111 protein-coding genes, 2 tRNA genes and 2 pseudogenes (2 of these 115 cut by a window edge) are annotated in these 113,248 nt (G+C 60.8%); 58 read left to right on the top strand and 57 right to left on the bottom strand.

Going from position 1 to position 113,248, the window contains the following annotated elements; translation table 11 throughout:
* On the bottom strand, positions 1–252 hold the start of the coding sequence (locus tag JTP94_RS03740; RefSeq protein WP_204849210.1) for a helix-turn-helix domain-containing protein. The gene continues 321 nt to the left of window position 1, outside the view; only the first 252 of its 573 coding nucleotides appear in the window; it begins with the start codon at positions 250–252; its stop codon lies beyond the left edge, outside the window.
* A gap of 172 nt (positions 253–424) precedes the next feature.
* Between JTP94_RS03740 and lepA the strand changes: the two genes are divergently transcribed.
* Together lepA and JTP94_RS03730 are read left to right on the top strand one after the other, a co-directional pair.
* Positions 425–2,257 (top strand): translation elongation factor 4, encoded by a 1,833-nt coding sequence (gene lepA, locus JTP94_RS03735; protein ID WP_034514280.1) that lies wholly within the window; start codon positions 425–427, stop codon positions 2,255–2,257.
* Between the two features lie 8 nt (positions 2,258–2,265).
* Positions 2,266–2,424 (top strand): annotated as a pseudogene (locus JTP94_RS03730) (type II toxin-antitoxin system CcdA family antitoxin); the annotation flags it as partial.
* A 24-nt stretch (positions 2,425–2,448) separates the two neighbouring features.
* Here JTP94_RS03730 and JTP94_RS03725 read toward each other — a convergent pair.
* Positions 2,449–2,904 (bottom strand): GFA family protein, encoded by a 456-nt coding sequence (locus JTP94_RS03725; protein WP_204849208.1) that lies wholly within the window; start codon positions 2,902–2,904, stop codon positions 2,449–2,451.
* 92 nt (positions 2,905–2,996) lie between these two features.
* Positions 2,997–3,731 (bottom strand): type 1 glutamine amidotransferase, encoded by a 735-nt coding sequence (locus JTP94_RS03720; RefSeq protein ID WP_204849207.1) that lies wholly within the window; start codon positions 3,729–3,731, stop codon positions 2,997–2,999.
* A gap of 227 nt (positions 3,732–3,958) precedes the next feature.
* Here JTP94_RS03720 and JTP94_RS03715 point away from each other — a divergent pair, with 227 nt between their 5' ends.
* Positions 3,959–4,252 (top strand): SelT/SelW/SelH family protein, encoded by a 294-nt coding sequence (locus JTP94_RS03715; protein WP_004108029.1) that lies wholly within the window; start codon positions 3,959–3,961, stop codon positions 4,250–4,252.
* A gap of 24 nt (positions 4,253–4,276) precedes the next feature.
* Here JTP94_RS03715 and JTP94_RS03710 read toward each other — a convergent pair whose 3' ends face one another.
* The gene (locus JTP94_RS03710) at positions 4,277–4,705 is read right to left on the bottom strand and encodes a BA14K family protein (protein ID WP_204849206.1); all 429 of its coding nucleotides are present in this window, start codon (positions 4,703–4,705) and stop codon (positions 4,277–4,279) included.
* A gap of 189 nt (positions 4,706–4,894) precedes the next feature.
* On the opposite strand from JTP94_RS03710, the gene JTP94_RS03705 reads away from it, so the two are divergent.
* Positions 4,895–6,316 (top strand): phosphomannomutase, encoded by a 1,422-nt coding sequence (locus tag JTP94_RS03705; RefSeq protein WP_204849556.1) that lies wholly within the window; start codon positions 4,895–4,897, stop codon positions 6,314–6,316.
* A 92-nt stretch (positions 6,317–6,408) separates the two neighbouring features.
* A tRNA-Leu gene (locus JTP94_RS03700) sits at positions 6,409–6,495 on the top strand.
* Positions 6,496–6,702: 207 nt separating this feature from the next.
* Here the strand turns inward: JTP94_RS03700 and JTP94_RS35990 are convergent.
* Positions 6,703–7,101 (bottom strand): annotated as a pseudogene (locus JTP94_RS35990) (tyrosine-type recombinase/integrase); the annotation flags it as partial.
* Between JTP94_RS35990 and JTP94_RS35320 the strand changes: the two are divergent.
* Positions 6,988–7,656, top strand: coding sequence for a hypothetical protein (locus JTP94_RS35320; protein WP_246754650.1), 669 nt, complete (start codon positions 6,988–6,990; stop codon positions 7,654–7,656). The pseudogene JTP94_RS35990 and the gene JTP94_RS35320 sit on opposite strands and share 114 nt — an antisense overlap.
* An 89-nt stretch (positions 7,657–7,745) precedes the next feature.
* On the opposite strand, the gene JTP94_RS03690 is transcribed toward JTP94_RS35320, so the two are convergent.
* On the bottom strand, positions 7,746–8,873 hold the full coding sequence (locus tag JTP94_RS03690) for a putative sugar O-methyltransferase (RefSeq protein WP_204849205.1): 1,128 nt from the start codon (positions 8,871–8,873) through the stop codon (positions 7,746–7,748).
* A gap of 715 nt (positions 8,874–9,588) precedes the next feature.
* On the opposite strand from JTP94_RS03690, the gene JTP94_RS03685 reads away from it, so the two are divergent.
* Positions 9,589–9,771 carry a hypothetical protein gene (locus JTP94_RS03685; RefSeq protein WP_034514185.1) on the top strand — a complete coding sequence of 61 codons (183 nt, stop codon included), beginning with the start codon at positions 9,589–9,591 and terminating at the stop codon, positions 9,769–9,771.
* Between the two features lie 152 nt (positions 9,772–9,923).
* Here JTP94_RS03685 and JTP94_RS03680 read toward each other — a convergent pair whose 3' ends face one another.
* From JTP94_RS03680 to JTP94_RS03670, 3 genes are all read right to left on the bottom strand, one after another.
* The gene (locus tag JTP94_RS03680; protein ID WP_204849204.1) at positions 9,924–11,843 is read right to left on the bottom strand and encodes a beta-N-acetylhexosaminidase; all 1,920 of its coding nucleotides are present in this window, start codon (positions 11,841–11,843) and stop codon (positions 9,924–9,926) included.
* A gap of 140 nt (positions 11,844–11,983) precedes the next feature.
* Entirely contained in the window at positions 11,984–12,760 is a 777-nt protein-coding gene (locus JTP94_RS03675; protein ID WP_204849203.1) for an SDR family oxidoreductase, read from the bottom strand.
* A gap of 23 nt (positions 12,761–12,783) precedes the next feature.
* On the bottom strand, positions 12,784–13,647 hold the full coding sequence (locus tag JTP94_RS03670) for a MurR/RpiR family transcriptional regulator (protein ID WP_034514190.1): 864 nt from the start codon (positions 13,645–13,647) through the stop codon (positions 12,784–12,786).
* Between the two features lie 277 nt (positions 13,648–13,924).
* Here JTP94_RS03670 and JTP94_RS03665 point away from each other — a divergent pair, with 277 nt between their 5' ends.
* Genes JTP94_RS03665 through JTP94_RS03655 form a run of 3 tightly spaced genes read left to right on the top strand, consistent with a single transcriptional unit; the run spans position 13,925 to position 17,002 of the window.
* On the top strand, positions 13,925–14,410 hold the full coding sequence (locus tag JTP94_RS03665; RefSeq protein WP_204849555.1) for a hypothetical protein: 486 nt from the start codon (positions 13,925–13,927) through the stop codon (positions 14,408–14,410).
* Positions 14,411–14,421: 11 nt separating this feature from the next.
* The gene (locus JTP94_RS03660) at positions 14,422–15,897 is read left to right on the top strand and encodes a M81 family metallopeptidase (protein WP_204849202.1); all 1,476 of its coding nucleotides are present in this window, start codon (positions 14,422–14,424) and stop codon (positions 15,895–15,897) included.
* Between the two features lies 1 nt (position 15,898).
* Entirely contained in the window at positions 15,899–17,002 is a 1,104-nt protein-coding gene (locus JTP94_RS03655) for a D-TA family PLP-dependent enzyme (RefSeq protein ID WP_204849201.1), read from the top strand.
* A gap of 259 nt (positions 17,003–17,261) precedes the next feature.
* Here the strand turns inward: JTP94_RS03655 and JTP94_RS03650 are convergent, their stop codons facing one another.
* From JTP94_RS03650 to JTP94_RS03625, 6 genes are all read right to left on the bottom strand, one after another.
* The gene (locus JTP94_RS03650) at positions 17,262–18,395 is read right to left on the bottom strand and encodes an ABC transporter ATP-binding protein (RefSeq protein ID WP_204849200.1); all 1,134 of its coding nucleotides are present in this window, start codon (positions 18,393–18,395) and stop codon (positions 17,262–17,264) included.
* A gap of 84 nt (positions 18,396–18,479) precedes the next feature.
* Entirely contained in the window at positions 18,480–19,709 is a 1,230-nt protein-coding gene (locus JTP94_RS03645; RefSeq protein WP_204849199.1) for an ABC transporter substrate-binding protein, read from the bottom strand.
* A 35-nt stretch (positions 19,710–19,744) separates the two neighbouring features.
* Positions 19,745–20,602: a carbohydrate ABC transporter permease gene (locus tag JTP94_RS03640; RefSeq protein ID WP_204849198.1), complete on the bottom strand. Its 858-nt coding sequence runs from the start codon at positions 20,600–20,602 to the stop codon at positions 19,745–19,747.
* Positions 20,599–21,483 (bottom strand): carbohydrate ABC transporter permease, encoded by an 885-nt coding sequence (locus tag JTP94_RS03635; RefSeq protein WP_204849197.1) that lies wholly within the window; start codon positions 21,481–21,483, stop codon positions 20,599–20,601. Before JTP94_RS03635 ends, JTP94_RS03640 begins: the two co-directional genes overlap by 4 nt.
* A 13-nt stretch (positions 21,484–21,496) precedes the next feature.
* Positions 21,497–22,657 carry a Gfo/Idh/MocA family protein gene (locus tag JTP94_RS03630; RefSeq protein WP_204849196.1) on the bottom strand — a complete coding sequence of 387 codons (1,161 nt, stop codon included), beginning with the start codon at positions 22,655–22,657 and terminating at the stop codon, positions 21,497–21,499.
* A gap of 194 nt (positions 22,658–22,851) precedes the next feature.
* Complete coding sequence (locus tag JTP94_RS03625; protein ID WP_204849195.1) at positions 22,852–23,184, bottom strand: hypothetical protein; 333 nt, start codon at positions 23,182–23,184, stop codon at positions 22,852–22,854.
* Positions 23,185–23,433: 249 nt separating this feature from the next.
* Here JTP94_RS03625 and JTP94_RS03620 point away from each other — a divergent pair, with 249 nt between their 5' ends.
* Entirely contained in the window at positions 23,434–24,318 is an 885-nt protein-coding gene (locus tag JTP94_RS03620) for a glycosyltransferase family 25 protein (protein WP_409456585.1), read from the top strand.
* Between the two features lie 60 nt (positions 24,319–24,378).
* Here JTP94_RS03620 and JTP94_RS03615 read toward each other — a convergent pair whose 3' ends face one another.
* Both JTP94_RS03615 and JTP94_RS03610 read right to left on the bottom strand, forming a co-directional pair.
* Entirely contained in the window at positions 24,379–26,361 is a 1,983-nt protein-coding gene (locus tag JTP94_RS03615; protein ID WP_204849194.1) for a nucleoside-diphosphate sugar epimerase/dehydratase, read from the bottom strand.
* A 214-nt stretch (positions 26,362–26,575) separates the two neighbouring features.
* A complete protein-coding gene (locus tag JTP94_RS03610) occupies positions 26,576–28,261 on the bottom strand; it encodes a GumC family protein (protein ID WP_204849193.1) in 1,686 nt (561 codons plus the stop codon).
* Between the two features lie 195 nt (positions 28,262–28,456).
* Here JTP94_RS03610 and JTP94_RS03605 point away from each other — a divergent pair, with 195 nt between their 5' ends.
* The 3 genes from JTP94_RS03605 (at position 28,457) to purU (ending at position 31,892) form a co-directional block, all read left to right on the top strand.
* Entirely contained in the window at positions 28,457–29,533 is a 1,077-nt protein-coding gene (locus tag JTP94_RS03605; RefSeq protein ID WP_204849192.1) for a glycoside hydrolase family 5 protein, read from the top strand.
* 87 nt (positions 29,534–29,620) lie between these two features.
* Positions 29,621–30,856, top strand: a complete 1,236-nt coding sequence (locus JTP94_RS03600) for a hypothetical protein (RefSeq protein WP_204849191.1) — start codon at positions 29,621–29,623, stop codon at positions 30,854–30,856.
* Between the two features lie 151 nt (positions 30,857–31,007).
* Positions 31,008–31,892, top strand: a complete 885-nt coding sequence (purU, locus tag JTP94_RS03595; RefSeq protein WP_204849190.1) for a formyltetrahydrofolate deformylase — start codon at positions 31,008–31,010, stop codon at positions 31,890–31,892.
* A gap of 32 nt (positions 31,893–31,924) precedes the next feature.
* Here purU and JTP94_RS03590 read toward each other — a convergent pair whose 3' ends face one another.
* The gene (locus JTP94_RS03590) at positions 31,925–32,482 is read right to left on the bottom strand and encodes a cytochrome b (RefSeq protein ID WP_204849189.1); all 558 of its coding nucleotides are present in this window, start codon (positions 32,480–32,482) and stop codon (positions 31,925–31,927) included.
* A gap of 344 nt (positions 32,483–32,826) precedes the next feature.
* Here JTP94_RS03590 and JTP94_RS03585 point away from each other — a divergent pair, with 344 nt between their 5' ends.
* The 8 genes from JTP94_RS03585 to JTP94_RS03550 all read left to right on the top strand — a co-directional run bounded on the left by JTP94_RS03585 (position 32,827) and on the right by JTP94_RS03550 (position 43,903).
* Entirely contained in the window at positions 32,827–35,754 is a 2,928-nt protein-coding gene (locus JTP94_RS03585; protein ID WP_204849188.1) for an aminotransferase, read from the top strand.
* A 510-nt stretch (positions 35,755–36,264) separates the two neighbouring features.
* Positions 36,265–36,459 carry a hypothetical protein gene (locus JTP94_RS03580; protein ID WP_034511945.1) on the top strand — a complete coding sequence of 65 codons (195 nt, stop codon included), beginning with the start codon at positions 36,265–36,267 and terminating at the stop codon, positions 36,457–36,459.
* Positions 36,460–36,774: 315 nt separating this feature from the next.
* A complete protein-coding gene (locus JTP94_RS03575; protein WP_204849187.1) occupies positions 36,775–37,773 on the top strand; it encodes a P1 family peptidase in 999 nt (332 codons plus the stop codon).
* Between the two features lie 15 nt (positions 37,774–37,788).
* Positions 37,789–38,706 carry a LysR substrate-binding domain-containing protein gene (locus tag JTP94_RS03570; RefSeq protein WP_204849186.1) on the top strand — a complete coding sequence of 306 codons (918 nt, stop codon included), beginning with the start codon at positions 37,789–37,791 and terminating at the stop codon, positions 38,704–38,706.
* Between the two features lie 157 nt (positions 38,707–38,863).
* Positions 38,864–40,393: an ABC transporter substrate-binding protein gene (locus tag JTP94_RS03565; protein WP_204849185.1), complete on the top strand. Its 1,530-nt coding sequence runs from the start codon at positions 38,864–38,866 to the stop codon at positions 40,391–40,393.
* Positions 40,394–40,670: 277 nt separating this feature from the next.
* Entirely contained in the window at positions 40,671–41,624 is a 954-nt protein-coding gene (locus JTP94_RS03560; RefSeq protein WP_204849184.1) for an ABC transporter permease, read from the top strand.
* Entirely contained in the window at positions 41,621–42,487 is an 867-nt protein-coding gene (locus JTP94_RS03555; protein ID WP_204849183.1) for an ABC transporter permease, read from the top strand. Before JTP94_RS03560 ends, JTP94_RS03555 begins: the two co-directional genes overlap by 4 nt.
* A gap of 24 nt (positions 42,488–42,511) precedes the next feature.
* Positions 42,512–43,903 (top strand): amidase, encoded by a 1,392-nt coding sequence (locus JTP94_RS03550; RefSeq protein ID WP_204849182.1) that lies wholly within the window; start codon positions 42,512–42,514, stop codon positions 43,901–43,903.
* Positions 43,904–43,924: 21 nt separating this feature from the next.
* Here the strand turns inward: JTP94_RS03550 and JTP94_RS03545 are convergent, their stop codons facing one another.
* The gene (locus JTP94_RS03545; protein WP_204849181.1) at positions 43,925–44,404 is read right to left on the bottom strand and encodes an Lrp/AsnC family transcriptional regulator; all 480 of its coding nucleotides are present in this window, start codon (positions 44,402–44,404) and stop codon (positions 43,925–43,927) included.
* A gap of 125 nt (positions 44,405–44,529) precedes the next feature.
* Between JTP94_RS03545 and JTP94_RS03540 the strand changes: the two genes are divergently transcribed.
* Positions 44,530–45,501, top strand: coding sequence for a DMT family transporter (locus JTP94_RS03540; RefSeq protein ID WP_204849180.1), 972 nt, complete (start codon positions 44,530–44,532; stop codon positions 45,499–45,501).
* Between the two features lie 349 nt (positions 45,502–45,850).
* On the opposite strand, the gene JTP94_RS03535 is transcribed toward JTP94_RS03540, so the two are convergent.
* The 3 genes from JTP94_RS03535 to JTP94_RS03525 all read right to left on the bottom strand — a co-directional run bounded on the left by JTP94_RS03535 (position 45,851) and on the right by JTP94_RS03525 (position 48,711).
* Positions 45,851–46,705 (bottom strand): NlpC/P60 family protein, encoded by an 855-nt coding sequence (locus JTP94_RS03535; protein WP_204849179.1) that lies wholly within the window; start codon positions 46,703–46,705, stop codon positions 45,851–45,853.
* Between the two features lie 16 nt (positions 46,706–46,721).
* Positions 46,722–47,066: a MarR family transcriptional regulator gene (locus JTP94_RS03530; RefSeq protein ID WP_034511967.1), complete on the bottom strand. Its 345-nt coding sequence runs from the start codon at positions 47,064–47,066 to the stop codon at positions 46,722–46,724.
* 253 nt (positions 47,067–47,319) lie between these two features.
* Entirely contained in the window at positions 47,320–48,711 is a 1,392-nt protein-coding gene (locus JTP94_RS03525; RefSeq protein WP_204849178.1) for a M17 family metallopeptidase, read from the bottom strand.
* Positions 48,712–48,859: 148 nt separating this feature from the next.
* On the opposite strand from JTP94_RS03525, the gene JTP94_RS03520 reads away from it, so the two are divergent.
* Positions 48,860–49,687 (top strand): tetratricopeptide repeat protein, encoded by an 828-nt coding sequence (locus JTP94_RS03520; protein ID WP_204849177.1) that lies wholly within the window; start codon positions 48,860–48,862, stop codon positions 49,685–49,687.
* Between the two features lie 57 nt (positions 49,688–49,744).
* On the opposite strand, the gene JTP94_RS03515 is transcribed toward JTP94_RS03520, so the two are convergent.
* The 10 genes from JTP94_RS03515 to JTP94_RS03470 all read right to left on the bottom strand — a co-directional run bounded on the left by JTP94_RS03515 (position 49,745) and on the right by JTP94_RS03470 (position 59,480).
* Positions 49,745–50,389: a LysE family translocator gene (locus JTP94_RS03515; RefSeq protein WP_204849176.1), complete on the bottom strand. Its 645-nt coding sequence runs from the start codon at positions 50,387–50,389 to the stop codon at positions 49,745–49,747.
* A 141-nt stretch (positions 50,390–50,530) separates the two neighbouring features.
* The gene (locus JTP94_RS03510) at positions 50,531–51,508 is read right to left on the bottom strand and encodes a type II secretion system F family protein (protein ID WP_204849175.1); all 978 of its coding nucleotides are present in this window, start codon (positions 51,506–51,508) and stop codon (positions 50,531–50,533) included.
* A gap of 21 nt (positions 51,509–51,529) precedes the next feature.
* A complete protein-coding gene (locus JTP94_RS03505; RefSeq protein ID WP_204849174.1) occupies positions 51,530–52,537 on the bottom strand; it encodes a type II secretion system F family protein in 1,008 nt (335 codons plus the stop codon).
* 8 nt (positions 52,538–52,545) lie between these two features.
* Complete coding sequence (locus JTP94_RS03500) at positions 52,546–54,021, bottom strand: CpaF family protein (RefSeq protein ID WP_204849173.1); 1,476 nt, start codon at positions 54,019–54,021, stop codon at positions 52,546–52,548.
* Positions 54,022–54,102: 81 nt separating this feature from the next.
* Positions 54,103–55,374 (bottom strand): CtpF protein, encoded by a 1,272-nt coding sequence (locus JTP94_RS03495; protein ID WP_204849172.1) that lies wholly within the window; start codon positions 55,372–55,374, stop codon positions 54,103–54,105.
* 31 nt (positions 55,375–55,405) lie between these two features.
* Positions 55,406–56,140, bottom strand: coding sequence for a CpaD family pilus assembly protein (locus tag JTP94_RS03490; RefSeq protein WP_204849171.1), 735 nt, complete (start codon positions 56,138–56,140; stop codon positions 55,406–55,408).
* A gap of 55 nt (positions 56,141–56,195) precedes the next feature.
* Complete coding sequence (locus tag JTP94_RS03485; protein WP_204849170.1) at positions 56,196–57,695, bottom strand: type II and III secretion system protein family protein; 1,500 nt, start codon at positions 57,693–57,695, stop codon at positions 56,196–56,198.
* A gap of 14 nt (positions 57,696–57,709) precedes the next feature.
* Positions 57,710–58,522, bottom strand: a complete 813-nt coding sequence (gene cpaB / locus JTP94_RS03480) for a Flp pilus assembly protein CpaB (RefSeq protein ID WP_204849169.1) — start codon at positions 58,520–58,522, stop codon at positions 57,710–57,712.
* A gap of 164 nt (positions 58,523–58,686) precedes the next feature.
* Entirely contained in the window at positions 58,687–59,199 is a 513-nt protein-coding gene (locus tag JTP94_RS03475) for a prepilin peptidase (RefSeq protein ID WP_204849168.1), read from the bottom strand.
* Positions 59,200–59,288: 89 nt separating this feature from the next.
* Positions 59,289–59,480 (bottom strand): Flp family type IVb pilin, encoded by a 192-nt coding sequence (locus tag JTP94_RS03470; RefSeq protein WP_037200394.1) that lies wholly within the window; start codon positions 59,478–59,480, stop codon positions 59,289–59,291.
* A gap of 406 nt (positions 59,481–59,886) precedes the next feature.
* Here JTP94_RS03470 and JTP94_RS03465 point away from each other — a divergent pair, with 406 nt between their 5' ends.
* The 7 genes from JTP94_RS03465 to JTP94_RS03435 all read left to right on the top strand — a co-directional run bounded on the left by JTP94_RS03465 (position 59,887) and on the right by JTP94_RS03435 (position 65,396).
* On the top strand, positions 59,887–60,309 hold the full coding sequence (locus JTP94_RS03465) for a pilus assembly protein N-terminal domain-containing protein (protein WP_204849167.1): 423 nt from the start codon (positions 59,887–59,889) through the stop codon (positions 60,307–60,309).
* Between the two features lie 155 nt (positions 60,310–60,464).
* Positions 60,465–61,088: a TadE/TadG family type IV pilus assembly protein gene (locus tag JTP94_RS03460; protein ID WP_204849166.1), complete on the top strand. Its 624-nt coding sequence runs from the start codon at positions 60,465–60,467 to the stop codon at positions 61,086–61,088.
* Positions 61,085–61,675 carry a TadE/TadG family type IV pilus assembly protein gene (locus tag JTP94_RS03455; RefSeq protein ID WP_271025511.1) on the top strand — a complete coding sequence of 197 codons (591 nt, stop codon included), beginning with the start codon at positions 61,085–61,087 and terminating at the stop codon, positions 61,673–61,675. Before JTP94_RS03460 ends, JTP94_RS03455 begins: the two co-directional genes overlap by 4 nt.
* A 135-nt stretch (positions 61,676–61,810) precedes the next feature.
* Complete coding sequence (locus JTP94_RS03450; RefSeq protein ID WP_204849165.1) at positions 61,811–63,031, top strand: phosphopentomutase; 1,221 nt, start codon at positions 61,811–61,813, stop codon at positions 63,029–63,031.
* Complete coding sequence (locus tag JTP94_RS03445; RefSeq protein ID WP_204849164.1) at positions 63,028–63,996, top strand: adenosine deaminase; 969 nt, start codon at positions 63,028–63,030, stop codon at positions 63,994–63,996. The genes JTP94_RS03450 and JTP94_RS03445 overlap by 4 nt, the downstream gene beginning before the upstream one ends.
* Before the next feature lie 122 nt (positions 63,997–64,118).
* Positions 64,119–64,748 carry a uracil phosphoribosyltransferase gene (gene upp, locus JTP94_RS03440; RefSeq protein WP_034511998.1) on the top strand — a complete coding sequence of 210 codons (630 nt, stop codon included), beginning with the start codon at positions 64,119–64,121 and terminating at the stop codon, positions 64,746–64,748.
* A gap of 126 nt (positions 64,749–64,874) precedes the next feature.
* A complete protein-coding gene (locus JTP94_RS03435) occupies positions 64,875–65,396 on the top strand; it encodes a TIGR02281 family clan AA aspartic protease (protein ID WP_204849163.1) in 522 nt (173 codons plus the stop codon).
* A 54-nt stretch (positions 65,397–65,450) separates the two neighbouring features.
* On the opposite strand, the gene deoA is transcribed toward JTP94_RS03435, so the two are convergent.
* The 8 genes from deoA to JTP94_RS03395 all read right to left on the bottom strand — a co-directional run bounded on the left by deoA (position 65,451) and on the right by JTP94_RS03395 (position 73,412).
* Positions 65,451–66,758, bottom strand: a complete 1,308-nt coding sequence (gene deoA, locus JTP94_RS03430) for a thymidine phosphorylase (protein WP_204849162.1) — start codon at positions 66,756–66,758, stop codon at positions 65,451–65,453.
* A 4-nt stretch (positions 66,759–66,762) separates the two neighbouring features.
* Complete coding sequence (gene deoC, locus JTP94_RS03425) at positions 66,763–67,536, bottom strand: deoxyribose-phosphate aldolase (RefSeq protein ID WP_204849161.1); 774 nt, start codon at positions 67,534–67,536, stop codon at positions 66,763–66,765.
* Positions 67,533–68,339 carry a purine-nucleoside phosphorylase gene (locus JTP94_RS03420; protein WP_204849160.1) on the bottom strand — a complete coding sequence of 269 codons (807 nt, stop codon included), beginning with the start codon at positions 68,337–68,339 and terminating at the stop codon, positions 67,533–67,535. The genes deoC and JTP94_RS03420 overlap by 4 nt, the downstream gene beginning before the upstream one ends.
* Positions 68,336–68,728 carry a cytidine deaminase gene (locus JTP94_RS03415; protein ID WP_204849159.1) on the bottom strand — a complete coding sequence of 131 codons (393 nt, stop codon included), beginning with the start codon at positions 68,726–68,728 and terminating at the stop codon, positions 68,336–68,338. Before JTP94_RS03415 ends, JTP94_RS03420 begins: the two co-directional genes overlap by 4 nt.
* Positions 68,729–68,731: 3 nt before the next feature.
* Positions 68,732–69,703: an ABC transporter permease gene (locus JTP94_RS03410; protein WP_204849552.1), complete on the bottom strand. Its 972-nt coding sequence runs from the start codon at positions 69,701–69,703 to the stop codon at positions 68,732–68,734.
* A 10-nt stretch (positions 69,704–69,713) separates the two neighbouring features.
* A complete protein-coding gene (locus JTP94_RS03405) occupies positions 69,714–70,817 on the bottom strand; it encodes an ABC transporter permease (RefSeq protein ID WP_204849158.1) in 1,104 nt (367 codons plus the stop codon).
* Between the two features lie 7 nt (positions 70,818–70,824).
* On the bottom strand, positions 70,825–72,336 hold the full coding sequence (locus JTP94_RS03400; RefSeq protein WP_204849157.1) for an ABC transporter ATP-binding protein: 1,512 nt from the start codon (positions 72,334–72,336) through the stop codon (positions 70,825–70,827).
* A gap of 80 nt (positions 72,337–72,416) precedes the next feature.
* Entirely contained in the window at positions 72,417–73,412 is a 996-nt protein-coding gene (locus JTP94_RS03395; RefSeq protein WP_204849156.1) for a BMP family protein, read from the bottom strand.
* A gap of 60 nt (positions 73,413–73,472) precedes the next feature.
* On the opposite strand from JTP94_RS03395, the gene JTP94_RS03390 reads away from it, so the two are divergent.
* Positions 73,473–73,796 (top strand): hypothetical protein, encoded by a 324-nt coding sequence (locus tag JTP94_RS03390; protein ID WP_204849155.1) that lies wholly within the window; start codon positions 73,473–73,475, stop codon positions 73,794–73,796.
* On the opposite strand, the gene JTP94_RS03385 is transcribed toward JTP94_RS03390, so the two are convergent.
* A complete protein-coding gene (locus JTP94_RS03385; protein ID WP_204849154.1) occupies positions 73,786–74,103 on the bottom strand; it encodes a hypothetical protein in 318 nt (105 codons plus the stop codon). The two genes, JTP94_RS03390 and JTP94_RS03385, sit on opposite strands and share 11 nt — an antisense overlap.
* Before the next feature lie 232 nt (positions 74,104–74,335).
* Between JTP94_RS03385 and JTP94_RS03380 the strand changes: the two genes are divergently transcribed.
* A tRNA-Ser gene (locus JTP94_RS03380) sits at positions 74,336–74,425 on the top strand.
* 55 nt (positions 74,426–74,480) lie between these two features.
* Here JTP94_RS03380 and JTP94_RS03375 read toward each other — a convergent pair.
* Entirely contained in the window at positions 74,481–74,891 is a 411-nt protein-coding gene (locus JTP94_RS03375) for a hypothetical protein (protein WP_204849153.1), read from the bottom strand.
* Between the two features lie 184 nt (positions 74,892–75,075).
* Here JTP94_RS03375 and JTP94_RS03370 point away from each other — a divergent pair, with 184 nt between their 5' ends.
* Entirely contained in the window at positions 75,076–76,020 is a 945-nt protein-coding gene (locus JTP94_RS03370) for a LysR family transcriptional regulator (RefSeq protein WP_204849152.1), read from the top strand.
* Between the two features lie 176 nt (positions 76,021–76,196).
* Here the strand turns inward: JTP94_RS03370 and JTP94_RS03365 are convergent, their stop codons facing one another.
* A complete protein-coding gene (locus tag JTP94_RS03365) occupies positions 76,197–77,087 on the bottom strand; it encodes a LysR family transcriptional regulator (protein WP_204849151.1) in 891 nt (296 codons plus the stop codon).
* Between the two features lie 120 nt (positions 77,088–77,207).
* Between JTP94_RS03365 and JTP94_RS03360 the strand changes: the two genes are divergently transcribed.
* Together JTP94_RS03360 and JTP94_RS03355 are read left to right on the top strand one after the other, a co-directional pair.
* Positions 77,208–77,933 (top strand): SDR family oxidoreductase, encoded by a 726-nt coding sequence (locus tag JTP94_RS03360; protein WP_204849150.1) that lies wholly within the window; start codon positions 77,208–77,210, stop codon positions 77,931–77,933.
* A gap of 167 nt (positions 77,934–78,100) precedes the next feature.
* Positions 78,101–78,373 (top strand): Atu4866 domain-containing protein, encoded by a 273-nt coding sequence (locus tag JTP94_RS03355; protein WP_409456584.1) that lies wholly within the window; start codon positions 78,101–78,103, stop codon positions 78,371–78,373.
* Between the two features lie 156 nt (positions 78,374–78,529).
* Here the strand turns inward: JTP94_RS03355 and JTP94_RS03350 are convergent, their stop codons facing one another.
* Positions 78,530–79,831 (bottom strand): MFS transporter, encoded by a 1,302-nt coding sequence (locus JTP94_RS03350; RefSeq protein WP_204849148.1) that lies wholly within the window; start codon positions 79,829–79,831, stop codon positions 78,530–78,532.
* Positions 79,832–79,939: 108 nt separating this feature from the next.
* Between JTP94_RS03350 and JTP94_RS03345 the strand changes: the two genes are divergently transcribed.
* A complete protein-coding gene (locus JTP94_RS03345; RefSeq protein ID WP_204849147.1) occupies positions 79,940–80,392 on the top strand; it encodes a helix-turn-helix domain-containing protein in 453 nt (150 codons plus the stop codon).
* A gap of 27 nt (positions 80,393–80,419) precedes the next feature.
* On the opposite strand, the gene JTP94_RS35315 is transcribed toward JTP94_RS03345, so the two are convergent.
* Positions 80,420–80,713 carry an isochorismatase family protein gene (locus tag JTP94_RS35315; protein WP_246754648.1) on the bottom strand — a complete coding sequence of 98 codons (294 nt, stop codon included), beginning with the start codon at positions 80,711–80,713 and terminating at the stop codon, positions 80,420–80,422.
* 69 nt (positions 80,714–80,782) lie between these two features.
* On the bottom strand, positions 80,783–81,679 hold the full coding sequence (locus JTP94_RS03335) for an SDR family oxidoreductase (RefSeq protein WP_204849146.1): 897 nt from the start codon (positions 81,677–81,679) through the stop codon (positions 80,783–80,785).
* Positions 81,680–81,815: 136 nt separating this feature from the next.
* Between JTP94_RS03335 and JTP94_RS03330 the strand changes: the two genes are divergently transcribed.
* On the top strand, positions 81,816–82,784 hold the full coding sequence (locus tag JTP94_RS03330; protein WP_204849145.1) for an AraC family transcriptional regulator: 969 nt from the start codon (positions 81,816–81,818) through the stop codon (positions 82,782–82,784).
* Between the two features lie 15 nt (positions 82,785–82,799).
* On the opposite strand, the gene JTP94_RS03325 is transcribed toward JTP94_RS03330, so the two are convergent.
* Positions 82,800–83,549 carry a sulfite exporter TauE/SafE family protein gene (locus JTP94_RS03325; RefSeq protein ID WP_204849144.1) on the bottom strand — a complete coding sequence of 250 codons (750 nt, stop codon included), beginning with the start codon at positions 83,547–83,549 and terminating at the stop codon, positions 82,800–82,802.
* A gap of 96 nt (positions 83,550–83,645) precedes the next feature.
* Here JTP94_RS03325 and JTP94_RS03320 point away from each other — a divergent pair, with 96 nt between their 5' ends.
* The 4 genes from JTP94_RS03320 (at position 83,646) to JTP94_RS03305 (ending at position 87,405) form a co-directional block, all read left to right on the top strand.
* On the top strand, positions 83,646–84,527 hold the full coding sequence (locus JTP94_RS03320) for a LysR family transcriptional regulator (protein WP_204849143.1): 882 nt from the start codon (positions 83,646–83,648) through the stop codon (positions 84,525–84,527).
* A gap of 87 nt (positions 84,528–84,614) precedes the next feature.
* Positions 84,615–85,421, top strand: coding sequence for an alpha/beta fold hydrolase (locus JTP94_RS03315; protein WP_204849142.1), 807 nt, complete (start codon positions 84,615–84,617; stop codon positions 85,419–85,421).
* 137 nt (positions 85,422–85,558) lie between these two features.
* Positions 85,559–86,680, top strand: coding sequence for an alkene reductase (locus tag JTP94_RS03310; RefSeq protein WP_204849141.1), 1,122 nt, complete (start codon positions 85,559–85,561; stop codon positions 86,678–86,680).
* The gene (locus tag JTP94_RS03305; protein ID WP_204849140.1) at positions 86,677–87,405 is read left to right on the top strand and encodes an SDR family NAD(P)-dependent oxidoreductase; all 729 of its coding nucleotides are present in this window, start codon (positions 86,677–86,679) and stop codon (positions 87,403–87,405) included. Before JTP94_RS03310 ends, JTP94_RS03305 begins: the two co-directional genes overlap by 4 nt.
* Positions 87,406–87,426: 21 nt before the next feature.
* Here JTP94_RS03305 and JTP94_RS03300 read toward each other — a convergent pair whose 3' ends face one another.
* Positions 87,427–87,726: a hypothetical protein gene (locus JTP94_RS03300; protein ID WP_204849139.1), complete on the bottom strand. Its 300-nt coding sequence runs from the start codon at positions 87,724–87,726 to the stop codon at positions 87,427–87,429.
* Between the two features lie 136 nt (positions 87,727–87,862).
* Between JTP94_RS03300 and JTP94_RS03295 the strand changes: the two genes are divergently transcribed.
* Positions 87,863–88,933, top strand: a complete 1,071-nt coding sequence (locus JTP94_RS03295; RefSeq protein ID WP_246754647.1) for a LacI family DNA-binding transcriptional regulator — start codon at positions 87,863–87,865, stop codon at positions 88,931–88,933.
* 57 nt (positions 88,934–88,990) lie between these two features.
* Here the strand turns inward: JTP94_RS03295 and JTP94_RS03290 are convergent, their stop codons facing one another.
* Entirely contained in the window at positions 88,991–91,153 is a 2,163-nt protein-coding gene (locus JTP94_RS03290; protein WP_204849138.1) for a mechanosensitive ion channel family protein, read from the bottom strand.
* A 174-nt stretch (positions 91,154–91,327) separates the two neighbouring features.
* Here JTP94_RS03290 and JTP94_RS03285 point away from each other — a divergent pair, with 174 nt between their 5' ends.
* A complete protein-coding gene (locus tag JTP94_RS03285) occupies positions 91,328–92,281 on the top strand; it encodes a hypothetical protein (RefSeq protein WP_204849137.1) in 954 nt (317 codons plus the stop codon).
* Between the two features lie 75 nt (positions 92,282–92,356).
* Here JTP94_RS03285 and pncB read toward each other — a convergent pair whose 3' ends face one another.
* From pncB to JTP94_RS03250, 7 genes are all read right to left on the bottom strand, one after another.
* A complete protein-coding gene (gene pncB / locus JTP94_RS03280) occupies positions 92,357–93,661 on the bottom strand; it encodes a nicotinate phosphoribosyltransferase (RefSeq protein WP_204849136.1) in 1,305 nt (434 codons plus the stop codon).
* Between the two features lie 347 nt (positions 93,662–94,008).
* Positions 94,009–94,968, bottom strand: coding sequence for a glyoxylate/hydroxypyruvate reductase A (locus tag JTP94_RS03275; protein WP_204849135.1), 960 nt, complete (start codon positions 94,966–94,968; stop codon positions 94,009–94,011).
* Positions 94,969–94,979: 11 nt separating this feature from the next.
* Positions 94,980–96,617, bottom strand: a complete 1,638-nt coding sequence (locus JTP94_RS03270; protein ID WP_204849134.1) for an ABC transporter ATP-binding protein — start codon at positions 96,615–96,617, stop codon at positions 94,980–94,982.
* Complete coding sequence (locus JTP94_RS03265) at positions 96,614–97,768, bottom strand: ABC transporter permease (RefSeq protein ID WP_204849133.1); 1,155 nt, start codon at positions 97,766–97,768, stop codon at positions 96,614–96,616. Before JTP94_RS03265 ends, JTP94_RS03270 begins: the two co-directional genes overlap by 4 nt.
* Positions 97,768–98,859 (bottom strand): microcin C ABC transporter permease YejB, encoded by a 1,092-nt coding sequence (locus tag JTP94_RS03260; protein ID WP_204849132.1) that lies wholly within the window; start codon positions 98,857–98,859, stop codon positions 97,768–97,770. The genes JTP94_RS03265 and JTP94_RS03260 overlap by 1 nt, the downstream gene beginning before the upstream one ends.
* Before the next feature lie 171 nt (positions 98,860–99,030).
* Entirely contained in the window at positions 99,031–100,884 is a 1,854-nt protein-coding gene (locus JTP94_RS03255) for an extracellular solute-binding protein (RefSeq protein ID WP_204849131.1), read from the bottom strand.
* Between the two features lie 109 nt (positions 100,885–100,993).
* Positions 100,994–101,620 (bottom strand): TetR/AcrR family transcriptional regulator, encoded by a 627-nt coding sequence (locus JTP94_RS03250; protein WP_204849130.1) that lies wholly within the window; start codon positions 101,618–101,620, stop codon positions 100,994–100,996.
* A 44-nt stretch (positions 101,621–101,664) separates the two neighbouring features.
* Here JTP94_RS03250 and JTP94_RS03245 point away from each other — a divergent pair, with 44 nt between their 5' ends.
* From JTP94_RS03245 to JTP94_RS03205, 9 genes are all read left to right on the top strand, one after another.
* Complete coding sequence (locus tag JTP94_RS03245) at positions 101,665–102,234, top strand: isochorismatase family protein (protein WP_204849129.1); 570 nt, start codon at positions 101,665–101,667, stop codon at positions 102,232–102,234.
* 144 nt (positions 102,235–102,378) lie between these two features.
* On the top strand, positions 102,379–103,437 hold the full coding sequence (gene mepA / locus JTP94_RS03240) for a penicillin-insensitive murein endopeptidase (protein ID WP_204849128.1): 1,059 nt from the start codon (positions 102,379–102,381) through the stop codon (positions 103,435–103,437).
* 99 nt (positions 103,438–103,536) lie between these two features.
* Positions 103,537–103,917, top strand: coding sequence for a methylglyoxal synthase (locus JTP94_RS03235; RefSeq protein ID WP_204849127.1), 381 nt, complete (start codon positions 103,537–103,539; stop codon positions 103,915–103,917).
* Between the two features lie 34 nt (positions 103,918–103,951).
* A complete protein-coding gene (locus tag JTP94_RS03230) occupies positions 103,952–104,974 on the top strand; it encodes a glucokinase (RefSeq protein WP_204849126.1) in 1,023 nt (340 codons plus the stop codon).
* Positions 104,975–105,137: 163 nt separating this feature from the next.
* A complete protein-coding gene (locus JTP94_RS03225) occupies positions 105,138–106,976 on the top strand; it encodes an ABC transporter ATP-binding protein (RefSeq protein ID WP_409456581.1) in 1,839 nt (612 codons plus the stop codon).
* 15 nt (positions 106,977–106,991) lie between these two features.
* Complete coding sequence (gene dapB / locus JTP94_RS03220; protein ID WP_204849124.1) at positions 106,992–107,816, top strand: 4-hydroxy-tetrahydrodipicolinate reductase; 825 nt, start codon at positions 106,992–106,994, stop codon at positions 107,814–107,816.
* 123 nt (positions 107,817–107,939) lie between these two features.
* The gene (locus JTP94_RS03215; protein WP_034512063.1) at positions 107,940–108,575 is read left to right on the top strand and encodes a 2,3-bisphosphoglycerate-dependent phosphoglycerate mutase; all 636 of its coding nucleotides are present in this window, start codon (positions 107,940–107,942) and stop codon (positions 108,573–108,575) included.
* 100 nt (positions 108,576–108,675) lie between these two features.
* Complete coding sequence (locus tag JTP94_RS03210; RefSeq protein ID WP_204849123.1) at positions 108,676–108,966, top strand: CopG family ribbon-helix-helix protein; 291 nt, start codon at positions 108,676–108,678, stop codon at positions 108,964–108,966.
* On the top strand, positions 108,963–109,259 hold the full coding sequence (locus JTP94_RS03205; RefSeq protein WP_204849122.1) for a type II toxin-antitoxin system RelE/ParE family toxin: 297 nt from the start codon (positions 108,963–108,965) through the stop codon (positions 109,257–109,259). Before JTP94_RS03210 ends, JTP94_RS03205 begins: the two co-directional genes overlap by 4 nt.
* Positions 109,260–109,282: 23 nt before the next feature.
* Here the strand turns inward: JTP94_RS03205 and phnF are convergent, their stop codons facing one another.
* Entirely contained in the window at positions 109,283–110,017 is a 735-nt protein-coding gene (phnF, locus tag JTP94_RS03200; RefSeq protein ID WP_204849121.1) for a phosphonate metabolism transcriptional regulator PhnF, read from the bottom strand.
* Positions 110,018–110,118: 101 nt separating this feature from the next.
* Between phnF and phnG the strand changes: the two genes are divergently transcribed.
* The 5 genes in view from phnG to phnK are tightly spaced (at most 3 nt apart) and all read left to right on the top strand, a layout consistent with a single transcriptional unit that may run on beyond the window.
* Positions 110,119–110,595, top strand: coding sequence for a phosphonate C-P lyase system protein PhnG (gene phnG, locus JTP94_RS03195; protein WP_204849120.1), 477 nt, complete (start codon positions 110,119–110,121; stop codon positions 110,593–110,595).
* Positions 110,595–111,221 (top strand): phosphonate C-P lyase system protein PhnH, encoded by a 627-nt coding sequence (gene phnH / locus JTP94_RS03190; protein WP_204849119.1) that lies wholly within the window; start codon positions 110,595–110,597, stop codon positions 111,219–111,221. The genes phnG and phnH overlap by 1 nt, the downstream gene beginning before the upstream one ends.
* Positions 111,222–111,224: 3 nt before the next feature.
* Positions 111,225–112,334: a carbon-phosphorus lyase complex subunit PhnI gene (locus JTP94_RS03185; protein WP_204849118.1), complete on the top strand. Its 1,110-nt coding sequence runs from the start codon at positions 111,225–111,227 to the stop codon at positions 112,332–112,334.
* Complete coding sequence (locus tag JTP94_RS03180; protein ID WP_204849117.1) at positions 112,331–113,242, top strand: alpha-D-ribose 1-methylphosphonate 5-phosphate C-P-lyase PhnJ; 912 nt, start codon at positions 112,331–112,333, stop codon at positions 113,240–113,242. Before JTP94_RS03185 ends, JTP94_RS03180 begins: the two co-directional genes overlap by 4 nt.
* On the top strand, positions 113,239–113,248 hold the 5' portion of the coding sequence (gene phnK / locus JTP94_RS03175; RefSeq protein ID WP_034512073.1) for a phosphonate C-P lyase system protein PhnK. 767 nt of this gene lie beyond the right edge of the window; only the first 10 of its 777 coding nucleotides appear in the window; its start codon is at positions 113,239–113,241; its stop codon lies off the right edge, out of view. Before JTP94_RS03180 ends, phnK begins: the two co-directional genes overlap by 4 nt.

Raw genomic sequence — 113,248 nt, 5'->3', positions numbered from 1 at the left:
CTGGTCGCGGCGGGCCAGCGGCGATACCTCTTTGTCTTCCTCGGCGAAGAAGGCCGAGAGAGAAAGGCCGAGCGCCGCGCAGAGCCGCGACAATAGGGAAGCCGTCGGGCTCGCCTCGGCCCGCTCGATGCGCGAGATCATCGCGCGGCTGACGGCCGAGGTGTTCGACAGCTCATCCAGCGTCAGGCCGCGGGCGATGCGCAGCTGCTTGATGCGAGCGCCAATCGCCAGTTCCAGATCATCATCAGTCATTTGATTCCATCATCCGCGCTTGAATTCTATTATAAGAGAATTACACGATCCAATAGTGGAATCAAGCGTGATCATAATCTGCCCGGCGCGACGTCAGAAAAGCCTACCGCAGCGTGAATATAGCCGTCAAAACCCCGCTTTTCCGCTTTGCGGCGCGGGGCGGCGCTGCTATATGGCGCGCATGAGCACCAATTCCACCACACCGCTTTCGCACATCCGCAACTTCTCGATCGTGGCCCATATCGACCACGGCAAATCGACGCTGGCCGATCGTCTGATCCAGACGACGGGTGGCCTCGCCGAACGCGAGATGTCGGAGCAGGTGCTCGACAGCATGGATATCGAGCGCGAGCGCGGCATCACCATCAAGGCCCAGACGGTGCGCCTGCACTACAAGGCCAATAATGGCGAGACCTATATCCTCAACCTGATCGACACGCCCGGCCACGTCGACTTCGCCTATGAAGTCTCGCGCTCGCTGTCGGCCTGCGAAGGATCGCTGCTGGTGGTCGACGCCAGCCAGGGCGTGGAAGCGCAGACGCTCGCCAACGTCTATCAGGCGATCGACAACAACCACGAGATCGTCACCGTTCTCAACAAGATCGACCTGCCGGCGGCCGAACCGGACCGCATCAAGGCGCAGATCGAAGAAGTCATCGGCATCGACGCCTCCGAGGCCGTGCTGATCTCGGCCAAGACCGGTCTTGGCATCCCGGACGTTCTCGAAGCCATCGTCCACAAGCTGCCGGCGCCGAAGAGCCCCGGCGGCGAAAAGGCGCCGTTGAAGGCGCTGCTGGTCGACAGCTGGTACGATACCTATCTCGGCGTCATGGTTCTCGTGCGCATCATCGACGGCGTGATGACCAAGGGCCAGACCATCCGCATGATGGGCACGGACGTGAAATACCAGGTCGAGCGCGTCGGCGTGCTGACACCGAAAATGCTCACCGTCGAAAGCCTCGGCCCGGGCGAGATCGGTTTCATCACCGCCTCGATCAAGGAAGTGGCCGATACCCGCGTCGGCGATACCATCACCGAAGACAAGCGTCCGACGGCCCAGGCCTTGCCGGGCTTCAAGCCGGCCCAGCCCGTGGTGTTCTGCGGCCTGTTCCCAGTCGATGCCGCCGAATTCGAGGATCTGCGCTCAGCCATGGGCAAGCTGCGCCTCAACGACGCCAGCTTCTCCTTCGAGATGGAATCCTCGGCCGCACTCGGCTTCGGCTTCCGCTGCGGCTTCCTCGGCCTGCTGCATCTGGAAATCATCCAGGAACGCCTGGAGCGCGAATTCAATCTCGACCTGATCGCGACTGCCCCTTCCGTCGTCTATCAGCTCACCATGACCGACGGCACCGCGATCGAGCTGCACAATCCAGCCGACATGCCCGACGTCGTCAAGATTGCCGAATTCCGCGAACCGTGGATCAAGGCGACAATCCTGACGCCGGACGACTATCTCGGCTCGATCCTGAAACTCTGCCAGGACCGCCGCGGCGTCCAGACCGAGCTGACCTATGTCGGCAACCGCGCCATGATCACCTATGACCTGCCGCTCAACGAAGTGGTCTTCGATTTCTACGACCGCCTGAAGTCGATTTCCAAGGGCTATGCCTCCTTCGACTACAGCCTGACCGACTATCGCGAGAGCGATCTCGTCAAGATGTCGATCCTCGTCAATGCCGAGCCGGTCGACGCGCTGTCTATGCTGGTGCACCGCTCTGCCGCCGAAAAGCGCGGCCGCGTCATGTGCGAGAAGCTGAAGGATCTTATCCCGCAGCACATGTTCCAGATCCCGATCCAGGCCGCCATCGGCGGACGCATCATCGCCCGCGAAACGGTGAAGGCGCTGCGCAAGGACGTGACCGCCAAGTGCTACGGCGGCGACGCCACCCGCAAGCGCAAGCTGCTGGACAAGCAGAAGGAAGGCAAGAAGCGCATGCGGCAGTTCGGCAAGGTCGAAATCCCGCAGGAAGCGTTTATTGCGGCGCTGAAGATGGGGGATGAGTGAGCGACTCGAAGATCGATATCTCACGCCCTATAGAAGACAAGGCTGCTCGCGCCAGCAAGATTGAGCGCGAGCGTTTCTGGCTCGTTGAAAATGCAGAGGCGATTGCGGAAGCAAATGCCTATATCGAAAAGCACAGTCTGCCTTTTGCGAAATACCGGCAATTCTGACGGCGTGGGTTCGCTGCTGCGGGTTTAGGCCTGCCCCATATATTCCTTGATCAAACCTTCATACTCTTCCATGGCCGGCAGCGCGGCATAGCTGTGCTTGGCGGGCGTGTTAACCCAGGGCAGCTTTTCGCCCGTCCAGGTCTCAATGAAGGGCGTGAACCAACTGGCGTCGTCGAGCATGGTGGCGCGCGTATTGACGAACCAATCCACGCCTTCGAGCCGCGTGAACAGCCAGCTCATGCAATGCGGGCAGAAATAGTGATGGATGGCATCGCCGTGCAGACCGCCGATGACCGGCTCGCCCCTGGTCACCTCGAAACCATCGGAGGGGATCGCGGCGCTCAGCGAATAGGCGCTGCCCGTCATGCGCTGGCAACCGGTGCAATGGCAGGCCATGGTGAGCATGGGCTTGGCGCTGATCTTCAGCCGCACCTGTCCGCAACGGCAGCCGCCCTCGCAGGGTAGTTCCAGCGTCGTCATGATTTTATCTCCCCCAGTCTTCAATGATTGATCGGTGCTGAGCTCTCAGAGCGGATGATCCGGCACCGACTTCCCTCCTAATTAGGCAATCCTCAGGCTTCCGCAGCTTGAAGAACCTGCTGTCGCGTTCCAATCGTCCGCACCCAGGCACGCGCGATGGCAAGACCCGCGGTTTCTGCCGCTGCCGCATGCTTGGCGACAAGCTCCGGATAGCTCTCCAGCCAACCCGGTTCCTTGCTTTCGATCGTCGCCTTGAATTCGGCGCGCCAGCGATCGACCACGGCGGCATTGGCCTCGAAGTGGAACTGCGTGCCATAGGTAGCGCGGCCGATGCGATAGGCCTGGTTCTGCGCGACCCCGTTGGTCGCCAAGCGTACGGCACTGGCCGGCAGGGTGAAGGTGTCGGAATGCCATTCGAAGATGGTGAATTGGTCGCCGACGCCGGCCAGCAGCGGATCCGCCTTGCCCTCCTCGGTAAGGCCGACCGTTTTCCAACCGAATTCATGAGCCGTGCCGATGAGATTTTCCGCCTCGTAGGCGCGCGCAAGGATCTGGCTGCCGAGGCAGATGCCGAGCACGGCCTTGTCCTCGCCTTCGAAACGGCGCATCAGGCGCGCCAGCTCCGGCAGGTAGGGATGGGTTTCATCATCGCGGGCATTCTGCTCGCCGCCGAGCACAACGAGCGCGTCATAAGATGCCGTGTCCTTTGGAAGCTCTTCGCCGTCCCATGCGCGGAACCATTCGGTCTTAGCTCCGGCCTCCTCGAGCGCGATGCCGAGGGCACCGAGCGGGGTATTCTTCATATTCTCGATGATTGCGACGCGCATGCCGATGATTCCCGAGCAATGTTCTCGCCAGAGATGAGCACGAGGCGGGGTGATCAGGCAAGGGCTTAGCTTGCAGCCCGCCAAAGTTGAGCCTAGAGCGCTTCCGTTCCAAACAAGGTCACGGCAGCGCTCTATCCTTTTGTTTTTGCGCATTTCCGCACGGAAAACCGCTTCACACTTTTCCTGGAAATGCTCTAGATGTCATCAAACGACGAAGGATGACAATGATGAGCGACAAGCCGCGGATCACCATTCTCTATTGCACGCAATGCAACTGGCTGCTGCGCTCCGGCTGGATGGCGCAAGAGCTGCTGCAGACTTTCACTGACAGTCTCGGCGAAGTGGCGCTTATACCCGGCACCGGCGGCGTCTTTGAAATCCGCATCGATGGCGAGCTCTTGTGGGAACGCAAGCGCGACGGCGGCTTCCCGGGGCCGAAGGAGCTGAAGCAGCGGGTGCGCGATATCATCGACCCCGAGCGCGATCTCGGCCATACGGATCGCGCATCGCTGGAAAGCTGAGCTGCTCATTGCCGGCCGCAGCCCTCAGTCAAAGGGCGAACGGCAGGTCTGGAAGCCGTGATGGATCGTGGAATAGAGGTTGGTGCCTGCATTATAGGTCCGATAGCGTTCGGCGCACCACATCTGATGCCGGCTACGCTGCTGGGCCGGCGACGGATAGACGAACCGCGGCGGCGTATAGTTTTCTCGCGGAGGGATCTGAATCCGCGGGCTGTCGTAACGGGTCGTACCGCCGGTATAGGGTGGCGTGATGGGAAGGGGCTGGCCAGGCCGGGTATAGAATTGCCGTGACCCGAAGCCGAAGCAGCCGCGAGAATCACAAATGACGGAGTTGGTGGTGCGCGGCGGAATGACGATCCTCGGAGGATCGGAAGCGGCAGCGGCGAAATCCGCATGTGCCAGCAAGGCGAAACCGAGAGCGCAACCGAACGCGATCCTGCCGAAAACAGCCATGATAAACTCCTGTAGCAGGCGCCGCCAGCCGATGTCGCTGCCGCGGCGCTTCCATATCTATTTGGTGTCATGACGGTGGCAAAACCAGTGCTGCCGCAACCGGAAAGCAACACTTCACGATCGGTTGATCCTTAAGACGGCTTGCGCCATAACAGCGCAATCATTCCGAGGAGATTGCCTGTGAGCAGCTTGAAATTTGGCACCAGCGGCCTTCGCGGCCTATCCGTCGACCTCATCGGACGGGCATCCGCCCTCTATGCGACCGCCTTTGCCCACCATCTGCTGAAGAGCGGCCATGCCAAACCCGACGACCTCATTCTCGTCGGCCGCGACTTCCGCGAGTCGAGCCCTGCCATCTCGGCCACCTGCATCGGCGCCCTGAAGCACGCCGGTCTGACGCCGATCGATTGCGGCGCGCTGCCAACGCCGGCACTGGCGCTTTACGGGCTGCAGCTCAAAGCCGCGTCGCTGATGATCACCGGCTCGCATATTCCCGCCGATCGCAACGGCATCAAGTTCTACCGGCCCGACGGCGAGATCGACAAGCAGGACGAGCTGGCGATCAGCGCGGAAGCAACCGCGATCATCGACACGTTTATCGACGAGACATCAGGCAATGCCGAAAATCGCATGGCAGAGGCCGAAGCGCTGTTCCTGGAGCGCAACAAGGGCCTGCTTCCCGCGGGCAGCCTCGCAGGCCTCACCATCGGCGTCTATCAGCATAGCACGGTCGCCCGCGACCTCTTCGGCCAGGTGCTTACCCATTACGGCGCTCGCGTGGTGCCGCTCGGCCGCTCCGAGAGCTTCATTCCGGTCGATACCGAGGCCGTCTCCGCCGATACCATCCGGCTGCTGAAGGGCTGGGCGCCGGAGCACGGGCTTGATGCCATCGTCTCGGCTGATGGCGATGGCGACCGGCCGCTTGTCGCGGATGAAACCGGCGAGCCGCTGCGCGGCGACCTACTCGGCCTCATCGCCGCGAACTTCCTCGGCGCCGAGGTCGTGGTGACCCCGGTCACCTCCAATTCCGGCATCGAAGCCGCCGGTTCCTATGCGGTCACCCGCACCCGCGTCGGCTCGCCCTATGTGATCGCCGGCATGGACGAGGCCGTTGCCGCCGGCAAGGCCAACGTGATGGGCTTCGAGGCCAATGGCGGCACGCTGACTGCCAGCCGCTTCACCGTCGCGGGCAAGCCCTTCGATGCCCTGCCGACACGCGACAGCTTCCTGCCGATCCTTGCGACGCTCTATGCGGCCGCACAGGCGCAGAAACCGCTCTCCGCCGTGGCCGGCAGCTATCGCCTGCCCTTTGCCGCCGCCGACCGTCTGGAGAATTTCCCTGTGGAAACCAGTGCCGCGCTGATGGCCCATTTGCGCGCTTCCGACGCCAACCTCGCGGACTTCCTTACCCCCATTGCCGGGGTGACATCGAAGAGCGACATAGACGGGCTGCGGGTAACGCTTGTGGACGGCCGAATCATCCATTTCCGCCCCTCCGGAAACGCGCCGGAAATGCGCTGCTATGTCGAAGCCGGAAGCGAAAGCGAGGCAAAGGCCCTGCTGGAACAGGGACTTGGCCTGATCACCGCATGGGCGGCAGCCCGGGTCTGACCTGGGCTTCAACCGCTTTTTTCCAGATTGACACGAAAACTTCAAAAACCCTGTTGACACCGGACGGCCACCCCCTTACATGCGTGTCCGTCGCCCAGATGGCGGAATTGGTAGACGCGCCAGCTTCAGGTGCTGGTACCCGAAAGGGTGTGGAGGTTCGAGTCCTCTTCTGGGCACCATTCCATTTTTTCAGCATTGATTTTGCTGGATAATTCATCAGAAATTGTCCCACTTTTTTCCACCTCTTCGGGTGTGGGACAAATTTCTGTGCTCGTTTGTTCCAACGTCAGCTTATGCATCGCGCCGCCGGCCAGCTTTTTGCGGTTGGCCTGCTTCGTGTAGAGCGTCGTTTGCTTCTTCGTGGTCCACCCGAAGATCGCCATCAGCTCATCATCGGTCGCGCCGTTCTCGGCGGCAATCGTCGCGCCCGCCTTGCGCAGTCCGTGGGTCGAGCAATGGAACAGGTTCGCCTCGTCGCACCAATCCCGCATCTTGTTGCCGAGGCCGTTCTTGGTGAACGGCTTGCCATATTCCGTGACCATGTAAGTCATCTGCTCTGCCGGCTGCTCGCCGAGACACTTCTGCAGGACTGACACGATCGGGATCTGTACGGTCACGCCGCTGCTGTCCTTCGTCTTGCCGGGGCGGATCGTCAGCCAACCGTCGCGAGCGTGCTGGCGGCCGACGATCGCCAGTTCCTGCAGGCGCAGACCGGTAAACAAAGCGAGGTTCAGAAACAGATAAGGCTTCGTGCCAGGCGGGTGCTTGGCGATGTACTGTTCCACCTCGGCGACGGTCCACGTGTGAAAGCCAGTACTGTTCTTATTGACCTTCTTGATTCGCAGCGCCGGATTGACTTCGGCCAGCTCGTTTTCGACGGCCCATCCAAACATCGCCGAGATGTATTTGACCATGTTGTCCTGCGCGCCGGCCGTCGATCGCAGCTCGTCGCGGATCTCGGTGATATACTTTTTCTTCATTGCGGCGAATGGCAGGTCGCCGCGCCGCAGCTTGCTTTCCTTGGTGACGCTTTCGCAGATCTCTTCCAGCATCGTCGCGCGCCTGGCGAGCTGATCCGGTGCCATGGTGTTGCCTGCGCGCCTTGTACTGCTGGACCAGCCAGCCGAACGTTCCAGGCTCTGCGGTTCTATCCAGCGTGGCTGGCTCGGGTGCCGGCTTCTCGCCTGGTCGGATATAGGGAACGCCAAGACGCGCGCACGCGACTTCCTGCTCGAATTCATCGGTTCCCGGCTGCTCACGCAAGCGGACCCTTTTGCGGCCTAGTGCACGTCTCCGGTCCGCCGATCGAAGGGCGGTTCTCTTCGTCAAATTGTGAGTAAACCTAGACCGTGTCCAGTCTTTTTTGTTCTATGAACGTTCTCATTTTAAGGAAGAGTCAAGCACGTTGATCAAGCAGAAAATGGCGATACTAGCGAAAGAGAGAAACCAGCCGCCGGAGCGGCTGCATTAGCCGCCAAGAACTACTTGCTTGGATAGCCTTGAGCATTCGGAGGTTCCTGTCGAACGAGAACACCTCTTCAACGTAGCCGGCGCGAAGCCAGTAAGGGCATCGTGATCGAAGACTTGATGGGTAAAGCGACTGGCACAATTTCATCGTCTTGAAAAGGTTTGCCTCATGGTTGATCGACACGAAGGTCTCGCAATTTTCGCTAATCCATGCGAGATAATCCGTTGCTGTCTTTTCTCCCATTTCTGTCAGGGAATCAACGTTGAGCACGATATCGACTTGTCCAACTGAATGAAGCTCAGACGGCGGCAATAGAACGATCCTGTCATTTTTCGGCACCGTGTCGCCGAGCAGCCAGATAGCATCATCACCTAAAACAGAAGCAAGGAAGAGTGCCTGCCCAACAATCGTCATGGGCAGATCGATGATCGTATATTTCAATCCCAAGAGATGCCCGAAGAATGCGGTTCTCCCCATCCCGCCGCCAATCTCAAGACAGCTTTCGGCAGCATATCTGCGGACAAGAATAGACTGATATACGGCCTGAATCGTACGGTAGGAGATCAGACCTTTTGACGTTGCGATGCCGAACTCACCGGAGAAGGGATTCGGAAAAGAAATTCTCCCTCCGAAAATGCCATCGATAATCTCAATAGCCTCCTCAACCGATTTAGTCTCTGGTTTGGTTTCGTAAGCATAACGCGCCCCGCCGTGACGATTGAAAAGATCAACCTCACCTAGCGCAACCAATAAATTATCGACCTCCGACTTTAGGCTGTCATATCCGTCTTTCCACCTGGCACCGATGATTTCCATCACATCTTTGGCCAGATTATCAACGCCATAATAGAGGTTTGTAGATTGCGGATCCGAGAGCAGCTCCATAAGCAAATGGTCATCATCCGACAAAAGCGCTTCATGGATTTCAGTCTGTTTGGCACCGATCATCAACCAGATGGTGGAATCTTCAGGCGTAGGTGATCGGCTTAATGCCAACCTATAAGAGTTTTTGATGCGGGAAATGAGAGAAGGGCTCGGCTTTGTGCCGATCTCTACTCGTGCCATTTCTGCGATAGAAATATTGTCCATGCCGGCCCCCTCCGGTTGTCTTTGCAAACGATTAACATCAGCTAAGGCGAATGTCGATTCCGAGAGTTCGCTCGCTGGCTGTAGATCGCCATACTTTACTTTTGAAAACTACCGGTTGGGGGATATCGTGTCCCTAGGCTGGATCGGTGCATTAGCCACCAAGTAGAAAACGCCGAGAAGGTCAACAGGCGGAACCGGGGTCAAGGTCGTGCATCTGGCGTTTTACAGCCCCATTGATACCAAACGGCATTTTCTCGTGCGAACGGCCGAGTTTTACAGCTAAGTGCTGGCGTCATCGACAATAAGTCGAGCTTCCCAAGCTGATGCTAGATCGTCTCTTCTTGATCGCCGCCGCGGACGCGGAGGGAATAAATCGTGGGACATGGCGCACGAAAAGCATAATGATTGCCTTGGTCGGTCAATTGTCCCACGATTTTGCAACGCATTGTTTATGCCGGCTTTCCGGACACCTCTTCTGGGCACCATTCCATTTGATCACTGCCAAGATCAAACACTTAATCCTGCACAATAATTTGCATATTTGCTGCCCTGTAACAGAGGGTAGCAACGTTGCGTCTGGGCCTGCTCACGTCATCCACGCGCCCTCGTCCCCCGCTTTGCGCAACCCTCCATCCCGCTACAGAACTACCTCTCGGTCCCCCGTCTGGTTAACCTCTCGCACAGGGAGGGACAGACCAATAAGGGGAACAATAAAATGGACCATATCTGCAACCTCCTCTGGCTTGCTTTCAGCGTCGCTCTTCTCTTTGCCGCGTTGAACAGGAGGCTGGTCGGGGATTATCTGAGCATGTGGTATCTGCTTGTCATCACGGCCATCGCCGTATTGGCCTGGGTTGGGGTATTCCCGACTGACGTCACCACGGCGCGGGCCGGGTAATTTAGCGAAACGAAGCAATTCTGGCTTTGCCGGCCATCATTTGTCACCTCATTCCGGGCATGAAAAAGCCGCCGAAAGTTTCTTCCGGCAGCTTCGAATGCGGTCAGACATTGAATGAGGATGAAAATTGCCTCACCCCCAAGTGGCTTGAGCTAGAGCTTCGGGCTCAGCGGGACGATGGCGGCAAATCGCAGCCAGTCCTTTTGCGCCTTCGGCGTCCAGGCTGCCTCGGCAACGGCCGGCAGGCGTGGGAAGACCAGGCGGTTGAAGTAATCACGCGAGATGAAATTCTCCTGCCAGATGCAGGCCTGTACACCCTTCATGAGGTGCTTCAGCTCATCCGGGAAATCACCTTCCGCCTCGTAGGCGTAGGTATGGGCTGGCGGTACGGTCCCGGCCCAGCTGGCACCTGGCTCCTGCCAGGCATCGGCCTGCACCATGTCGAGATAATAGGCCTGGCCCGGCGTCATGACGACCTCATAGCCTTCGCGCGCAAGCTCGATGCCGACCTCGGGCTTTTCCCAGGCCATCAGCAGCGAGCCTTCGGCACCGACGCCGCCGCCATGGGCGACTTCGTTCCAGCCGGCAAGCTTGCGGCCGCGCGCTGTCAGCATCGCCTTGATCCGTTTCAGGAAATAGGATTGCAGCGCGAAGGTGCCCGATATGCCTTCGCGGTCCATGAGCTTGCGCGCCAAGGGCGAAGCGAGCCAGGAACCGTTGGCGACCTCGTCGCCGCCGATATGGATATATTCGGAGGGGAAGAGCTCGACCATTTCGTCGAAGACCTTGCCGAGGAATTCGTAGGTCGGCTCGATGGTGGGATTCAATGCGTTGTTCGGAAAGCCCTGGACGGAATGATAGCTGTCCGGCGCTTCCTGCCCGTCGGTCAGGTCAGGCAGGGCAACAAGGGTGGCGGTGCTATGGCCGGGGATATCGACCTCGGGCACGACCTCGATGCCGAGCGCTAGGGCATGGGCGACGATCTCGCGTACGTCATCCTGCGAATAGAAGCCGCCAACGGGTTCGGCACCGTTTCCGAGCTGCGGCAGCAGCGGCTCATCCGGTCCGCGCAGCACGCCGGTCGAGGTCAGCTGCGGATAGGCGCGGATCTCCAGCCGCCAGGCTTCGTCATCCGTCAGGTGCCAGTGGAAGATATTGAGCTTCAGCCAGGCGAGAATGTCGATCAGGCGGAGGACATCGTCCTTGGGCGTGAATTGCCTGGACACGTCGAGATGGCAGCCGCGCCAGCCGTAGCGCGGCTGGTCGGCGATCTCGCCCGAAACCGGGAAGCGGAACTTGCCGGGTTCGCGCCGCGCGCCGTCCAGAAGCTGCGCCAGCGTCGTCAGGCCGTAGAGGCGGCCAGCATCAGCCGAAAAGGCGAGCACGACCTCATCTCCGGAGAAGGTAAGCTCATAGGCTTCCCGGGCAAGCGCCGGCCGCTCGACGAAACGCAGCGCCCTGCCCTGCGGCGCGGCGATGAGGCTGAAGGGAATGTGATTGGCAGGAAACAGCCGGCGGAACAGCGCTTGTGCCGTGGCGAGCGCCTTCACGCTTGCGGCATCCGTACCCTTGGCGGGATGGAGCGCGACCGGGAAGTCTTCGCCCGGCTTGACATCGATCGTCGCCGGCCACGGCTGGATGGCGAAGGGAAGCTCCAGCCTGCCTTCCGGCAACAGCACCGGCGGCGGCTCGCTGACGCGGCCTTCGAGCAGAAGGTCTGACGTGAAGACCGTCACATGACTGCCATCCGCCAGCGTCACATAGGCTGATTTGGCGCCGTCGGTGCAATGCCGCGCGACCCGGTGAAGGGCGGAGACACTGAACGTCCAGCTCTCTCCGGGCGCGATGGACAGGCCGGCCGGTGGTGCAAACTGATGGAAATTGGCGTTGCGGCGCACGAAGACGGCATTGTCGCAGGCCTCTGGATCGACGACGCGCGTCAGCGTCGTATAGGCAAGGCGGAAATTCGCGAGAGGCGCATCCGAGAAATTGAAAAGCGTCAGGGTCAGTCGACCATGCTTTCCTCCCTCGGGAGACCAGGTGTTTTCGAGATGATAGGAAGCCGGCTGCATCTTAGTTCCCTCTTTGGCGACGCGCGTTCAGAGCATGATGCCGAAAAGTGTAAGCGGTTTTCGGACGACATCATGCTCTACCTCTTTGATTCTAGAGCGGATTCAGATTTTAGGTCGAACAGACCTAAAATCATCCGACTCTAGTAGTGATCGGATTGTGAAAATGTGTGGGCGAGTTCGGCCTGGCCCGCAGTCAGCCCGCAATCGACCGGCAGGCAGACGCCAGTGATGGCGGCGGCGAGCGGGCTTGCCAGGAAGGAGACGGCATTGGCGACATCGACGGGGTCGACGACGCGCTGAAGCGCATACCAGCGCTTTGCTTCCTCGAAGACATTCGGATTTGCGGCGGCGCGCTTTTCCCATGCCTGCGTGCGCACCGTGCCGGGTGCCACCGCATTGGCGCGGATGCCGAACTTGCCGTATTCGACGGCGACCAGCCGGGTGAAATGCAGGAGCCCGGCCTTGGCGGCGCTATAGGCCGGGTGGCCGAAAACGGCCAAGCCGTTGACGGAGGCGATGTTGACCAGCGACCCTTTCGAGGCCTTCAATATGTCCTCGACGGCGCGGAAGCAGAGAAACGCCGCTTCCAGATTGAGGGCATTGTCGGCGCGCCATATCTCAGGCGTCGTATCGTGCAGACTGACGGCGCGGGCAGCCCCTGCATTGTTGACCAGCGTCTTGACGGTGCCGAGCCTCGACGCGGCCTTCGCCATCTCGGCGGTATCGGCTTCGCTTGTTATATCCGCCTTGAAGGCAACGAAGCGCTCTGCGGTGCCCAGCGCCTCCGCCGCCTTTTGCGCGGCAGCCTCGTCGATATCGACGAGCAGGATGACATCATGATCATCCGCCAGGCGCTTGGCGATGGCACGGCCGATATCGCCCGCGGCCCCGGTGACGATGGCTACCGATCTGCTCATATGTCTGTTCCCTTGATTAAATCCTAGTCCCCGAGAAGCTGGCGGTCGTCGCCGTCGCGATGGGTGACGAGCTGCTGTTTAATACGGCGCAATGTCACCGTGGCCTGCGGCTGGATACGGTAGGCAACGAGGCTGGCGAGAATGTCCAGAACGGCCACATATGCGATGCGCGTCGATGTCGGCCGATAGATATTCTCGCCTTCCGGCAGATCGACCGGCACGGTGATGTCGGCGACATGCGCCACCGGGCTTCCGCTCTGCGTCAGCGCGATGGTCGGCACCTTGGCCTCGCGCGCCAGCGTGAAGGCGCGCACCAGCTCGGCGTTACGGCCGGAAAAAGACGAACCGATCAGCACATCCGTCGGCTTGGCGGCCGCAGCCATCATCAGCTGCATGCTGTGGTCGGAGCTTGCGGTGATGCGCAGGCCGAGCCGGAACAGACGGTTCTGCATCTCGCTGGCGATCATCGAGGAATTGCCGCCGGAGCCGAAGGCGTAGATCATCTCGGCGCCGGCGAGCCGATTGGCCGCCTGCTCGATGGCCGCGACATCCAGCCCGCGATGCAGCAGGAAGAGCGCATTCTGCGCCTTGGTGATGATGTCCTGGGCGACATCGGCCGGGGCGATGCTCTTCGGCTCGGGCTTGAGATAGCGCATGCCGACATAGGCCGTGCGCGCAAGCTGCACCTTGAAATCGGAGAAGCTTTCGCAGCCGAGGCGGCGGCAGAAGCGGGTGACGGTCGGCGGCGAGACATCCGCCTTGCCGGCCAGCTCGATGATGGAAGCGTTAACAGCGAATTCGAAATCACTGAGGACGATATCGGCGATGCGGACTTCCGATTGTGAAAGCCGCCCCCTCTCGTCCTGCATGGTCGTGAAGATATCCATCAGCCCCCCTTTTGCGTTGCTGCGCTTAAGAACGTCCGATACTTAATGAGCGACGCAATCCATCTCAATCCGGCTATCCATCATCGGCGCCAAAACATGGCGCAAGAGCGGTTGCGCCTCGCCGCCGCTCTTCTCTGGCCGGAACCATAACGCTTGATGGACATCATGCGATTCCTGCAAATTATTTTCTTGATGCGTTGACAAGTGACCATAGAAAGCAGAATTTGACCAGTGAAAATCGTAGATTATGAAAAGAATTTAAATGACGGCCGATACAATGCGTGATCCCTTCATGAATCCCTTCCCTGTCAGCGATACCACCAGGCATGCGATCTGGGAGATGCTCGTGCCGCGTGACATCGACGCTTTCCTTGCCGCCGACTGGTCGTTGGTAGCAGGCGATTTCGTCGAGGATGGCTTCATCGGCATCGACGGCCGGCGCGAAATCAGCCCAGACAAGTGGCGTCTGGCTTTTCCGACACTGACAGCCTATCGCGAGGAATGGCTGCGCCAGGCGCGCGACTTCGCCGGCCAATCCTTTGCCGAGGATCCGCGCACCGCCATTTTCACCACGACGACGCTCGAAGACATCGAGATCGAAGGCGACACGGCGCTGGTGCGCAAGAAATTCGACGGCAGCCTGAAGAAGTCGGATGGCGGCATCGACGTGATGAAATGGCAGACACTTTACTATTGCCGACTGCATGAGGGGCGCTGGAAGATCTCCGGCTTTACCGGTTACCTGCCGAACCCCATGGAATAAAGGCGACCGTATTGCGCATTTTCACTGCGGCATTCGCGACCGAGACGAATACCTTCTCCCCGATCTGTATCGACCGGCGCGCCTTCGAGGCTTCCCTCTATGCGCCGCCAGGCATGCATCCGGAAACGCCGACACTCTGTTCCGCACCGATCACTGTGGGACGGCGCGTTGCCGCCCAAAAGGGCTGGGAACTGATCGAAGGCACGGCTACATGGGCCGATCCTGCCGGCCTGGTGAACCGCCGGACCTATGAGGACCTGCGGGACGAGATTCTCGATCAGCTTCATGCGGCCATGCCGGTCGATGCCGTCGTGCTTGGCCTGCACGGCGCCATGGTTGCGGACGGCTATGAGGACACCGAGGGCGACTTCCTGTCCCGGGTCCGCGAGATCGTCGGGCCGGACATTCTTGTCTGCGCCGAACTCGACCCGCACAGCCATCTGACCACCAAGCGCCTGACTGCGGCGGATCTCTTCGTCTATTTCAAGGAATTCCCGCACACCGATTTCGTCGACCGCGCCGAGGACCTCTGGCGTATTGCCGTCGATACGCTGGAAGGCCGCGTAAAACCGGCTATGTCCGTGTTCGATTGCCGCATGATCGATGTCTTTCCAACATCGCGAGAGCCGATGCGCTCCTTCGTCGACAAGATCATGGCGATGGAAAAGAGCGATGCGGATATCCTGTCGATATCGGTCATTCATGGTTTCATGGCCGGCGACGTGCCTGAGATGGGCACGAAGCTGCTTGTCGTGACCAATAGCAAGCCGGACAAGGGCTCTGCGATCGCGCGCACTCTCGGGCTGGAGCTCTTCTCCAAGCGCGGCACGTTCATCATGCCGCAGATCGACGAGAAACAGGCGGTGAGCCAGGCCATGGCGGCGACATCAGGACCTGTCGTCATTGCCGACCTCTGGGACAATCCTGGCGGCGGCACGGCTGGTGATGCGACCGTCATTCTTCAGGAACTGCTCGACCGCGGCGCCACCGACACGGCGATCGGCACGATCTGGGATCCGATGGCGGTGCAGATCTGCATGGCGGCCGGCGAAGGCGCGGAAATTCCGCTGCGGTTCGGCGCGAAATCTGCGCCGGGCACGGGCAATCCCATCGACGGCCTCGTCAAGATCATCAGCCTCGTCGCCAGTGCCGAGATGCGCTTCGGCGAAAGCTTCGCCCCCTTTGGCGACGCCGCGCATATCCAGCTCGACGGCATCGACATCATCCTCAATTCGACGCGCGCGCAGAGCTTCGATCCGAGCCTCTTCTCCGTGATGGGCATCGATCCGACGGCCAAGAAGATCCTGGTCATCAAATCGACCAATCATTTCTACGCGTCCTTCTCCAGGATTGCCTCGGAGATCCTTTACTGCTCCGCCGGAACGCCCTATCCGAACAATCCGGCCCGCACGCCCTATCGGCGCGCGCGGAAAGATATCTGGCCGATGGTGGCCGACCCTCATGCGGAAGAACGGAAAGAAGCCTGAGATGGCACATGATATTGCGCTCGAAATCAGCCCCAAGCCCGGCGACCGGATCGACAGAATTTCGACGCCGCGTCCGATCATCGACGAAGAGCGGCTGGCGGCGAATATAGCCCGCGTGCAGTCCTACATGGATGCGAACGGCTTGAACTTCCGGCCGCATATCAAGACGCACAAGATTCCGGCGCTTGCCCGCGCCCAGGTGGCCGCCGGCGCCAAGGGCATCAATTGCCAGAAGATCACCGAGGCGGAAGCCTTCGCCGATGCGGGCTTCGAGGATATCCTGATCACCTTCAATATTCTCGGCCCCGAAAAGCTCGTTCGCCTCTCGGCCTTGAACGATCGCATTTCCGGCTTGAAGGTCGTGGCCGACAGCACCGTCACCGTCGATGGGCTCTCTGCCTGGTTCGCTAAACGCAGACCGCTGACCGTGCTGGTGGAATGCGACACCGGCGGGGCGCGCTGCGGCGTGCAATCGCCAGCCGAAGCTGCTGCGCTCGGCAAGCATATCGCCGGCAAACAGGGCCTCGTCTTCGGCGGCTTGATGAGCTATCCGAAGCCGAACAATGCTGCCGGAACACAGGCGTTCCTCGCCGAAGCCGTCGCGTTGCTGAAGGGCGAGAACATCGAATGCCCGATCGTCAGCAACGGCGGCACGCCGAGCCTGTTCGAAGCGCATCTCGTGACGGCGGCCACCGAGCATCGCGCCGGAACCTATATCTACAATGACAGATCGATGGTGCGTGCAGGCCATTGCCGCGAGGAAGATTGCGCAATGCATATCCTCGCCACCGTCGTCTCGCGGCCGACGGAAGACCGCGCCGTCATCGATGCCGGCTCGAAGGCGCTCACCTCCGATCTCCTCGGCTTTGCTGATTATGGCCAGGTGGTCGACTATCCGGAAGCCGTGATCAAGGGCCTTTCGGAAGAACACGGCGTCATCGATCTATCCAATTGCACCGGTCCGCGCCCGCAGATCGGCGACAAGATCCGCATCATCCCAAACCATACCTGCGTCGTGTCCAACCTGTTCGATCAGATGGTGTTTCACCGCGACGGTATCGTCACGCGCGTCGAGGATGTGGCTGCGCGCGGCCTAGTCTGGTAACGGCTTCAGCACCAACCCGCCCTCATGGTGAGACGGCCCTATGGGCCTTCTCACCATGAGGGCTAGTCCTCACGCCTCGCGATCTACGCACCTCACTAGGAGAGCTGATCCTTTCCCGTCCGGCGACGGGAAAGTTAATCGCTCGACTGCTATTTTGTCATAGCGCTGGCTCGCTCCGCCTCATCCTGAGGTGCGCAGCGCCCTGAGCTTGTCGAAGGGGGGCGGAGCCTCGAAGGACGAGGCGGCCCCGAGGGACCTTTCACACTGAAGCAGAGTTCAGCAAGTCCATGTCGATATCGGTCAGTTCCACCCTACGCTCGAAAGCCATGCCGCTTTCATCGAACAGATGGCAATCGGCGAAACGCATGCCGGTCTTGAGCGGTGCCTCCAGGCGGATGGCGGCACTGCCCGGCAGCGTGGCGCAGAAATTCTCGTCGACACCCTCGGCGGCAGCGTAGGCAACGGTCTGCGCACCCAGATGCTCGACGACGGTCGGCACGATGGTCAATGTCAGCTCGCCGCCGCCGAGCTGGACATGCTCCGGCCGGATGCCCAGCGTGAGGGCCTTGCCGACCGCATCCTGACGCGGCGTCACCGGCAACAGCGCCTTCTGACCCTTATAGTCTATCTCCACGCCGGCCTCGCTGACGTCAGTGCAGGTTACGGGCAGAAAGTTCATCTTGGGATTGCCGATGAAGCGGGCGACGAATGTATTCGCCGGCTTGTGATAGAGCTCCAGCGGCTCGCCGACCTGCGATATCTCGCCGGCATTGAGGACGACGATCCGGTCGGCCATGGTCATGGCTTCGATCTGGTCGTGGGTCACGTAGATCATGGTCGCCTGCAACTGATGATGCAGCTTCGCCAGCTCGATGCGCATATCGGCGCGCAGAGCGGCATCGAGGTTCGACAAGGGCTCGTCGAAGAGGAAGATCTTCGGCTCGCGGACGATCGCGCGGCCGATGGCGACGCGCTGGCGCTGGCCGCCGGACAACATGCCCGGCTTCTGCTGCAGACGCTGATCGAGATGCAGGATGCGGGCGGCATGCTCGACCTTGGCCTTGAGCTTGTCTTCCGGCATGCTCTCGACACGCAAGGGAAAGGCGATGTTCTCAAATACCGTCATATGCGGATAAAGGGCATAGGACTGGAAGACCATGGCAATGCCGCGCTTGACGGGCGCCAGATCGTTGACGCGGGCACCATCAATCATGATGTCACCGCTGGTCACCTCGTCAAGGCCGGCGATCATCCGCAGCAGGGTCGACTTGCCGCAGCCGGAGGGGCCAACGAAGACGATGAACTCGCCGTCCGTAACGTCGAGCTCGACGCCCTTGATGACCTCGAAATGACCATAGAATTTCTTGACCTGATGAAGGTGCAGCTTTCCCAAACTCTGTCTCCGCGCGGCGCCGCCATTGTGCGTGCAGGGCTCGAAAGGCCGCGCGCGATGCGCACGGCCCGGCGATTTGCGATCTTACTTGTACTGCTCGAGATCGGCAGCTGCCTTCTTCAGGGCGGCCGCCGGCTCGGCCTTGCCTGTCACGACAGACTGGACCATCTCGATCATCACGTTCTGGAAGCCCTTATAGTCCTTGAACAGCGGCTCGGGACCACCATAGCTGATGCCGTCGATGAACGGCTTCCAGAAAGGATCTTTCTTTTCGAACTCATCGACCAGCGGAGACGGACGCAGAGGCGTGAGGCCGGCGCCACCCTGCAGCTCGTACTCGCTCTGCGGACCGGGCGACGTGATGAACTTCGCAAATTCGATCGTCTTGTCCTCGACGCCGCTTCCCTTGAAGACGGCAAGGCTGTCGGTGATGAGCAGCGTGCCCTGACCCTTGGCCGATGGGCCGAGCGGCAGGGGAGCGACGCCCCAGTTCATCTTCGTTTCCTTCAGGCGATAGGCAGCGCCCGAACCGGCCTGGAGCATGCCGACCTTGCCATCGAGGAAGATGGCGCGCATTTCGTTCTGCTCGTAAGCAGTCGGTCCTTCGACGGAGTAAGGCGTGATGTCCTTATACGCCTGAAGGGCGGCAAGCACCTCCGGGCTGTCGAGGACGATCTTGTCGCCGTCGATCACCTTGCCGTTGTTGGTGTAAACCCAATGGAGGAACTGGTGCATGGTGTTGTCGAAGGTCTTGGCCGACAGACCGTAGCCGGGGATACCGGTCTTTTCCTTGATCGTCTTGGCGTCGGCGATTTCTTCAGCCCAGGTGGTCGGCGGCTTCTCCGGATCAAGGCCTGCCTGCTTGAAGAGGTCCTTGTTCCAGTAGAGCGCCTTGGTCGAGAAGGCGATCGGCACGCCCCACTGCTGGCCATCGGACGTAACGGTACCGACGATACCCGGATAATATGTCTTCTTCTCATCGTCCGTCATCGGGATAGGAACGATGAGGTCGTTCTCCGCGAACTGCTTGAGCGTGCGCGAACCGACATAGGCCATGGCGACCGGCGTGCCGGCCGCAGCCAGCGTCGTCGCCTTGTCCTGGCACTGTTCCCAGCCGACGACCTCAGGCTTGACGGACCAGCCCGGATTCTTGTCTTCCCATTGTTTGATATATTTCACATGGATCGGGTCGATGCTGTCGCCGCAATAGATCCAGCTGATTTCCTTGTCGGCGGCATGGGCGGTCACGGCGCCAAGCGCGGTGGAGCCGAGCAAAGCAAGGGCAAGCAGCCCCGTTTTGAAATGGAATGTCACGTTTAAGCTCCCGTTTCTCTGGTGGTTGATTGATTTTATTGCTTCACCGCGCCAGCGGTCAGACCGCTGACGAGATACCTTTGCAGGAAGAAGATCACGACCAGCGCCGGCGCGATGCCGACGAAGCTTGCAGCCATGAGTTCGTTCCATACGACCTCCTGCCGGCCGAAATAGGCAAAAAGCCCAACCGGCAGCGGCATGTATTCCGTTTTCGAATTGAAGGTGAGCGCATAGATGAACTGCTGCGCATAGGCCTCGATGAAGGAGGAAATCGCAACCACGGTGATGCCGGGCATGGCGATCGGCAGAATGACGCGACGCAGCGTATAGAACTGGCTCGCACCGTCGACATAGGCGGCCTCGTCGAGCTCGCGGGGGATGCGCCTGATATAGGTGTGCAGCAGCCAGATGCCTGTGGGAATGATGAAGGCCACCCCAGGTATGATCATGGCGAAATAGGTGTTGAGCACGCCGAAGGAGCGCATGAGCCGAAATAACGGGATCAGAAGAACCGCACCGGAGAACATCTTGACGGCCAGAAAGGCGCCGAGCAGCAGGCCGGCGCCCCTGAACTCGAACCGGGCGAAGGCATAGGCCGCCGGCACCACAAGGATCAGCACGATGATGGTGATCGAACCGGAGATCAAAAACGAGTTGAAGATATACCAGCCAAAGCCCGGCACGCTGGTCCACATCGTCCGGTAGGCGGCGAAAGAGCCATTTTCGGGAATGAAGCGGTAGGGCGAGGAGAAAAGCTGGCTGAGCGGCTTCAGCGAGACCAGGAACCCTTCGATGAAGGGCGCCAGGACGAAGGTGAGGAACAGCAGGATTCCGGCATAGATGCCGACGAGTTCATACCATTTGTAGCGATGGATCATCGCGGGCTGGCTCATCGCTTGGCTCCCGTTGAAAAGCGGCTGGTCAGGCGGAAGTAAGCGAAGCAGAAGAGCGACAGGAAGATGCAGATCAGCACCGCGCGGGCTGCGCCCTCGCCATATTTGTACGACCCGATCGCCGTGCGATAGGTGTCGATGATCATCGTCGTCGTCTCGCCATTCGGGCCACCGCGAGTCAAGATCCAGATGATGTCGAAGGAATTGAAGGTGGAAATCAACGACAGCATCGACATGGTAACCAGCGAGGGCACCAGGAGCGGCAGAGTGATGCGGCGGAAGCGATAGAAACGGCCGGCACCATCCGTCCAGGCGGCTTCATAAAGATCCTGCGGGATCGCCTGCATGGCCGCCAACATATAAAGAGTGACCATCGGCACGCCGATCCAGACGTCGGTGACGATCGTCGCCCAGAAGGCCGTATCGCCATAGGCAAGAAAGGCAACCGGGCCGTCGACGACACCGAAGCGCTGCAGCAGGCCGGAAATCATGCCGAACTGGCCATTGTACATCCAGCCCCACATGAAGATGCCGATCGCCATGGGCACGATCCAGGGCGGCATGGTCAGCACCCGGAAGAGCGCACGGCCGGGAACCGCCGCATTCAGCATCGTCGCGCCCAAGGTGCCGATGATCATCTTGATCGACACGGAAAAGAACGTCCAGATGAAGGTGCGGACGATCACCGATGCGAATGTATCGTTGAAGATCTTGCCGTAATTCTCGAAGCCGACCCAGTTCGTCACCTTCTTCAACGACGCATCTGTGAAGGACAGGATTATGGTGTCGACCAATGGATAGGCGACGATGATGGTGACGTAAAGAAGAGCCGGAAAAAGCAGGACCCAAGCGAAGATGATTGTGCTGCGTTGAACACCCATCTTGCGCCCCTCCCTAGGCTGCTCGTGAATAGAGCGCTTCGTCGAACTCGTCCCAGATCGGTCGGAGATCCACGACGGTTCGCTTCATGCGTGCCTCATCCATCGAAAGCGCCAGGATGCCTGCCTCGAGCGCATTCAAGGTCGAGACCGGCAAGTGCTGCCCCGATTTGACATGCGAGATGATATCGGCGGCCATCTGCTCGTCGGCACCATAGTGCTGCGAAAGCGCTGTGCGCGTCGCATAGGTCTTTTCGACCACCTTGTTGCCGGTCAGCATCTCGTGAACGTTGAAATAGCCACGAATGAAGTCGCCTTCCGCCATGCCGCGCGAGCCCATGATGGCGAAGCGACGGAACTGGTCAGGTACGTTCAGATTGGTATGGAAGTTCATGCCGACGCCGTTGGCGTATTCGACGATCGCCACTTGATAATCGATGATGTCGCCATCGCTGTCGAAGACCTTGTCCGATCCCATCCAGCCGCTCGGCTTGCGATGGAAAAGCTCGAGATCGTTGATGCCTTCCTTTGCCGGATCGTTTTCCGGAATGAAGCTCTTGCGCCCGCCGAAGCTTGCGACCCTCTCCGGGCGCGCACCGACCACGCCATTATAGAGATCAAGGTCGTGGCAGCATTTCTCCAGCATGAAGCTGCCGGAATAATGCTCGTAGCGGCGCCAGTCACGCATGAAGAAGGCGCCGTGGTAAGGCTCGATATGCTCGGACGCTTCGATGGAAACGACATTGCCGAGCTTTCCCTCGGCCTGCGCGACCAGCAGATCGCGATACATGGGCGAATAGCGCAGCACGAGACCGACCATCAGCCGCTCATGGCCATATTTCGCCATCAGCCGGGCAAGCTCGATGCTGTCCTTGATGGTGGTGACGATCGGCTTTTCGCAGAAAATCTTGAGACCGGCTTCGAGACCGATGCGGATATGATCAAGGTGCATATGGTTTGGCGAGCCGATCATCAGCAGATCGAACTTTTCGTTGGCAATCAACTCCTGGGGAGTGGCGTAAGCCTTTCCGGCGGAAATGCCCTTTTCGATCAAGCCGGGCAGACCCGCCGGCTCCGGATCGACATATCCGGCGATCTCGAAACTGTCATCAATCGCCTTGAAGACATAGCCCAGATATCCCAGGCGGAATCCCAGCCCAATGATTCCAACTCGCATACTTTTTCAGTTCCCATTACGTAATTTATTTTCGTAAGATTGGGACAAATTTTCGCATTCGTCAACGACGTTCGCGCATTCACTCGAAAACATGAAATTTATTTTCAGATGAACGCCTAAAAATGCGCAGCCCTATCGGAAGAGGCTGCGCCTCATTTCATCGCATTGCTGCTTATTTCGGCATGGCGATGGCGTTATCTGTCAGGTCCGTTATATTGCCAATACTGGTAGTTTGGCTTTCTGGTGCTGCTGGAGATGACGCCGTCCTGCTCGCAAACATAACCCAGGCGCGGCAGGCCCCGGTAGAAGTAGCCTCTATAGAAGTCATCCGGATATAAGGTGGTCGTGCGGCATTGAAATTTCTCGTCGGCCGCCATTTTGGGCTCAGTTACACCCGGCAGGTCCTTGTAAGGATAGACGGGGCGGACATATGGCTTAGGGAGAAGTGGGTTGTCGGCAAAGCCGGTCGCGGGCATGAGGCCTGCGAGGAACAGAGCAACAATGACGATTTTCGATCTGGTCCACATGAATTGCTATCGTCCTTCACCAATGCGGACGCCACGACCGTGCGCCGCACCAATCAGATATAGTAAAGCCGATGTCGGGCGCCAACGGGCAATTCCGCAAAATCATATCCGGCCGGCAATATCCATCCCGGCAGGGAACCGATCACGAGACGTTACACCAAACAAAATGCTTTTATCTGAAAATGCAACATCCACGTGCATCAGGCATTTGCGACAAGTCATAAGCATGTTATATAGTATAAGTCTTGCATTCTTCATTTCCCGCCAACGCGATTTCTGTTTGTAGGAGTAACAGTCATTCTCGAACAGATTAGTCGTATTTCTCCGACCGTTGACCCTTTCATTGTTGCCGAGAGCGCGCAGCAAGTTCGCATCTATGTCATCAATCTCGAACGCTCGCGTGAGCGCTGGGAGAGATTGTGCGGCCAGGCCATGGAGTACGACCTGAATATCACGCGAATTCCGGCTATCGACGGTCGTACAGTCGCGGAGAGGGATCGCGCCGATTTTCACCCGAAATCGTTCATCTACCATAACGGCCGCAAGCTGCTGCCCGGCGAATATGGCTGTTATCGCAGCCACCTGCTTGCCCTCCAGCAATTCGTCGCCAGCGGCGACAAGATGGCCATCATCATGGAGGATGACGTAGAGCTGAACGAAAGACTGATCCCGCGTGCGATTGCCGCCATGGAGTGCGTTAACGGCGCACGCCTCGTCAAGCTGGTCAATCATCGCCTGGTCGGCTTCAAACCGATCTCAGAGACCGCCGAAAACGATGTTGTCGGACGCTGCATGCACGGCCCACAAGGATCCGCCGCCTGTTACATCGTCAATCGCAAGGCCGCCAAGAAGTTGCTCATCGCGCTGAAGCCCATGCTCCTTCCCTATGACGTCGCTCTTGAGCGCGGCTGGTCCACCGGCGTAGAGACATTTGCAACGCTCGAAAATATTGCGGATTTCAGCCCGTATCGCTCCGATACGACGATCGGCAAGCGCGTGCACTATCGCGCCGTGAAGCGACATTTCCTGCTGCGGGCAACCGCACACTGGTTCCGCACATGCGATCAGCTGCAGCGCTGGCGCTATGCCATCAAGGTCAAGCGGGAGACGGGCGTCAGCACCATCGAACACTGACGCCGGAGCGGTTGCGCAATTCCGGACGGAAAACCGCTGCGCACTTCTCGTGGAAGCGCTCTAGAGCGGAGCGACGTTGTCGAGATTCGGCTGCACGACGTCCAGGTCCGCTTCACGCTCGCGGTAAACCAGATCGACCACTTCACTGCTCGGCGCATAACCGGACACCAGCTTCTGCAGCATTGTCCTTGCCAAGGGTATGTCGTTCTCGTCCAGTGCCGCCTCCAGCGCCGTAAGTCGCTTCGACAGTTCCGGCCAGGCCAAGAAATCCTCCTTGGCCTGCATGATACGCGGATGGCTCGTCGGCTGCGGGTTGTCGCCGATCAGCAATTCCTCGAAAAGCTTTTCGCCCGGCCTCAAACCGGTGATTTCCAGCTCGATATCGCCATCGGGCTCTTCCTCGTCCCTGACCGTCAGACCAGACAATTCCACCATGCGGCGGGCGAGATCGGCGATGCGTACCGGCTCGCCCATATCGAGCAGAAAGACATCGCCGCCACCCGACATCGCACCAGCCTGGATCACCAGCTGCGATGCCTCGGGAATGGTCATGAAATAACGGGTAATGTCGGGATGCGTCAGCGTGATCGGGCCGCCGTCGCGGATCTGCTGGCGAAACAGCGGCACGACTGAGCCGGATGAGCCAAGCACGTTGCCGAAGCGGACCATGGAGAAATTGGTGCTGGCGACACCGGGTTTGCGACCGGCGTCCATCGCCTGCAGCACCATCTCCGCCAGCCGCTTGCTCGCGCCCATGATGTTGGTTGGACGGACGGCCTTGTCCGTGCTGATGAGGACGAAATCCTCGACGCCATAATCACGCGCCGCCTGGGCCGTGATCAACGTTCCCAGCACGTTGTTGCGGATGCCTTCGGCGGGATTGTACTCGACAAGCGGCACATGCTTATAGGCGGCGGCGTGATAGACGGTTTTCGGCCGCCATGCCTCCATGATCTGCCTGATGCGCTGGCCGTCCCGGACGGATGCGAGGAAGGGGATGATACGAATATCGGCGGGTTCTGCGGATGCAGCCGATTTTTCAAGCTCGCCGTGAATGGCATAGAGCCCGAATTCATTCTGCTCCACCAGCAGCAGGGAGGATGGGCCGTTCTTCAGGATCTGGCGGCAGAGCTCGCTGCCGATTGAGCCGCCAGCGCCGGTCACCATGACGACCTTGCCACGGATGTTCTTCTCGATCAGCGCACGGTCAGGGACAATCACGTTGCGGCCGAGCAGATCCTCGATATCGAGTTCGCGCAGGTCGGAGACCGCGACACGGCCCTGCGCCAGTGCTGTCAAATCCGGCATGGTTCGCACGGTGACACGAGCCTTGCGCATGTCTTCGAGAATTTCGTTGCGGCGTTGCCGCGTCGCGTTCGGCAAGGCCAGCAACACGCCCTTGATCTCGCTGGTAACCGCAAGCGCCGGCAGGTCGATTGGATCATAGATCGGCAGGCCGCCCATGATGCTGCCCTGCAGGTTGTGATCGTCATCGAGATAGCCGACGACATTCAGCTCGGCGCTGTTGGCAAGAGCGCCCGCGAGCTGACGACCCGAAGCGCCAGCGCCGTAGATCAGCACCTTGGCGAGCTGGTTGCGGTTCAAGAGCCGCTGATAGGCATTGCCGAGCCAATAGCGCGTCCACATGCGCGACAGGCCGATGGCGATCAGCAGCAGCAGCGGCTGCAATATGCCGACCGTGCGCGGCACGCCCGGCACGCTGATCGCGGTAAAAATCGTCATGAAGGCGAGCGCGTAGATGGCCACCGCCTTGAGGACCGTCACGAAAGCCGAAAGGCCGGCATATCGGAAAATGGCGCGATAGAGGCCAAGGACGATGAAGATCGGTATGGCGACCAGGAGGGAGACGATGGCGGGCAGCCATTCGACGCCTTCCAGAATGACCCAATCATCGAGGCGCAGACAATAGGCAAACCAAACCGTCAACACACAAAGGCTGGCATCGACCAGCAGCGCGAGCGCACGTTTGGTGGAGCGCGGCAGCGCCAGGAACGGCAGGACGAGCTTATCCGCGGGCACCATTGGTCAGTTTCCCCTGGCGCCGGTCATCGGAACAGCGCACCGCTTCTCTCGCATAGATCGTCTCACAATGTACCCACATGACGCATGATGATTGCATCATGCCTTCATTAGCAAAATTCAATCATTCCCAGCGCCGATTTACATCTAGAACAGCCGGCGCACAATTGCATCTCCGATATTGAAGAGGCCGAAGGCGGAAAAAGATCAATAGGGCTCACTTGGCGAGATAGCCGCGGATCACCGGATGCCGGAACAGGCCGATGAGAATGGCGAAGGTCATGCCAAGACCTGCGCCGAACATTGCGCCGGCGATCAATCCCGCCACCATCATCACTTTCCGGCCCGGTCCGTCTGCGGTCAGCGGCGGTTCCGCCTCGGAAATCACGCGAATATTGCTCTGCGACAGATCCTGCGCATCGCTGCTCTGACCGGATCGCTTCAGAAGCGACTCATAAAGATCGCGGGTGGCGGCGGCCTTGCGCTGCAATTCGTTCAGGCCGACGAGCTTGCCCGACGTATTGACCTGCGATGACTTCTGCACCGCCAGTTCCTTGGCAATATCCTGCTCGGCCGCTTGCGCCTGCTCATAGTCGGCGCGCGCCGAGGTCATCTGTCGCTGCAATTCGCTGCGAATTTCCGCGGCGAGGCTTTCCAGCGAGGATTTCGCCGCAAGCAGGCGCGGATGACGGGCACCAAGCTGGCTCTGCAGGCTGCCGACACTGGCGGCAAGCGTCGCATATTGTTGCCGCAGGCTGCTCAGCGCCGTCGATGCCGTGGCGGCGGTAGGATTGTTAGGGTTGTTGGCGACAACATCCTCGAAGCTCAGCTTGCCGGCGGCATCCGCGCGAGCCTTGGCCTCGATCGTCCTCTGCTGGGCGGTCACCAGCATGTCGTTCAGCGCTGTCAGGCGCTTGTCGGAGATCAGATTGCCTTCGACGGCAACCATGTCATTGTCGGCGCGATAGGCCTCTACCGCCTTTTCGGCTGAAAGCACCTGCTGGCGCAGATCGTCAAGCCTGCTGTCCAGTGCACTGTTGCTCGTCTTGAAGCTCTTCGCAGCTGCTCCGCTCTCCTCCTCGATGAAGGAGGACACGAGCTGGTTGGCGATGTCTGCCGATTTCTGCGGATCGCGCGTCGTCACCTTGGCTGTTACGACATAGGTGCTCGACTCGCGAGCGATTTGCACTGCCTTCGACAGGGTCGCCGTCGCTATGTATTTCGCTGCCTCGCCGGTGGCGCCGCCATCGAACTGCGGATCCTGGTCGAGCTTCAGCGCATCGACGACGCGACCAAGCACCTTGCCCGAAGACAGGATCTGGGTCTGGCTGTCGATCATCGTCGTGATCAGCTCCGGCGCCGTCGGGGCCTGCTGCGAGGAATCGGCGCCTCCGGCGGGTCGAGGATCGAAATAAAGACTGGTCTCGGCCGAGAATTTCTGCGGAATGAGCGGAATAACGGCCGCGCCCAGCACGGCGCAGACCGCCGCCAAGGCGAGAACCAGAAATTTCATTGCCCAGATCGAGCGAATGGCGGAGCGCAGATCGATCAATGGTGTATCTGCCGCAGGTATCGGCACCGGTTGTGGAGCGACCGGCGGTACGGCAACGGCTGCCGGTTCCATCAGCGGCGCAGCGGCGACAGCCAACGGCTCGACAGCTGGCTGCGGCGGCGCTTCCTTTTCAAGGTCGCGCCGGCCCGGCATCTGCCTGGGCGCGGAGTTGTCGCGGCTTGCCTGATCGACTTGATCTGATGATGTATCGGGCTCTGCTTCGGCGACGAAATCACGCGGACGCAATACCGGACTGCGCAGACGCAAGCCGTCGCGCTGCGCGTCAGACGGCTCCGTATCGCGCCAACCCGCAAGTCGGTTCGCTCTCCTGCTTTGTTCCATTGAGCTCATGTCAGACTTTCAATGCTCCGCAGGCCGATTCCACGCAGCAGATGCCGAGAGTTTAGAAATGTTTGGCTAACGGAACATTAAGGACACTCCCAGGAAGTCGCCATGCAGGCGCCGGTTCGGTCCGGCCCTTCATCATTATTCAATACCGTGGCCCTTATGAGAACGATGTATTCGCGTGGACAACAGGAACGTGCAATGACGGGATCGATTACGAGATTTCTGCGCCGCCTGCTGGCCGGGACGGTCATGCTGGCCGCAGCGGCGCAGGCGGACAGCAGCTTTGCCGCGTCGCAGCTCTGCTATCGGGGTGTCAATCTTTCCGGCGCGGAGTATGGCGAGCGCGACGGCGCGGTCAACGTCAACTACACCTACCCATCCGAAGAGACGGTCGGTTACTTCGCAGGCAAGGGCATGAACGTGGTGCGCTTGCCCTTCCGCTGGGAGCGGCTGCAGCCTGTGCTTGGCCAGCCTTTCAACGGAGCCGAACTGCAAAGGCTCAAGGATGCCGTCGATCTCATTCAGAAACATGGCATGGCCGTTGTCCTCGATCCCCACAATTACGGCTACTACGACAAGATCCAGCTGAAGCAGGTGCCCGCGACCGATCTGGCTTTCGGCGATTTCTGGGCGCGGCTCGCCGTCGAATTCGCCAATCGCAAAGGTGTCTCCTTCGGCCTGATGAACGAGCCGCACGATATCAAGGCACCCGACTGGCTGGAGCTGGCCAATATAGCAATCCGGAGCATCCGCACCGTCGGCGCCCGCAACCTCATCCTCGTGCCCGGCACGAACTGGACGGGTGCGCATAGCTGGGCGGCCGACAGTCTCGGCGACGGCTCGAACGCGACGGTCATGCTCGGCGTCAAGGATCCACTCGATTTCTACGCCTTCGAATTCCACCAGTATCTGGATGCGGACAGCTCCGGCACGCATACGGCCTGTGACGGTACCGACAGTGCCAAGAAGGGCTTGAACGACGTTACGGACTGGCTGCGCAAGAACGGCAAGCGCGGCTTCCTGGGCGAATTCGGCGTAGCTGCCAACGACGGCTGCCTCGAGGGCCTCAAACAGGTACTCGATGTCATGAACACGAACAGCGACGTCTGGCTCGGCTGGGCTTACTGGGCAGCCGGCGACTGGTGGCCGCCGGAGGAGCCGCTCAACATCCAGCCGCACAACGGCCGCGACAAGCCGCAGCTGAAAGTGCTGGTGGAAGGCCTGAGCAAGAAGACCACGCTTGCGCCGTCATGCGCCCTGGTCAAGCCGAAGTGACGGGCGGCTTCTCGACTCTTTGCCGCGAATCATCGGCCTGATATGGTGGCTTATGGCCAGAGAAGACGCCACGACCTCGGATATTTCATGCAAAGCTCAGGCGAAAAGCAGCCCATAAACTACGTCATTCTTGCGATTTCGCTGCTCGCAGTCCTGTACAACGGCATCCTCGCCTTCATCAATCACAACATCACGCCGCTGACGCCAAGCGCCGTCGTGATGAGCGAAGTGATCCTTCAGGTCGCCAGTTTCACCTATATCCTGACGAAGGGCGTTTACGAGGAGGACATGGCGCCGCTGCTGTATCTCCTCCTGACGATCCTGCTGACGGTCTTCGTCATCGCCATCAACAAGCAAGCCTACGTCGATCATCTTCGCAACGTGATGATCATATTCGTGTTTTCCATCATGGGGAGGCTTTGCAATGAGCGCACGCTCAAGCTCGCCTTCAGGATCGCCTGCCTGGCCGTGCTCGCCGTGCTCATCTGCGAAATCGTGTCGGTGAAGGAATATGTCGCGCTCTTTCATCCGGCCGAGTATTTCCAGAACACACGCGGCGTGCCGCCGGCCACCTATAGCGATCTCGGGCTGTTCCGTGGCGCGCTGGGTTTCGAGGGCCGGTTCTCCTTTGGCCTGATAGACCATCGATCATCGTCCATCTTCCTCGAGCAGGTCTCGCTTGCCAATTTCTGCGGCGTGATGGTTCTCTATCTGATCAGCTTCTCCAGCCGGCTGCGGCTGCTCGACAGGGTGCTGTTCTTCTCGACCGTCATTCTAATCCTGCTGACAAACGATACGCGCACGATGCTGATCTTCAGCCTCATCTGCATCGCCGGCTATTTCATCTATCCCTGGCTTCCGAAGATGCTCGACCTCCTGACGATGCCCGTGATCATCGTCGTCGGATTCGTCATTCACTCTCTCAAGCCGACCGTAACAGGCGATAATTTCGTTGGCCGCATCAACGGGACGGTAAAAGCCTTCCTCGGCATGGACCTGCAGAGCACCATCGGTCTACAGCTCGATCAGGTCGGCATATTCTTCGATAGCGGATATGTTTATATCATATACGGCGCAACCATCTTCGGGCTGATCCTGTTCTGGCTCTATGCTTCTCTCTATCCGGCGGGAGAGACCGTCAATCAGCGGCGCCTCGGCCACGCCCTTTCCCTCTTCCTGTTCCTGAACCTGATGATCGGCTCCACGGCCATCTTCTCGATGAAAACGGCCGGGCTCGTCTGGCTTCTGGTGGGCTTCCTGAAATTCAACGAGGGCACGCAGGCAAAGCAGCCGCAAAGGCTCTCCCTGGCCACCAGCAGCTAAGGCGGGGATGCGCCGTCCGAAGGCGCAATGGGAACGGTTTTTCCCGCAATCCTGCCTAAAGTAACGGTCGAAACAGGGGTGGGGGATATATTCCCCATACCTTCGATTTCATTTAAGCAGGCGGGCACCCTCGGCAGAAGAGAGAAGAGACATGACGAGCTATGTATTGATGGTATCGTGCCAGTCGACGCGCGGGATCGTTGCGGCGATCGCCAATTATCTGGCCGACCAGGGCTGCAACATCGTCGATTCCAGCCAGTTCGACGATCTTGATACCGGCAAGTTCTTCATGCGCGTCTCCTTCATCTCCGAGCAAGGGGTCGGCTTGGAGGCGCTGGTCGAGGGCTTCAAACCGGTCGCCGCGAAGTTCGAGATGGAGGCCGAGATCCACGATGGCAAGAAGCGCATGAAGGTGCTCTTGATGGTCTCGCGCTTCGGCCATTGTCTCAACGACCTGCTCTACCGCTGGAAGATCGGCGCGCTGCCGATCGACATCGTCGGCGTCGTCTCCAACCATTTCGATTACCAGAAGGTGGTCGTCAACCACGACATCCCCTTCCACCATATTCCGGTGACCAAGGCCAACAAGCCGCAGGCGGAAGCTCGGATCATGGAGGTGGTCGAGCAGACCGGCACGGAGCTGATCGTGCTTGCCCGCTACATGCAGATCCTGTCGGATTCGATGTGCCAGAAGATGTCGGGCCGCATCATCAACATCCATCATTCCTTCCTGCCGTCGTTCAAGGGCGCCAACCCCTACAAGCAGGCCTATGAGCGCGGCGTGAAGCTGATCGGGGCGACTGCGCATTACGTGACGGCCGATCTCGACGAAGGCCCGATCATCGAGCAGGATACGGCGCGCATCACGCATGCACAGTCGGCAGACGATTACGTCTCGATCGGCCGCGACGTCGAAAGCCAGGTGCTGGCCCGCGCCATCCATGCGCATATCCACTACCGCACCTTCCTCAACGGCAACCGCACCATCGTCTTCCCGGCAAGCCCGGGAAGCTACGCATCCGAGCGGATGGGGTGAACCCCGAGCGTTCGATCGACGGCCTTTCCCAATTACAGCATCCGCCGCAGCACCTCATCCTTTTGGAAGATGTGGTGCCAGAGGGCTGCGAGGATATGCAGGCTGACGATCGCATATAGGCAATAAGCGCCATATTCATGGATTTCGGCGGCGATTCTCTCCAGCGGCTTGTCGAGCGGCAGGAGATTAGGCCACTGGAAAAGCCCGAACCACGGCAGGTCGTGACCGCCGGCCGCGGAGGTCGTGTAGCCTGCGAGCGGCATCAGGATCATCAGCGCATAAAGCAGGATGTGCACGCCGCGCGCCGCATAGTGGTTGAGTGCGCCGAGCGGCTGCCGATAGGCAGGCTCGCCGAAAGAGAGCCTGAGCGGCAGGCGGATTATAATCAACACCAGCGCCGTCATGCCGAGCGATTTATGCACATCGAGAAGGACGCGGCGAAGCGCCGAGCCCGGCACGAGATACGAGCAATAAAGGCCGAGGCCGAGAGCTGAGATGATCACAATGGCCATAGTCCAGTGCAGGATTCGCTGCGACGGTCTGTATCGGAGCGTTGGTGTATCGGGCGAGGCCTCGGTAATGGTGGACATGTGATGGTTCTCCGGTGGTCCTGGGATTCGGCGCAAATGGGTTGATCGACCGGAACCTGGCTGATTTGAAGGCCTGTCAATTCACCTTCTCGCGAGCTGTGACGCCCGCAATCCGAAGCGCGACTGATGCTCGTGCCAAAGGCGAGAACACTTGGCGAGGCGACGGAAATCGTCCGGCGAGACGAGGGCCGGTTGCAGCTATTCCACTGAGGTCGGCATCTGGGCGGATGCCGCGCGAAGCCTATCTTCTGACTTATCGTTCGACCACCCTATCTGTTTTCGGTGATTTTCTTTAGGATGGAATGGTTTAGTGTCGACGCAAATGAACCGTCCGGGGGGATGCCATGGCTGACGCCGCGCTCGTGAACCGTATGCAACTGCAAAGACCGGATATCACGCCGGAAGACGCAGCCGAGATCCTGCAGACGCATTATGGCCTCAGCGGAGCATTGAGCGAACTCGGCAGCCAGCAGGACCGCAACTATCGCATCGATGCCGGCGACAACGCCTATGTGCTGAAGATATGCCGGGCCGAATATGAGCTGGTCGAACTGGAGGCGCAGAACGCCGCCATCCGCCATCTGCACGGCAAGCCCGATGCGCCGCGCGTACCCGATGTCGTGCCGTCACTCAACGGCCGCGACATTCTCACCATCACCATCCGCGAACAGGACTATCTCGTCCGGTTGCTCGGTTTTCTCCCCGGCCAGACATTGACGCGGCGCAAGCATCTGTCGCCGGCAGCCGCCGCCGGCCTCGGCGCACTTTCGGCCCGGCTCGCACGCGATCTCGCCGATTTCGAGCATCCCGGCCTTCACCGGAACCTGCAATGGGACCTGCGCCGGGCCGGGCCGGTCGCCGTGCAGCTCCTGTCGGCGATAACGGACCATGAGGCACGCGACCGCATCGCCAAGGCAATGGTGGCGGCGGTCAAGCGCATCCAGCCGCTTGCAAGCGCGTTGCGCGTGCAGCCCGTCCATCACGATGTCACCGACGACAATGTCGTCAGCCACCCCGATGCGCACGGTCAGCTCGTCCCGGACGGTGTGATCGATTTCGGCGATATCATCCAGGGCTGGCTGGTCGGCGATCTCGCCGTCACCTGCGCCTCGCTGCTGCATCACGCTGATGGTAATCCCTTCCATATCCTTCCCGCCATCAGGGCCTATCATGCCATCTATCCGCTGGAAGAGGCCGAGGCGAAGGCCCTATGGCCCCTGATCGTCGCGCGCGCCGTCATCCTGGCCGCAAGCACCGAACAGCAGCTCGTCATCGATCCCGACAACGACTATGTGCGCGGCAATCTCGATTTCGAACGCGAGATCTTCGATGTCGCGACCGGTGCGCAACCGGATGTGATGGAGGCCGCGATCCTGCGAACGATCGGCTTCGATATCGCCCCGATCGCGACCGAAGGCTGGGCGGCGCTGCTGCCGGATATCGATCCGCAAGAGATCGTCGCTGTCGATCTTTCCGTCACCGGGCCGGATTTTATCAATGGCAACTGGCAAAAGCCTGACATGGACTGGCGGCTGCTTGCCCAGGCGGCGATTGCTTCCGGCGCGGCGGCAACGCGCTACGGCGAATTCCGCCTGTCGCTTGCCGCTCCGCTCAGCATGGCGCCGCCACAGAATTTCGCCCTGCACAGCGACATCTGCCTGCCGGCCGGCGCGACGGTTGCTGCGCCCTTCCTCGGGCTTCTGCAGCGCCAAGGCCAGCATCTCGTCCTTGTCGGCGACGAGATCAGCCTGCATCTCGACGGCGTCGAGAGCGCGCTCGAAGACGGCGCGGCCATCGAACAGGGCGCGACCCTGGGCACGATCGGCAGCGAGGGATCGGCGATCGGCGGATTGCGCGTGCAGTTCTGCCGCGTGCCGACACTGGAGCCGCCGCTCTTTGCGACGGCAGATCAGGCTGATGGATGGTCTGCCGTCTGCCCCTCGCCCGCAGCTCTTCTCAACACTGCCTGCGAAGCGCCACGGCCGGATTCCTCTGCGCTGCTTTCCTTGCGCAATGCGCATTTCGCCGAGCCGCAGAAACATTATTACGAGACCCCGCCGCAGATCGAGCGAGGCTGGCGCGAATTCCTGTTCGACATGCAGGGGCGCTGCTATCTGGACATGGTCAACAACGTCACCACGCTCGGCCACGCCCATCCGCGACTGACGGCGGCCATCGCGCAGCAATGGTCCCGGCTCAACACCAACTCCCGCTTCCATTATGCCGCGGTCGCCGAATTTTCCGAGCGGCTGGCGACGCTGGCGCCGGAGGGGCTCGACAGCGTCTTCCTCGTCAACAGCGGCTCCGAAGCCAATGATCTCGCTATTCGCCTTGCCTGGGCGCATACGGGCAAGAGAAACATACTCTGCCTGCTGGAGGCCTATCATGGCTGGACAGTCGCGAGCGACGCCGTCTCCACCTCGATTGCCGACAATCCGCAGGCGCTGACGACGCGGCCCGACTGGGTCCATCCCGTCATCTCCCCCAATACCTATCGCGGCCCGTTCCGAGGCCCTGACTCAGGCCCCGATTATCTCGACGACGTCGCCGCAAAATTGCAGGTCATCGACCAAAAGGGCGACGGCCTTGCGGGCTTCATCGCGGAGCCGGTCTACGGCAATGCCGGCGGCATCACCCTGCCCCATGGCTATCTTGCCGGCGTCTATGATGCCGTGCGGCAGCGCCGCGGCCTCTGCATCGCCGATGAGGTGCAAGTGGGCTATGGCCGGCTCGGCGAGCACTTCTGGGGCTTCGAGAGCCAGGGCGTCGTGCCCGATATCATCACCATCGCCAAGGGCGTGGGCAACGGCCATCCGCTCGGCGCTGTCATCACCCGCCGCGAGATTGCCGAATCGCTGAAAAAGGAAGGCTATTTCTTCTCGTCTGCCGGCGGCAGCCCGGTAAGCTCCATCGTCGGGCTTACGGTTCTCGACATTCTGAGAGACGAGAACCTGCAGGAAAACGCCCAGCTCGTCGGCGATCGCCTGAAGGCGGGGCTGATCGCGCTCATGGAGCACTTTCCCCTGATCGGCGCGGTGCACGGCATGGGCCTCTACCTCGGCGTGGAGTTCGTCCGCAACCGTGAAGCGCTGACGCCCGCCACCGAGGAGACGGCTGCGATCTGCGAGCGCCTGCTCGATCTCGGGGTCGTCATGCAGCCGACCGGCGATCACCTGAATGTGTTGAAGATCAAGCCGCCGCTCTGCCTTTCCGCCGAGAGTGCCGATTTCTTCGTGAAGGCGCTGGAAAAGGTGCTTGGGGACGGATTTTGATCCGTCCAACAGCACCATTAACCATTAGGGTAATTTAGCGGCGGGTGAATTTTAATGCCGCCGGGGCATTGTCGAATCTCTCGTTCATTCCTACTTGTCTGTCGGTGATTGGCAATACCGTTCCACTACGGAAGGTTGCGCGGAGGTTGACACAACCTACCCCGTAATTAGCCAGGTACGGAATTATATTTTACCGATCGTCGATATTTTGACATCTTTCGGAATATGTTTCTGGAGATGTATTTGTTATTATCTACTAAGATTGTAGACAATAACACATCGGATCACCGGCTCTGGAATCGGAGCCTTAACAAGTACAACACCAACTAGGGACGTGACATGCTGAATTTTAAAGCCATCGCTTCGATCCTTGGGCGGTCCGTGCTTGGCCATGACCGCTCGGGCGCGCGCTCCAGCCCGCGCTGTCGAATGTGACGTTCGTCCCCTTACCGGATTCAAACAGTCAATTCGCCATGTCTGCGCCGATAGCGGTGCGGAGGGAGTATATTTATGAAGAAGCAAGTTATCGAATACGCCGGCGTTCCGGTCGGCATCGTCGTTCCTGACCAGGATCGACTCAAGTTCATTGCTGTGAAATATCACGTCCACGATCTGGACGAGCAGCATTTCAGAAACACGGACGAAGTGAAGCTCGCGATCCGCGATCTCCTCTCTCGCCAACGGGCAAAGCCGATCCATGTTTAATGGATCGGCTTTGCCGTTTCCTCCACCATTTCTGACCACCCGCCCTCGCCCTTCGAGGGTCGCCATGCTCCTGCCTCAGGGTGAGGGCTAGTCTTCTCGTTACAATCGCCGGACCTATCCTGCTTGCGTTTCCGGAGTCGGACTTTGTTGTATCTCGACCCGAAGGTTACTCCGCCCTCATGGTGAGGTGGCCCGAAGGGCCCTCGAACCACGAGGGTCGGCCCCAACCACCCACAAACCCATCTTGTCTTTTCCCCCTCTTTACGGTCCTATCGCCATGACCACCTCGCGCTGCGAAAGGCGAAGGATTTTTCATTGGCTGCTCTTCTCAATCTCCTGACCGATATCGAAGGCGTCGCCGTCGGTCATTGCACCGATCTTGCGCTCGGCTCCGGCGTCACCGCCATCATCTTTGACGAGCCGGCGGTCGCATCCTGCACCGTGCTCGGCGGCGCGCCGGGCGGACGCGATACGGCGCTGCTCGATCCGGCAATGACTGTTGGAGTAGTGGACGGCCTCGTTCTTTCGGGAGGCTCCGCCTTCGGGCTCGATGCGGCCGGCGGTGTTCAGGCGGGTCTTCGCGAAATCGGCCGCGGTCTGCAGGTCGGCGACGCGCGGGTGCCGCTTGCGCCGCAGGCGATCCTCTTCGATCTCATCAATGGCGGCAACAAGGATTGGGGCCTGCATTCGCCCTATCGCGACATGGGTTATGCCGCCTTCAAGGCGGCGGGCAAAGGGCCGTTTGCGCTCGGCAGCGTCGGCGCCGGCACCGGCGCCACGACTGCAACGGTCAAAGGCGGGCTCGGCTCGGCCAGCGCCATCAGCAGCAGGGGACATCGGATCGCGGCCATCGTCGCCGTCAACGCGCTCGGCTCGGCCACCATTGGTGATGGGCCGCATTTCTGGGCCGCTCCTTTCGAGGAGGATGGCGAATTTGGCGGGCTCGGCATGCCGCAGACCATCGATTCGCGCTTGCGGCTGAAGGGCACCAATGTCACCGCCACGACGATCGGCGCCATCGTCACCGATGCACGGTTGACCAAGGCGGAGGCACATCGCCTGTCGATCTTAGGCCATGACGGCTTTGCTCGCGCCCTGTTGCCGACGCATCTGCCACTGGACGGCGATACCGTATTTGCGGCCTCCACCAACAAGCATGATCGCGACGACATGCCGAGCTTCATGGAACTCTGCCACCTCGCCGCCATCGTCATGGCGCGCGCGATCGCCCGCGGCGTTTACGAGGCGACGGCGTTGCCGGTCGAGAGTGCGCAGCCCGCATGGCGGGATCGCTTCGCCAAACCTGTCGCCTAGCCGGAGGTTTCGCGCATGCAGATCCGGGCGCTGATCTATTTCGACGAACTGGTGCGCACCAGCTCGATGCGCCAGGCGGCCGAAAACCTGAATGTGGCGCCGACGGCTATCAGCCGGCAGATCGAGAATCTCGAATATCACTTCGGCACGCAGCTGGTGGAGCGCAGCGCCCGCGGCGTCAAGTTGACGGCCGCCGGCGAATTGCTGGCCGCTCGCGCTGGCCGGACGCTGCGCGAACTCGAGCATGTGCATCAGCTGATCGAGGACCTGAAGGGCCTGCAACGCGGCCGGGTCAGCGTCTATGCCAGTGGCGCTGCCGTCGCCAATATCCTCGCTCCCGCGCTTGCCGAATTCAGCCTGCGCTATCCAAGACTGCGCTTCGAGGTGACCATCACCACCGCGCGCGGCGCCATCGAAGCCGTCAACAGCGCCGAGGCCGATATGGCGGTGACGCTGTTTGCCCCGCCGCTTTCGGGAATCAAAGTGCGCCTGCGCTCCGAGCTGATTTACGACGTGATCGTCGCGGCCTCGCATCCGCTCGCGGGTAGCAAGGAGATCACTGTGGCCGAAATCGCCGCGCACGCGCTTGCCGTTCCCGATCGCTCCTTCGGCGCAAGGCAAGCCTTCGATGCGCTGTTCGAGCGCGAGGGGCTGACGCTCGATCCGGTGTTTGAGACCGGATCGCTGGAAATGCAGAAGGAGCTGGTGCTGCGTGGTGCTGCGATCACCATGCTGCCGGCTCTGACAGTGCAGCGAGAGATCGCGGCAGGCCAGCTTGTCGCCTTGCCCGTCGCTGATGGTAAGGCGGTGAGAACGCCGATCGATCTCTGCGTCGCGCCCGACCGGCAGCTTTCCTTTGCGGCCGGCAAGCTGCTTGATTTCATCGAGCGCTTCATGCGCCAGCAACTGACTGCCAAGGAGAGACAGGATTGATCGAAATACTGCAGATGAAGGAATTCAGTGTAGCGATATCGGCTACACTGAGCACACATTTTCGGAATTGTGTGTACGCCCGCTAGGTGACACTATCTTGAAAAGACTGCATGCCGGAAGGGAAGCCGGACTTGCGGACAAAAGCAAGGGAACTGAAATGACCACCTTTTTACGCCCGAGCCTCGGCGATTTTGCGCGCCGTCTCGCCTGCGGTGCGGCACTTTCGGCCGGTCTTTTGATACTTGGTCTAACGCCAGCGCAAGCCGCCAAGACGACACTCAATCTCGGCATGAGCGTCGAGCCGACCGGCCTCGATCCGACGATCGCAGCGCCCGTCGCGATCGGTCAGGTCACCTGGCAGAATATCTTCGAGGGGCTGGTCGCCATCGACGAAAGCGGCAAGATCGTGCCACAGCTCGCAAAGAGCTGGGAAATATCTCCCGATGGCCTGACCTATACGTTCAAGCTGCAGGGCGGCGTCAAATTCCACGATGGCGAGGCTTTCGATTCGGCAGCGGCGAAATTCGCACTCGATCGCGCCCGCGGCGCCGATTCCGTCAATCCGCAGAAGCGCTTTTTCGCGACCATCGCCTCGATCGACACGCCTGATCCGGAAACGCTGGTCCTCCATCTCTCCTCACCGACCGGCAGCCTGCTCTACTGGCTCGGCTGGCCTTCCTCTGTGATGGTCGGGCCGAAGTCCTCCGCCAACGACAAGACGACGCCCGTCGGCACGGGCCCATTCAAGTTTTCCGCCTGGGCGAAGGGCGACCATGTCGACCTCACCAAGAACCCCGATTACTGGAACAAGGCCGTCGACGTGAAGCTCGACAAGGTCACCTTCCGCTTCATTTCCGACCCGCAGGCCGAGGCCGCGGCCCTGAAGGCCGGCGATCTCGATGCCTTTCCGGAATTCGCCGCGCCCGAGCTGATGAGCTCCTTCGACGGCGATCCCAGGCTGATGACCAAGATCGGCAATACCGAGCTCAAGGTCGTGGCGGGCATGAACAATACGCGCAAGCCCTTCGACGACAAGCGCGTTCGCCAGGCGCTGATGATGGCGCTCGATCGCAAGACCATTATCGAAGGCGCCTGGTCGGGCTTCGGCACGGCGATCGGCAGCCACTACACGCCGAACGATCCCGGCTACAAGGACGTGACGGGCACGCTGCCCTACGATGCCGCCAAGGCCAAGGCGCTGCTTGCCGAAGCCGGCTATCCAAACGGCTTCAGCTTCACCATCAAGACGCCGCAGATGACCTATGCGCCGCGCAGCGCCCAGGTGATGCAGGCCATGTTTGCCGATATCGGCGTGACCATGAACATCGAGCCGACGGAGTTTCCGGCGAAATGGGTGCAGGACGTCTTCAGCGGCCGCAACTACGACATGACCGTCGTCGCGCATGCCGAGCCGCTCGATATCGATATCTATTCGCGCGATCCCTATTACTTCAACTACAAGAATCCAGCCTTCAACGAGCTGATGAAAAAGATCCAGCTCACCGCCGACCCAGTCGAGCAGAACAAGCTTTACGGAGAGGCGCAGACCATTCTCGCCGAGGATGTGCCCGCACTCTTCCTCTTCGTCATGCCGAAGCTCGGCGTCTGGGACAAGAAACTGAAGGGCCTCTGGGAAAGCGAGCCTATTCCCTCGAACGTCCTCACCAACGTTTCCTGGGAAGACTGATCGCTCCAACAGTTTGATTGGGCATGATCTTGGTATTTCTTTCGCGAACGACGACTAATCCCTTCTCCCCAGCGGGGAGAAGGTGGCCCAAAGGGTCGGATGAGGGGGCTGCCAGGCCGAAGATTGCCTTTTGCTTACGCTCAAGGCGCTCGGGATTTTATCCCTCGCCCCCCTCAACCGCCCTATCGGGCACCGTCTCCCCAAAGGGGAGAAGGGGGTTTCAAAGCGCGGGCCGGTTCCACATTCTTAGCCGGATTAACCTGGCCATGGACATGCTATGATCGCACTCCTCATTCGCCGGATTTTCGGGCTCCTTCTGACGCTGATCGCCGTCTCGCTGCTGGTCTTCGTGGTCATGGCGCTGCTGCCGGGCGATCCCGCCGCCATCACGCTCGGGACATCCGCGACGCCGGAAACGCTTGCCGCGCTGAGGCATGACATGGGCCTCGATCAGCCGCTGATCGTCCGCTACGGGCAATGGCTTGCCGGCGCGCTGACGGGTGATCTCGGCAAGTCCTATACATACGGCGTCCCGGTCGCCGGCTTGATTGCCGAGCGACTGGCCGTCACCCTGCCGCTCGCCGCCCTTGCCGTCGTGCTTTCCGTCCTCATCGCGGTGCCGCTCGGCGTCGCGGCAGCCGCCAGGCGCGGCGGCGTCTTCGATATCCTCGCCGCGCTGTTTTCGCAGATGGGCATTGCCGTACCGGGTTTCTGGGTGGGGCTGCTGCTGGTGCTGCTGTTTGCCACCTCGCTCGGCTGGATGCCGGCCGGCGGCTTTCCCGGCTGGGGCAATGGGCTCTGGCCAGCGATGAAATCGCTGGTGCTGCCGGCCGTCGCCCTTGCCCTGCCGCAGGCGGCGGTGCTGACCCGGGTCACCCGCTCGGCCGTGCTCGACACGCTGCATGAGGATTTTGCCCGCACGGCGCTTGCCAAAGGCCTCTCTCGAAGCCAGGTGCTCTGGGGACATGTGGTGCCGAACGCGCTGGTGCCGGTGCTGACTATTCTCGGCCTGCAGTTCACCTTTCTGGTCGCCGGCGCGGTGCTGATCGAGAACGTCTTCACCCTGCCAGGCCTCGGCCGTCTCGCCTATCAGGCGCTCAGCCAGCGCGACATCATCGTGCTTCAGGATGTGGTGCTGTTCTTTGCCGGCCTTGTCATCGTCGTGAACTTTCTGGTGGATCTCTCCTATCTGGTCATCGATCCCCGGCTTCGCGCTGGAGGTGCACAATGAGCGTCACCGACAGCGCAACCGTCGCCCGTCCCCACCGCTCTCGCTTTCGTAGATTGCGCCGCGCAAACCTGATCGTCGGGGTGATCATCATCCTCGCGCTTGTCGGCATCGCCATTCTTTCGCTGTTCTGGACCCCGGTGCCGCCGGCGAAGATGCAGATCATCCACAAGCTGCAGCCGCCTTTCGGTTTCGGGCTTCTTGGCACGGATCAGCTCGGCCACGATGTGCTGTCGATGCTGATGGCCGGCTGCTGGAACTCGCTGTCGATCTCGGTCTCGGCTGTTGCGATCGGCGGCACGCTCGGGACAATCATCGGCATCACCGCCGCTGCGCAACGCGGTGTTTTCGAGGCGCTGGTCATGCGCGCCTGCGACGTGATCTTCGCGCTGCCGCCCATCCTCTCGGCCATGATCCTCGGCGCCTTTCTGGGAACGGGGCGGACAACCGCAATTCTGGCCATTGCCGTCTTCATGGTACCGGTGTTTGCCCGCGTGGCGCTCGGCTCTGCTCTGCAGGCCTGGAGCCGCGACTATGTGCTGGCGGCGCGCGCGATCGGCAATACGCAGCTTTCGATCACCGTGCGTCACGTACTGCCGAATATCTTGAGCGGCATCATCGTGCAGGCGACGATCCAGCTTGGCCTCGCGATCCTGACCGAAGCCGGGCTTGCCTTCCTGGGCTTAAGCGTTCCGCCGCCGGAGCCGACCTGGGGCAGGATGCTCGCCGATGCTCAGACCTATTTCCATGCCGCGCCGTGGCTCGCCCTGCTGCCGGGCCTTGCCATCGCACTGTCAGTCCTCGGCTTCAACCTGCTCGGCGACGGCCTGCGCGACCTTCTCGACCCTCGCGAGGCGGCACGCTGATTTTAGACACGAAGAGAATAGACCATGACCGAACCGACCGATCTTTCCATCCGAGACCTCAAGCGCAAATTCGCCGACAAGAGCCTGTCGCCCAGCGAATACTGGCTGGCGCTCGAAAAGCATATCGATGCATGGGAGCCGACGATATCAGCCCTCTATGCCTATGATCCCGACGACGCGCGCAGGCAGGCCGTCGCCTCCACCGAACGCTGGGCGAAGGGCGCGCCACTTGGGCCGCTGGATGGCATCCCGGTGACGCTGAAGGAGCTGATCGCCACCAAGGGCCAGCCGGTGCCGCTCGGCACGGCCGCCGTCGAACTCGTCCCGGCAACAGAGGACGCGCCGATCGCCGCCCGCATGCGCGAGGACGGTGCGGTGATCTTTGCCAAGACCACCTGCCCCGACTATGGCATGCTCTCCTCGGGTCTCTCCAGCTTCCACAAGCTCAGCCGCAATCCATGGGATCCCTCGCAAAATCCCGGCGGCTCGAGCGCCGGAGCCTCGGCCGCCGCCGCAGCCGGCTTTGGGCCGCTGCATATCGGCACGGATATCGGCGGCTCGGTGCGCCTGCCGGCCGGCTGGACCGGTATTTTCGGCTTCAAGCCGAGCCATGGCCGCATTCCCGTCGATCCCTATTATGTCGGGCGATGTGCCGGGCCGATGACCCGCACCGTTGAGGATGCGGCCTTCTCCATGGCGACGCTGTCGCGACCCGACTGGCGCGACGGCACCAGTCTGCCGCCGGACGAAATCGATTGGATGGACCTCGACATCGACGTCAGGGGAATGAAGATCGGCCTGATGCTGGATGGCGGCTGCGGCCTGCCCGTCGATGACGAGGTGCGCGATGCGGTGGTTGCTGCCGCCAGACGCTTCGAAGAAGCTGGCGCCGTCATCGTCGATGTTGCACCGGTGCTGACGCGGCAGATGCTGGACGGACTCGACGTGTTCTGGCGGGCACGGTTCTGGGGCGATATCATGGGTCTCAGCGAGGAACGCCGCAACTTGATCCTCCCCTACATCCACACATGGGCCAAGAGCGGTGCCGATGTCAGCGGCGTCGAGGCGGTGCGCGGCTTCAACCAGACGATCGAGATGCGCAAGAGCTGCGGCAAGCTTTTCACTGAGGTAGACGCCGTGCTTTCGCCGACCAACCCGATCGTTTCCTATCCGGCGGAGTGGGCCTCGCCCACGAACGACCCGGCCCTGCCCTTCGAGCACATCGCCTTCACCGTTCCCTGGAACATGTCGGAGCAGCCGGCCTCCTCGATCAACTGCGGTTTTTCCCGCTCCGGCATGCCGATCGGTCTGCAGATCGTCGGCCCACGCTTCGGCGACATGCTGGTCCTGCGGCTCTCCAAGGCCTTCGAGGACTGGACCGGCGGTGTTACCAACTGGCCGAAGCGACCGGGTTGAGCAGGACGTTCGGACAGCCGGCTAATCTCGCGTCAATGGCAGGGAAAGACCGATCTTCACTCGGTCCATGGTGACGAGCGATTTGAACTTCGTGACATTCGGATTGTCGTAGAAAAGGCGGCGCGTCAGGACTTCATAGTCGGACATGCTGGCCACGACGACGACGAGAACGAAATCCGCCTCGCCGGTGACCTGGTAACATTGCTGAACGTCTGATGCTTCGAGGAAGCTGCGCTTGATCGCATTGATAAGATCGTAGCGTTCGTTGGCGATCTGGACTTCGACGATGATGGTGATCGGCAATGCCACTGCTGCCGGATCGACGACGGCGATATTCGCCTGTATGACGCCGCACGCCTGCATGCGCTTGATGCGCCGCTGCACCGCCGGCGCCGACAGATTGATCTGCTCGCCGATCGAGCGCTGCGGGACGGTGTTGTCCTTTTGAAGAATCTTGAGGATCGCCAGATCGAAATCATCGAGATCGGCAGGGTTGCGCATTTCAAAACATCCCGTCATCAAAGAAGAAACAAAATTGCACGAAGACTGCCAAAATGGAGCCAAATCCTCTCTTCTTATGCAATAGATTTGCGCCACAAGCCATCTGACTCCAAAAAGGTACAGGAATGTCCTCGCCCGACACCGAATACGATATCCACTCCCCAGCCCTTGCCGAAACCATGGCGGCGAAAGACGTTGCTACCATCGGCGCAACCTCCGCATCCGATGGCTCGAAGGGTCTGGTTGTCGGCCTGGTGGCGATGGTTCTCGCGGCGCTGGCGATGAGCATCTCCCCCAGCCTCGTGCGCCTGGCCGATGTCGGTCCCTTCGCCAGCGCATTCTGGCGTGTCTTTCTCGCCTTGCCGATCCTTTGGGTATGGATGCGATATGCGGAGGGGGCAGAGGTCGATGCGCCCCGCGCCAGCTTCACGCTGGCGACCATCCTTGCCGGTCTCGCCTTTACGGGGGACCTGTTCTTCTGGCATCTCGCCATCCTGCGGACCACCATCGCCAACGCGACCTTCTTCGCAACGATGGCGCCGCTATGGGTCGTTATCTTCGGCTGGCTGCTGCTGCGGCAAAGGGTCAACCGCGCCACGCTTATCGGGCTCCTGGTATGCCTTTCGGGCGGCACGGCGCTTGTGGTCCAGAGCCTTGCGTTCAATCCAAGCCGCGCCGTCGGCGATACACTGGGGATCATCACCGGCGCCTTCTTCGGCCTCTATTTTCTGGCGGTCGGCGCAGCGCGCGGCAGGACGAATGCCGCACGCGTGACCTTCGAATTGAGCGTCGTCACCTCGGCGATCCTGTTTGTCATTGCCTTCCTCTTCGAGCCGAGGATGCTGCCGCAATCGGCTTCGGGATGGGGCGTTCTCCTCGCGCTCGGCCTTGTCAGTCACGCCGGCGGGCAAGGCATGCTATCGGTGGCACTCGGGCGCCTACCGACCGTTTTCTCGTCGCTGGTCATTTTCCTGGAAACGATCGCCGCCGCGCTCTTCGCCTGGATCCTGTTCGGCGAAAACGTCACGCTGATACAGGGCCTGGGCGGAATCATCATCGTTGCAGGCATCTGGATTGCCAGGCCGCGTACGCAGTAGAGGCGGCCTAGTGGCCGAAGAAGGTACCAAACCGCATGACAGCGTTGCGGCGCCCTTCTGTTCGATGTCGGCATGGAGATCGTGCAATGCCTTTTCCATGACGCGCAGATCGTCCTGAAGACCGTCATCCGCGCTCATCGAGCTTTCGCTGCCGGCGCGCTGGATGCCACGCGCTTCACTTTGCAATTCGCGCAGCCTGTCGATCTTGCTGCTCTTGCGGATATGGCTGTCGAACAGAATATCCCTAACTGCCTTTTCCATCGCCGTGACGGGCATGTTTCTTCTCCTCTCGATAGGATATCGCGATCAGAAGAATAACGAGCGAGCGGAAAGACTGTTCCGAGACAAATCAACCGACGAAGCGGCGGTATCCGGTCGGCTGCTGGTATAGCCAGCCGATGCGCTCGACGGCGGCGGCGAAATTCTCGCGCGCGACCGTCATGGTATGGCCATTGGCATGGATGATGGTCTCCGGGTCCTCCATGATCGCGACATGGCCCTTCCAGAAGACGAAATCGCCACGGCTGAGATCCTCGCGGGCGATCGGTTCGCCGAGCCCGGCGGCCTGCATGTCGGTGTCACGCGGCGCTGCGCGCCCCGTCATCGAGAGCGCCAGTTGCACCAGCCCGGAGCAATCAATGCCCAGGCCGGAGCGGCCGCCCCAGAGATAGGGCGTATCGAGAAAATGCAGGGCGACATCGACGTAGTCACCACCCTCATTATAGCCGATCGGCTGCACATGCTTGGCAAAGATGGCGGTGCCGTCTTCCAGAACGACGTAATGATTGCCGCGCGCTTCGGCGGTGCCGGTGACGCGCACGCGGCTGCCCATCGAAAGCACGGTAACGTACGGCTTGCGCAGTTCCGGCTCTGGATAGAGGAAGGTACGTTGCGGGATGACGATGTGCGTCGCTGCCGCCGCCCCTTCCTTGACCGCGCCTTCGGGGAGATAGCCGACATAGTCGTCCGATAGCGACTTGACCCAGCACCAGCCGTTGCTGCGCTCAAAAACCACCACCTCCTCGCCCATCAGCAGCTCGGTATCGATGCCGGCGGCGAGGTCCGGCTTCGCGCGCAGCGCGACAACAGGTGTTGCGACCTGTGCTTTGCTGCCTTCGACGAAGCGTTCGGCTTCGACTTTGCCTCGTAGCGAGGCTTCGGCGAGGTCAGGTCTGAAGGCGTTGAGACGGCGGTCGAGCGTCATGAAGAAAATCCCGAATTCATAGTTTGCGGCCTTGCTCGATAACGAGATCGCCGAGTTTTTCCAGATAAAGCGCGCCGGTAACCGTGCGCTTGATGATGACATTACGGCGGTCGCGATCGTCGCGCACGCGGTCGACCAGCCCCATCTCGCCCATCGTGTCAAGCGCCCGGGTGATGACCGGCTTGGTGACGCCGAGCGTCGCGGCAAGCCCGCGCACCGTATGCGGCGGCGGCACGAGGTAGATCTGCAGCAGGATCGCGGTCTGCCGCAGCGTCAAATCATGATCCTCGCGGCGCACCTGAGTGAGCGTCACGCCGTGCCAGAGGCCGAGAGCCTGCGAGGCGGAGAGATCGAGCGGCAAGGGCAACCCCGAAAATCGTTACGCTACCGTTCCAGTCTCGGCCAAGATCGTGGCGGTTTCAAGGGGGATTCATCAACCCCTTCGCCCCGCAATGCAGGGAGACGGTGGTTGCAGCACATAGAGGCGGTCCGTGGCCACCTCGTGGTCCGAGGCCCTGTCGACCGGCGAGAAGATTAGCCCTCATGGTGAGGTGCGAAGGTCCAAAGGACCGTAGCCTCGAACCACGAGGGCGGATGAAGGGCAGTGTCCACCCCTAACGCACGCTCTGCCGAATATGATGATACAGCGCCCGGATCGCCTGTGCCTCGCCACCGCCCGGCGAGTGCGGTCGTTCGCTCTGAGCCCAGCCAAAGATGTCGAAATGCACCCAGCTCGGCGTTTTCGTGACGAAACGCTTGAGGAACAGGGCAGCGGTGATGGAGCCGGCCATGCCGCCGGCGGGCGCATTGGTGATATCGGCGAATTTCGTGCGGATATCCTTGTCGTAGCCCATATAGAGCGGCATGCGCCACAGCGGGTCGTCCGTTTCCAGGCTCGCCTCGGTCAGATCGCTGGCAAGGTCGTTGTCGTCGGTGAAGAACGGCGGTAGGTCCGGCCCGAGCGCGACGCGGGCAGCTCCGGTCAGCGTCGCCATGTCGATCATCAGGTCAGGCGCATCCTCGTCGGCATAGGCAAGCGCATCGGCTAGGATCAACCGTCCCTCAGCATCCGTGTTGTCGATCTGCACGGTCAGGCCCTTGCGGCTTTTGTAGATGTCACCGGGGCGGAATGCATTGGCCGAAATCGAGTTCTCGACGACCGGAACGATGACGCGCAGGTCGACCTTGAGCTTGGCGTCCATGATCATCAGCGCCAGGCCCATGACATTGGCGGCCCCGCCCATATCCTTCTTCATCAGAAGCATCGAGGATGCCGGCTTGATGTCGAGGCCACCAGTATCGAAGCAGACGCCCTTGCCGACCAGCGTGATGCGGCGATGGCCCTTCTTGCCCCAGCGCAGTTCCAAGAGGCGCGGCGCATCGGCGCTGGCGCGTCCCACGGTGTGCACCAGCGGAAAATTCTCCTTCAGGAGATCATCGCCGATGATGACGGACATGTCAGCCTTGTAGTGCTGGGCAAGCGCCCGGAAGGCTGCTTCGAGCTGCTCCGGCCCCATGTCGTTGGTCGGCGTGTTGATGAGATCGCGGGCAAGGAAGACGCCGGCAAGCTGACGCTTGATATCGGCGGCATCGGTATCGCGCGGGATCATGAGCGTCGGCGCTGTCGCCTTTTCGGATTTGTAGCGCTCGAAACGGTAGCTGCCGAGGCCGAAGCCGAGCGAAAGCCGGTTCGCCGTCAAAGGCGCCGTCTCGATATGCCAGTCGCCGGCCGGCAGACTGCGCGCCAGCCTGCCTGTCAGGAAGGGCTGCTCGGACGGATTGGAGCCGAGGCCGAACAATGCGCCGCCGAGATGCCCGTCGGCGGTCGGGATCAGGAGCAAGGAGCCGCTATCGGCCTTGTAGCCGGCCTTGCGCGCCCAATCGAGCGCGATGGGATCGATGGTGCCGGTCTCTATATGCGCCGGCGTGACGGCAAAGATCGGCAGCGTCGCCCCACCCTTCGAATTGAAGGGCGTCGCGCGCTCGATGAACTGATAGGGGGCCATGACTTTCCTTTGACGATGACTTCAGGGAATCGAGAGTTAACCGTCTGTTAGGGTTAACAGATTATTGCTGGAGCGAACATTGCGTCGAACCTTTCCCTGTTCCGATTCTAGGCCGGGCGCAAGTCTTAAGGATTCAGGGAAAAGCGTCATGTCCGCCGGTTCAACCGCGTCTTCGTTCAGAACCTTTCTTTTTCAGGGCACCTCGGCCGCGCTTCTGGCGCTCGCACTCGCAAGCTGCTCGACAACGGGCAAAGACAAGATGACGACCGGCTCGATCCCGACGGCGTCGAAGCCCCTCGACACGATGAACAGCAGCGACCTGGCGCAGGCAACCCTTACCTTCGGCAAGGCCTATGACGCCAATCCGAAGGATCGCGACGCCGGCGTCAACTATGCCAATGCCCTGCGCATGAGCGGCCGCAACGACCAGGCGCTTGCTGTCATGCAGCAGGTTGCGATCAACAATCCGAGCGATCGCGGCGTGCTGGCAGCCTATGGCAAGGCGCAGGCAGCGGCAGGCCAATTGGAAGAGGCGCTGGCGACCATCGATCGCGCCCAGACCCCCGACCGACCCGATTGGCGCCTGGCGTCCGCGCAAGGCGCGATCCTCGACCAGCTCGGCCGTTCCACCGATGCCCGCGGCAAATATCGCGACGCGCTGGTGCTGGCTCCCAACGAGCCGACGATCCTTTCCAACCTCGGCATGTCCTACGTGCTGACAGGCGATCTCAAGAATGCCGAAACCTATCTTCGCTCCGCCGTCACCCAGCCGGACGCCGATAGCCGCGTGCGGCAGAACCTCGCGCTTGTGGTCGGCCTGCAGGGCCGCTTCGCCGAAGCCGAGCAGATCGCCCGGCAAGAGCTGACGCCGCAGCAGGCAAACGCCAACGTCGCCTATCTGCGCTCCATGCTGGCGCAGCAGAACTCCTGGCAGAAGCTAGCCGCCAGCGGTGATGCGAAGAAAACGGTCCAATAAAATAATTCCAGTAAAATGAGCGGTGCTTGCTTCTGGAATTGCCCGTTCGCTAGTTGCTCAACGCCAGATATGCCGCGGCAGACCGTCGATCACCAACCGCGCTCCGAGCGCTCCAATGATGGCACCGGCCACCCTGTCGATCCACAATTTCGATCCGATGTAGAGCGCACGCGGGCGATTGGACGAAAAAGCCATCGTCACCACCATGTACCAGCCCGTCTCGACCACGAAAACTGCCGGCGGCACGGTGAGCAGCAGCCAGGGAGCGGGAGACGCCGGAAGAAGTGCTGCAAAAATACTGCCATAGAAGATGGCTGTCTTCGGATTACTGAGCTGGGTTCCAAGCGCAAACAGGAAATTGCGTATTATGCCCCCCGCGGCCGGCGTGGCAGGTGCGTCGATGGGAAGATCATGCGCCGCGTTGCGCCAGATGCGGATGCCGACATAGATCAGATAGAGCCCGCCGGCGACCTTCAGCGCGAGGTACAACCACTCGACCTTCATCAATAGGGCGCTGAGACCGAACAGAGCCAGCGTCGCGAAGATGACGCTGCCGGTTCCCATGCCGAAGGCGGCGGCGAGACCTGCCTTGCGGGAGCGGGAAACGGCAATGCGGGATACAAGCACAAAGCTCGGCCCGGGGCTGACAGCCCCGATGAAGACTGCGGCGATAACACTGAAAAATATGGCTATGGATGACATGCGACACCTCCGAACATGCCTGGAAATCCGCAAGGCGGCCGATACGAACCTCCACACGCATTCGGGGGTCATTCGCTGATGCTGCCGGCGACTTCAGATCGAAGATTAATCACGCTCCGGCGCCGCCTGCAAGCTTGCCGATCAGAACTTGTCCATGGCCTGAATGATCGCCGGGCCGAGAATGACCGCCATCAGAACGGGCAGGAAGAAGACGATCATCGGCACAGTCAGCTTCGGCGGCAGGGCGGCGGCCTTCTTTTCCGCTTCATTCATGCGCTCGTCACGGCCTTCCTGCGCCATGACACGCAGAGCCTGCGATAGCGGCGTGCCGTAACGCTCGGCTTGGATAAGAGCCTGGGTCACCGACTTTACAAGTTCGATCTGGGTGCGGGCGGCAAGATTGTCGAAAGCCGTGCGGCGATCCTGCAGGAATGAAAGCTCCGCTGTGGTCAGCACCATTTCCTCGGCAAGCGCTGGAGATTGCTCCGCCATTTCCTCGGCCACACGGCGCATGCCGGCTTCGATTGATATGCCTGACTCCACGCAGATCAGCATCAAGTCGAGGGCATCGGGCCAGGCGCGCTTGATCGACTTCTGACGCTTGGTCACCAAATTGGAAATATAGATGTTCGGCGAATAAAAGCCGAGATAGGCCGTGCCGATGACACCGAGCAGGCGGATCGGAAGAGGCTTGGCGGCGAAATATCCGAGAACGAAGACCAGAACGATGGCAACGGCCAGGAACAGGAACGGCAACAGAAACCGCGCCACCAGAAACATGTTCAGCGCGTTTTCCGAACGCAGGCCGGCGGCACGCAGACGGTTGACCGTATTTGCATCCACCAGCGCGTTGCGCAGATTGAAGCGCTCGACGATCTGCCTGACGTTACGATTGTTCTGGTTGCGCAGCGTTGCCTTGCCGCCTTCGGCGCTCAGCCGCGCCCGCTCACGCGCCCGGATCTGCTCGCGCTCCGTCGACACGGCCTTCATGCGCTTATTGAGATCGCCGCGTTCAAGCATGGGCATGGCAATCGTATAGAAGGTGGCAAAGACGGCGATCGCCACGACCACGGCGAGAATGGTGCCGGGATCGGTCAGTTGAGAGGCCAGATCGGACATGGGCTATGCGGCTCCTTTCGCTCAGATCTCGAAATTGACCATGTTGCGCATGATGTAGATGCCGATCGACATCCAGATGCCGGCGCCCATCAGAATCAGGTGACCGCGCGGATCGGTGAACAGGATCATCATGTATTGCGGCGACGTCAGGTAGACGAGCAGCATGACGATGAAGGGCAGCGCGCCGATGATGACGGCGGACGCCTTTGCTTCCATCGACAGCGCCTGGACCTTCGCCTTCATTTTCTTGCGCTCACGCAGCACCCGCGACAGGTTGCCCAACGCTTCGGACAGGTTGCCGCCAGCCTGCGCCTGGATGGTGATGACGATCGCAAAGAAACTCACTTCCTGCAGCGGCATGTGGTTGTTCATGCGCCCACAGGCATCCGACATGCTAAGGCCGACCTGCTGCGCCTCGACCACCCGCTGGAACTCGGTCTTGACTGGCTCGCGCGCCTCGCCCGCCACCAGCCGAATGGCATCATTGAGTGGCAGACCAGCGCGAAGCGAGCGCGTGATGAGATCCAGCGCATTGGGAAATTCGTCGAGGAATTTGTTCTGCCGGCGCTTGATGAGGAAGCCGACGACCCAGCGCGGCAAACCGAAGGCGGCAGCGAAGGGCAATCCCAGGATGACGAGGAACGGCGCGCCGCCGATGAAAAGGATCGCCATGACGAACAGGCCGAACAGCACGCCGAAGACGTAGAAACGCGCCGGCGTCAGCGACAAGCCAGCCTGTCCCAGGCGCGCTTTCAGCGATTGCTTCTTCTTGGTGTTTTCGGTCTGGCGCTTTTCCAGATCCTTCAGCGAATCCTGCACGGACTTGCGCCGCTTCGACAGTTCCTGAACACGGTCGCGCGTAGCCTTGACCTTCAACCGGTCGGTCTCGGCTTGGCTGACCCGGTTGACGCGGCTGTCGGCCTTCTTCTGCGTCTCGATCCGCGAATAAAGAATGCCATAGCAGATCGCGGCCGCGGAGACGGCCGTAAGCAAGACAATCAGTAGCACCGTTGGATCGACACCGAACATAGGGAGTCCTATTGCGATTTTTGTTCCATCTCATCGAGGGCGGCGGCCAGGCGCTTTTCCTCGTTATAATAGCGCGCGCGATCCCAGAAATGCGGCTTGCCGATACCGGTGGAGACGTGCCGGCCGATGATGCGGCCATTGGCGTCCTCGCCGTCCATCTCATAGCGCATCAGGTCCTGCGTAATGATCACATCACCCTCCATGCCGATCACCTCGGTAATCTGGGTGATACGTCGCGAACCGTCGCGCAGGCGCGCGGCCTGGATGATCACGTCGACGGAGCTGGAAACGATCTCGCGCACGGTCTTGGCCGGCAGGCTGAAGCCGCCCATCGCGATCATCGATTCGATACGGCTCAGGCATTCGCGCGGCGTATTGGCGTGGATCGTGCCCATGGAGCCATCGTGGCCCGTATTCATCGCCTGCAACAGGTCGAAGACTTCGGGACCGCGCACTTCGCCGACGATGATGCGTTCGGGGCGCATACGCAGGCAATTCTTGACGAGGTCGCGCATGGTGATCTCGCCCTCGCCTTCGATATTCGGCGGCCGGGTTTCGAGGCGCACGACGTGCGGCTGCTGCAACTGCAGTTCGGCAGTGTCTTCGCAGGTGATGATGCGTTCGTGACGGTCGATGTAATTGGTCAGGCAGTTCAGAAGCGTCGTCTTGCCCGAGCCCGTGCCGCCGGAGATAACGACGTTGCAGCGTACGCGGCCGATGATCTGCAGCAGTGTCGCACCCTCCGGCGTGATGGCGCCGAAGCGGACGAGCTGGTCGAGCGTCAGCTTGTCCTTCTTGAATTTGCGAATGGTAAGCGTTGGGCCGTCGATCGACAGTGGTGGCGCTATGACGTTGACGCGCGAGCCGTCAGGCAGGCGAGCGTCGCAGATCGGGCTCGATTCATCGACGCGGCGGCCGACCTGGCTTACGATGCGCTGGCAGATGGAAAGAAGCTGGGCGTTATCACGGAAACGGATTTCGGATTCGACGGTCTTGCCGCCCACTTCGATGAAAGTCTGGCCTGCGCCATTGACCATGATATCGGCGATATCATCGCGTGCCAGCAGCGGCTCCAGTGGGCCGTAGCCAAGCACGTCATTGCAAATATCCTCGAGCAGTTCCTCCTGCTCGGAAATGGACATCGCAAAATTCTTGATGGTGATGATGTCGTTGACGATATCGCGGATTTCTTCGCGCGCGGCTTCATTGTCGAGCTTGGAAAGCTGTGACAGGTCGATCGTATCGATGAGCGCGGAAAAGACCTGCGCCTTGGTGTCGTAGTATTCCTCGGTGCGTGCGGGTCGGCGTCGGGTGGGCGTCTGCATCGAAGGCGGTGCCACCTGTTGACGCGGCTGCGCCGTGTCGCGCGACGGCTCGACCAGCACTGCCGGCCCGCCGGTGGTGGCAGGCGCGCGCGCCGGCGCCGGCGGAAGTGCGCCGCCACCGCTCTTTGCAGAACCTTCATTTCCGCGCTTGCCAAACATGCTCTCGATCCAACTCCATTACTACAGCATGATTTTCACCGAGGGAAATCCACCCTCCGAAACTCATGCGAAATCAAACAACTACTTTCGCTTCAGGCGGCCAAGCAGGCCACCCCTTTTTGCCTTCTTCATAGCGATGCGCCCAGTGACGATGTGCGATATCTGCGCGAAGGTCTCGGCGATCGGCGACTTCGGATCCGTCTCCGAGATCATGCGGCCGCTATTGGCCGCATTGCCGAACAGACTGATGTCGAACGGGATGATGGCGATCGGATCCGTCTCCAATGGCGCGCAGAATTCTACCGGGTTGATCTCGGGACGCTTCGGCATGCCGACTTGATTGAGAATGAGATGCGGCGCCTTGTCGTTGGGGCGCAATTTGCGCAGCGCGTCGATCAGGTTCTTGGTGTTGCGCAGATTGGCAAGATCGGGTGCGGCGCAAATGACGACTTCATCGACAGCCGCAAGCACCGAGCGTGTCCATTCCGTCCACTGATGGGGTACGTCGAGGACGGCCACCGGCGCGCTGCGCTGAAGAACATCCAGTACGGGCATGAATGCCTGACCGTCGAAATCATAGGCACGATCCAGCATGGAGGGCGCGGCCAGCAAGGACAGATGCTGCGAGCATTTGGTCAGCAGGCGATCGAGGAAGACCTCATCCAGACGCTCCGGCGCATAAACCGCTTCGGCGATACCCTGAGCGGGGTCCTGGTCGAAATCGATGTTGGCCGTGCCGTACGGCAGATCGAGATCGGCGAGAATGGTTTCGGTGGAGAACAGGGTCGAGATTCCGAAGGCACAATTATGCGCGATCGTGGATGCGCCCACCCCGCCCTTGGCGCCGACGAAGGCAATGCTGCGACCGAGCGGCTCCGCGTCGGGGTCAATAAAGATCCCCGCCATCGCCGTCATGATATCGTTCATATCAACGGGCTGGACGATATATTCGGAAATGCCGTTGCGTATCAGTTCGCGGTAAAGGGCGATATCATTGTGGTAACCGACAATGATCACCTTGGTGCTCGGATCGCAGACGGCCGCGAGCGGCGCCAGTTCGGCCAGCAGATTGCGCGAATTTGCGCGCGTCTCGAGGATAATCAGATTGGGTGTCGGCGTCGAAGCAAACATGTTCGCAGCAGCAGCCGTGCCACCGCTGGTGATCCGGAGGTTGACCTTGGACATGCGGCGATCGTTGGCGCATCGGTCCATCACCTGCTGCAACTCCTCGCTTTCGCAGAAGACATGCACGGAAATGCGCGGTAGCGGCCGCATATTGTCGAGATTGCCTAAGCGCGGGGCTTCCTCGGCCTCCGTGGCAGTCGATCCAATATCGTAATCGATGGCGCTCATCACTTTATCCTGTTCTGCCGACCGCTTGCTCTCAATTTCCAGAACTGAACCCGCCGAGCGTTGCCGTACTGGTCGCGACCGAGCCGCTGCGATAATTGTCGATTATCTTGCCGCGCTGATCGGTATCGATCGGCGTCGTGGCGCGCGGCGAGATCAGATCCGTCGGGCTGGCGACCTGCGCCGCCAGGTTCTGCTGGGTCGCGCAGCCGAAATTGTAATAATTCTGGTTGTCGAAGGCGTTGTCCGAGAGATCGTCGGGCCATTGGCCGCAAGCGTTGGTGGCTGCGGTCGTCGCGGCGAAGCGCAGACGGATCGGAGCTGCGTCATCAGGACCACCGGCTGGATAATAGGTGTCGACGATGCGCCCCGACGGTATGCCGTTGGCCACCAGTTCCCCGCGGATCTGTCGGCGCAGCGCCGATGCGGCCAAAGCGTTCACCGACTGCCTTGGTGACAGGATTTCGACCGTGCCGCTCGCATGCGCCCTGTAATCCTGAACGAAGCCGCGGACGGTGTCGCGCATGCCCGTGGTCAGGTGGCGATCGCTGGCGGCGACGGGTATGTCGACATTGTGTTCCTTCTCCGTCAACACGATCGGGTGGCGCTGACGATAATCGTCATTGATGGCGCTGGTCGTCATGCGATCCCTTGAATCGGCACAGCCGCTGATGGCGGCGGCGGTCAGGATCAAGGTCGGCACAATCAAGGCCAGCGTGGAGAAACGGGGCCGGCCGGTGCGGGGCGCGTTACGGTCGAGACTGGCCATCTTCTGATCTCTCGTTGATCCGGTTGAAAAGGTGCGCGTCATGCTCCGTGTCCCCTCATTTGTAGATGAAGCCAACGGTGCCGTGAAAATCGGCGTCGGCGACCGGCGGCGCATCCTTGCGGCCGTAAATCTTGTTGACACGGTTCATGAAGAAGCCGCTGACATCGTTGCTCGGCGAGAAATTGTCGTCGGGACGAGCAAGCTGACTGCGGGCCACCGGGCGCACAAGATAGGGCGTCGCAATAATGACCAGCTCGCTTTCGTCGCGCTGGAAGCTCTTCTGTCGGAACAGCGCACCGAGGATCGGGATTTTCGAGGCGCCAGGCGTGCCGTTGGTGGTCTGTTGGATGCTGTCACTCAAAAGACCGGCAAGGGCTATCGAGCCGCCTGACGGCAATTCGACCGAAGTATCGGCGGCGCGCTGATTGTACGTTGCCGTGTTTGCCGTGCCGACCGGGTTCGACACCTGCGTCTGGACGTGCAGGCTGATGCGTCCGGCAGATAATACCACCGGCGTGAAGGCCAGGCTGATACCATAGGTGAAGGGCGTGATCGTGACGGTCCCGTCCTTGTTCGTCGTGGAATAGAGTGTCTGACCGCCCGAAGTGAAGGTCGCGGCCTGACCGGAGATCGCCGTCAGCGTCGGCTCCGCCAGTGTACGAACGGCACCCGCCTGCTCCAGCGCGTTGAGATAGGTGCTGATATTGTACTTGCCGACGGCAGTTTTGAACAGGCTGGCCAGACCGCCGCCGCCAGCCGCCGCTGTAGCGTCGGGCGAAATATTGCCGAGCTGCGCCACCGTCAGACCAGAGGAATTGCTGACGAGATTGTCGAAGCCGATCTGCTTCAGAACGCTGCGCTTGATCTCGGCGACGGTCACCTTGAGCGTGACCTGATCCTCGCCCTCGATTTGCAACATGTTGACGATCTGCGAGGTTTGCCGCCCTTCGGCGAAGAGAGCGACAGAGCTATCGCCACCGGTGCCTGTCGCAGTCTCCGTGCGGGTCGTCGCTTCACCGCCTTTCAGGAAAGCCTGCGCTAGCTGCTGCGCCCGCGATGCATCCTGCGGCGTGCGCACGGTGCCCGTCAGGACGATATTGTCGGAAACGATTTCGACATCGATGTCGGAGTCCGGGATGAAACGTTTGATATTGTCCTGCAGGCCGGCGATGTCGCGCTCGATCTGGAGGTCGAGACTGACGATTTCCTTGCCGTCGGCACCGAAGACAAAGATGTTGGTCTGGCCGACCGTCTTGCCGAAGAGATAGATGCGACGCGACGTGCGCGTCACGGCATCTGCCATTTTCGGATCTGAAACGAGGATGTCATGTGCGTCGGCCGGCAGATCGACGACCAGCGCCTTGTTGAGACCGAGCCTCAAAGTGCGTTTCGTGCCGAGGCCGGCGATAGTGACGATGCTGTCAGAGCCATCTGCATGCGCGGCCGACATGCGCAGGAAAGCCGGGACATCAGCCAAAGGCAGACCCGCAAAGGCGACGGAAAACGAGAGAATTGCAGCGAGAGGAGAGCTGGCTTTTTTGTTGGTCTTGAACATGATCCCGCCCCTTCTCATTGTGGTTTCATTCCGGTTGGGCCATCGGTCACGATCGTTCCCGACTTGATGACTTGCACAAGGCCGCTGCCGCTGTCGCCGGCCAGCAGATAGTCGGCGGCGGTCGTGTCCGGTTGCTGCGCGTCGGCGACGGAGCGCAATGCCAGCGTCAGCCGATCGGCCATCTGGTGCGCGACAACCAGAACCTTCGTCTGATCCGGCGTCAGTTCCAGCGTCGCGGTCGCACCAACCGCAGCCTTGCTGCCGTCCTGCTTCTCCTCGATCTGCTGGTCGACAGCCAAAACACGTACGTTGCTGAGCACCGTCTCGGTTATGAGCTGCTGCTGCGCACCCTTGCGAACCATGATCACGTCAACGCGGTCATTCGGAAGAATGAAACCGCCGGCACCGGTCGCGACGGAAATCTCGGTAGCAACGGCCCGCTTGCCGGAAGGCAGCAACGAGGAAAGGATGTGGCTGTTGGAATCAGCGACCTTTTCTTCCCGGATCGGCTCACCCTCGAAAATCGGCAGGCGGACCACCGCGCCGTTCAGGTCCTTCAGCGCATCGGGCCGCTCGCTCTCGGTGATGAGGCCCTTGACAAGGCCGCTTTCCGGCCAGCCCATCCAATGGACCGATTTCTCATTCAGGCGCGATCCGACAGGCAGATTGGCGCTCGCAACGAGCACATTGATCGTCGCTTCCTTTTCTACCACCGCCGCAACCTGGGGTACGATATTGTGCGAACCAGCCAGACGCATCGCCAGCAGGCCGGCCATCCCTGCCGCGACGGCTGCCACTGCGAGTATTATTGTCCGAGCGGGTTTCATGGTCATTCCTTGGGGAATAGGATTCTTCGCCCCGCAGAATGCTCAGCAATTGGTGTAATTATGGTTAATGGTGTATTACATCTACCATTACTTAACCATAATTACTTGAGTTAAATTAGAACTTATTCATATAATGATTTAATTTATACTCGCCAATTGACCGCTTAGAGCGCCCCTTGGGTCGCTGCGATCAAGAGCGGCGAGGAGGGAAAGGCGAGGATGCCGCCGATAGCGATGGCAATGCCGTAAGGGATCTTCTTGGCGACCATCAATGAATTCGGCACGGGCAAGCCAATGGCCATAATAATGCTGGATTGCGACCGGAGCAGAACGATTAGAACCGTCACTACCCCGCCAATAAACGCGACATAGACGAGAAATATCATCAGGGAAGAATCGAAACCGAACCAGAGCGCGGTAGCAGCCAAGAGCTTCGCGTCGCCGCCGCCCATGACATTCAACGCAAAGAGTGCGAAGCAGGCAAAAAAGACAACGCTGGCGCCGGCAAAGTGCATGCCGATTTCTGTCAATGACAGTCCGAAAACGGGCGCTAATACCAAGAAGGAGACCGCGAGCGCCAAGGATACACGATTTGGGATCGTCATTGTCAGCAGATCAGAGATTGCCGCGATCGACATGCAGAGCGGAAATATAAGTAACGCCGCAGCTTCGAACATGCCATATCCCCTTTGTAGATATAAATATCGGAAACCGCCCATTTTATTGAGCGGCTTCCGGGAAATATTATGCCGTTAAGGCAAATATCTTACTTGGTACCAACACCGGTGCCAGACTTGTTCATCTGGGTAGAGATGTTGTTGAAGGTCGTGCTGAGCGTATTGCCCAGGGTGGTTGCGCCGGCAATGATGGCGACCGAGATCAGAGCAGCGATCAGGCCGTATTCAATTGCGGTCGCACCAGATTCATCCTTCAGGAAGCGCGAAAAAAGCTTGGACATTAATTTACTCCACTCACTTTGTTGACAGCACGTCCGCCAACTGTTTGCCGTTGATCGGATGAGTTGAACCCTATTCGCGCGCCGTTTCCATCGCTTTAAAGAAGTGGGTTAATGTATTGTAAATACCAAAGCGAAAATAGAATAGTTAACTCCAGTTCAGGTCTTTCCAAGCATTTTTAAAGAAAACTTTTAGGCTAAAAGAAATTATTAGGCGCGCGTATATTAGACTAATATGTGACTTGCCTCGTATTGACGCGTATTTGTCGTGAAAAACGAAGAACGGAAGTCCGATGAGGGACACTAGCGTCATAATCACGCGATCGGGCTGCCCCTTAATCGTTCATTCACCATTCTTTCCCATTCTGTCCTGCAGACGTTTTCGACATAAATTCCAAGAGGCCAAGCCATGCCAATCGGCGGCAAAACCGCATTCCTTGCCGGCATCGTCGCCCTGGTCGGCATGACGCCGCAGCTTTCCCACGCTGCTGGGGAAAGCATGCTGCGCGTCTATATGGATCACGCGCGCGTATTGAAGCTTGACCGCCCCGTCGCCAAAGTCATCGTCGGAAATTCCCAGGTCGCCGATGCGACTGTCGCCGATCCGAAGACTATCGTGCTGACCGGCCGCAATTTTGGCACCACGAATATCATCCTGCTCGATGCTGACGGTAATGCGATCGTGGACGAACAGATCCTGGTCTCGATCGATGAAGGCAATACGGTGCGCGTCTTTCGCCAGACGGATCGCGCCGTACTGTCGTGCACGCCCAATTGTGAACAGCACGCTCAGCAGAGCAATACCGCGACAGCCGCGCCAACTGGCCAGTAAGCTGTATTTGCTAGCGCAAATATTCGAAGGAAATATATAAGAATTACCTTCCAATCGATAATCCTGGTTTCCTCTAAATATGAAGAGAGAAGAGAAACGGATTATCAAGAAAGCATCTCTAGTTTCACCCGCAGGCAAATCGCCGCGGATATTCAATGATGCCAGACGATGATCTTCTCGGAAACAAGAGCCCAGCACGGCGACGTGCCCAGGGCCGTCTGCGCGAATTCGTACGCTCTCGCGACGGGACTGCGGCCATCGAGTTCGCTTTGCTCGCCATTCCCTATTTCCTGATCATCTTCGCGATCCTGGAGACCTTCGTCGCCTTCACCGCCGAGCAGGTCATTTCCAATGCCGTCGACACCCTGTCGCGCCAGATCAGAACCGGGCAAATCACCGCAAGCAATACAACTCAGCAGCAATTCCGCCAGGCCTTCTGCAATGAGATCTCGGTGCTGATCACTTGCTCGTCATCGGAAGCGGCGACGCCATCGAGCCTCTATCTCGATGTTGAAAACTACACCAGCTTCGCAGCCATGCCGACGACAGTTCCGCGCCAATCGTCGACGGATCCCTATTCCGATCTCAAGACCACCGGCTTTGCATTCGCACCTGGCGGCGCCAAATCCATGAACATGGTGCGCGCCTACTATCGATGGCAGATCATGACGGATCTGATGCGGCCCTATCTCACCAACATACGTCCATCCGACGGCTCGATGCCGACGACCTATCTCATCGTCGCGACAGCCGCTTTCCAGAATGAGAACTATCCGTGAGCGGGCAAGCAAACATAGTTGAGAAGGAAGGCACGTCCTTCGGCCTCCTGCGGCGCTTTGCACGCGACCAGCGCGGCATCGGCGCAATCGAATTCGCCATTCTTTTCCCGGTGCTGCTGATGCTCTACCTCGGTGCTTTCGAGCTTACCGTCGGCCTCAGCTTCTCGAAGCGTGCCAGCCGCTCGGCCGGCTCGATCGCGGATATCGTCTCGCAGCAGTCGACCATCACGAAGTCGGTGCTCGCCACCATGCCGTCCGTGGCCAGTGCTATTTTCGCGCCCTACGTGACCACCGGCCTGACATTGAAGATTACTGGCATTGCGATCGACGCTGCAGGAAATGCGACGGTGGCTTGGTCCTGGGCGCAGGACGGGACGCGGCCTTATTCGGCTGGAACCGCGACCACGATCCCCACCAACCTGAACCAGCCGAGCACATTCCTTGTCCGCAGCGAGCTTGCCATCCCTTACCAGCTCATCAGTTTCGGCGCCAACTTCCTGCCGAGCGGCACCAACCAGATCACCATAAGCCGGCAGTATTACTATCGCCAGCGTGTCGGCACGTCGATCAGCTGCAGCGACTGCTGAGTGCGATCATCAAGACCAGGCTCGGCATTTCCCACCGAAACGGAAAATTGCCAAGTCGTTGCCTCCGTTATATGGGTGACGTCCAATGCACCCGGCGGAACTTGCCGGGCGGCGATGATCTTTATCGGGTGATCCATGGCGCGCGCCTTTCTCTTCGTTCTGGACTCTTTCGGCGTCGGCGGCGGCCCGGATGCGGCAAGCTATGGTGACGAGGGTGCGGACACGCTCGGCCATATCGCCGAATTCTGCGCCGCCGGTGTTGCCGACCGCGAAGGCTTGCGCCAGGGACCGTTGGTATTGCCGACCATGTCCGCCTTCGGGCTGCTGGAGATCGCCAAGGCCGCGACAGGCAGCTATCCCGCCGGAATGCCGCAGCCTGAGAAGCTTTACGGACTCTACGGCTGTGCCAGCGAGGTTTCGCGCGGCAAGGACACACCGTCAGGCCATTGGGAGATCGCCGGAACGCCTGTCATGTTCGATTGGGGTTACTTTCCCGTCGAGGGTGACGCCTTTCCGCCGGAGCTGGTGAACGCCATCTGCGAAGCGGCCGATCTGCCCGGCATTCTCGGCAATTGTCATGCATCCGGCACGGATATCATTGCCCGGCTCGGAGAAGAGCACATCCGCAGCGGCAAGCCGATCTGCTACACCTCGTCCGATTCCGTCTTCCAGATCGCCGCGCATGAGCAGCATTTCGGGCTCGATCGGCTGATCACCCTCTGCAAGACCGTGCGCGGCTTGCTCGATCCCTACAATATCGGCCGCGTCATCGCCCGCCCCTTCATCGGTGAGACGGCAGCGACGTTCGAGCGGACCGGAAATCGCCGCGACTTCTCCGTGCTGCCGCCGGAACCGACCCTGCTCGACCGCCTCATCAAGGCCGAACGCACCGTCCATGCGGTGGGCAAGATCGGTGATATCTTCGCCCATCAAGGCGTTTCCAAAGTCATCAAGGCCAATGGCAATATGGCATTGATGGATGCCACGCTGAAGGCCATGGACGAGGCGGCCGACGGCGATCTGGTTTTCACCAATTTCGTCGATTTCGACATGGTCTACGGACATCGCCGCGATGTGCCGGGCTACGCCGCAGCGCTCGAGGCCTTCGACACGCGGCTGCCGGAGATCTACAAGAAGCTGAAGGCCGGCGATCTCGTCGTCCTGACGGCCGATCACGGTTGCGACCCGACCTGGCGCGGCACCGATCATACGCGTGAACGCGTGCCGATCATGGCCTATGCACCGGGCATCCGCCCGCGCTCCATCGGCATCCGCCAGACCTATGCCGACATCGGCGAGACGATAGCCAAACATCTGGGCATTGCGGCAGGGCCGCATGGGAGGAGTTTCCTTTGACATCGCATTTGAAGAAGGTGGAGCTGCATTGCCATCTGGAAGGCGCGGCTCCGCCGGCGCTGACGCTCGCGCAGGCGCGGAAATACAATGTCGACACCAGCGCTTTCCTCAGGGACGGCATCTATCTCTGGAAGGATTTCGCCGAATTCCTCGTGTGCTACGACAAGGTTTCCGAGGTCTACCGCACCGAGGAAGATTATGCGCTGCTGACGGAGACCTATCTGGAGGAGCTTGCCGGCATCGGCACGATCTATAGCGAGCTCATCGTCTCGCCCGACCATGGCGACCGCATCGGCCTCGGCGCCGACGCCTATATGGCGGGGGTTTCTGCCGGCATCCGCGCCGCCAAGGCAAAGACCGGCATCGAGGCCCGGCTGATCGTGACAGGCGAACGCCACTTCGGCCCGGACCGGGTGGTGAAGGCGGCCGAATATGCGGCCAGGAGCGACAATCCGCTGATATCAGGCTTCAACATGGCTGGCGAGGAACGCATGGGCCGCGTCGCCGACTATGCCCGCGCCTTCGATATCGCCCGCGAAGCCGGGCTTGGCATCACCATCCATGCCGGCGAAGTCTGCGGCGCCTTCAGCGTCGCCGACGCCGTCGAGCTGGTCCGCCCTCACCGTATCGGCCATGGCGTGCGCGCCATCGAGGATACGGACCTCGTCAAGCGCCTCGCCGACCTCGGCACGGTGCTGGAGGTCTGCCCGGGCTCCAACGTCGCACTGAATGTCTTCCCGGATTTCCCGTCGCATCCACTGCGCAAGCTGCGCGATGCTGGCGTGAAAGTGACGATCAATTCCGACGATCCACCATTCTTCCATACCTCGCTGAAGCGTGAATACGAACTGGCTTCAACCGCCTTCGGCTTTAGCGATGACGAGATCGATGCGATGACCCGCATAGCGATCGAAGCGGCCTTCGTGGACGAGGCGACGCGGGCGGCGTTGCTGGCGAGGCTGTAAAGGCTAGATTCTAGGCCGCAGACTGGGGATGAAATTTCCCAAAGCGGCCTATTTTCTTGCACCAGAGACGATTTCCGTGAAAGAAACATCTCATATCGCGGAATTACTGGAAGGCTGAAACCATGGACGGCGTCACTGTCATCGATCACCCGCTTGTGCAACACAAGCTCACAATCATGCGCAAGAAGGAGACGTCGACAGGGAGCTTCCGCCGGCTGCTGCGCGAGATCTCGACGCTGCTCTGCTACGAAGTGACGCGCGACCTGGAATTGACCATCGAGACCATCGAGACGCCGCTGCAGCCGATGGATGCGCCGATCCTCGAAGGCAAGAAGCTGGTCTTCGCCTCGATCCTGCGCGCCGGCAACGGCCTGCTCGAAGGCATGCTCGACCTCGTGCCCTCGGCCCGTGTCTCGCATATCGGCGTCTACCGCGATCACGAGACGCTGCAGCCGGTCGAATATTACTTCAAGGCACCGGAGGATATCGCCGAGCGCCTGATCATTGTCGTCGACCCGATGCTGGCGACCGGCAATTCCTCGATTGCGGCGATCGACAAGCTGAAGGAGCGCGGCGCCCACAATATCCGCTTCCTCTGCCTGCTGGCCGCCCCCGAAGGCATCGCCAACTTCCGTGCAGCGCATCCGGACGTACCAGTCTTCACCGCCGCGATCGACAGCCATCTGAACGAGAAGGGCTACATCGTGCCCGGTCTCGGCGACGCCGGCGACCGTATGTACGGCACGAAGTAGATTTCGCCGTTATATTTGCTTTTTTGCCCGGCAACATCCAACTGCCGGGCTTTTTACTGATTGCTTTAGCGGCACTTCAGTAAAGTTGACTTACATATGGCGATGCCCGCAGGAGGGGCCTTGCCGATGCTCGTTCGCGTTCTTGTTTTTGCCGGCATTATCGCCGTTGCGGCCACCCAGGTGCCACCGCTCTTGAACGGGATCGCAAGCAGAGAAAAGCCCGCGCCGGTAGAAGCCGTTTCCATTCCGCCGCAGAAGGCTGAACCGCCCAGCCTCTATGGCAGCGTATTGCTGCACGCCGATGCGAGCGGCCACTATCAGGGCGATTTCAACCTTAACGGCCGACCGGTGCATGGGATGATCGATACCGGTGCAACCTATGTCGCGATCAACGAAAGCACAGCACGCAGCATCGGCTTCAGCAGCGTCGATCTGGACTATCGTTATCCGATGCAAACCGCAAACGGCACTTCCAAGGTAGCACTTGTCAAGCTCGAGCGCCTGGAGATCGGCGGGATCAGGGTCCGCGACATCGACGCCATCGTGGCGAAGGACAGCGCGTTATCTACGACGCTTATCGGCATGAGCTTCCTGAAAAGGCTGAATTCCTATGGTGTCCAGAACAGCACATTGCGCCTGACGCAATAGGGCGGCTAAGCGTTTCGCAGAATCGCTCAGCCGCCCTATACTATTGTTTTCACGTCAAATCCTGGTAACGATGACGGGTGACAAAGCAGGCCCTGCCTCGACAATACGATAGTTGGCAGCAAAATCCGCCGCCGCCCTGTCCGCACTCGCCTCATCGGCGGCGTGAACGGTTGCTATGCGATCACCCTTGTTGACCCTCGTGCCGAGCGGCAGGATATCGCTGAAGCCAACGCGATGGTCGATCTTGTCCTGCGGATGACGGCGCCCGCCGCCGAGATCGATCACGCTCATGCCGATCGCGCGGGCATCGCAGGCGCCGAGCCAGCCATCGGAAGAGGCAAGAACCGGCTTTTGCACCGGGGCTGTAGTCAGATATCGATCGGGATTCTCGAGCAGATCGGCCGGACCGCCGAGGCCATGCACCATACGGCCGAATATATCGGCGGCCTTGCCGGAAGCAATGGCGTCTCGTGCCCTGCCCTCTGCTTCTGTGCTGCTCGCAGCAATGCCGGACTGAACCAGCATCTCCACAGCAAAGGCCAGAACGACCGTTTCAAGCCGCGTGCCTGCCTTGTTGCCCTTCAGAAAATCCAGGCAACTACGAAGCTCGACCACATTGCCAGCCGCATCCGCCAGAGGCTCATTCATATCGGTGATCAGGGCGGAGGTTTTCACACCGGCGCCGTTGGCGACATCCACCAGCGAGCGGGCCAGCGTCTCCGCCTCCTCATTCGAGGTCATGAAGGCGCCGCTGCCGATCTTGACATCAAGCACCAAGGTTTCCAGCCCCGCCGCCAGTTTCTTCGACAGGATCGAAGCGGTGATCAAGGGTACAGAGTCGACGGTGGCGGTGACATCACGCACCGAATAGAGCTTGCCGTCGGCGGGTGCCAAAGCGCCGGTCTGGCCGATGATGGCACAGCCCACCTCGTCCACCACCTTGCGGAAGCGCGCCGCATCGGGGGTGATCCCGTAGCCGGGAATGGATTCCAGCTTGTCGAGCGTGCCGCCGGTGTGGCCGAGGCCGCGGCCGGAGATCATGGGGACTGCAAGGCCGCAGGCCGCGGCGATGGGCGCCAGCATCAGCGAGACATTGTCGCCGACGCCGCCCGTCGAATGCTTGTCGGCGATCGGCCTGCCGATGCCGGACCAGGAGAGCGTATCACCGGAGTGGGCCATGGCGAGCGTCAGCGCCACGGTCTCATCGCGTGTCATGCCGCGAAACCAGACGGCCATGGCAAAGGCGCCGATCTGGCTTTCCGCCAGTTCGCCACGCGCCAGCGCGCCGATGAAGCCATCGATATCGGCAGCCGACAGGGCAGCGCCGTTCCGCTTCAGCCTGATGATTTCCTGCGGGATCATCGGATCAATAGCCTGACGAAGCCGTCTTGGACTCTCCGCCGGCCAGTACGCTTAGGATATCGTCGAGCAGGCTCGACGCACCGAAACGGAAGGTCGAAGGCATGGCCCAATCGGGCGCCATGATCGTATCGGCAAGGCTCAGATACAGCGCCGCGTCCGCGACCGAACCGATGCCGCCAGCCGGCTTGAAGCCGACCTTGCGGCCGCTGGCGCGGATCGCCCGCAGCATGATGTCGGCGGCTTCGAGCGTCGCATTGACGGCAACCTTGCCGGTGGAAGTCTTGATGAAATCCGAGCCGGCATCGATGGCGAGTTCGGAGGCGCGCTGGATCAGCGCGGCGTCCTTCAGTTCGCCGGTTTCGAGAATGGTCTTCAAGATGACCGGCCCTTTGCACTCGGCCTTGACGGCTGCCACCATATCGGTGACGGCCTGTTCATTGCCGGCCAGAAGCGCGTGATAGGGAATGACCAGATCGATCTCGTCGGCGCCATCGGCAATGGCTTCGCGGACTTCGGCTGATACGTCGGCCACCTCCATGTCGCCGGCCGGAAAGTTCACGACAGTCGCGATCTTCACGGCATGGTCTGTTCCGAGAATGCTGCGGGCCTGGGCGACGAAGCGCGGCCAGATGCAGATCGCGGCGGTATTGCCATAGGGGGATTGCGCGCGGGCGCAGAGCGTCTCGATCTGGGCGGGCGTGCAATCATCCTTGAGATTGGTGAGGTCGAGAAGGGAAAGCGCAACGGCCGCCGTTTCTCTAAGGGAATGGCTCGTCATTGGGAATCTCCTCCGTCGGCGATCATTTCTTTTAGGATGGCGGCGAGACGAGCGCCGCCGACCGGAGCCATGTCCTTTGTCTCATCATGTGTGAGCTCGGCGCCGGTCATGCCAGCACCATAGTTAGTGATGACGGAGGCGGCGGCAACCCTCAGGCCGAAAAGACGCGCCAGAATGACTTCCGGCACGGTCGACATGCCCACAGCATCGGCACCCAGAATGCGCGCCATGCGGATCTCCGCCGGCGTTTCGAAGCTCGGTCCGGAAAACCACATATAGACGCCGTGCGACATCTTGATCTCAGCCTTTTCCGCGGCCTTGCGCATGCGCATGATCAGGTCGGTGTCATAGGCGCTGGTCATGCCGACGAAGCGCTTGTCGCTTTCCTCGCCGATCAGCGGGTTCATGCCGGAATAGTTGATGTGGTCGGTGATCTGCATCACCGATCCGGGCGCCATCTCCTCCCGCAGCGATCCGGCCGAGTTAGTGAGAATCAGCGTCTCGACGCCGAGCGCCTTCAGCGTCTCGATCGGCACGCGCATGGCATTGGCGTCGCCCTTTTCGTAGTAGTGCACGCGGCCGGACAGCATGATAACTGGCACGTCGCCGAGCTGGCCCGCGACCAAAGTACCGGCATGACCGGAAACGGCGCTGACGGGGAAACCTGGCAAATCTGCATAGGGGATGCGCACGGCATCCCCGACTTCATCGACGAGAGAGCCGAGGCCGGAGCCCAAAACGATGCCGTAGCGCGGCTTCAGATCGCCGAGCTTTTCGGAGAGGATATCGACGGCGGCGCTCATCCGAGTATCTCGGTTTCAAAGCTGAAGGGCAGCATCTCGTCCATGGTCATGGTCTTCCTCACGCCGGCTTCATCGCAAAGATAGATGCGTGTTTCCTTGCTGGCGAATTCGGCGATCTTCTGCCGGCAGCCGCCGCAGGGCGGGCAGAGCGGCAGCTTTTCCGCAATCACGGCCATCTCGACGATCTTCTTGGCGCCACCCATGATCATGTGGCTGATCGCTGTGGGTTCGGCGCACCAGCCCTGCGGGAAGGACAGGTTCTCGATATTGGCGCCGGCATAGATCTTGCCGTCCTCGGCGCGGATCGCCGCGCCGACGGGGAATTTCGAATAGGGGGCATGGGCGAAAGCCATCGCCCCGCGAGCGGCCTCGAACAGATCATGCGACATGGACTAGCGCTCCTTGGTATAGGGCACGCCACCGGCCTTGGGGGGCTTGGCGACACCGATAAAGCCTGCGAGCAGGATGCAGGTGAGGATATAGGGCAGCGCCTGGAAAATCTGTACCGGCACTTCGCCGATACCCGGAACCGCCTTGCCCTGCATGAAATTGGCGAAGGCGTCGAGGAAGCCGAAGAGCAAGCAGGTGAACATGACCGGCACCGGCTTCCACTTGGCGAAGATCAGCGCCGCAAGCGCGATATAGCCCTTGCCCGCCGACATGTTGTTGATGAAGGCGGCCGACTGGGCGATGGCAAGGTAGGTGCCGGAGAAGCCGCAGAGAATGCCGGCGACGATCAGCGAGCGATAGCGCAGCCACTCGACGGAGATGCCGGCCGTATCGACTGCACCCGGATTTTCACCGACGGCGCGCAGCCGCAGGCCGAACCGAGTGCGATAGAGGATCCACCAGGAAATCGGCACGGCGAGGAAGGCGAGATAGGTGAGGATATTGTTGCCGGAAATGACGTTGGCATAGAGCGGCCCAATGAACGGCACATCACGCACGGCATCGACGCCGGGCAGCGTGATCGAGGCGAAGCGCGCCGAGCCCGGCAGCGTCGGCGTGCGGCCGCCCTGGCCGAACCAGGCCTGCCCGAGCACGATGGTCAAGCCTGCGGTCAGGAAGTTGATGGCGACGCCGGAGACGATCTGGTTGCCGCGATTGGTGATCGACGCGAAGCCATGAAGCAGGCCGAAGACGACCGATATCGCAATGCCGGCGCCAAGCCCGGCCCAGGCCGAACCGGTGACGGAGGCGACACAGGCGGCGGCAAAGGCCGATGCCAGCATCTTGCCTTCGAGGCCGATGTCGAAAATGCCGGCACGCTCGGAAAACAGGCCCGCAAGCGCGGTAAAGATCAGCGGAATCGACAGGCGGATGGTCGAGCCAAGAATGCTGATGAGAAGATCATAGTAGTCCATCATCCGACCCTCACGTCCTGGCGAATTTTTGATAGATGCGCGCGAGCGCAGGTCGGAACATATATTCCAGGGCGCCGGCGAACAGGATGACGAGGCCCTGGATCACGACGATCATATCACGCGTGATGTTCGGCATATCGAAAGAGAGCGCATCGCCGCCCTGATAGAGGATACCGAACAGGATCGCCGCCAGAATGATGCCGAACGGATGGTTGCGTCCCATCAGCGACACGGCGATACCGACGAAACCGGCGCCGAGCACGAACTCCACCTGCAGGCGCGCGGAGGCACCCATGACCGGATTGAGTGCCATCATGCCGGCGAGACCGCCTGATATCAGCATGGCGATGACCACCGTGCGGGCATAAGGAATGCCGGCATAGACGGCGGCCGTCGGGCTGAGGCCGAGCGTGCGCATTTCATAGCCGAGCTTGGTGCGCCAGACGAGAACCCAGACGAGAAAACACATGACCAGCGCGATGAGAAAGGACACGTTGAGCGGTGCGGCCCCGATGGTCGAGCCGAACATGGCCATCAGCCAATCGAGCTTCGGAAGTTGGCCGCCTTCGAGAAAGGTGCGGGTTTCCGGCGCCATCTTGCCCGGTACGATCAGCACATGCACCAGGATGAAGTTCATCATCGCCGAGGCGATGAAGTTGAACATGATGGTGGTGATGACGACGTGGCTGCCGCGCTTGGCCTGCAGCCAGGCGGGAATGAGGGCCCAGAGCGCACCGAAGATGGCCGCGCCGATCACCGCGAAGGGCATCGTCACATACCAGGGCACGTATCTGTCCAGCGCCAGCGCCACCAGGGCACAGCCGAGACCGCCGACATAGGCCTGGCCTTCGGAGCCGATGTTAAACAGGCCGGCATGAATGGCGACGGCGACCGACAGGCCGGTGAAGATGAAGCTGGTCGCATAAAACAGCGTGAAGCCGATGCCCTCGCCGCTGCCGAGCGCGCCCTGCAAAAGCAGGACCAATGCATCGAGCGGACTCTCGCCGATCAACCAGACGACGAGGCCGGAAATCAGGAAGGCAATGATGAGATTGAGGATGGGGATCAAACCGTAGTTGATCCAATTGGGGAGCGGTAGGGAAGCCGTGCTCATAAACGCCTCACGCCGCAATGCCGGCCATCATCAGGCCGAGCGTTTGTTCACCGGCGTCAGCCGTTTTTTCGCCGACGACATGGCCGGCGAACATGACGAGGATACGGTCGGACAGCGCACGGATTTCATCCAGCTCCACCGAGACCAGCAGGATCGCCTTGCCGGCATCGCGCATCTCGATGATGCGCCGATGGATGAACTCGATCGCGCCGATGTCGACGCCGCGTGTCGGCTGGCCGATCAGCAGGGCTTTCGGATCGCGCTCGATCTCGCGGGCGACGACGATCTTCTGCTGATTGCCGCCGGAGAAGTTGGCGGTCTTCAGCCGCGCATTCGGCGGGCGGATGTCGTATTTCTCGATCTTCTCGATCGCATCCTTGCGCATGGCTTCGAGATCGAGCATCCCGCCCCGCCCGTATTTGACGTCGCGGTGATAGCCGAGCATCGAGTTTTCATATTCCTCGAATTTGAGGACAAGGCCCATGTGGTGGCGATCCTCCGGAATATGGGCGAGCCCGAGGTCGCGCAGAGCAGCAGGATCGGCCATGCCGATCGGCTTGCCGTGCAGATGGATCTCGCCTGAGGCCGGCTTGCGGATGCCGGCGATCGCCTCCAGCAGTTCGGACTGACCGTTTCCGGCAACGCCGGCAATGCCGACGATCTCGCCAGCTCGCACATCGAAGGAGACATTGTCGACCATGGTGACGCCACGGCCATCCTTGACGGTCAGGTTGCGCACCGAAAGCAGGACGTCGCCGGGATTGGAGGCGCCCTTCTCGACGCGCAGCAGCACGCGACGGCCGACCATCAGCTCTGCGAGTTCTTCCACCGTGGTTTCCGCCGTCTTGCGGGTGGCGACCATCTCGCCGCGACGCATGACCGATACCGTATCGGTGATCGCCATGATTTCGCGCAGCTTGTGGGTGATCAGGAGGATCGTCTTGCCCTGGTCGCGCAGCACGCGGAGAATGCGGAACAGATTGTCGGCTTCGGCTGGCGTCAGAACGCCTGTCGGTTCATCGAGGATGAGGATCTCGGCGCCGCGAAACATCGCCTTCAGGATCTCGACGCGCTGCTGCTGGCCAACGGGGAGCTCCTCGATCAATGTGTCCGGATCGACCTCCAGGCCGTAATCCTTCTCCAGCCGGCCAAGCTCGGCGCGTGCGGCTGCGACGCCCTTGGCGAGCAGCGCGCCGCCTTCGGCACCCAGCATCACGTTTTCGAGCACGGTGAAATTATCGACCAGCATGAAGTGCTGGTGCACCATGCCAATGCCGGCGGCGATCGCCGCCTGGCTGTCGCGGATGGCGATGGGATTGCCGTTGATGCGGATCTCGCCGCTGTCGGCGTGATAGAATCCGTAGATGATCGACATGAGCGTCGATTTCCCGGCACCGTTTTCGCCGATGATCCCGTGGATCGAGCCCTTGGCGACGGTCAGGTTGATATCTTTATTGGCGTGGACAGCACCGAACTTCTTGTCGATGCCCACGAGCTCGATGGCAGGTGTTTGGCTCACTATAGGGGGCTCCAGAAACCAGATTCCGGATAAGAAAAGGGCGTATGACGTTTTGATCCGTCATACGCCCTTGTTTCATATCAGCTCTTCGGGCAGGCGTTGTCGGCCGTATAGTCGTGGACCTTGACGGTGCCGCCAATGATATCGGCCTTTGCCTTGTCGACCGCAGCCTTAATTTCCGGCGTCACGAGCGGCTTGTTGTTGTCGTCCATGGCGACGCCGACGCCCTCTTCCTTCAGGCCGAGTTCCTGCGTGCCGGGCGTGAACTTGCCGTTCTTGGCATCGCTGAACGCGTTGTAGACGGCGAGGTCGACGCGCTTGACGACGGAGGTCAGAACGGAGCCCGGATGCAGGTAGTTCTGGTTGCTATCGACGCCGATCGACAGCTTCTTGTTGTCAGCGGCCGTCTGCAGCACGCCGAGGCCGGTCGCGCCGGCAGCCGCGTAAACCACGTCGGCACCCTGGTCGATCTGGTTCTTGGTGAGCTCGCCGCCACGAACCGGGTCATTCCAGGCAGCGCCCGTCGTGCCGGTCATGTTCTGGAAGACTTCGATCTTCGGATTGGCAGCGCGTGCGCCCTGCTCGTAGCCACACTCGAACTTGCGGATCAGCGGGATGTCCATGCCGCCGACGAAGCCGACCTTGCCGGTCTTCGAAGACAGCGCGGCCATGACGCCGGCGAGATAGGAGCCTTCGTTTTCCTTGAACTTGACGGAGCGGACGTTCGGCAGATCAAGACTGTCGTCGATCAGCACGAATTTGGTCTTCGGATATTCAGCGGCAACCTTCTGGAGAGCCGAGGTCCACGCGAAAGAAACGGCGATGACCGGATTGAAGCCCTTGCTGGCGAAGTTGCGCAGCGCCTGCTCGCCCTGGGTGTCGCCCGTCGGCTCGAAGTCGCGATAGGCGATGCCGGTTTCCTTCTTGAACTTTTCAGCGCCGCTATAGGCAGCTTCGTTGAAGGACTTGTCGAACTTGCCGCCAGTTCCGTAGACGATTGCCGGCTTGATATCGGCCGCAAGCGCCGTTGCCGACATGGCAGCCAAGGCGAAAAGGGTCAGAAGGGATTTTTTCATGAGTTGCAGCCCTGTTGTTGCTATCTTTGTTGGGTCCTCCCGCAAGCCCGTTGACCGGACATGTCTGCGGAACCGCCGGCCTCCCCCGAGGCCAAGCTGGCGCGCATCCTTGCATGGCTGCACGAAAAATTCACGAGAAATTTTTCAGTTGGTAAAGATTTGTGGGAATTGCCAAAAACCCGCACAAAGGGGCCGATTTTTGAACAATTTCGCTCTCAAACTGCGATTTTATTAGCCAACGAGGCGGTCATCGAACGTCTCGCAACCGTTGGTTCGGCGCTTCGCATTCCCCTTGCGAGGCCGCCCGAGGGCGTCCTCGTCAATGCCTCACTCCCCAAAATGGCACAGGTCCCGACGGGTCTTGCACGGCGCTTCAGACGCTGAAACGACCGGCAACCGGCGGCCGCTTGTAGGCGACCATCCATAGGAGCAGCGCGAGCGCCAGGAAAACCGCAAAGGCCGGCTGGAACAGCAACCACTGCATCGCCAGATCATAGAATTGCGGATGGACATAATAGGAGATCATCGAGCGGAGCGTCGCCAGCGACGATGGGCTGACATCGTTCCAGGCATCGCCCATCGGGGTCATCACCACGGCCGATGCCGCGACCGACTGGATGGAATCGATGGTGCCGGCGATGACAGCAACCACCAGCGCGACAAGGCTAGCGAAACGCAGCAGGAAACGCATGAACCCCTCCGGATACTCAATTATCCTCGGCCCTACACATTGGCCGGTTGCATTCTTTTTCCGTCCTTCTCTTTAGATAAGTTCAGAATGGGACAAACGCAATGGAGGAGAAGCGCGTAGTTTTTTGTCCAGAAGTCAAAAAACTGTCAGATTCGGGTTGATCCCAGAAAATTCATCGGTATATATCGCGCCGTTCCCACAATAGCTCCTTTATCGGACGCGAAGTGCAGATGGACAGGTGGCCGAGTGGTTTAAGGCGCACGCCTGGAACGCGTGTGTACGTGAAAGCGTACCGTGGGTTCGAATCCCACCTTGTCCGCCATCCCACGCTACACTACAGCGCGATGTAACTCTCTGTCTTCCGCAATAACCGGCGATCAGCCTGCGCTCGGGAGCGTGCTCCGCACGGACCTGCGCAGCAGGAGCACCACGCAAAATTGGAGGGTGGCAATGACGAGCGGCCCCGCGGATTTTCCGAGATCATGCTGAAGCAGACCGACTCCGGCATCCAACAATTGTATGATGCCAGCAAGCGTACCCAGCACTAGCAATGCCGACTTCGCACGCTTGTAGATCGCTACTAATGTCATCAACGCCAGCGGAATTGAGCGCGCCGCCGCGTACATGGCGAATAGGAACGACGCCTGCGTCGCACTATAGCCAGTTGGCATTATGGATAGTGGGCTGATGAGGCCCGTAATAGAAAAACCGCCCGCAACCAAGACGTTGATCGCCGTGATCAATGAGGCCAGTTGCCAAGCTTTTGCTTGAAAGAAAGATGTCACCATGAACCATTTCCCTGAATTGCTATAGCGCTCGTTCACCCAAGTTCGCGTTCATCAAGTCAACGCCATCCGGTTACGAGGAGTGCGATCGGCGCCCTATAGGTCTGCGAGGTCGTCACGAAAGCCTATTGCGCGAACGGTAAAACCTGTATCGAATGGGTATCATGAACAAAATCGAATTCGATTCATGGACACAATCGATAATATTCATATTCGTCGCCTCGACCTGACGCTGCTGATCGTGTTCGAAATGCTGCTGAAGAAACGCAACATGAGCGCGGTCGCGGTCGAGATGGGGCTAACGCAATCCGCCGTCAGCCACGCTGTCGGCCGGCTGCGCTCGGTGTTCGACGACCCGCTCTTTATCAGGAAGGGCGCGGGTGTAGAGCCGACGGCGCGGGCGCTGTTGCTGGGTCCTCCCCTGGCCGAAGCCCTTGCCGGCATACGCGGTGCGGTCCAGATCGGCCGGCACTTCGACCCCGGAACCGCCGCGCGCCGCTTTACCGTTGCCGCACCGGATACCTTGGTCGCAGCGCTCGCCGAGGCGGCCCTGGCCAGGTTGGCCCAGACAGCACCCCGTTGCCAGATCATGTTCCGCACCTTCAGCCACGAGAGCGCGGCGGCGGCCGTCGCCGCCGGAGATGTCGATGTAGCTCTGGGCGTATTCGCAGATGCGCCAAGGGAGACAATCGGCACGGTCATGGCATACGAAACATTCCGCGTAGCCTCCAGACGCGATCATCCGCACATCAAGGGAACGCTCGACCTCGATACCTATTGTTCACTCGACCATATACTCGTCTCGCATGACCGCGATGCGCGCGGCATGATCGACGCCGTCCTCGACGGCATCGACCGCCGGCGCCGAATTGCAGCGATAATGCCGCAAATGCTGGTCGCCTTTGCCGCAGCAAGCCGTTCCGATGCGATCATCACCGCGCCGCTCAGCGCCTGCCTCTACGCGGCGTCGCTGTTTCCGGTGACGCTCCACGATCCCCCGATGGCCATTCCCGGCTTCCAGCTCACATTGCTGCGCCATCGCGATGGGCTGGCCGACCCCGCCATCACGTGGCTCGCCAAGCTTGTCACGGAAGCGTTGTCTCGAAACCCGCAGGATGACCACCTTCATTGACCGAGAGGGTGGGTTTTTGGCTACCTCATAGTGCTGCAGCGCAGACATGGTGCCCATCTTCATCGTTCTCGGCCCGTCGCTGCACGCCGATTTTGCGCTATCCTGAGAGATAACTGCCCAGTTGCCACCGATTGCCACACCGTTCAGCCGGGGCGCGATCGTCCGCACGGCAAACGCTATCCCAGACGTCGCAGATGATCGATGAAGGCTCGCAGCTTCGGCGCCACGTTGCGGCGGCTCGGGTAGTAGAGGTAGAAGCCGGCAAATCGCGGGCAAAAACTCTCGAGGACGGGCACGAGTTCGCCACGCTCGATGAAAGGGCGAAAGCTCTCTTCCATCCCGAAGGTTAATCCGGCGCCGGCAACGGCGAGCTTTGTCATCAGCGCCATGTCGTTCGTGGTGATCTCCGGTGCGACGGCGACGCTGAACTCCTTGCCATGCTCGGCGAATTCCCACCGATACGGCGCGACCTTGGGTGCGGGACGCCAGCCGATGCAGCGATGGGCGGCCAGCTCGCTCGGATGCGAGGGCACGCCAAAGCGTTCAATGTATCGCGGCGCGCAAACGGCGAGTTGCCGCTCGTCACCGGCCACGGGCACCGCGATCATGTCCTGCTCGATCACCTCGCCGAGCCTGACACCCGCATCATAGCCCTCGGCAACGATGTCGAACTCCTCGTCCGTCACGGTGATGTCTATCTGAACCTCCGGATTGGCCTCGGCAAAGGTGGCAAGGAACGGTCCCGACAGAAAGCGCTCGGCAATCGACGAGACAGCGAGCCGCAGCTGCCCGCGCGGGCGTCCGCGCAAGTTTCCCGTGGCTTCTATTGCCGTGCGCATGTCTGCAAGTGCTGGCGCAACTTGGCCATACAGATGCTCGCCGGCCTCGGTGAGGCTTACACTGCGCGTCGTGCGCAACACCAGCGCTATGCCAAGCGTCTCTTCCAGCCGCCTGATCGTTTGACTGACCGCTGATCGGGTGACGCCCATACGGTCCGCGGCCGCGCGGAAATTCCTCTCCTCGGCGACGAGCGTAAAGACAGCAAGCGCGTTGAGATCTGGCTCCATTGGTTAGGATAGCTTTCCATAGTTGGAAGAAATGGACGTCTTATCGCAACAATGAGCCAGATCTATCTTCCTGGCAACTGCTGCATGGCAGTTCAAAGATCAACCAGCAAGGAAATGAACATGTCCCTCAACAAAGTCGTCCTCATAACCGGCGCTTCGAGCGGCATCGGTGCCGCGATCGCTCGGGAACTCGGTGCCGCCGGAGCGAAGATCATGCTCGGCGCGCGCCGTACCGATCGCCTGGAAGCGCTCGCAGAAGAAATCAGGGAAAAGGGCGGAGAGGCAATGACGCGCCGCCTTGATGTGACCGATCGCGCGGATGTCGCCGCCTTTGCCGAGGCGGCGCGCCAAGGCTTCGGCCGCGTCGACGTGATCGTCAACAATGCCGGCGTCATGCCGCTGTCGCTGATGGCCTCGCTGAAGGTCGACGAATGGGACCGGATGGTCGATGTCAACATCAAGGGCGTGCTCTATGGCATTGCCGCGGTGCTGCCTGAGATGACGGCCCGGGGCTCCGGCCATATCATCAACATCGCCTCGGTCGGCGCGCTGTCCGTCTCACCGACCGCGGCGGTCTATTGCGCCACCAAATATGCGGTGCGGGCGATCTCCGACGGCTTGAGGCAGGAACACGACAAGATTCGCGTCACCTGCATCCATCCCGGTGTCGTCGAAAGCGAGCTCGCCGACACGATCACCGATCCGGTGGCAGCAGAGGCGATGAAGACCTACCGCGCCATTGCCCTGCAGCCGGACGCGATCGGCCGCGCCGTGCGTTTCGCCGTCGAACAGCCAGATGATGTCGACGTCAACGAGATCGTCATCCGACCGACGCGCAACACATGAGAGGGCAACAACAAGTTTTCCTTTCATTTCGCCGCGAACTGTCGCCATGGCGCCGCTCGCGGCGAGCAACGCTGAGGAACTACCCCATGAAGCGGATTCCGCTGCTTGCCGCCGCCGGGCTTCTTACCGGCGCGGTTGTCCTACCCACAGAGAAAGGTCTCGCCGAGATGAACACCGAGCAAAACACGACCACCCAACGTTCAGAAAGCCACCCCTATGCCGGGATGTGGGTCACCGCCGATGGCCATATCCGCCACAACCTGCTTCCGAACGGGCGCTATGACGAAGCGCGCGGAAAGCGGGAGAGCGCATACCAGGGGCGCTATGAGATCCGAGGCAATCACATCGACTATTGGGACGACACCGGCTTTACCGCTGACGGAACATTCATCGACGGCGTGCTGCATCATGCCGGCATGATCCTGTATCGGGAGAAGTAGCGGTGAGGCAGCAGCCCCGCGTCCCCAAATGCAAGCTGTGGCGTCGAGATCGCGTCGATCGTAGCCCGCACACACGCCTGACGCGGGTCTTTCCGCATCGCGCTTGCCTCCGCCGGAATGCGAGTAGCCAAGCATGCCCGCCTCTTGCCTGCCAAGTCATAACGCAGGTCGCGTCGCCTGTCGGGGTGTTGCCCGCAAGGTCAGCGCCCAAAAGAGAATGGTGGCGAGGCTGATGCCGGCACCGGAGATGCAGACGCCCGTCCAGCCTGCATGGGCGTATATGATCGTCGATGTCGAGGAACCGATGGCGCTGCCGATGGAGTAGAACACCATATAGGCGGCGGTAAGCCTGCTCTGCGCGTCCGGCCTGACGCGATAGATCATGCCTTGATTGGTGACGTGTGTCGCCTGCAGGCCGAAATCGATGACAAGGACGCCGACGATGAGCCACAGGATCGAGCGATCCAGCATCGAGATCGGTAGCCAGGCAAGCAACATTAGCGCCAGCGCAATGCCCGTTGTGCGCTGCCCATGGCCGCGGTCGGCCCAGCGCCCTGCCCGCACGGCGCCGAGCGCACCCGCCGCTCCGGCGAGGCCGAACAGGCCGACTTCGGTGTGGGACATGGAGTAGGGTGGCGCGGTCAGCGGCAGGACGAGCGGCGCCAGCAGTGTCGTGATATTGGCGAAGATCAGCATGGCGATCACCCCGCGGATGCGCAGGATGGGCTCATCGACAAGCAGCGTCGCAAGGGAGCGGATGAGGCCGATATAGGAGAGACTCGACTGCGGCCTCTGCTGCCGGGGCAATGCGCGCCACAACAACAGCGCGATCACCAGCGTCAGCAATGCCGAGACGATGTAGACAGTCCGCCAACCGGAGAGATCGGTGAGCGTTCCGGCGATGCTTCGCGCCAACAAGATGCCGAGAACGATGCCGCTGGTGACCAAGCCGACGATATGACCGCGCTCGGACGGATGCGCCAGGCTGGCGGCATAGGCGACCAGCGCCTGCGTCACGACAGCAAGAAAGCCGACGGCGGCCATAGAGGTCAGCAGCATCGCGGCGCTCGTCGAGAGACTAACGGAGACCAATGCGACGGCGGTCAGGAGCGATTGTACGATGATGAGCTTGCGCCGGTCGACAAGATCGCCGAGCGGCACCAGCAGGATCAGGCCAAGCCCGTAGCCAAGCTGCGTGGCCCCGACGATAAGGCCCGCAACCGTGCGCGAAAGCCCGAGATCGTCGGCCATGACATCGAGAAGCGGGTGGGCGAAATAGGCGTTGGCCACCGCCAGGCCGCTGGCGACGGCAAACAGGAGGATGGTCAGGCGCGTCAGCGGCGAACTGCCTTCGACAGGGAAAGAAGACCCGCCGGTCCCACTTGCCGCCTGTTCGGAATGGACGCGCACGATGTCGTTCGCGCCACCTGCCGGCGGCACGTTCTGCCTGATCGTCATTGCAAACTCCCGTGCTTTTAGTTTAATAATAAAACCATCGATCGACTAACATGATTGGTTTAATTATGCAACCAATCTCGCATGTAAAAGACGGAGAGAGCTAAGCGGATGGTGGCGCGAAAGAGTCTCAAAGGCGATTACTGCCCGAGCGCGCGCTCGTTGGACGTGATCGGCGACTGGTGGTCGCTGCTGATCGTGCGCGACGCCTTCGACGGGCTGACGCGCTTCGGCGAGTTTCAGAAAAGCCTCGGCATCGCCAAGAACATCCTCACCGAGCGCCTGCGGACGCTGGTGTCGAGCGGCATCCTGGAGCTTGTTCCCACCAACGAAGGCGGCGCGCGCATGGAATATCGCCTGACGGCGATGGGAAAGGATCTCTTCCCCGTGATGGTCGCGCTTCGTCAGTTCGGCGAACGCCATCTCTTCGCGCCGGCGGAAGACCATTCGCGACTGGTGGATCGCGCGAGCGGACAGCCTGTGCGGCTCGACATCCGGGCACAGGATGGTCGGTCCATCGGCCCGGACGAAGCCGTTATCCTGAAGGTGCCCGAACAGGAATAAGGCAAAGACGCGGGACTGCGACCGCTCTTATCCTTCGTCGGTAGCAGGCGCATCATGCAGCAGCAACACGCCATAGCCGCGCTCCAGAGCCGCGCGCGCCGTCGCGGCGACACACATCTCGGAGGGCACCCCGCAGATCACCAGATCATGCACGCCGAATGCTGTGAGAATGGCGTCGAGATCGGTGCCATCGAAACCATCATCCTTCGTCTTTCTAATGACCGTTTCCTCGGGGCTGGGTGCAAAGATGCACGACGATCGGAGTTCAAAGGCTCCGAGCGGATCTTCCCCCGCTGCAAGCTTGCCAGCCAATCTGCTCAACCCCTCTCCGTCCCCATACCGACCCGGCGAATGCGCCGCCCACCGGGAGCAGCGCATCGCATGGCCGGCTCAGCCAGCGAAATAGCTCGGCCGGTCGAGGTCGGCGATCAGGCCTGGCCCGGTCGGCTCCCAGCCAAGCGATTGCCGCGTTTGCTCGCCGGAGGCCGGGGCGTCGATGGCGGCGAAATGGGCAAACCAGCCGAAATGCTCGGCGGCTTCCTCCTGCGTCTTGGCAACGACCGGCAGGCCGAGGCGTCGGCCGATCACCGTTGCGATCTCCCGGAAGGGCACGCCCTCCTCACCGACGACGTGATAGCGCGCGAGCGCAGCCGCCTTTTCCAGCGCAAGCCGGTAAAGCCGGGCAGCGTCGAGCCGGTGCACGGCGGGCCAGAGATTGGCGCCGTCTCCGACATAGGCCGACACACCCTTTTCGCGCGCAAAGGCGATGAGGCGCGGCACGAAGCCATGATCGCCGTCGCCATGGACGGAGGGCGGCAAGCGGATCAACGACACGCGCACGCCCTTAGCCGCCGCGGCTGCAGCTGCGACCTCCGACGCGACGCGCGGGATTGCATGGGTCGCCGCGTTCGGCACCATATCCTCCGTGGCAAGGCGGCCGGGGGAAAGGAGTGCCGTGCCCGAGGTGACAAGCAACGGACGCTCGGAACCCTCCAGCGTCGCGCCAAGCGCCTCGATGACGCGGCGATCCGTCTCGCAATTCTCAGCGAATTTCGAGAAGTCATGATTGAAGGCCGTGTGGATGACGCCGTCCGAGATGGCGGCGCCGCTGCGCAGGCTACCCAGATCCTCGATATCGCCCCGGTGTACTTCAGCGCCGGCGGCGGCAAGCGCCTCAGCCCCCGCATCCGAACGCGTGAGACCGAGCACCTGATGGCCCGCTTTGATCAATTCCTGAACGACAGCCGAACCGACGAAGCCGGTGGCACCGGTAACGAAAACACGCATCGCAACCTATCCTTTGCTTTGGTTTGCATTGCCTCGCGGCCGTCTTTGCGGCCCCGTTGCTTTGAAGATAAGCGGTTGAGGGAATACGATCTATGCTGTAAAATCCGCAATATCTTCGCGATCGTCCGGAGTTCTCATGGATCCACTCTCAGATGTTTTGTCCTTGCTCAAGCCGCGCAGCTATACGTTCGGCGGTTTCGATGTCGGCGGAGATTGGTCGATCCGGTTCGGCCGGCATGAGGGCATCAAATGCTATGCAGTCGTTTCCGGGCAGTGCTGGCTATCGGTCGAAGGCGTTCCTGACCCCGTGCGGCTCAAGACGGGCGATTGCTTCCTGCTGCCGCGCGGCTGGCCCTTCTGCCTGACAAACGATCTTGCCCTTCCCCCCATCGATGCCCGCGCACTCTTTTCGCGACCCAAGAACGGCGGCATCCGCCTCCTCAATGGCGGTGGAGACTTCTGGGGCGTCGGCGGGCATTTCGTGCTTTCCGGCGACAATGCCGGCATCCTGTTAGGTGTCCTGCCGCCGATCGTTCATATCCGGTCGGAAACGGATAAGACCGCCCTGCGCTGGTCCATGGAGCGGATGATGCAGGAATTGCGTGAGCCTCGGCCGGGCAGCTTTCTGGTTGCGCAGCACCTTGCCTACATGATGCTGATTCAGGCGCTGCGTCTTCACCTGGCGGAAACCCCCGGCGGCGTCGGCTGGCTCTTCGCTCTCGAAGACAAGCAGATCGGCGGGACGATCAATGCCATGCATCAGGACCCTGCGCATCGCTGGACACTGCAGGAACTGGCCGAGCATGCCGGCATGTCCCGCTCGACCTTTGCGCTCAGATTCAAGCAACTGGTCGGAAAGTCGCCGATGGACTATCTGACCCGCTGGCGAATGCTGCTGGCGGCGGACCGGCTTGCAAATTCCAGCGATCCGATCTCCGTCATCGCGCTCTCGCTCGGCTACGAATCCGAAAGCGCCTTCAGCACCGCCTTCAAGCGGGCCATGGGCTGCTCGCCCCGGCAATATGGCCGGCGCGGCATATCTGACGCACCTCCATTTGACGAAGATGTCAGCGGTACCGGACACCCCGAACGCATGGCGGGCTGAGCGCAACAAGCCCGCCTACAGAAATGCCCTGGCGACCATTTCGGTGCCGAGGAGGAGAAGGCAGACCAGAAACCAGCGTCGGAAGGTCGCCGGGGTGACACGGCTGCGAATGACCTGCCCGGCCCACGTGCCGGCCAGCGCCGGAACGATCGCAAGCGCTGATATTGCAAGATTGTCGATGCGAAAGACGCCATGCCACGCCAGCGCGCCGGCAAGCGCCACCGTCGAAACGGTGAAGGAGAGGCCGAGCGCCTGAACCAGATCGTCCTTTTCGAGGCCGAGCGCCTGGAGATAAGGCACCGCAGGCACGACGAAGACGCCTGTGGCGCCGGTCAGCAGGCCGGTTACCAAGCCAATGACGGGCGACATCAACGGCTCCAGCTTTGGCGGCACACGAAGCTGGCGAGCGAGCAATGCATGAGCGGCATAGAGGGCGAGCGCGGCACCCAACGCGCCCGTCGTTAACAGCGTGTCGCCGCTGGCAAGCAGAGATGAGCCGGCGAAGGTCCCTGCGACAACAGCACACGCCAGCAGCCAGAACCGCCGCGCAAGCTTGCCGAAGCTCGGACCGGCCAGCAGCTGCCAGACATTGGTCACGAAGGATGGGACGATCAGCAGCCACGCTGCCGTGAGCGGCGAGATCAGCGCGCCCAACACGCCCATCGCCACGGTCGGCAGACCCATGCCGGTGACGCCCTTGACGATGCCGGCGACAAAGAAGGTTGCGAAGATCGCAGCAACGAGCGGTATCGAATGATCCATCATGTCTTCCCCTAACAAATCCGGGGCCGCCCACAATGCGGATGATGCGAAGTCAGGCTTCGGCTATGCCGAAGGCTGGAGATGCGTTAATCTTGGGCCATGCGCTTCGATCTGACCGACCTTCGCCTCTTCCTCGCCGTCGTGGATGCCGGGAGCATTACGCATGGAGCCGCCGATGTCGGCCTTTCGTTGCCGGCCGCCAGCGAGCGCCTGCGCGACATGGAAGCCAATGGCGGCGTCAAGCTTCTGGAGCGCGGCCGCCGTGGCATCACCCCCACGCCGGCCGGAGAAGCGCTGGCGCACCACGCCCGGCTAATACAGCGGCAGATGGCGCAGATGCACGGCGAGCTCGGCGAACATGCGAGCGGCCTGCGGGCAACCGTCCGGCTTGCCGCCAATACAGCCGCGATTGCCGAATTCCTGCCCCAACGCCTCGCGGGTTGGATGGCTGGGCATCCGCGGATCGATATCGAACTCAAGGAGCGCCAGAGCATCGAGATCGCGAGAGCCGTTTCAGCGGGGCTGGCGGAGATCGGCATCCTCTCGGATGCCGTCGATACATCAGGCCTGATGCTGCGGCCTTTCGCCATCGACCGGCTCGTCCTGGTCATGCCTCGCGACCATGCACTTGCCGCGGCAAAACAGATCGCTTTTGCAGATCTCCTGCACGAGCACTTTGTGGGGCTTGCCAGCGGTGCGCTGCAGGATCATATCGACGCGCAGGCCGCCCGGCTGGGCACAAGGCTGAAGATGCGCGTGCGGATGCGGACATTCGAGAGCATCTGTGAGATGGCGGCTTGCGGCATCGGTCTCGGCATCGTGCCCGAAACGGCAGCGCGGCGCTGCGGCCGCTCCACAAAGATCGCCGCACTGCGCCTCACCGACGATTGGGCCACGCGCCAGCTCTCGGTATGCACGCGCTCCGCCGAGGAGCTGGCACCGCCGGCACGGGATCTTTTCGAGCATCTGGCAGCGAAGTGACCGTTGCTCCCTGTTGGAAAAACGAAGCAGGATCGAATAGGTTCGTTCGCATTGCTGTCGGAGGAGACAGCGCGTTGGGAGGTCAGCATGGAATTTCAGGACGACGATCTCGATCGATTCGAGGCGGAGGGTGCTGCACCCTTGCCGCCCGCAGAGACGGAGGGATACGTTGATCACGACGGTATCAGCATATGGTATGCGGCCTACGGCAGCGGCGCCCCGGTGATCCTTCTTCATGGCGGGCTCGGAAACAGCGGCAATTGGGGCTATCAGGTGCCGGCGCTGATCGACGCCGGCCATCGGGTCATCGTCGTCGACAGCCGCGGTCACGGTCGCAGCACGCGCGACATGCGGCCCTACAGCTACGAGCTGATGGCTTCCGACGTTCTGGCCGTAATGGATAGGCTAAAGATCTGGAAGGCCGCCATCGTCGGATGGAGCGATGGTGCATGCACTGGCTTGATCCTGGCAAGATCGCATCCAGAGCGCATTTCCGGGGTCTTCTTTTTCGCCTGCAACATGGACCCGAGCGGCACGAAAGAATTTGTGCTGACGCCGATGATCGAGCGCTGCTTCTCCCGTCATACGAAGGATTACGCAGCCTTGTCGGCGACGCCGGACCAGTTCGATGCCTTCGTTCAGGCCGTCAGCCTGATGCAGCGAACGGAGCCGAATTACACCGCCGCCGATCTCGCCGAGATCGACGTGCCCGTCGCCATCGTCCACAGCGAGCATGACGAGTTCATCAAGCGCGAACACGCCGATCACCTCGCCCGGCATATTCCCGGCGCGGAATTCATCTTTCTACCCGGCGTCAGTCATTTCGCTCCATTGCAGCGACCGGCGCAATTCAACGCCGCTGTACTCACCTTCCTCGCACGGATTTCGGCCTGACACGAGATTTAGTTGCGCACGTCCGATTGTTGGAATAAATGATGAGCATCATCTTATTCGACACTCCCGAGACCGAATCGCCGCTGACAGGCCCTTCCGCCCCGGGGAGCAACATCAGCTCCAGGCAGGAGAATTTTATGACAGTCACTTTATTTTCACCGCTTGCCGTCGGTCTCTATGAACTCGCGCATCGCATCGTCATGGCGCCGTTGACCCGCATGCGGGCGAGCCAGCCAGGCAACGTACCTTCCGCACTGAACGCAGAATATTACGCGCAACGTGCGACCGAGGGCGGGCTGATCATTTCCGAAGGCTCGCAGATTTCTCTCGCCGGACAAGGCATGCCGGCAACGCCCGGCATCCACACGATCGAACAGATCGTCGGCTGGAAAGCGGTAACGGACGCGGTCCACTGCAAGGGCGGCAGGATCTTCCTGCAGCTCTGGCATGTCGGCCGCATCTCGCATTCCTCACACCAGCCGGGCGGCGCTCCGCCCATCGCCCCTTCCGCCATCGCCGCCAAGGGACAGGCTTTCACCGCTTCATTCGAACGGGTGCCCTTCGAGACGCCGCAGGCGATCGACATCGATCTCATGCCGCTGCTGATCGACGTCTATGCGCAGGCCGCCGCCAATGCCAAGCAAGCCGGATTCGATGGTGTCGAGATCCACGGCGCCAACGGCTATCTGATCGAGCAATTCCTGCAGGCGCGCACCAACCAGCGCACCGACCAATATGGCGGCTCGATCGAGAATCGCACGCGGCTGCTGCTCGAAGTCGTCGAGGCGGTTTCGAAGGTCTGGGGTTCGGAGCGCGTCGGTGTCCGGCTCTCGCCTTTCGGCATTGCCAATGACAGCGGTGAGGACGACCCCTTGCGTCTCTACGGCCATATCATTCGCGAGTTGGACCGGCTGCACCTTGCCTATCTGCATCTGATCGAACCGCGCGCCAGCGGTGCCGGCCACGCCGAGGTCGACCATAAGAATGTGCCATCGGCGGCGGAGCTGTTTCGTCCTGCCTGGTCGGGCACATTGATCGCAGCCGGAAACTTCCGGCCGGAGACCGCCGAAGCAGCACTTGCCGCCGGGCATGCAGACGCCATCGCCTTCGGCCGCCTGTTCATCGCCAATCCCGACCTGCCGGAGCGCATTCGCCGCGGAGCTCCGCTCAATCCCTATCATCGCCCGACCTTCTACGGCGGCGGTGCCGAGGGCTATACCGACTATCCAACGTTCGATGCCAGGGAGGCCGCCGAATGAGCACGCCAAGCGCCGTCATCGTCGGAGTGGGAGCGGAACAGGGGTTGGGTGCAGCGCTCTGTCGGCTTCTTGGCAACAAGGGCTATCATGTCATCATCGCCGGCCGGACACCGGCCAAGATCGACAAGGTTGCCGAGACCATCAGGGCCTCCGGCGGCAGCGCCGAGGCCATCGAAACGGATGCAACGGACGAAGCTGCTGTCGTGCGGCTGTTCGAGCATGCCTTTGCGCCGCCGGACGGCATCGCTCCGCCCGATTTCATCGTCTTCAATGCCGGGATCAATCGACCGATCGGCTTTCGCGATCTGACGGCCGCCCAATTCGAGGAGTTCTGGCGCATCTGCTGCTTCGGCGGCTTTCTCGTCGGGCGCGAGGCGGCCCGCCATCTCGTGCCGCTCGGCCGCGGCACCGTGATCTTTACCGGCGCTTCCGCCAGCCTGCGCGGCAAGGCGGGCTATGCGCAATTCGCAGCCGCCAAGGCGGGGCTCAGAATGATCAGCCAGAGCATGGCGCGGGAGTTCGGGCCGCAAGGCCTGCATGTCGCCCACACCATCATCGACGGCGGCATTGACGGAGAGCGGCTGCGCGCGCGGCGGCCTGATATGGATGCCAGCGGATTGCTCAATATCGACGCCATTGCCGAAAGCTATTGGCATATCCACCGCCAGCATCCCTCGGCCTGGACACAAGAACTCGACCTGCGCCCCTACAAGGAAAATTTCTGAAGCCGGCAAGCGAGGCGCATCCTAGCAATTCCGCGAGAGCGCTTTCGCGATGTTGAGAAATTTCGGCTGCATGACATCGCATTGATTGCGATGGTCGGCGGTGGCGTCGCTCTCGACCTCAGGCGGTTCGCTCGGAATCGTGAAGGACCATGCGGACGGGCGCTTCCGGCGACGGCGGAAGAGGCGAGCGAGACGGCCGAGAATGCCCGGCTCGAGCACGCGATCCTTATCCGGAGTCGATGGCGGCTCGACCGCATTCGGGTTGTCGGGATCGCCCCAGTGATCGCTATAGAGATCCTTGAAGAAATGGTTGGTCAGCATTGGCTCTACCTTTTGAATCGATTCAATATCGATTCGGATTGGTTGACTTGAATCGGTTCAATTCTACGCCTGAAAGTTTCGTTGTCAAGCGGAATTGAACCGATACAATTTCCTGCTACAGTGCACGGGAACGAAAATGGAGAGGCTATTGGTCAAGGGCACGATCAAGCTCGCGGATGTCGCCAAGGCGGCGGGGGTATCGCAGGGAACGGCCTCCAATGTTTTCAGCCGGCCCGATGTGGTGCGCGAGGAGGTGCGCGAACACGTCCTCGAGACGGCCAGGCAGCTCGGATATCCGGGCCCCAGCCTCACGGGGCGGTTGTTGCGGGCCGGAAAGGTCAACGCGATCGGCGTCGCGGCGGTGGAGCCGCTCGCCTATTTCTTCGACGATCCCTGGGCAAGAGCGTTATTGGCGGCCGTTGCCCAGGTCTGCGATGCCAGTGGCACCGGGCTTGCGCTCGTTTCGGCCAAGGACCGGCAGAAGCTGGACTGGAACATCAAGAGCGCCCTGGTGGATGGCTTCATCCTGTTATGCGTGGAGGGCGGCGAAAAACTCGTGCAGCTGACGCGCGAGCGACAATTGCCCTTCATTGCCCTGGCATTGAATGACGATGATTCGTCCGTTCCGTCAGTCAGCGTCAACAATGTCGGCGGCGCTGCTGCAGCGGCCGGGCACCTGGCGGAACTGGGCCACCGGCGCTTTGCCGTGCTTGCCACCGAATTTTCCGACGATCACGTCGGGCCGGTGGGCATCGCCGAGATCGAGCAGGCGATCTATTCCACCTCGCGCGATCGTACCATCGGCTATTGGCAGGCGCTCGAGACGTTCGGCATCCGGCGTCAGGATGTTCCGATCTACGAGACGAACAACGACAAGGCGAGCGTCGAGACCGGTCTCGAACATCTGTTTTCCGCGCCGGAACCGCCGACCGCCATCCTCGCAATGTCCGATAATATCGCAATGCTGGCCATGAACTGGCTCGCAGCTCGGGGGCTTTCCGTTCCCGAAGACGTCTCCATCGTCGGCTTCGATGGCGTGCCCGAGGGCGGCATGACGGCGCCGGGCCTGACGACGATGGCGCAGCCCTTTGCCGAGATCGCGGAGCGCGCGGTAAGGGCGGTTCTCGAGGACGCCATGCCGGTCGAGCGCGAAATGATCGACGTCACCCTGGTGGTGCGCGGCAGCACCGCGGCGCCGAAGTCATGACACCGAGGTAAACGAAATTCGCTAGTTCCATTGCTTGCCTCGGCGGGCCAGCGGGCGCTAACCCGCTTGCTGCGCGCCGTCGACGGTTGCAGCACGCATCTCGACGAGCTGCCGGGCAGCGGCGGCGGGAGCATCCTTGTCACTTGCCACCTGCACGGTCGGGAAGGCGAACTGAATGCCGTTTTCATCGAAGGCCTGCTTGATCAGCGCCAGCGCGCTGCGGCGGATGACAGAGACTTCGTTGGGCTTGGCGGTGAACGCCAGCCTGATCTCGATCGCGAAATCGCCGAACTGTTCGACACCCTTCATCTTCAGCGTCTGGATGATGCTCGGCGCCAGTTCGGGATCGTCGAGCAGGCGCTGGCCGATATCCTTGATGATCCGCTTCATCTTCACCAGATCGGTATCGTATGTGACCTTGACGATGATCTTATCGATTGCCCAATCGCGGTTCATGTTGTTGACCGCGCCGAGCGAGCCGAAGGGGATGGTCGCCAGCGGCCCGCGCTGGTGACGCAGCTTGACCGAGCGCAGGCTGAAAGACTCCACCACGCCCTTGTGATTGCCGCTTTCTATGTATTCTCCGACACGGAAGGCATCGTCCCAAAGATAGAAGATGCCGCTGATGACATCCTTGACGATGGCCTGGGCGCCGAAACCGACCGCTACGCCGACGACGCCGGCACCGGCGATCAGCGGTGCGATCTGGACACCGAGCCCCGACAGCACCATCATGATCGCGATGATTACGATAACGACCGCAAGGATATTGCGGAAGATCGGCAGCAGCGTCTGCAACCGGGCGCGACTCGCCTTCATCTCCTCGGAATCGCTGTCGGCGGGCAAGGATTCCATCAGCTTGGCGTCGATATAGGTTTTCATCAGATGCCAGACGAGATCGGCGACCAGCAGGATGACGATGCCGCCCAGAACGCCGCGCGCGATTCGCCCGATGATTGATTCACTGCCGCTCATCATCGCGTAGGCCTCGACACCCAGCATCCGCCCCAGCCAGAGGACCGCGAAGGTGATGATCAGCGCGCGCACGCCGCGATCGAGAAGCACGGTTGCCAACTTGCCGGCGCCGAAAATGCCATCGGCCGCATCATGCAGCGCCTCGATGGCCCGCGTGGATACCGAGAGAACGCGCGGCAACAGGATCGCATAGATGCCGAGCCAGAGAAGGCCGTCGAAACCGGCGACCCACAGGCACCAGAGGGCCACGAAGAAAATCGTCAATAGCCAGGAAATCGTCTTCGCCCCACGTTCCTCCGACGCGACGGGTCTTGACCACACGGCCGTCACGGCGATCAGAAACAGGCCGATGCCGAGTGCATAGCCGATGAGATCCCGGGCGCCGGCGGAAAATTCGAGTGACGTGACAGCCTGCATGATCGCCCAACCACAGGCAAAATAGACAGCAAACAGGGTGCATCGCCGATACCAGTATCTTGCCACGTGCCGCCGTTCGGCTATGCGGGCGGTACCGCTATCCTCGTCCAGAACATCGTTCGTTCGGCGCATGGCGATCAACTCCATCAGCAGTTTGCCGATGGAAATCACGAGCCTGATGGAAACCAGCGCAATGACACAGGCGATGGCGAAGCTTTCGATGGCCGGCGGCCAATCGAAAGCGAGCAGCGGAACCAGCGTCACCAGAGCATGAATGATCGCAGGCACAACCCCGCCCAAAAACTGGAACCGGGCAGCCTGTAACTCGGTCTCGATGCCGGCAGCCCTTTCGGTGCGTTGCATGTGCTTGGTATTGATGAAGCGCGCAACGGCGAGCTCTGCCACAAGTCCCAGGAAAAAAAGGATCACGATCTGGATGATAATGCGCAGGACACCAACCGCCCTGCCTTCTCTTTCAAGCTTTTCGGAGGCCGTCATCACCTCGTAAGGCAACGTCATCCCGGCGCCGGATACGACCTCCAGATGATGCCGCGTATGGCCGAGCATGCCGGACAGGACGGACATCTGGTCATTGTCGGACGTTCCGGGATCGCTGGCGGCGGGTTGATCGTTCAGCTGGGCACCAAGCCATTGCTTGACCTCCGGCTCGTTCATCAGCTGAATGAGTTCGCGAACCTTTTCCGGCGGCGGCGGCGGCGGTTGTGTCGCAGCCGTGTTTTGCGCAAGCGCTGTGAGAGGCGCGGCCAATGCAAAAAAACACAAAAGCAGTGTCCTGATCGACAGCCTGCTACCCCCGACACTCTTCATATGCGCTGCCCTTCCCGCAATCGGGCCGCCGGCCCGTTTTTGCAGACTATACGCCTTTTTTATGCGGGCAAGCAGGCACTTACGCTGATGGCGCGATCGTCGCCGTTGGCATTGCCCCGGAGCGGTTGCCGCGCTAGGTTCTCCGGCAATACCGTTTGGTGCTCGGGGACGCGCGTGTTCAATTTCCTGAAAAAGCTCTTCGGTAAAGGCAAGCAACCCGAGCAGAGGCTCTCGGCAACCGAACCGGTGAGCGCCACGCCAGTCAAGACGCTCGATCTGAACATTCCAGACGAAGCTTTGCAGGACGAAGCCCGCTTTGCGGCCTATCTGCAGGAGCGGCTGCCGTTTTTCGGCGACCTGATCAGGATCGACTATGATGCCGGCGCCGGCAGCCTGACGCTGCACAGCCGCAATGGCGACACGATGACGAAATTCCTGAGCAATGCGTTGCTGGCGCTGCGCGAGAAGCGCGGACAAGTCCGCGCGCAGGCGCTGATGAACTATCTCAACATGACCGAAGCCATTGATGACGGCGACGAGCTCGCCAAGATCCTGCCGGTCTTGAAGGCGCGCGATTTTGTTGACGTGGCGCGGCGACAGATGATCCAGGCCGTCAAGGACGAACCCGATCCGCCGCAATTCGTCTATCTCGACGAGGCGGAAAACCTGATCAAGCTCTTCGCCGTCAACGGCGAAACCACGGTCAGCTACGTGATGTCGACGGCGCTCGAAAGCTGGGGTATCGACGCCGAGGAACTGGCCGCGCTGGCACAGCTCAACCTGCAGAAATTCCTCGACAAGACCGGCGTGCAGGTCGCCAAGCGCAGCCGCTTTCAATATGTCGAGGTGGACGGCCAGTTCGAATCCAGCATCGCTTTCCTGCCGAATTTCTGGGCGCAGGTGCAGGAGCAATCCGGCGGAGCGGCGCCGGTCGCGGCATTTCTTTCACGCGACAAGGTCTTCTTCACCCATGAAAACGACACCCTGGGCCTGCAGCTGCTGGAGCTGATCAGCGCCGATCTCAGCGAGGTGCCCTACGTTATTTCGCCGGATCAGTATCGTTGGGAGAACGGCAGGTGGACGCTGTTCAAACGCGTGGCGCCGATAGCGGCAGCTAAGCTCCACTAGAGCGATCAAGCTTTTCACGGAATCGCTCGATCGCTCTAGTGGCGCTATTTTCAGGCAATTCCGGACGAAAACGCTCTACACCAGCACTTCCTGATCGATGCGATCCTCGGCGCCGAAGAACTTCAGATAGCGCTCGACTTCCGCCGGTTCGCCTGTCGCCTTCTGCGGATTGTCCGAGAGCTTGACGGCCGGGCGGCCGTTGGCCTCGATGACCTTGCAGACGATGGAAATGGGGTTGAGGCCCTTGAGCTCGGTCGGCGCGCAGCCGGCGAAATCGTTGGTAAGATTGGTGCCCCAGCCGAAGCTCATGCGGACGCGGCCGTCGAAATGCTTGTAGGTATCGATGATCGCATTGACATCGAGGCCGTCGGAGAAGATCAGCAGCTTCTGGCGCGGATCGCGACCCATCTTCTTCCACCAGTCGATGATCTTCTCGCCACCTTCGATGGGCGGCGCGCTGTCGGGACGGAAGCCGGTCCAGTCGGCCACCCATTCCGGTGCATCGCGCAGGAACGAGGCGGTACCGAAGGCATCGGGCAGAACCACCAGAAGGTTGCCGCCATAGAGGCGGTTCCAGTCGCGCAGCACCTTGTAGGGCGCCTTGCCGAGCTCTTCGTCATTCTTGGCGAGAGCGGCCGCAACCATCGGCAATTCATGCGCATTGGTACCGACAGCTTCGAGATCGGAATCCATGGCGAGCAGCACATTGCTCGTGCCGGTGAAAGCGTGCGGCACGCCTTCCTTCAGCGCCTCGACGCACCAGCGCTGCCAGAGGAAACTATGACGACGGCGCGTACCGAAATCGGAAATGCGCAGGCCCGGCAGCTCTCTCAGCCGCTCGACCTTTTCCCACATCTTCGCCTTGGCGCGCGCATAGAGCACATCGAGCGTGAAAGGCCCGAGCGCTTTCAGCGCCGTGCGCGAGCGAAGCTCGTTGATGATGGCGAGCGCCGGGATTTCCCACATAGTCGTTTCCTTCCACGAGCCGTGGAAGTCGAGAATATACTGGCCGTCACGCTTCGACAGTTCATAGTCCGGCAGTTGGAAGTTCGACAGCCAGGTGAGGAATTCCGGTTCGAAGATCTGGGCGCGGCCGTAGAAGCTATTACCCGCAAGCCAGATCATTTCCTTCTTCGAAAGCCTCAGCGTACGCGCGTGATCGAGCTGTTCGCGCAATTCCCTCTCATCGATCACCTCCGCGAGCCGGACGCTCTTGGTGCGATTGATCAAGGAGAAGGTTGCGTCGACATCCGGATACAGCTTCCAGATCATCTGGAGCATCAGAAGCTTATAGAAATCCGTATCGATCAGGCTGCGGATGATCGGATCGAGCTTCCAGGTATGGTTATAGACGCGGGTGGCGATATCCGTCTTCGTCATGTCGTTCCTGCCCCGTCTCCTGCCCTGCGGACGTCATGCTTGCCGCCTGCCGACACATCGGCACGCGTATATCGTGCCTGTTATCAAAAAATGTTGAGCGAAAGTCCAGTCACTGAAAGAAAATTGATGCCAAAGCGACGGCACCACTTTCGAACATGCCCGGGCACGGCTGAACTCTGCCCACGAGCTCCATAGCTGCCAATGCCGAATGATATAGTGGTCGGCAGCGGCCATTCCAGCGAGGGTTAGAGCGGTTCAGCGATTCAAGGAATCGCCAAACCGCTCTATCTATTTATTTTTACGCAATTCCGGACGGAAAACCGCTGCGCACTTTTCCTGGAATTGCTCTAGTAACCCCGGCCGCGATCCACCAGATGCAGCAGCGGCTCACCGCGTTCGAAGCGGGTGATCTGTTCCTCGACATAGCGGAACAGCGCTCTTTCCTCCGACATGGCGGAATCATGCGGCGTGATGATGACATTTTCCAGACCCCAGAGGGGATCGTCCGCCGCCAAAGGCTCGACTGTAAAGACGTCGAGCGATGCTCCGCCAAGCACGCCAGTCCTGATCGCCGAGGCGATATCGGCCTGGACCTGGCTCTTGCCGCGGCCGGCATTGATGAACACCGGTTTGCCGAGAGCGCCGTCGCGGCGAAGCCTGGAAAAGAGCGAGGCGTCGTATAGCCCAGTTGTTTCCGGCGTCAGCGGCAGCAGCCCGACCAGAATATCGGTCCGTGCGAGAAAGGCATCCAGCTCGTCGGCATCGAAGGTTTCCATGCCATCGATCTGTTTCTTGTTGCGGGACCAGCCGATGACGTTGAAACCCATGACCTTCAGCTTGGCGGCGGCATCGCAGCCGAGCACGCCAAGGCCCATGACGCCGACGGTGACATCACCCGCCTCGGGGCCTTGCTGCTGAGCCCAGATGCGCTGACGCTGATTCCTGAAATGTCCGGGGACATCACGCAGGTGCATGAGGCATTGCATCACGACCCATTCGCTCATGCGCGTTGTCAGGCTGCGATCGACGAAACGGACGATCGGAATATCCGGCAGGCCGGCAATCGACATCATCGAATCGACGCCGGCGCCGCCCGAAAAGATGACCTTGAGATTGGGCGCACGCTCAAAAAGGTCGGCATCCGGCTTCCACAGAAGCGCATAGTCGACATGGCTCAGATCCGCGCCCTTGCTGGCGGGATCGGCCAGATTGATGCTGCCTCGATCCGCAAAGGCGGTCTCGAGCGCTTTGGCGACTGTCGCGGGATTGAATTTGAGGTCGACGAGAACGGGTTTTTTGGCGGGCATTGCGATGGTCTTCACTGCTGGATAGCGGCGGTGGGCACCGCCTCGATGTTGAAGGCGGCGGCGAGAAGCGCCTTGGTATAATCCTCTTTCGGCGCGCGGAAAATATCGGCCGAGGTGCCCTGCTCGACGACCTTGCCGAACCGCATGACGATCAAATCATTGGCAAGCGCCTTGACCACTTTCAGGTCGTGGCTGATGAAGAGATAGGCGAGGTCGTGCCGCCGCTGCAGATCGCGCAGGAGATCGACCACCTGCGCCTGCACGCTCATATCGAGCGCCGAGGTCGGCTCGTCCAGCATGACGAAACGGGGTTTCAGCACCATGGCGCGGGCGATGGCGATGCGCTGGCGTTGGCCGCCGGAAAACTCGTGCGGGAAACGCCAGCGAGTGGACGGATCGAGGCCGACTTCCTCCAGCGCCCAGCAGACGCGCTGGTCGCGCTCTTCAGCCGAAAGCGACCGTTCATGCACCTTCAGCCCCTCGGCGATGATTTCGCCGACCGACATGCGCGGGCTCAGCGAACCATAGGGGTCCTGGAAGACGACCTGCAACTGGTTGCGGAGCGGCCGCATCTCGCGGAAGGAATAGCCGGCTATATCTTGTCCGACGAAGGCGATGCGCCCCTGGGAGGAAATGAGCCGGGCCAGCGCCAGGCCGAGTGTCGTCTTGCCGGAGCCGGATTCGCCGACGACGCCGAGCGTCTGGCCGGCCCTGAGCTTGAGATCGATGCCGTCGACCGCCTTCACGTGATCGACGACCTTGCGCATGAAGCCCGCCTTGATCGGGAACCAGACACGAATATCACTGCCTTCCATGACCACGGGCTTGCTGGTGTCGCCAAGCGGCGGCTCGCCGCGCGGCTCGGCGGCAAGCAGATGACGGGTGTATTCATGCTGCGGCCGGGTGAAGACATCCTCGACCAGGCCGGTCTCGACGATGTGGCCCTTGGTCATCACGCAGACGCGGTCGGCGAACTTGCGGACGATGCCGAGGTCATGGGTGATGAACAGCATCGACATGCCATGCACGCCCTTGAGATCCCGCAGCAGTTCGAGGATCTGCGCCTGCACCGTCACATCGAGCGCCGTCGTCGGTTCGTCGGCGATCAGCAGTTCGGGACGATTGGCAAGCGCCATGGCGATCATTACGCGCTGGCGCTGGCCGCCGGACAGCTCGTGCGGATAGGCCTTGAGGCGCTTTTCCGGCTCGCGGATACCGACCTGGTTCAGGAGCTCCAGCGTGCGGCTACGGGCGGCCTGGCCGACGATGCCCTGATGCAAGGCCAGAATCTCGCTGATCTGCTTCTCAATCGAATGGAGCGGATTGAGCGAGGTCATCGGCTCCTGGAAGATCATGGTGATGTCGTTGCCGCGCACGGCGCGCAACTCGTTGTCGGATGCCTTCAAGAGATCCTTGCCCTTGAACAGGATCTCGCCTGAGGGGTGGCTGGCGGCCGGATAGGGCAACAGCTTCAGGATCGAATTGGCAGAGACGGATTTGCCGGAGCCGGATTCGCCGACCAGCGCCAAGACCTCGCCCCTGCGGATATCGAAGGAGATGCCATCGACGGCGGTCGACGTACCCCCGCCCTGGTGAAAGGCGACGGACAGATTGCGGACGGACAGCAAGGGAGTGGAATTTTCGCTCATCGGAACGTCTTCCTCGGATCGAAGGCATCACGCACGGCCTCGCCGATGAAAATCAGCAGCGACAGCATGATCGACATGGTGAAGAAAGCCGAAAGCCCGAGCCAGGGAGCCTGGAGGTTGGATTTGCCCTGGGCGATCATTTCACCCAGCGACGGCGAGCCGGGCGGCATGCCGAAGCCCAGGAAATCGAGCGAGGTCAAGGTGGAGATCGAACCGGACAGAATGAAGGGGACGAAGGTCAGCGTCGCGACCATCGCATTCGGCAGCAGGTGACGGTACATGATGGTGCGGTTGTCGACACCGAGCGCACGGGCGGCACGGACATATTCGAAATTGCGCGCCCGCAGGAATTCGGCGCGCACGACGCCGACGAGACCCACCCAGGAAAACAGCAATAATATGCCGAGAAGGATGAAGAAGCCGGGCGGCAGCACCGAGGCGATGATCAGCAGGATATAGAGCACCGGCATCGACGACCAGATCTCGATGAAGCGCTGCATCAACAGGTCTGTCCATCCGCCGAAATAACCCTGCACCGCCCCCGCGCAGACGCCGACAACAGCCGAGCAGATGGTGAGCACCAGGCCGAACAGCACCGATATGCGGAAGCCGTAGATCAGCCGAGCCAGCACATCGCGCGCCTGGTCGTCGGTTCCAAGCCAGTTGAAATTGCTCCAGTTGCAGTTCGGGTCGGCAACACCTCCCACATAGCCGGAGCAGCGCTGCTCCTTGCTCATCATCCAGAATGGCGGGGTCGGCGCCGACTTTCCTTGGGGAAGGTTGGAATTGGCGGTCTGATAGGAATAGTGGATCGGCGGCCAGAGCATCCAGCCATTGGCATTGATCTCATCCTGAATATCCTGCGCGCGGTAGTCCGTCTGCGCCAGGAAGCCGCCGAACTTCTCCTCCGGATAATCGACGAAGATCGGGGTCAGGATCTCGCCCTTGTAGGAGACGAGGATCGGCCGGTCGTTGGCGATGAATTCCGCACCGAGGGTGAGGACGAACAGAACCAAGAAGATCCAGAGCGACCAGTATCCGCGGCGGTTCGCCTTGAAATTCTCCCAGCGGCGCACGTTGGTCGGCGAGAACAGCCCCTTGCGCGGCGGCTTTACCGTCGTCGGGGTTGCCGGAGGGTTGCGTGCATCCATCACACATCCCTCCGCTCGAAGTCGATGCGTGGATCGATCCAGGTGTAGATCAGGTCGGAAACGAGGCTGACGACGAGGCCGAGCAGCGAAAAGATGAAGAGCGTCGCAAACACCACCGGATAGTCGCGCTGGACGACGGAGAGATAGCTGAGGCGGCCGAGGCCATCCAGCGAGAAGATGTTCTCGATCAGCAACGAGCCGGTGAAGAAGGCGGAGATGAAGGCGCCGGGAAAGCCGGCGATAACGATCAGCATGGCGTTTCGGAAGACATGGCCATAGAGCACGCGCCGTTCGCTGAGGCCCTTGGCGCGAGCGGTGGTGACATACTGCTTCTTGATTTCCTCGATGAAGGAATTCTTGGTGAGCAGCGTCGTGGTGGCAAAGGCGGCAAGAGACAGCGAGATCAGCGGCAGCACCAGATGCCAGAGATAATCGAGGATCTTCTGCCACCAGTTGAGATCGGCGAAATTATCCGAGACGAGGCCGCGCAACGGGAACCAGTCGAAGAAGGAGCCGCCGGCAAACAGCACGATCAGCATGATGCCGAAGAGGAAGCTCGGGACGGCATAGCCGATGATGATGACGCCCGATGTCCAGACATCGAAGGTCGATCCATCCTGCACTGCCTTGCGGATGCCGAGCGGGATGGAAATGGCATAGGAGAAGATCAGGATCCAGATGCCGAGCGAGATCGACACTGGCAGCTTCTGGCCGATGAGGTCGATGACCGAAGTATTGCGGAAGAAGCTTTCGCCGAAATCGAAGCGGATATAGTTCCACATCATCTGGCCGAAGCGCTCGAGCGGCGGCTTGTCGAAGCCGAACTGCTTGTCGAGCTTGGCGATCAGCTCGGGATCGAGCCCCTGCGCGCCGCGATATTTCGAGCCGCTGTCATCGGTCGCCTGCTGGGCCAGTATGTCGGTGCCGCCCGAAAGGCGGCCGGTGGCGTTGTCGCCCTGGCCGGTCAATTGCGCGATGACCTGCTCGACCGGGCCGCCGGGCGCGAACTGTACGATGGTGAAGGAAATGGCCATGATGCCGACGATGGTCGGGATCATCAGCAGCAGGCGTCTCAGGATATAGGCGCCCATCAGTCGGCCGCTCCCTCAAAGAGGAACGTGTTCTGCCAAGCCTCAATCCATCCGTCGTTCAAATCGTTCGTTCCCTTCCGCCGTATCGAACAGGCGCAGTCATGTGAGCCTGAAACCATCGAATCAGCCTGGGCATTTGGAGCCCAGCGCGCCCGTCATTGCAAGAGTCGCTCACTTTCCGGCGCTTTTCGACCACCAAACGTCGGGGAAGCCGATAGAGTAATAGGGCAGTTGGGCCGGATGTTCGAATTTGTCCCAATAGGCGATGTGGAAGCTCGTGGTATAGAAAAGCGGAACGACATAGTGATGAGCAAGCAGCACGCGGTCGAGCGCCCTGGCTGAGGCATCCTTGTCGGTAACGTCCTTGGCAAAGATGACCTTGGTGATCAGGGCGTCGATACCGGGGTCGGAAATGCCGGCATAATTGCGAGACCCTTGGCGATTGGCCGAGGCCGAGCCCCAGAAATCGATCTGCTCGTTGCCGGGATAGAGGGACTGCGCCCATACATTCCAGATCATGTCATAGTCGAAGCTGCGCACCCGATTGATGTATTGCGAGGAATCGACGGTTCGTACAGTGGCGTTGATGCCGATTTTCTTCAGGTTCTGGGCATAGGGCAGCACCCATTTCTCCACGAAAGGGCTGCCGAGCAGGATTTCGATGGAAAATGGCTGACTCGTCTGGGCGTTCACCATCTGATTGCCCTTCAGAACATATCCCGCCTGCTTGAACAGATCGAGCGCCTTGCGGAGATTGTCACGAGCCTTCTGCTGATCGCCGCCGACGGGATTGGTGTAGGGTGTGGTAAAGACCTCTGGCGGAACCTTGTCTTTGATCTCGTTCAGCAGTTCCAACTCCCGACCCTCAGGCAGTCCGGACGAGGCAAGCTTGGTGCCGAAAAAGAAGCTGTTGATGCGGCTATATTGATTGAAGGCGGTCGTGCGGTTCGATTCCTCGAAATCAAAGGCATAGTTCAGCGCTTCGCGAACGCGCACGTCCTGGAACTGGGCGCGGCGCAAATTCGGCACCAATGCCTGCATCACGCCGGCGGCGCGCAGGGGATTAGGCACTTCCTCGCGCTTGATGCGACCGTCCTTCGCGGCGGGGAAATCGTATCCAGTCACCCAACGGCTTGCGACATTGTCCTGCCAATAGTCGATATTGCCACCGCGGAAAGCCTCAAACTCGACGACGTCGTCGGTATAATAGGCATAGGAGATCGTCCTGAAATTGTCCTCGCCGACGTTGACGGGCAGATTCTTGCCCCAATAGTCGTCACGCAATTCATAACGAATGCTCGAACCGGGGGAGACCGACACGATCTTGTAGGGGCCAGAGCCCATGACCGGCTCAAGCGTCGTGCGGGAGATATCGCGGGGCTTGCCATCCGGGCCGGTTCCTTCCCACCAATGCTTCGGCACGATCGGAAACTGGCCGAGGATCGACGGCAGTTCGCGGTTGCCCTTCTCATTGAAGGAGAAAGTCACGTCACGATCGCCGGTCTTTTCGGCGCGCGTCACATGGCTGTAATAGCTGGTGAAAAGCGGATTAAGTTCCTTGGCTTTGTCGAAGCTGAAGATGACGTCCTCAGGCGTCACCGGCTGGCCGTCAGCCCATTTCGCCTCCGGCCGCAGACGGAAAGTGGCGCTGGAAATATCGTCCGGATAGGAAACGCCCTCGGCGAGCAATCCATAGGAGGAGGCGATCTCGTCGTCTGCCGATTTCAAAAGAGTATCGAAGACCAGGCCGGGACCCAAGGGAACTATGCCCGCAACCGGATTCCCCTTGAACAATACTGGATTGAGCGTGTCGAATGTGCCGTTGCTCGACTGCTTCAACTCGCCGCCCTTCGGCGCATCCGGATTGACATAATCGAAATGCTTGAAGCCCGGCTGGTATTTGAGGTCGCCGAGAACGGCCGTGCCGATGCGGAACTGCGGTTCTTCGGCTTGCGAGGGCGCTGGCAGGGCCAGCAGGCAAAAAAGAGAAAAGACCAAGCCTGCTCTCAACCGCGACAACGCCATTCATGATCTCCTGATGATTTCTAGGGAATCAGCATAGGACAAATGAGGGCAAAAAGCAGGACGCAATTGCTCACCTCTTCATAAAGCCGCCAATGGACGGTTCCTGAAATCAGGTCTTTGCCGCCGCTTCTTCGAGACGCCTTCGCAGCATCAGGCGCAATTCGCTGACGACGCGCCGGTCCTCGGCAGCTTCCGGTTCATTGGCGACAGCGACGACCATGCGCAACAACTCGAGAACGATGCCCGACATCAGGTCGACATCGTCCGCTATCGGCGGCTGCGCCTGCCGCAGGACGGTGGCGATCAATTCCTTCAACTCCGCCCGCGCGCGCGCCTTGCGGTCCTTGGGAATATCCCGACGCGTGGCGAGAACCGGAAATTCCGGAAATTCCTCTATGAACGCACCAAGCGCATCGAATATCGCTTCGCCGCCATCGGCTGGGGAAATGCCAGCGCTCCTCTCCACCATGCCCCGAAGAACCGCCTCCAGCCGCTCCAGGCGATCGACATGCAGCGCCTCGGCAAGCAAGAGCTTGGTCGGAAAGAACTGATAGAGCGAACCGATGGAGGAGCGCGCCTCGGCTGCGATCTCAGTCATCGTTGCGGCTTCATAGCCCTTTCGCGCAAAGACCTTTGCGGCCGCTTCCAACAGGACGACGACACGATCATGGCCGCGCTGCCGCTTCGGGGTGCGCGTCTTCAATTCTTCACTTGATTTTTGTGAGGTCATCCTCATATTTCCATTGTGAGGATACCCTCATGTTTCTCTTGGAGCTCCAAATGCCTCTTTACGATCCCCGGACCACCGCGCTTATTTCCATCGACCTGCAAGGCCTCGTTCTCAGCCGGCCGCTTGCCCCCTATTCCGCTCAACAGATCGTCGCGAATACAGTTGCCATCGCGAACAAGCTGAAGGCCGATGGTGGAACCACCGTTTTTGTAACGGTTGGATTTTCCCCGGACTATACCGACGCTGTCAATCAGCCCACCGACGAAACCTTCGCCCTTCCCGCCGGAGGCTTGTCGCCGGCCGCCCTGGCGGCACCCATCGAAATCGCGGCGCTGACGCCGGATGTCGCGATCGTCAAACGCCAATGGAGCGCCTTCTACGGCACCGAACTCGATCTGCAGCTTCGTCGCCGCGGCATCAAAACGCTGATCCTGACCGGTGTCGCCACCAATTTCGGCGTCGAATCGACCGTTCGCGATGCCCATGCGGCAAATTATGCCGTCATCGTCGCCGAGGACGCAGTGACGACTTTTTCGCCGGAAATGCAGGATTTCGCCTGCACGAAGGTATTGCCGCGACTGTCGCGTATTCGCAAGACGGAGGAAATCCTGGCAAATTGATCCGTCAGAAGTGACGGCCTAAGCGGGCGACGGACAGTCGCTCATCAGCCACCGGCGATTGAACGTGGATTACCCTCGCTTCCTTTTCAAGGTAATCTCGCCGCAAATCACTCGGCCTGTTCCGACCGCCTTTCAAGGATATGCATGGTTTCGCTCCTGGTTCGCACTTTCCAAACTATAGGCCAAACTATCGGCCAAACTCTCGGCAAATTTTCCCTCGCCGCCACGATCGGCATGGGCCTCATTGCCGGCGATGCACTGGCGCAGCAGGCGGGGCCGACGCCCGGCAGTGCCAAGGCGATCTTCGGGGCCGTGACGCTACCGACGCAGGGACCGCCGCAATCGATCGGCTTTTATGCCAAGGGTTGCCTTGCCGGCGCCGTGGCGCTGCCCGCCGACGGGCCGACCTGGCAGGCCATGCGCCTGTCGCGCAACCGTCGCTGGGGCCGGCCTGACATGATCGGCCTTCTCGAGCGCCTGTCACGCGATGCGGCGATGCGTGACGGCTGGCCGGGCCTGCTCGTCGGCGACATCTCGCAGCCGCGCGGCGGCCCGATGTTCAACGGCCATGCCTCGCATCAGATCGGCCTCGACGCCGATGTATGGCTGACGCCCATGCCTCCGCATAAGCTGACGGCTGCGGAGCGCGAGACCCTGCCCTTCACCTCGATGCTGGCGAAGGACAAGTTCCTGACCATCAACGACAGGATCTGGACGCCGGCGCATGCCCGTCTGCTGATGCGGGCGGCCAGCTACCCCGAAGTCGAGCGCATCTTCGTCAATCCGGCCATCAAGAAGAAGATGTGCGACACATGGACCGGCGACCGCAGCAATCTCGGCAAGCTGCGCCCGGAATATGGACATGACTCGCATTTCCATATCCGCATCCGCTGCCCCGCCGGCTCGGTCGGCTGCACGCCGCAGGCCCCGGTTGCGGCCGGCGACGGCTGCGACAAGACGCTCGCCTGGTGGCTCGGCCCCGAACCGTGGGCAAAGCCGAAGCCCGGCGCGAAGCCGCCGGCAAAGCCCCGCGAGGTCATGGTTTCCGATCTGCCCAAAGCCTGCCAGGCCGTGCTGGCCGCGCCGCCGGTCGCTTCCGTCCGCGCTGCCACCTTTGGCGCCACGGGTGCCGGCGCGTCGGCGGAAACGGAGACGATGCCGGTCTCCGGCAATACGCCGCCCGGCCAGATCCCGCAGCAGTGAGGCTTGGACGGTCCTTGCCGGAGCGGCCTTTCAAAGCTCCTGCTCTTGGTATAGAAGGCGGATAAATCGATTGAAAATACTGGGCGGAGCAAGAACTTCATGGCCGGCGGCAAATGCATCGCGCTGATCGCGCACGATCAGAAAAAGGATGCGATGGCGGAGTTTGCGCGGCGTAACGAAGCGGCCCTTGCCGATTGGCATATCGTCGCGACCGGCACGACCGGCGGCCGCGTGCTCGACGCCTGCCCCGATCTCAAGGTCACCCGCCTGAAAAGCGGGCCGCTCGGCGGCGACCAGCAGATCGGCGCGCTGATCGCCACCGGCGAGATCGACATGCTCGTCTTCTTCATCGACCCCCTCACCCCGCTGCCGCACGATGTCGACGTGAAGGCATTGACGCGGCTTGCCGTTGTCTACGACATTCCGATGGCGCTCAACGAATCCACCGCCGAGCGGCTGATCAAAACACTGAACCATTAATCCGCCTTGCCGGCGGCAGACGACGGACCTGGCCATGCCCGAGCTTAATCACAGCGATGCCCCCCTGCCTTTTCCGATTCTCATCGGCGATATCGGCGGTACCAATGCGCGTTTCTCGATCCTTGCCGATGCGAATTCCGAACAGGAGCATTTTCCTGTCGTGCAGACGGCGAATTTCGAGACGATCGACGATGCGATCAAGCTGATCCTCAAAAAGAGCAAGGTCCAGCCCCGCGCCGCGATCCTTGCCATGGCTGGCCCCGTGCAGGGCGATGAAATTCCGCTGACCAATTGCGACTGGGTGATCCGTCCGAAGACGATGATCGCCAATCTCGGCATCGAAGACGTGCTCGTCATCAACGATTTCGAGGCGCAGGCGCTGGCAATCGCCGACGTTGCCGACGAGCATCGCGAAACCATCGGCGAGACGCGGGATAGCATGGCTGCCTCGCGCGCCGTGCTCGGACCGGGCACCGGGCTTGGTGTCGCCGGCCTGATCCACACCCAGCATCAGTGGATACCGGTGCCGGGCGAAGGCGGCCATATCGATCTCGGTCCGCGCACGGAACGCGACCTGCAGATCTGGCCGCATCTGGAGGCCATCGAAGGCCGCATCTCGGCCGAGCAGATCATTTGCGGCCGCGGGCTGCAGAACCTCTATCATGCCATCTGCAAGGTCGACGGCGTCGAGCCGAGCCTGAAGGAGCCGGCCGATATCACCACCCATGCGCTTGCTGGCACCAACGCGCAGGCCGAGGAGACGCTGACGCTGTTCGTCACCTATCTCGGTCGCCTTGCCGGCGATATCGCCATGATCTTCATGGCGCGCGGCGGCGTCTATCTTTCCGGCGGCATCTCGCAAAAGATCCTGCCAGCGCTGCAGAAGCCGGAATTCCGCGCCGCCTTCGAGGACAAGGCGCCGCATAGCGAAATGATGAAAACGATCCCGACCCATGTCGTAGTCAATCCGCTGGCTGCGCTTTCCGGCCTTGCGGCCTACGCCCGCAAGCCGTCGAGCTTTGGGCTTGCGACCGACGGCCGCCGCTGGCGGCGTTGATCGCTTTCAATAGCCGATGGCGCATCGAAACTACTGACGCGCTATGCCTTTTTGAAGGAGCCGCCTTCCTCTATAATAAGGTCGGCTCCGAGATCGGCCTTAACCAGTGCGGCAGGCCGTCCCTAGCCAAAGCCGTCCTAACTCTTTATAGAGCCGCGGCAGCATGTGCCGTGCGCGGCTCACTTGGTTTGAGACAGGAAACCGATTTTTGAAGTCGCCCAACACGAAAAAGACCGATATCGACAGCGAAGCCATTACCGTTGTCCTGAAGCGCGTTATAGCTGAAAACGGCCGTGATCATGTCTGGGGCTATTCGGTCGCAATCTTTTGCCTCATTGTCGTCGCAGCATCCACAGCGATGATGGCCTTTGTTATGAGGCCGATCGTCAACGGCGCTTTCTACGAGCGCCGCGCCGAAGTCATGTGGCTGATTTGTCTTGCTATACTTGCGGCTTTTATAGCGCGTGGTTTTGCCGGCTATTTTCAATCGGTCATTCTGTCCAAGATCGGCAATGACATCATCGCTCGCTATCAACGGCGCCTCTATGCGCATCTGATGACGCTGTCAGTCGGTTTTTTCAGTGAAGCGCGCTCGGCTCAGATTGCCGCGCGGGTCAGCCAAAACGTTTCCGGCATCCGCGATGTGATGAACCTCGTCATCACGTCTACGGCGCGCGACTTTCTGTCATTCGTCTTTCTGCTCGGCAACATGGTCTATCAGGACCCATTGCTCAGCCTTATCTTTTTCGTCATTGCCCCACCTGTATTTCTGGCCTTGCGCCACATCTCCAAGCGCCTGCGCGCCGTCACGCGCGAGGCGGTCGTTCTCAACAGCCGCGTGCTTGGCGCGATGCAGGAAACCATTCAAGGCATTTCCATCGTCAAGGCCTTCACGATGGAGCCCGAACTCGACCGCAAGATCAACAAGCTGATTACGGCAGCAGAGAATCGACAAAACCGTATTGTTCGCATTTCCGAGCGTAACGGCCCGCTGATCGAAACGGTTGCCGGCTTTGCCGTCGCCGGCGTTTTTGCCTATGCCGCCTACCGTTCGATTTATGAAAATGTGCCGCCAGGCGCAGTGTTTTCCTTCATCGTATCGCTGCTTTTGGCTTATGATCCGGCCCGCCGCCTCGCGAAGTTGCAGACGCAGCTTGAACGCGCGGTCGTCAATGCACGGATGATCTACGAACTGCTCGACATGGAACCGCGCCAGCGCGATCTGCAGGACGCCAAGCCGCTTACCGTGACTGACGCCCGCATAGAGTTCCGCGACGTGGAATTTGCTTATGGCGACGAGGCGGTTCTATCCGGCGTTAATTTCACTGCCGAGGGCGGACAGACCACGGCGCTAGTCGGCCCTTCCGGCGCCGGGAAATCCACCGTCATCAATCTCATTCCGCGCTTCTACGATCCGAAGGCCGGCAGTATTTTCATCGACGGGCAGGACATAGCGCACGTTACGAAGCAGTCTCTGCGAGAGCAGCTCGCCTATGTCTCGCAGCAGCCTTATCTCTTCGAAGGTACGATCCGTGACAACATCCGCTATGGCCGCCCTGACGCGACCGACGCGGAGATCGAAGAGGCAGCCCGCCTGGCCTATGCCCATGATTTCATCGTGACGCAGCCGCAGGGCTACAACACGCCGGTCGGCGAAAACGGCGTGACGCTTTCCGGTGGCCAGCGGCAGCGCCTGTCGATCGCCCGCGCGCTGGTGCGCAACGCGCCGATCCTGCTGCTCGACGAAGCGACTTCGGCGCTCGACACGGAATCGGAAGCCGCCGTGCAGAAGGCGCTGGACGAAGCCATGAGCGGCCGCACGGTCGTCGTCATCGCCCACCGCCTGTCGACGGTCGTCCGGGCCGAGAAGATCATCGTCATGCAGAACGGACGCGTCGTCGAAGAGGGCAACCACGAGACGCTTGCGGAGGCCGACAATGGCCTTTACGCTCGCCTCAACAACCTTCAGCGGCCGGCCGTTTCCGGCAACTCCCGCAAATAAGACGATAGAGACGACATGAGCGACGATGCGATGAAGCTGGTGGTGGTTGGCGCGGCGGGCCGCATGGGGCAGGCTCTGATCCGCCTCATTCACGCCACCGAGGACCTGACCTTGCATGCCGCCGTCGCGCGTCCCGGCTCCGCCTTCATCGGCAAGGATGCCGGCGAGATTGCCGGGCTGGGGCCGATCGGCATTCCCGTCACCGACGATCCGCTTGCCGCCTTTCTGCATGCCGAGGGCGTCATCGATTTCACAACGCCGGTAACCAGCGTCACCTTCGCCGGGCTTGCCGCGCAGGCGCGCATCGTCCACATCATCGGCACGACCGGATGCACGGCGGAGGACGATGCCAAGTTCCAGGCGGCCGCCCGCCATGCCCGCATCGTCAAATCAGGCAATATGGGCCTCGGCATCAACCTTTTGAGTGTGCTCGTCGAGCAGGCGGCGCGCGCCCTTCCCTCCGCCGACTGGGATATCGAAGTGCTGGAGATGCATCACCGGCACAAGGTCGATGCGCCCTCGGGCACCGCGCTGCTGCTCGGCCAGGCCGCAGCCAAAGGGCGCGGCATCGATCTCGACGACAATTCCGTGCGCGTGCGTGATGGCCATACCGGCCCGCGTCCGGCTGGCACGATCGGCTTTGCGACCCTGCGCGGCGGCGGCGTGGTCGGCGATCACTCGGTCATCTTCGCCAGCGAGAGCGAGCGGCTGACCCTGTCCCACAGCGCCGGTGACCGTTCGCTGTTTGCCCGAGGCGCGCTGCAAGCGGCACTTTGGGCCCGCGACAAGAAACCCGGCTTCTATTCCATGCTCGATGTTCTCGGGCTCTCCACACGTTGATCCGATCCTGGAGCGGGTCGGCACGGAACTGCCGATCCGCTCCAGCCTTTTATTGTCTCGCAATTCCGGACGGAAAACCGCTACGCACTTTTCCTGGAATTGCTCTATCAAGGAGTGACATTTATGAGCGGTACTCTCGTCCTCGTTCGCCATGGCCAGAGCGACTGGAATTTGAAGAATCTCTTTACCGGCTGGAAGGATCCCGACCTGACCGACCTCGGCGTCGAGGAAGCCAAAACCGGCGGCAAGGCACTGGCCGACTACGGCATCAAGTACGACATCGCCTTCACGTCGGCTCTGGTCCGCGCCCAGCATACGCTTGACATCATTCTCGACGCCGTCGGCCAGACCGGTCTCGAGACCATCAAGGACCAGGCGCTGAACGAACGCGACTACGGCGATCTCTCCGGCCTCAACAAGGATGACGCCCGCGCCAAGTGGGGCGAGGAGCAGGTTCACATCTGGCGCCGTTCCTACGACGTCCCGCCGCCCGGCGGCGAAAGCCTGCGCGACACCGGCGCTCGCGTCTGGCCCTATTATCTCACGGAAATCCTGCCGCGCGTGCTCGCCGGCCAGAACGTACTGGTCGCAGCCCACGGCAATTCGCTGCGCTCGCTCGTCATGGTTCTCGACCGGCTGAGCAAGGAACAGATCCTGGCGCTCAACCTCGCGACCGGCGTGCCGATGGTCTACAAGCTCAAGGCCGATTCCACCGTCGCCTCGAAGGAAGTCCTCGGCGACATGTCCGGCGCGCATTGAGCGGCTGAAAAACCACCCCTCACCCGCCTGTATGGTCGAGGGGTGGAAATTGTAGCGAGATGTGTTACATTGCACTGTATATGTAACACATGGGTCGGATATGACGGACGCTACATTTACTTTTCGGGTTGAAGAAGATTTGAAGTCCGCTTTCAGCGAGGCTGCGAAAGCCCATGATCAAACCGGAGCGCAATTGCTTCGAGGTTTCATGCGTGACTATGTGAAACGTCAACAAGACGCAGCCGAATATGACGTATGGTTTCGCCAGCAGGTTCAGGCCGGTCTTGCTTCCGCCAATGCGGGCAATCTCATTCCTGCCGACGACGTCGAAGCCGAGTTCGCTGCCTTGCGAGAAGAAACGCGCCGCAAGCTAAGCGGAAAATCTTCGTGAAGCTAGCCTGGACTCCCGAAGCAAGAGCTGACCGACGCGCAATCTATACCTATATCGAGGCGGACAATGCCTCCGCGGCACTCGCGCTTGATGAACTCTTTGCCAAGCGATCAATGCAGCTTATTACACACCCGATGACGGGCCGACCCGGCCGCGTATCCGGGACACGAGAACTCGTCGTGCATAGAAACTATCTGCTGGTTTACGATCTCGCAGACGAGACGGTGCGAATAATCCGCATTCTTCATGCCGCGCAGCAATGGCCACCGAGCGATGCTCAGCCGGTTTCCTAGCTCGAATCCAAATACGTTGAACCTCAATTCTCGATCGTGAAACGCACTCTGTCGGCGGCGAAGCGGGAAATCGAATATTGCACCGGCACATTGTCGAGATCGGTGTTCAGCGCCTGCGTGATCAGGACGATGGCGCCGGGAGATAGCTGGAGATCGGCGAGATCGCTTTCGTCGGCATGCGTCGCGGTGATTTCGGTGACGACGCGTACATAGTCCGGCACGCCAAGCTCCCGAAACGCCTTGGTGATCGATCCGGTCGACCGGTAGATCTCGGCGATATTGCCGAACCGATCCGCCGGGAACCAGCTGGTGGCGCGCGATACCGGACGATGATCCGCTTGACCGAGCGTTTCCAGACGCACGAGTGGCGTACCGGTCTTGATCTTGAGGTACCGGGCGACTTCCGCGCTCGCGGTCTCGTCGCTCGTCGCGAGCAGGACGCTGCGGGTCTCGCGCACCTGATCGCCGATGCCTTGCGAGAATCGCGTCCGCTTCGAAATCGGGAAGCTCAGCCGCTCCTTGCGCTCGATCAGCGTACCGCGCCCCTGCACGGCCCTGACGATGCCTTCCTGCGCCAGCGCGGCGAGCGCACTGCGGATGGTGTGCCGGTTGACCCCGAACTGCAGCGCCAGCGTCGTTTCCGGCGGCACCATGCCGCTTTCGTCGAAGTCGCCGTGATTGATCGACGTGCGGATCCGGTCGGCAATCTGCCGCCAGAGCGCCACGCCCGTCTGCCGCTGTACCTTCTGCCCCGCCATCCTGCTCACCCGCCCTGTCATACGCTTGTCACGACTCACTAATAGATATAATACTATCTTGTATAGTTGTCTATATCAATAGACATTTAAGGGAAGATGCGATGAATTCAGCACAAAGGCAGGAAGCGGCCGCACAGGAGCGCCGCGAGCGCAAGCGGGTTGCCGATCTTTTGGCGCAGGCCGAACGTGACGAGCTCGATGCAGCCTGGGAAGCGTTGCCGAGCAAGCCGGCGGTGCAGCCGGTACGCGGGCCGGAAACGGGGTTGGTCATGGTGCGCGGCCGCATCGGCGGCGGCGGCTCTCCCTTCAATCTCGGCGAGGTCACGGTGACCCGCGCCACCATCCGGCTGGCGTCCGGCACCATCGGCCATGCGCATGCACTCGGCACGGATCGGGAAAAGGCACGACTCTCCGCGATCTTCGATGCCCTCTGGCAGCTGCCCGCCACCAAGGAATTCGTCGAGAAGGCGATCCTGCAACCGGTCACCGAGCGCATCGCCGAATATGATCGCAAGCGCGCCGAAGAGACGGCCGCGACCCGCGTCGATTTCTTCACCATGGTTCGCGGAGAAGACTGATGAGCATCACTACTCCCTCCACCTTCGGAAATGATGCATTGACCGGCGGTTTCACCGACCCGGTGTTCGATGCACAGAGCGTCTTCAAGATGATGATGGACGCGATGGCGCGCCCGGGAACCTTGCAGGCGGTTAACGCCGACATCGCTCCGCCTGCGCCGCTCGGCATCGCCGCCGGTGCGATCGGGCTGACCCTTTGCGACCATGATACGCCGGTCTGGCTTTCGACCAGCCTCGGCAGATCGAGCCTGCCGGAATGGCTGAGCTTCCATACCGGAGCGCCTATCATACCGGAAAGGCTGGAAGCGATGTTCGCCTTCATCGAGGCAGGCATGGCACTTTCCTCCTTCAACCAGTTCGGCATCGGCACTCAGGAATATCCCGACCGTTCGACGACGCTCGTGCTGGAAGTCGAAAGCCTCGAAGGCGGCAAGGATCTGGCACTTTCGGGACCCGGCATCAACGGCGTCCACATGATCGCGCCCAGGGGCCTGCCGGATGCATTCCTGCGCATCTGGACCGACAATCGCGCGCTCTTCCCGCGCGGCGTCGATCTCGTTCTGACAGCTGGCCGGCAATTCCTTTGCCTGCCGCGCACCACCAAGATCACCGCGACGGAGATGTGACATATGTATGTTGCCGTAAAGGGTGGCGAAGCCGCCATCGCCAATGCTCACCGGCTACTGGCCGACCGTCGCCGCGGCGACCGTTCGCTGCCGGCTGTTGGTATCGACCAGATCGTCGCGCAGCTGGCGCTCGCCGTCGATCGCGTCATGGCCGAAGCCTCGCTTTTTGACCGAACGCTGGCAGCCCTCGCCGTCCGCCAGGCGCGTGGCGACATGATCGAGGCGATCTTCCTGCTGCGCGCCTACCGCACGACGCTGCCGCGCTTCGGCTACTCCCAGCCGCTGGACACGGCGGCGATGAAGATCGAGCGCCGCATCTCCGCTACCTACAAAGACCTGCCCGGCGGCCAGCTTCTAGGCCCGACCTTCGACTATACGCATCGCCTGCTCGATCCGAGCCTTCTGACCGACGAGCAAGTGGACGAGCCGATGCAGCGGCCGGCCGAACAAGGCCGCGTCATGCGCGTCTCCGAAATCCTCAGCGAGGAGGGGCTGATCGAGGGCGACGGCAATATGCCTGTTGACCACGAGATCGGCGATCTGACACGCGAGCCGATGGAATTCCCGATGACCCGCGATCTTCGCCTGCAGGCGCTCGCGCGCGGTGACGAGGGCTTCCTGCTGGCGCTCGGCTATTCGACCCAGCGCGGCTACGGCCGCAACCATCCCTTCACCGGCGAAATCCGCATCGGCGAAGTAGAGGTCGAATTCGAGGTACCGGAACTCGGCTTTGCCGTCTCGCTTGGCCGCATCCAGGTGACGGAATGCCAGATGGTCAACCAGTTCAAGGGCTCGGCCAAGGCGCCGCCGCAATTCACCCGCGGCTATGGGCTGGTCTTCGGCCAGAGCGAGCGCAAGGCCATGGCCATGTCGCTGGTCGACCGGGCACTGCGCGCCGAAGAGTTCGGCGAAGACATCGTGGCGCCGGCCCAGGACGAGGAATTCGTCATCTCCCACTCCGACAACGTGCAGGCGACCGGCTTCGTCGAACATCTGAAGCTGCCGCACTATGTCGACTTCCAGGCCGAACTCGACCTGGTGCGGCGCATGCGCCGCGAATTCGAGGCCGCTCGCGATGGCGGCATGGATCCCATGACGGAGGCAGCCCAATGACCGAACTCGCCACCTACAACTTCGCCTATCTCGACGAACAGACAAAGCGGATGATCCGCCGCGCCATCCTGAAAGCCATCGCCATACCCGGCTATCAGGTGCCCTTCGCCTCCCGCGAAATGCCGATGCCCTATGGCTGGGGCACCGGCGGCGTGCAGCTGACGGCGGCGATCATCGGCCCGAGCGACGTGCTGAAGGTCATCGACCAGGGTGCCGATGACACGACCAACGCCGTTTCCATCCGCGCCTTCTTCCGGAAGGTCGCCAATGTCGCCGTGACCACCCGCACGGAAGAGGCGACCATCATCCAGACGCGCCACCGTATCCCGGAAGCCAAGCTCGGCCCCAATCAGGTCCTGGTCTACCAGGTTCCGATCCCCGAGCCGCTGCGCTTCCTGGAGCCGCGCGAGACCGAAACCCGCAAGATGCATGCGCTCGAGGAATACGGCCTCATGCATGTGAAACTCTATGAGGACATCGCCCGCAACGGCCGCATCGCCACCACCTATGCCTATCCGGTCAAGGTCGCCGGCCGCTATGTGATGGACCCCTCGCCGACCCCGAAATTCGACAATCCGAAAATGCATCTGTCGGAGGCGCTGCAGCTGTTTGGCGCCGGCCGTGAAAAGCGCATCTATGCCGTGCCGCCCTATACCGAAGTGGTGAGCCTCGATTTCGAAGATCATCCCTTCGAAGTGCAGCGTTTCGACAAGCCCTGCGCCCTTTGCGGCGCCGAGCAGGTCTATCTCGATGAGGTGATCCTCGACGACAAGGGTGGGCGCATGTTCGTCTGCTCCGATACCGATTTCTGCGAGGACCGCCGCGCCCACGGCCATGCCGGCCCTATGCTGGCGCCAAATGGGCTCGCGTCCGATGGATTGCCTGGTAGCAAGGAGGCTGCCGAATGACCGACA

It is taken from the genome of Martinezella lusitana (genome assembly GCF_016901135.1).
GTDB lineage: Bacteria > Pseudomonadota > Alphaproteobacteria > Rhizobiales > Rhizobiaceae > Rhizobium > Rhizobium lusitanum_D.
The sequence above is the reverse complement of the archived record's forward strand: the minus strand, read 5'-3'. Positions and strand labels throughout refer to the sequence as shown.

Bases quoted from the DNA above. Each gene is read 5' to 3' on its own strand.
- lepA (WP_034514280.1), top strand. From the start codon at position 425: ATGGCGCGCATGAGCACCAATTCCACCACACCGCTTTCGCACATCCGC.
- JTP94_RS03725 (WP_204849208.1), bottom strand. From the start codon at position 2,904: ATGACGACGCTGGAACTACCCTGCGAGGGCGGCTGCCGTTGCGGACAG.
- JTP94_RS03720 (WP_204849207.1), bottom strand. From the start codon at position 3,731: ATGCGCGTCGCAATCATCGAGAATATGAAGAATACCCCGCTCGGTGCC.
- JTP94_RS03715 (WP_004108029.1), top strand. From the start codon at position 3,959: ATGAGCGACAAGCCGCGGATCACCATTCTCTATTGCACGCAATGCAAC.
- JTP94_RS03710 (WP_204849206.1), bottom strand. From the start codon at position 4,705: ATGGCTGTTTTCGGCAGGATCGCGTTCGGTTGCGCTCTCGGTTTCGCC.
- JTP94_RS03690 (WP_204849205.1), bottom strand. From the start codon at position 8,873: ATGGACAATATTTCTATCGCAGAAATGGCACGAGTAGAGATCGGCACA.
- JTP94_RS03685 (WP_034514185.1), top strand. From the start codon at position 9,589: ATGGACCATATCTGCAACCTCCTCTGGCTTGCTTTCAGCGTCGCTCTT.
- JTP94_RS03680 (WP_204849204.1), bottom strand. From the start codon at position 11,843: ATGCAGCCGGCTTCCTATCATCTCGAAAACACCTGGTCTCCCGAGGGA.
- JTP94_RS03675 (WP_204849203.1), bottom strand. From the start codon at position 12,760: ATGAGCAGATCGGTAGCCATCGTCACCGGGGCCGCGGGCGATATCGGC.
- JTP94_RS03670 (WP_034514190.1), bottom strand. From the start codon at position 13,647: ATGGATATCTTCACGACCATGCAGGACGAGAGGGGGCGGCTTTCACAA.
- JTP94_RS03665 (WP_204849555.1), top strand. From the start codon at position 13,925: ATGCGTGATCCCTTCATGAATCCCTTCCCTGTCAGCGATACCACCAGG.
- JTP94_RS03655 (WP_204849201.1), top strand. From the start codon at position 15,899: ATGGCACATGATATTGCGCTCGAAATCAGCCCCAAGCCCGGCGACCGG.
- JTP94_RS03640 (WP_204849198.1), bottom strand. From the start codon at position 20,602: ATGAGCCAGCCCGCGATGATCCATCGCTACAAATGGTATGAACTCGTC.
- JTP94_RS03635 (WP_204849197.1), bottom strand. From the start codon at position 21,483: ATGGGTGTTCAACGCAGCACAATCATCTTCGCTTGGGTCCTGCTTTTT.
- JTP94_RS03630 (WP_204849196.1), bottom strand. From the start codon at position 22,657: ATGCGAGTTGGAATCATTGGGCTGGGATTCCGCCTGGGATATCTGGGC.
- JTP94_RS03625 (WP_204849195.1), bottom strand. From the start codon at position 23,184: ATGTGGACCAGATCGAAAATCGTCATTGTTGCTCTGTTCCTCGCAGGC.
- JTP94_RS03615 (WP_204849194.1), bottom strand. From the start codon at position 26,361: ATGGTGCCCGCGGATAAGCTCGTCCTGCCGTTCCTGGCGCTGCCGCGC.
- JTP94_RS03610 (WP_204849193.1), bottom strand. From the start codon at position 28,261: ATGAGCTCAATGGAACAAAGCAGGAGAGCGAACCGACTTGCGGGTTGG.
- JTP94_RS03605 (WP_204849192.1), top strand. From the start codon at position 28,457: ATGACGGGATCGATTACGAGATTTCTGCGCCGCCTGCTGGCCGGGACG.
- JTP94_RS03600 (WP_204849191.1), top strand. From the start codon at position 29,621: ATGCAAAGCTCAGGCGAAAAGCAGCCCATAAACTACGTCATTCTTGCG.
- purU (WP_204849190.1), top strand. From the start codon at position 31,008: ATGACGAGCTATGTATTGATGGTATCGTGCCAGTCGACGCGCGGGATC.
- JTP94_RS03590 (WP_204849189.1), bottom strand. From the start codon at position 32,482: ATGTCCACCATTACCGAGGCCTCGCCCGATACACCAACGCTCCGATAC.
- JTP94_RS03585 (WP_204849188.1), top strand. From the start codon at position 32,827: ATGGCTGACGCCGCGCTCGTGAACCGTATGCAACTGCAAAGACCGGAT.
- JTP94_RS03580 (WP_034511945.1), top strand. From the start codon at position 36,265: ATGAAGAAGCAAGTTATCGAATACGCCGGCGTTCCGGTCGGCATCGTC.
- JTP94_RS03570 (WP_204849186.1), top strand. From the start codon at position 37,789: ATGCAGATCCGGGCGCTGATCTATTTCGACGAACTGGTGCGCACCAGC.
- JTP94_RS03565 (WP_204849185.1), top strand. From the start codon at position 38,864: ATGACCACCTTTTTACGCCCGAGCCTCGGCGATTTTGCGCGCCGTCTC.
- JTP94_RS03560 (WP_204849184.1), top strand. From the start codon at position 40,671: ATGATCGCACTCCTCATTCGCCGGATTTTCGGGCTCCTTCTGACGCTG.
- JTP94_RS03555 (WP_204849183.1), top strand. From the start codon at position 41,621: ATGAGCGTCACCGACAGCGCAACCGTCGCCCGTCCCCACCGCTCTCGC.
- JTP94_RS03550 (WP_204849182.1), top strand. From the start codon at position 42,512: ATGACCGAACCGACCGATCTTTCCATCCGAGACCTCAAGCGCAAATTC.
- JTP94_RS03545 (WP_204849181.1), bottom strand. From the start codon at position 44,404: ATGCGCAACCCTGCCGATCTCGATGATTTCGATCTGGCGATCCTCAAG.
- JTP94_RS03540 (WP_204849180.1), top strand. From the start codon at position 44,530: ATGTCCTCGCCCGACACCGAATACGATATCCACTCCCCAGCCCTTGCC.
- JTP94_RS03535 (WP_204849179.1), bottom strand. From the start codon at position 46,705: ATGACGCTCGACCGCCGTCTCAACGCCTTCAGACCTGACCTCGCCGAA.
- JTP94_RS03525 (WP_204849178.1), bottom strand. From the start codon at position 48,711: ATGGCCCCCTATCAGTTCATCGAGCGCGCGACGCCCTTCAATTCGAAG.
- JTP94_RS03520 (WP_204849177.1), top strand. From the start codon at position 48,860: ATGTCCGCCGGTTCAACCGCGTCTTCGTTCAGAACCTTTCTTTTTCAG.
- JTP94_RS03515 (WP_204849176.1), bottom strand. From the start codon at position 50,389: ATGTCATCCATAGCCATATTTTTCAGTGTTATCGCCGCAGTCTTCATC.
- JTP94_RS03510 (WP_204849175.1), bottom strand. From the start codon at position 51,508: ATGTCCGATCTGGCCTCTCAACTGACCGATCCCGGCACCATTCTCGCC.
- JTP94_RS03505 (WP_204849174.1), bottom strand. From the start codon at position 52,537: ATGTTCGGTGTCGATCCAACGGTGCTACTGATTGTCTTGCTTACGGCC.
- JTP94_RS03500 (WP_204849173.1), bottom strand. From the start codon at position 54,021: ATGTTTGGCAAGCGCGGAAATGAAGGTTCTGCAAAGAGCGGTGGCGGC.
- JTP94_RS03495 (WP_204849172.1), bottom strand. From the start codon at position 55,374: ATGAGCGCCATCGATTACGATATTGGATCGACTGCCACGGAGGCCGAG.
- JTP94_RS03490 (WP_204849171.1), bottom strand. From the start codon at position 56,140: ATGGCCAGTCTCGACCGTAACGCGCCCCGCACCGGCCGGCCCCGTTTC.
- JTP94_RS03485 (WP_204849170.1), bottom strand. From the start codon at position 57,695: ATGTTCAAGACCAACAAAAAAGCCAGCTCTCCTCTCGCTGCAATTCTC.
- cpaB (WP_204849169.1), bottom strand. From the start codon at position 58,522: ATGAAACCCGCTCGGACAATAATACTCGCAGTGGCAGCCGTCGCGGCA.
- JTP94_RS03475 (WP_204849168.1), bottom strand. From the start codon at position 59,199: ATGTTCGAAGCTGCGGCGTTACTTATATTTCCGCTCTGCATGTCGATC.
- JTP94_RS03470 (WP_037200394.1), bottom strand. From the start codon at position 59,480: ATGTCCAAGCTTTTTTCGCGCTTCCTGAAGGATGAATCTGGTGCGACC.
- JTP94_RS03465 (WP_204849167.1), top strand. From the start codon at position 59,887: ATGCCAATCGGCGGCAAAACCGCATTCCTTGCCGGCATCGTCGCCCTG.
- JTP94_RS03460 (WP_204849166.1), top strand. From the start codon at position 60,465: ATGATGCCAGACGATGATCTTCTCGGAAACAAGAGCCCAGCACGGCGA.
- JTP94_RS03450 (WP_204849165.1), top strand. From the start codon at position 61,811: ATGGCGCGCGCCTTTCTCTTCGTTCTGGACTCTTTCGGCGTCGGCGGC.
- upp (WP_034511998.1), top strand. From the start codon at position 64,119: ATGGACGGCGTCACTGTCATCGATCACCCGCTTGTGCAACACAAGCTC.
- JTP94_RS03435 (WP_204849163.1), top strand. From the start codon at position 64,875: ATGCTCGTTCGCGTTCTTGTTTTTGCCGGCATTATCGCCGTTGCGGCC.
- deoA (WP_204849162.1), bottom strand. From the start codon at position 66,758: ATGATCCCGCAGGAAATCATCAGGCTGAAGCGGAACGGCGCTGCCCTG.
- deoC (WP_204849161.1), bottom strand. From the start codon at position 67,536: ATGACGAGCCATTCCCTTAGAGAAACGGCGGCCGTTGCGCTTTCCCTT.
- JTP94_RS03420 (WP_204849160.1), bottom strand. From the start codon at position 68,339: ATGAGCGCCGCCGTCGATATCCTCTCCGAAAAGCTCGGCGATCTGAAG.
- JTP94_RS03415 (WP_204849159.1), bottom strand. From the start codon at position 68,728: ATGTCGCATGATCTGTTCGAGGCCGCTCGCGGGGCGATGGCTTTCGCC.
- JTP94_RS03410 (WP_204849552.1), bottom strand. From the start codon at position 69,703: ATGGACTACTATGATCTTCTCATCAGCATTCTTGGCTCGACCATCCGC.
- JTP94_RS03405 (WP_204849158.1), bottom strand. From the start codon at position 70,817: ATGAGCACGGCTTCCCTACCGCTCCCCAATTGGATCAACTACGGTTTG.
- JTP94_RS03395 (WP_204849156.1), bottom strand. From the start codon at position 73,412: ATGAAAAAATCCCTTCTGACCCTTTTCGCCTTGGCTGCCATGTCGGCA.
- JTP94_RS03390 (WP_204849155.1), top strand. From the start codon at position 73,473: ATGTCTGCGGAACCGCCGGCCTCCCCCGAGGCCAAGCTGGCGCGCATC.
- JTP94_RS03385 (WP_204849154.1), bottom strand. From the start codon at position 74,103: ATGCGTTTCCTGCTGCGTTTCGCTAGCCTTGTCGCGCTGGTGGTTGCT.
- JTP94_RS03375 (WP_204849153.1), bottom strand. From the start codon at position 74,891: ATGGTGACATCTTTCTTTCAAGCAAAAGCTTGGCAACTGGCCTCATTG.
- JTP94_RS03370 (WP_204849152.1), top strand. From the start codon at position 75,076: ATGGACACAATCGATAATATTCATATTCGTCGCCTCGACCTGACGCTG.
- JTP94_RS03365 (WP_204849151.1), bottom strand. From the start codon at position 77,087: ATGGAGCCAGATCTCAACGCGCTTGCTGTCTTTACGCTCGTCGCCGAG.
- JTP94_RS03360 (WP_204849150.1), top strand. From the start codon at position 77,208: ATGTCCCTCAACAAAGTCGTCCTCATAACCGGCGCTTCGAGCGGCATC.
- JTP94_RS03355 (WP_409456584.1), top strand. From the start codon at position 78,101: ATGAACACCGAGCAAAACACGACCACCCAACGTTCAGAAAGCCACCCC.
- JTP94_RS03350 (WP_204849148.1), bottom strand. From the start codon at position 79,831: ATGACGATCAGGCAGAACGTGCCGCCGGCAGGTGGCGCGAACGACATC.
- JTP94_RS03345 (WP_204849147.1), top strand. From the start codon at position 79,940: ATGGTGGCGCGAAAGAGTCTCAAAGGCGATTACTGCCCGAGCGCGCGC.
- JTP94_RS03335 (WP_204849146.1), bottom strand. From the start codon at position 81,679: ATGCGTGTTTTCGTTACCGGTGCCACCGGCTTCGTCGGTTCGGCTGTC.
- JTP94_RS03330 (WP_204849145.1), top strand. From the start codon at position 81,816: ATGGATCCACTCTCAGATGTTTTGTCCTTGCTCAAGCCGCGCAGCTAT.
- JTP94_RS03325 (WP_204849144.1), bottom strand. From the start codon at position 83,549: ATGATGGATCATTCGATACCGCTCGTTGCTGCGATCTTCGCAACCTTC.
- JTP94_RS03320 (WP_204849143.1), top strand. From the start codon at position 83,646: ATGCGCTTCGATCTGACCGACCTTCGCCTCTTCCTCGCCGTCGTGGAT.
- JTP94_RS03315 (WP_204849142.1), top strand. From the start codon at position 84,615: ATGGAATTTCAGGACGACGATCTCGATCGATTCGAGGCGGAGGGTGCT.
- JTP94_RS03310 (WP_204849141.1), top strand. From the start codon at position 85,559: ATGACAGTCACTTTATTTTCACCGCTTGCCGTCGGTCTCTATGAACTC.
- JTP94_RS03305 (WP_204849140.1), top strand. From the start codon at position 86,677: ATGAGCACGCCAAGCGCCGTCATCGTCGGAGTGGGAGCGGAACAGGGG.
- JTP94_RS03300 (WP_204849139.1), bottom strand. From the start codon at position 87,726: ATGCTGACCAACCATTTCTTCAAGGATCTCTATAGCGATCACTGGGGC.
- JTP94_RS03295 (WP_246754647.1), top strand. From the start codon at position 87,863: ATGGAGAGGCTATTGGTCAAGGGCACGATCAAGCTCGCGGATGTCGCC.
- JTP94_RS03290 (WP_204849138.1), bottom strand. From the start codon at position 91,153: ATGAAGAGTGTCGGGGGTAGCAGGCTGTCGATCAGGACACTGCTTTTG.
- pncB (WP_204849136.1), bottom strand. From the start codon at position 93,661: ATGACGAAGACGGATATCGCCACCCGCGTCTATAACCATACCTGGAAG.
- JTP94_RS03275 (WP_204849135.1), bottom strand. From the start codon at position 94,968: ATGCCCGCCAAAAAACCCGTTCTCGTCGACCTCAAATTCAATCCCGCG.
- JTP94_RS03270 (WP_204849134.1), bottom strand. From the start codon at position 96,617: ATGAGCGAAAATTCCACTCCCTTGCTGTCCGTCCGCAATCTGTCCGTC.
- JTP94_RS03265 (WP_204849133.1), bottom strand. From the start codon at position 97,768: ATGGATGCACGCAACCCTCCGGCAACCCCGACGACGGTAAAGCCGCCG.
- JTP94_RS03260 (WP_204849132.1), bottom strand. From the start codon at position 98,859: ATGGGCGCCTATATCCTGAGACGCCTGCTGCTGATGATCCCGACCATC.
- JTP94_RS03255 (WP_204849131.1), bottom strand. From the start codon at position 100,884: ATGGCGTTGTCGCGGTTGAGAGCAGGCTTGGTCTTTTCTCTTTTTTGC.
- JTP94_RS03250 (WP_204849130.1), bottom strand. From the start codon at position 101,620: ATGAGGATGACCTCACAAAAATCAAGTGAAGAATTGAAGACGCGCACC.
- JTP94_RS03245 (WP_204849129.1), top strand. From the start codon at position 101,665: ATGCCTCTTTACGATCCCCGGACCACCGCGCTTATTTCCATCGACCTG.
- mepA (WP_204849128.1), top strand. From the start codon at position 102,379: ATGGTTTCGCTCCTGGTTCGCACTTTCCAAACTATAGGCCAAACTATC.
- JTP94_RS03235 (WP_204849127.1), top strand. From the start codon at position 103,537: ATGGCCGGCGGCAAATGCATCGCGCTGATCGCGCACGATCAGAAAAAG.
- JTP94_RS03230 (WP_204849126.1), top strand. From the start codon at position 103,952: ATGCCCGAGCTTAATCACAGCGATGCCCCCCTGCCTTTTCCGATTCTC.
- JTP94_RS03225 (WP_409456581.1), top strand. From the start codon at position 105,138: ATGTGCCGTGCGCGGCTCACTTGGTTTGAGACAGGAAACCGATTTTTG.
- dapB (WP_204849124.1), top strand. From the start codon at position 106,992: ATGAGCGACGATGCGATGAAGCTGGTGGTGGTTGGCGCGGCGGGCCGC.
- JTP94_RS03215 (WP_034512063.1), top strand. From the start codon at position 107,940: ATGAGCGGTACTCTCGTCCTCGTTCGCCATGGCCAGAGCGACTGGAAT.
- JTP94_RS03210 (WP_204849123.1), top strand. From the start codon at position 108,676: ATGACGGACGCTACATTTACTTTTCGGGTTGAAGAAGATTTGAAGTCC.
- phnF (WP_204849121.1), bottom strand. From the start codon at position 110,017: ATGGCGGGGCAGAAGGTACAGCGGCAGACGGGCGTGGCGCTCTGGCGG.
- phnG (WP_204849120.1), top strand. From the start codon at position 110,119: ATGAATTCAGCACAAAGGCAGGAAGCGGCCGCACAGGAGCGCCGCGAG.
- phnH (WP_204849119.1), top strand. From the start codon at position 110,595: ATGAGCATCACTACTCCCTCCACCTTCGGAAATGATGCATTGACCGGC.
- JTP94_RS03185 (WP_204849118.1), top strand. From the start codon at position 111,225: ATGTATGTTGCCGTAAAGGGTGGCGAAGCCGCCATCGCCAATGCTCAC.
- JTP94_RS03180 (WP_204849117.1), top strand. From the start codon at position 112,331: ATGACCGAACTCGCCACCTACAACTTCGCCTATCTCGACGAACAGACA.